The organism is Pseudarthrobacter sulfonivorans (genome assembly GCF_014712225.1).
Lineage (GTDB): Bacteria > Actinomycetota > Actinomycetes > Actinomycetales > Micrococcaceae > Arthrobacter > Arthrobacter sulfonivorans.
In genome coordinates this window covers 1-115,343 of sequence record NZ_JACXBW010000007.1, presented here as the reverse complement: position 1 = coordinate 115,343, position 115,343 = coordinate 1, and the positions used below count along the sequence as shown (strand labels likewise).

Here is a 115,343-nt window from a genome sequence, read left to right as displayed (position 1 = left end):
CGCAGCATGGTCCGGCCACGGTGGATCCGCGAACGCACTGTCCCAAGTTTTACTCCCAGCGCGGCGGCCACCTCATCGTAGGAGAGGCCTTCCAGATCGCACAGAACGACGGCGGCGCGGAAGTCCGGCGGCAGTTCCTCCAGTGCGGCCTGAACATCGAGATCAAGATTGTTCAGCTCGAAGCTCTGCTCCGGACCGGGCTCGCGCCCGGGAATCCGCGACTCCGCGTCTTCGCCCAGCGCGTCGAAGCGGATCCGGCTCTTCCGGCGTGCCTGATCCAGGAACAGGTTAGTGGTGATCCGGTGCAGCCAGCCATCGAGGGTTCCCGGCTTGAAGTTTTCCAGGGAACGGAAGACGCGCACGAACACTTCCTGGGTGAGGTCCTCGGCGTCGAACTTGTTTCCGGTCAGGCGGTACGCGAGCCGGTACACCTTGGCGGAGTGGTTGGCCACCACTTCTTCCCAGGTGGGCCGGACCCATGCGGCAGCCGAAAGCTCTATTGCAGGGACAGGTGTCACATCTGATGCTGACATCGTCCACTCCCATCGTGGATTGCTATCGCCCGGATACTGTTGACATCTCTGGTTCGGCGCCGACCACCTCGCGGATGAGCGGATCTCTATCATTTCAAATTTGGCTGGGAATTTCCTGATCGGCGCCGCCCTTCAGCCGACGGCGCAACGGATTCCTTCCGCGGCGGACACCATCGGACACAGTAGGCTGTACTAGACAATCCCCTGCCGCCCAGAAAGCGAATCCCCATGAGCGCCGACAAGTCCACGAGCTGGTCCTATGCTGAAGATCTGCCCGCCGAGGACGAGGTCATGGTGCGTGCCAGGGAACGCTCCTTCGAGTTGGGTGTGACCCCCATCGGGACGGGTGTAGGCGCGGTCCTGACGGTGTTGGCTGCAGGGTCCAAGGCCCAGACCGCCGTAGAAATCGGAACGGGGGCGGGCGTCTCGGGTGTCTGCATCCTGCGCGGCCTCGGTCCGCAGGCCGTGCTCACCACCATCGACGTCGACGTGGAACACCTGAAGGCTGCCCGCGAGGCGTTTTCGGAAGCCGGCAGCCCCGCGAACCGCACCCGGACCATCTCCGGTCGGGCGGGCGATGTCCTGCCACGCCTGACCGATACCGCCTATGACCTGGTGTTCATCGACGCCGACAAGCCCGGCCTGCCCGGCTACGTGGAGCAGGCCGTCCGGCTCCTCAAGGCTGGCGGACTGCTGATCATCAACGACGCCCTGGACAAGGACCGCGTGGCCAACCCTGCCGCGCGCGATACTAATACCGTGGTTTTGCGCCAGGTGGGCAAGTCAATCCGCGACGACGACCGGCTCGCCTCCGCGATGCTGCCCACTGGCGACGGCCTGCTGGTAGCGGTGAAGAAATAGAACAGGGCCCGCAGTCTGTAGCTGCGGACCCTAGCCCTACGGGATTCCCCGGTTCCGAAATTATTCGGTAGCGCCCACCAGGCATTCCTTAAGATTTGCTGCCTCCGCAGCGTTAAGTTCCACCACAAGCCGTCCGCCGCCTTCGAGCGGTACGCGCATGATCAGGCTGCGGCCTTCCTTGGTGACTTCCATCGGGCCGTCGCCCGTGCGTGGTTTCATAGCCGCCATGAGGAATTTCCCCTCCATTTAGTCCCAGGACATAGCAGCCCGGGCGGGCTGTGTCCGCATGATCAAACCAAGCCGCTATGACGGCCCGTACTGATGCCGCCATTGCTGAACATTCTGAATCCTGTTGTCCCTGCTTACTCCCTATTATCCTGTAATTACTCGCACGTAGCTAATCGATGGACATTTACGGCCGCGTCGGATTCCCTGATCCGCCGGCGCGGTGCCGCGCAGCATCACGGCGGATAATCGCCGCCTCCCGGAAGCTGAGCCCACGCCCACAGCCAGACGATCCACACGATCTGGAGCAGGACAAACATGGCCAGGACGGTGCCGCGGTAGGCCTTCGATCGCGATAACAGCGCGGCCCCCAGTGCCAGCGGAAACAGCGGAAGCAACATGCGGAAGGTGCTGGTCTGCGGATGCAGGAACAGCAGGAGGTACCCCATGTAGCACGCGCACCACAGGCGAAGCTCTGCGCCAAGCCGCACCACCGGCCTCGCGAAGAGCAGGAGCGCAAAAAGTCCCGCGAAGACGAACGGCGCCAGTATCCCCAGGACAGGGCCGAAAAGGTCCACGCCGGTATCAAACCACGGTTTGAAAGGCACCAGGTCGTGGCCGCGCCATACCGTTTCGGTCTTGGTATAGGCGGCGATGTCGCCGGTGGCAGCCCAGGCCGCTGCCGGCCAGAAGAGTGCAGCGGCGCCGCACAGGGCTGTGAGGCCGGCAAGGGACACCAACTCGCGCACACTATGGGATCCAGGCTGCCCAGTGCGGAACCGTTCCACTACCCTGGCGATCAGGAGAAGTCCCAGCATGGCCGCAAACGGAACACCCACCGGGCGGGAAAGGCACAGGAGCACCACTGCCGGCATGGCCCACAGATAATGCCGTCGAACCACCAGCAACAGCGTGGTGGCCAGAAGGAAGATCGTGAGGGGTTCCGCATAGGGAACCTGGAGGATTGCCGAGACGGGAAAGGTTGCGAAGAACGCTGTTCCCCACAGTGCAGTACCGTGGGATGCCTTGTGCCTGAACAGGCAGTAGACGGCAAGGGCGGCGCCCAGGCCGGACAGCATGGCCACCACTGTCAGGGCCGCGGCCGGGCTGGCTCCGGTCAAGCCTGCCAGCGCCCGGCCCAGCGCAGGGAAGAGCGGGTAGAAAGCCCATTCATTTTCCTGCACGTTGCCTGCGGCGTCCGTAGGCAGCGTTGAGGGGTATCCGTCTGTGATGACGCGGCTGTACCACCGCGCATCCCAGATGTTGATGAAATTCCAGTAGTCCGGCGCGGGGGGAAACCAGGGATTGGGCCCCTGGTGCCGGGCGGCCGCGATAAAGATGCAGGCGCTGACCAAGCGGGCCGCGACATAAAGGGCAACTACCTGCAGCCACCACGGCCAACCCCGGATGGCACCCGTGGCGCGGGCGCCAAGGGCGGTGATGGACGCCGTCGGGCCCGTCTTGTCACCCGTTTCAGTGCTCAAGCGCCGGCCTCCGGCGGAGCCGCCCGTTCGGCGTCGAGCAGCCGGGTTCGGAGCTCCGCCAGTTCGGTTTCCTTGGCAGCGAGCTGGTCGCGCAGTTCGTCAAGGACCTGGTCCACCTGGTCCATCCGGTAGCCCCGGAGGCCCAGGGAGAACCGGACGTGATCGACGTCGGCCGGCTCCGCATCCGCAGGCAGCAGCACCGGCGGCAGGTTGGCCGGGGGCTGGCCGAACCCGGCGTACAGCAGCACTCCGCCCGGAGGGTCGTAGTCCGCAGGGGCGGCGGCGGACTTGGCGCCCCGGCCCAGGTTGCGGCGGACGCCGCTCAGGATGCTGCGGGAACCGCCGGCGCCGGCCCAAATGGTGGCACCGATCAGCACAACGGCGAGGAAAACCAGGAAAAAACTCACAGCACCCATCGTGCCAGATTTGGAGGGCGGACTATTCGGGCCGCTGCTCCCCGTTAGTGGAGGGAGCCCGGACCGTGCCATGCAGCACCAGGTCCACCGCTTCGGCGGGATCGTCCACTACCTGGATCAGGTCCAGGTCCTTTTCGGAGACCATGCCTTCGGCCACCAGCGTGCCGCGGATCCATTCGATCATGGGCCCCCAGAAGTCCACGCCCAGGAGCACGATCGGGAAGGACGTCACTTTCCGGGTTTGGACCAGGACCATCGCCTCAAAAAGTTCATCCAGGGTCCCCAGTCCGCCGGGCAGGACAATGAAGCCTTGGGCGTATTTGACGAACATCGTCTTCCGCGCGAAGAAGTAGCGGAAGTTGATGCCGAGGTCCACCCACTGGTTCAGGCCCTGCTCGAAAGGCAGCTCGATGCCCAGGCCAACGGAGACGCCGTTGCCTTCCACCGTGCCCCGGTTCGCAGCCTCCATGGACCCCGGTCCGCCACCTGTAATGACCGCCACACCGGCCGCCGCCAGGTGCCGGCCCACGGCCATGCCCATTTCGTAGAACGGGCTCCCCGGTTTGGTGCGCGCGGAACCGAACACACTGACGGCCGGCCCCAGGTCGGCGAGTGCCCCAAACCCCTCCACGAATTCGCTTTGGATCCGCAGGACCCGCCACGGATCAGAATGGACGAACTGCCCGGCGCCCGTGGTATCGAGCAGATGCTGATCGGACATTTCCACGGCTGCCTGTTTGCGGCGTAGTTCGAGGGGACCCTTACGGCGCGGCTGAGTGGATTTTGCCGGATCTGCGTTGATGCTCATCCCCCTAGGCTAATGCCCCGGAGCCGCGCGCCAGTGGCAGGTATCTCTTGAATCACGATTCCGCGGGAACATGGCGTGATTCCCGTCATAAGCGGTCTTTGTTCGCTAGATTCTTCTTATGACTACTCATGTGCCCGGCGACGCGCTCGTCTCCCTGAACGGTGTGAATAAGCATTATGGTCAGCTGCACGTTCTGAAGGACATCAATCTTCAGGTCAAGAAGGGCGAAGTGGTTGTTGTCATCGGGCCCTCAGGCTCGGGCAAGTCCACGCTGTGCCGTGCCATCAACCGCCTGGAAACCATTGAAGGCGGCACCATCAGCATTGATGGCAAGGTCCTGCCGGAGGAAGGCAAGGAGCTCGCCCGGTTGCGCGCCGACGTCGGCATGGTGTTTCAGTCCTTTAATCTGTTTGCCCACAAGACAATCCTTGAGAACGTCACCCTTGGCCTGATCAAGGTCAGGGGCACGCCTAAAGCGCAGGCGGAAAAGGAAGCCATGGCTCTGCTGGAACGTGTCGGTGTGGGCGCGCAGGCCCGAAAACTGCCAGCACAGCTCTCCGGCGGCCAGCAACAGCGTGTGGCCATTGCCCGCGCGCTGGCCATGAAGCCCAAGGTGATGCTCTTCGACGATCCCACCTCCGCCCTTGACCCCGAGATGATCAATGAAGTCTTGGACGTTATGGTCCAGCTGGCCAAGGAAGGCATGACCATGGTTGTGGTCACGCACGAAATGGGCTTCGCCCGGAAGGCAGCGGACCGCGTGGTCTTCATGGCGGACGGCCAAATCGTGGAGGACGCAAAGCCCGAGGAGTTTTTCACCAATCCCCAAAGCAACCGGGCAAAGGACTTCCTGTCCAAGCTCCTCACCCACTGAGAGCTTCACACCCGCACCCGGCCGCCCAGCGGCGGCCACCAATGAAAGGTACCTGATGAAGACATTCTCACTACGGAAGAAGCCGATGCTGCTGGCAGCAACTGCGGCTTTGGCGCTCAGTCTCAGCGCCTGTGGCGGAACCGGCGGCGGCGGCACTTCAACTTCAAGCACGGACGAAGCCCCCTACAAGGTCGCCGAAAACGTGTCAGTGTCCGGCAGCCCAACGTTTGACGCGATCAAGGCCGGCGGCAAGGTACGCATCGGCGTCAAGCAGGACCAGCCCGGCCTGGGCTTCAAGGACGCGGCGACCGGCGAATACACCGGGTTCGACATTGAAATCGCTCAGTGGATCGCCGCCTCACTCGGCCTCAGCAAGGACAAGATCGAGTTCAAGCCGATTCCGTCGGCCAGCCGCGAGTCCGCCATCACCAACGGTGACATCGATTACTACGTCGGCACCTACTCCATCACGGACAAGCGCAAGCAGCAGATCGACTTCGCCGGGCCGTACTTCGTGACAGGGCAGGGTCTCCTGGTCAAGAAGGACAACTCAACGATAACGACAGAGAAGGATCTCTCGGGCAAGAATGTCTGCTCTGCAACGGGGTCCACTCCGATCCAGAACATCAAGGCGAACTTCCCCGACACCAAGACCACTGAGTTTGACACTTACTCACAGTGCGTCGAAGCTCTGAAGAGCGGCCAGGTTGACGCCGTCACCACTGACCAGGCCATCTTGATCGGCTACGCCGCCCAGGAGCCTGACAGCCTGAAGGTAGTAGGCGAACCGTTCACCACTGAAAAGTACGGAGTGGGACTGAAGAAGGACGACACGGCCCTGCGCCAGTTCATCAATAAGACGCTCACCGACGGCGGTTCGGTATGGCAGAAGATCTACGACAAGACCCTTGGCCAGTCGGGCACCAAAGTCCAGCAGCCCGCAGTAGATAACTACTAACCAACGTTGTGGGGCGGCCATAGTGCCGCCCCACGGCACCTGCTGAAAGCGACGATTCTGTGAATACGCTGCTGAATAATTCCGATCTCTTCGTCACAGGGTTTCGGAATACGCTCATACTGTTTTTCTTCTCGGCAATCTTTGCCCTGATTCTCGGCACCATCGTGGCCAGCCTTCGCGTGTCGCCCGTTCCAGCCATGCGGGCAGCGGCGACGTCGTACGTCAACATTGTGCGTAACACCCCGCTGACCCTGGTCCTCTTCTTCTTTGCCCTGGGCTACCCCAAGCTCGGACTTGTGCCTATCGACTTCACGACGGCGGCCATCATCGGCTTGAGCCTCTACACCGCCACCTACGTGGCGGAAGCCGTCCGCTCCGGGATCAATACTGTTCCGGTAGGGCAGGCCGAGGCGGCCCGCGCCATAGGACTTCCTTTCACCCAGACCCTGACCCTCGTGATCCTGCCGCAGGCGTTTCGGGCAGTGATTCCTCCGATGTTCAGTGTCTTCATCGCGCTGCTCAAGAACACCACAGTCGCCGCAGGTTTTTCCGTTTTTGAGGCCGGCGCAATCAGGGCGAATCTTTCCGAGCGCGGAGAGCCTGCGCTCACCGGGCTCCTGTGGGTTGCCTTGGTCTTTATCATCCTCGTATTCATGCTTTCGGTGCTTCAGCGAAAACTTGAACAGAAGTGGAAGGTCACCCGATGAGTTCCATTCTCTTCGACGCCCCCGGCCCGAAAGCCCGAACACGCTACCGGCTGCTCGGTGTCCTCACGGCGCTGGTGATCCTACTGATAATCGGCTTTGTAATCCTGCGCTTCGCTGAAAGCGGTCAATTCGACGCCAAAAAATGGCAGCTGTTTACCTTTCCACTGGTGCAGCAGACAATTGCGCAATCCGTGGGTGCTACCCTTTCCGCGTTCGCCACCGCGGCCGTCCTCAGCCTTGTCCTGGGAATCCTGCTGGCTTTCGGCCGGCTGTCGGACCGCAAATGGATCAGCCTGCCGTGCTACGGATTTACGGAACTGTTCCGTGCCGTGCCGCTGCTGATTCTGATGATGATTTTCTATTACGGGCTTCCCACGGTTGGAGTTCAGGGAATTACGCCGTTCACCGCAGTGGTGGCCGGTCTGGTGCTTTACAACGGGTCGGTCCTGGCGGAGGTCTTCCGTGCCGGCATCGAGTCGCTGCCGCGCGGCCAAAGCGAGGCTGGTTACGCGATCGGGCTCCCGAAGAGTGCTGTCATGACCAGCATCCTGCTCCCCCAGGCCGTCCGGGCCATGCTGCCGGTCATCATCTCCCAGCTTGTGGTCATCCTCAAGGACACCGCCTTGGGCTTCATCGTTACTTACAACGAGATCCTGTTCCAGGCGAAGTTCTTCGGCAGCCAGAGCCAATACGGTTCACCGATCATCCCGGCCGCAATTGTCGCCGCCGTGCTGTACGTCGGCATGTGCTTGATACTGGCGGCACTGGCCAAATGGCTCGAGAAGCGCCTCTCGCGCAAACCCGGTGCTGCCGTCATTCCGGCGGCGGCGGTCCCGGCCGAAGTCTAGGGGCTGGAGCACTGACATCAAGGGCGCGGATCTTCAGGATCCGCGCCCTTTGCTTGCCGCAATGCCTAGTTTGAGAGCCAGCTCCGCAGCGCCCGGAGGCATTCGCGGATGGCGTCGGCGTCGACGTGCTCCTCGTCCTTGTGCGCCAGCAGCGGATCGCCGGGACCGAAGTTCACCGCCGGGATGCCCAGTTCGCTGAAACGCGCGACGTCGGTCCAACCGTATTTCGGTTTGGGTTCGGCTCCGACCGCGGACACAAAGGACGCGGCGGCAGGGTGGTTCAGTCCCGGCCGGGCGCCGGCGGCAGCGTCTGTACGCACCACGTCGAACCCTGCGAGCAGTCCGCGGACTACGGCCTCAGCCTGGTCGGGGGATTTGTCCGGCGCGAAGCGGTAGTTGATTTCCACCACGCACCGGTCCGGAATGACGTTTCCCGCGGTGCCGCCGTTAATCTTCACGGCGTTGAGGCTTTCGCGGTAGTCGAGGCCGTCCACGTTGATGGTCTGCGGTTCGTATGCGGCCAGCCTGGCAAGGATCGGCGCTGCGGCGTGGATGGCGTTGCTGCCCATCCAGGCCCGCGCGGAATGTGCCGCCTCCCCCACCGTGGTGGCTTCGAAGCGGCTGGTGCCGTTGCAGCCACCTTCCACCGTGCCGTGGGTCGGTTCGAGGAGGATGGCGAAGTCGCCGTCCAGGAGGTCACCGTGGTTGCGGACCAGGCGGCCCAGGCCGCTCTTCACGGCTTCCACTTCCTCGTGGTCGTAGAACACAAAAGTGACGTCCCGCTTGGGCGACGCCCCGCCGTCGAACATTGTGGCCGCCAGCGCGAGCTGCACCGCAACTCCGCCTTTCATGTCGGTGGCTCCGCGCCCGTAGAGGACGCCCTCCCCCGGAATGCCGGAGTCCCACGTCGACGGGACCGTGCCGCGTGCGCCTTCGGTTGTGGGCAACGGCACGGTGTCCAGGTGCCCGGCAAGGATGATGCGTTCCGGCCGTCCCAGTTCGGTGCGGGCAATAATCGAGTCCCCGTCGCGGACCACGCGGAGCTGCGGAATGGCGCGTAGGGCCACGTCGACGGCGTCAGCCAGGTCCGTCTCGTTCCCGGACACACTGTTGATGTCCATCAGGGCGGCGGTCAGCACCGCGACGTCCTGGCGGAGGTCCAAGGGTACGGTGGTCGGTTCAGGAGCGGTCTCGGCAGTCACGTTGCCAGTCTAGTTCGAACCGCATGCCCGCCTCTCGCTAGACTGGGGGCATGACTGAGACCGCTACCTCCGCCGCGCCCAAAGACCAGAACGCAACCTCCGACGACCGCTCCGCGTACGGCTTCGGGTTGGCCACCATCACCCCCGCCACCGGCACCGGCGAGGGCACTGTGCTGGACGTGTGGTTCCCGGCACCGGCCCTGGGCATCGCGGCCGGCAGCCTGCGTGCCGTGGAGAACGCGGATACCACCTTGGTCCAGCTCGCCGAGGACGGCGCCGACGCGGACCGCGGCACCGAACAGAAGGTGGTCTTCGTCCAGATCAACCTCGATGAAGCACCGGCCGACACCGCCGACGCCTACCTTCGCCTGCACCTGCTCTCCCACCGGCTGGTGCGGCCCAACACCATCAACCTGGACGGCATCTTCGGCAAGCTCCCGAACGTTGTCTGGACCAACTTCGGCCCCGCTGCGGTGGAAGGCTTCGAACTGACCCGGGCCAAGCTTCGCCGCCGCGGCGCTGTCACCGTCTACGGAATCGACAAGTTCCCCCGCATGGTGGACTACGTCGTGCCCTCCGGTGTCCGGATCGCCGACGCCGACCGCGTCCGCCTCGGTGCCCACCTCGCTGAAGGCACCACCGTGATGCATGAAGGCTTCGTGAACTTCAACGCCGGCACGTTGGGCGCTTCCATGGTGGAAGGCCGCATCTCGGCCGGCGTCGTCACGGGCGACGGCAGCGACGTCGGCGGCGGCGCCTCCATCATGGGCACCCTCTCCGGGGGTGGCAAGGAACGGATCGTCATCGGTGACCGTGTCCTGCTGGGTGCCAACTCCGGCGTCGGCATCAGCATTGGCGATGACTCCGTGGTCGAAGCCGGCCTCTACGTGACCGCCGGTACGCGCGTGCGTGTTCCCGGGCCCAAGGATGAAGTGGGCGAGGACACCACCAGGATCGTCAAGGCAGCAGAGCTTTCCGGCGTCCCCAACCTGCTCTTCCGCCGCAACTCCACCACGGGCGCCGTCGAAGCCCTGCCGCGCAAGGGGCAGACGGTCGAACTGAACGACGCCCTCCACGCCAACTGACTCGGTGGTAGCAAGGGGACGTGGCTTCCGGCGTGCCACAGTGCTCCTGCTCGCCCTGGCACTCTTAGCCGGCGGTATCTATACCGTGGTGGCCTTCGTGCAGCGTTCCGAGGCACTGGTTACGGAACGCTGCACGGCCGATGTCGGTACACAGTCAGCGGAACTCGCAATCGACCAGACGGCTAATGCCTCGCTGATCACCGCAGTGGCCGTTCATAGGGGGCTGCCGGCACGGGCAGCCAGCATCGCCCTGGCAACTGCAATGCAGGAATCGAAATTGCGCAACATTGACCACGGCGACCTGGCCGGCCCTGACTCCCGAGGACTGTTCCAGCAGCGCCCGTCGCAGGGGTGGGGCACCCAGGAACAGATCATGGATCCGTACTTTGCCGCCAACGCCTTTTACGACGCCCTGGTCAAAATACCCGGCTATGAGTCCTTGGAGATCACCGACGCCGCCCAACGCGTCCAGCGCTCGGCCTTTCCCACCGCCTACGCCCAGCACGAGGTGATGGGCCGGTCCTTTGCCTCTGCTTTGTCCGGCCAGACTCCGGAAGCCATTCAGTGCACGCTGCGCGCACCGCAGGAGGCGGGCCAGCCGGAAACGGTGGAATCGGAGCTGGCCCGGGCCTATGGAGCGCTGGGGACCGCGGTCGAGGGCGAGTCGCTGGTTGTTGAAGCCAGCAGCAGCGAGGCATGGTCCGTGGCGCAGTGGGCCGTGGCCAACGCCAAGGACCTGGCCGTGACACAGGTGGATGTTGCCGGCCACAGCTGGCTCCGCAAGGACCAGACCGGCTGGGAGGTATCGGACGCCCCGGACGGCCAGGTCAGGATCACCGTGGCGCCGGCTAGTTCCCGGTGAGCTCCCTGCCGGCCAGTTGCTTCATCAGGCCCGCGGCGAGCTGAGATTTTCCGCCGTTCTTGCTGCCGTCTTCGGTTTCATCCGTTGGTGATGGTGCGTGGACCCAACTAGGTAGCAGTAGATGTCGTTTTGAGGGCTCATAACGACACCTGCTGCTACCTAGTTGGGGCGGGGTGTCAGCAGCAGTCCAGATCGTCGTCGCAGCAGCCATCGCCGCAGCATCCGGTGTTCATTCAGCTCACCTCCTCCCCTGGTGGGGCTCAGCCGTGGATGGGTTCCTCGACCAGCGCGGTGGCGATGCTGTCCGCATCGTCCAGCGCGGCCAGGTAGCGTTCGGCGTCAAGGGCGGCGGCGCAGCCGGTGCCGGCGGCCGTGATCGCCTGGCGGTAGCGGTGGTCCACTGCGTCGCCGCACGCGAAGACGCCGGTGAGGTTGGTGACCGTGGTGGGCGAGTCCACCTTGATGTAGCCCTCGTCATCCAGGTCAACCTGCCCGGCGACGAGCTCTGTGCGCGGCTCGTGTCCGATGGCGACGAAGATGCCGGTTGCTGCCTGCTCGCGGGTTTCCCCGGTGCGGGTGTCTGTCAGCGTGACGCCGGCTACCTTGCCGTCGCCGTGAATGGCGGTGACGGCGGAGTTCCAGGCGAAGCTGATCTTCGGGTTGTCCTTGGCCCTCTGGGCCATGATGCGGGAGGCCCGCAGTTCGCCCTTGCGCACGACGACGGTCACGGACTTCCCGAATCGGGTCAGGAAAGTTGCCTCCTCCATGGCTGAGTCCCCGCCGCCGACGACGATGATGTCCTGTTCGCGGAAGAAGAACCCGTCGCAGGTGGCGCACCAGGACACGCCGTGGCCGCTGAACTTCTTTTCCTCGGGCAGACCAAGTTCCTTGTAGGCGGAGCCCGTGGCGAGGATAACCGCGGGTGACTCGTGGGTCTCGCCGGCTCCGGTGACCACGCGCTTCAGATGGCCTGTCAGCGTGACTTCTGTGACGTCGTCGAACACTATGCGGGCGCCGAATTTTTCGGCCTGTTCCTGCAGCCCGTCCATCAACTCTGGTCCTTGAACGCCGCCAGGAAAGCCCGGGAAGTTCTCCACTTCAGTGGTGTTCATCAGGGCGCCTCCTGCCGTGACCGATCCGGCCAGGACGAGCGGGCTGAGTCCGGCGCGGGCGGCGTAGATGGCTGCGGTGTAGCCGGCGGGGCCGGAGCCGATGATGATCAGCTGTTCGGTGCTGGCTTCCTTGGTGCTCACGAAGGTGTCTCCTGAAGGTCGAAAATGTGCGCGAATACGTGGTGGACGGGTTACTTGGCGGCCGGGATGAGGGACTCGATGAGTCCTTCGATGCGGGTCTTGATCTCGTCGCGGATCGGGCGGACGGCGTCAACGCCCTGGCCGGCCGGGTCCTCCAGGACCCAGTCCTCGTAGCGCTTGCCCGGGAAGTAGGGGCATTCATCGCCGCAGCCCATGGTGATCACCACGTCGGATTCCTTCACGGCCTCCGTGGTGAGGACCTTGGGAATTTCGGCAGACATGTCAATGCCGAGCTCGGCCATGGCCTCAACGGCGGCCGGATTGACCTTATCCGCGGGCTGGGAGCCGGCGGAGCGGACCTCGATGTTGCCCTTGGCCAGGGTGGTGAGGAAGGCTGCTGCCATCTGCGAGCGGCCGGCGTTGTGGACGCAGACGAACAGAACGGAGGGCTTCTTGGCGGTCTCGGTGCTCACGTGGTTTCTCCCGGTAGGTACATCGACGCTTGTCGATGCATGAAGTATGGAACGATACATCGATGCTTGTCAATATTGGCGCACGAGGATTGTTAGGCCGCATGCAGTCGGGGTGCGAGGTCACTGACGCGGAGGGCGATATCCGAATAGGTGCTTTCGAAGGCAGCTTCAGTGTTCAGCCGGAGCGGGTCGGGAACGGACCAGTGAATGCCCTTGAGGATGGGTAGTTCCTCGTGGGCGTTGTCGCACACCGTCACGACGAAGTCTTCAGCGTGAGCCACCTCATCCAGCCGGCGCGGCGGCAGGTCCGACAGAGCCACGCCGTGGCGGTCCGCAACAAGAATGGCGCCCGGGGCGATGCGGTCCGCGGGGTGGGTTCCCGCAGACGTCGCGGGAATTTCGCTCACCTGCTGCCAGAGCGCAGTGGCCAGTTGCGACCTGGCGCTGTTGCGGGTGCAGACGAAGAGGACGCGGCGGGCTGCCTGTTCACGGCCGGGCGCCAGGCCTTCCAGCGCGCCCGCGGCGAGCCGGATGTAGCTGCGGCGCTTGTCCGCCTCCGAGCGGTGGCGGGTGGCCAGGCCCGCGCCTTCGAGCGTGCGCAGGTGATGGGACAGCAAGTTCGAGGGCATGCCGAGCTCGGCCTGCAGTTCCGTCGGGGAGATGTCACCCAGGGTGAGCAGGTCCACGATGCGCAGGCGCGCAGGATCAGCGAGGGCCGCGTGCTTGGCTACCCGCGCCTGAAAGTCTTCAACTGGGCCAGTCTTCATTGGTTCAATTTTGACTGAGTTAATTCCTTCGGTCAAGCTGTTGGTATGACTTCTCAACAACCACCGTTGTGGCGCCGTGCCGTCGCCGAGCTGCTCGGCACCTGTCTGCTCGTGATGATCGTCGTCGGTTCCGGGATCGCGGCCCAGCAGCTCTCCCCCACCGACGTCGGTCTGCAGCTGCTCCAGAACAGCACCGCCACAGTGCTCGGCTTGACGGTGCTGATCCTCGTGCTCGGTCCCGTCAGCGGCGCACACTTCAATCCGGTGGTGTCCCTCGGGGACTGGGTCCTGGGCCGTCGCAGCGGAACCGGGCTGAGCCTGCCGGAGCTCGGCACCTACGTCATCGCACAGACAGTAGGTGCAATCAGCGGCAGCGTCATCGCGAACGCCATGTTCGAGGTGGGCACCTCCATCTCGGTCAAGGAGCGGGCCACCACCGGGCATCTCCTCGGCGAGGTCGTCGCCACCGCAGGGCTCGTCCTGCTGATCTTCGCCCTGGCTGCCACCAAGCGGGGCGCTCTCGCAGCTCCCGCTGTGGGCGCCTACATCGGCGCCGCGTACTGGTTCACATCCTCGACGTCGTTCGCCAACCCCGCGGTGACAGCCGGCCGTATGTTCAGTGACACCTTCGCCGGCATCGCACCCGCCTCAGTGCCCGGCTTCGTCCTCGCGCAGCTCGTCGGCGCCGCAGTGGGCCTGGGCCTTCTCGCCGCCCTGTTCCCGGCTGCTTCCCGCAGCGCGGACGACGTCGTCGTTCCGCACTCCGCAGCAAAGGCCAACCCCTGACACCTCGCCCGTGATGGTTGCCCGGTAGACGCATCGGGGGCCTGCGTCGAAGCGCAGATCATATATTGATGGTGGTCAATATTCGGGCATAATGGGTACATGAACCTGCTCCCTGTCCTTGAGTCCGCGACGGAAGACTCTTGCTGCGCCCCGGCAGGATCGCCTGCCCTGGGCGCCGAGGAAGCGAAGCAGAAAGCCCTGGTCTTCAAAGCCCTGGCAGATCCGAACCGGCTCCGCCTGCTCTCCATCGTCAAGGCCGAGGCTGCCGGGGAATCCTGTGTGTGCGATCTGACCGGGCCGCTGGACCTGGGCCAGCCCACCGTCTCCCATCACCTGAAGATTCTGGTTGAGGCCGGGCTGCTGCACCGCGAAAAGCGTGGCACGTGGGCCTACTACTCGCTGGTTCCCGGCGCCTTGGAAGAGACGGCCGGACTTCTGGCTACCCTGTAAGGACGCCGTACCGCCGGGCCATTTTCGGCAACCGCCGTTTCCACCGAGCCGTTTCCGGCCACACCTGTTGCCCGGGGACGTCCTCAGGCGAGGATTTCCACAACCGGCTGGACGTAGCTGCGGAAGAGTTCCGGCTGTGACATGAGATTGTGGCTCATGATGATCTTGTCCGGCTCCAAGTACCAGGCGCGCTGTTCGTTCAGCGGCAATTCGATGATGGTCAGCGTGAAGTCCCGCGCCTCCCTGCCCACCTCCATCAGCCGGTCATCCACCATGTCGCCCAGGAGCTGGTCCGAACCGCTGGCTACCCGCTCCGCCTCCAACCGGGCGTATTCGCTGCGGCGTTCCCGCGCCCACGTGAGGGCTGCCCCGAAATGCGCCTGCAGGAGACGCTGGAGCGCCGGGGAGTTGCCGAACGCGGCAAAGTCCGGCGGCGAGAGTTCCGGCGCAGTCTGCGGATGGGCCTTGAGAAGCTGCTCCCACCAGGCCTCCCACTCGGTTTTGAGCGCGCTCACACCGCCCACGTCGGCGGTGAGATGTCGATGGTCGGCATGGCGGACTTTCGGCGCGGCGTGCGAGACGGCCGGATGGCCCGCGCCGTCCAGGCCTGCCGCATCACGGACAAACAGCGCGATCATCAGGGGTCCGGACGTGTCCGTCGTGATCTGCCAACCGGAACCACCTGTTTCATGCATCCCAATTCCTCCTCTGGCCCGCCTTTACCGGCATCCCGCAAGCTCCGATTCCCCGGCTCCCAGTCTATTCCCGATGCCAGCGGACGGTAATGTCAGCCGGCAAGGCTCCTCACGTGCCGGTCAAGGACGTCATGGCACATCTGTGCAGTCATCCATGCAGGCTGGAGGAGAGCATGCATGCAGAGCCCGTCGAGGGTCGCCAGCAGCCTCTCCGCCTCGACTGTCAACGAGTGGTGCCCGTCGCCGTCGTCGCTCACCAGGGCAGTGATCACCTGCCCGACGACGGCGGCCACCTCCCGGTGGCTGCGGTCGCCTTCTGCGGCGAGGTAGGGCCGGAGCCTGGCGGCATTCTTGAAAGCCATCCAGACGCAGGCGTCCACTGCCCGCTCCTCGTCCAGCGGCAGGAATTCACCCAGCAGGGTTAATACCGCCTCATGGCGCCCGCCCGACCCCGGTTCACTGGCTGCGACCGCCGGCAGGGCTGCCGTGAGCCTCACCAGGATCCTGTCCACGACGGTGGCGAACGAAAACCGGAGCAGTTCGTTGCTGCCGGCGAAGTAGTGCCGGACGGAACCCACGGCCAGCCCTGCTTCGCCGGCCACCTCGCGCAGGGACACCCGCTCCAGGCCGTCCACGGCGATAATCCTGAACACCGCTTCGACAATTTCCGCGCGCCGGGCTTCGGCATCAACAATTTTGGGCATCCTCATTATTTAGCACACCCGTGCTGGAATCCGTCCCTCGGCAGAAATTGGGATAGCGTGGGGGCATGAAAATTCTGGTCACAGGTGGCACCGGGTACATCGGCTCGCACACTGTTTTGTCATTGCAGGAAGCCGGTCATGATGTGGTGGTGATCGACAACCTGGTGAACTCCAGCGAGGAATCGCTGCGGCGTGTGGCTGAGCTCAGCGGCAAGACCGCGGACTTCCACAACGTCGACCTGGTGGACGAGGCAGCGGTGGACAGCGTCTTCGCTGGCAACGGGATCGAGGCCGTCATCCACTTCGCCGGCCTGAAGGCCGTGGGCGAGTCCGTCCGCGAACCGCTCAAGTACTACTACAACAACCTCGTTGGCACCCTGAACCTGATCCGGGTCATGGACCGCCATGACGTCCGCTCCATCGTCTTCAGCTCCTCCGCCACCGTCTATGGTGAGCACAACCCCATCCCGTACGTGGAAAAGATGGAGATCGGCGCCAACAACCCTTACGGCCGGACCAAGGAGCAGATCGAGGACATCCTCGCCGACCTGGGTGCCGCGGACAGCCGCTGGCACATCGCCCTGCTGCGCTACTTCAACCCGGTGGGCGCCCACCCTTCCGGCCGCATCGGCGAGGATCCCCAGGGCATCCCCAACAACCTGGTGCCGTTCATCGCCCAGGTGGCTGTGGGCCGCCGCGAGAAGCTGATGGTCTTCGGCGGCGACTACGACACCCCTGACGGCACGTGCCTTCGGGATTACATCCATGTGGTGGACCTCGCCGAAGGCCACGTGGCTGCCCTCAACCACGTCGCCGACCGCGAAGGCGTGTTCCGCTGGAACCTTGGCTCAGGCAAGGGCTCCTCGGTACTCGAGGTCCTCCGGTCCTTCGAGAAGGCCGTGGGCCAGCCCATTCCGTACGAGATCACCGGGCGCCGGGCGGGTGACCTTCCGGCGTTCTGGGCAGACGCCACCTCGGCCCTGGCCGACCTCAGCTGGTCCACCACCAAAACAGTGGATGAGATGTGCGAGGACCACTGGCGCTGGCAGAAGAACAACCCGCAGGGCTACGACTCCTAGCATCGATTGCTCCGTAACGGCCCGTTGGGAGCTCCATAACGGCGCAGGGCCCACGCCGGCAGGGTTCCCTGGCCGAGCTTGCGAGGCGAGGGTGCCGGTGGGGATCAATCGATGAGAGAACGACGGCGGCCGGTTACCTTCGCGAAGAAGGTAACCGGCCGCCGTCGTAATCAGTTCAAAGAGCGTGGCGTGGTCAGCGGACCGGGTAGTCGCGCTCCGGCTCGCCGATGTACAGCTGGCGCGGGCGGCCGATCTTGGTGTTCGGGTCGCTGATCATTTCACGCCACTGGGCGATCCAGCCCGGCAGGCGGCCGATGGCGAACAGCACGGTGAACATCTTCTCCGGGAAGCCCATGGCCTTGTAGATCAGGCCTGTGTAGAAGTCCACGTTCGGGTAGAGCTTGCGCTGGATGAAGTAGTCATCACTCAGCGCCTTCTCTTCCAGGCGGAGGGCGATCTCCAGCAGTTCGTCGTTGCCGCCGAGCTTGGTGAGGATCTCGTGTGCCGTGTCCTTAACGATCCTGGCCCGCGGATCGTAGTTCTTGTAGACGCGGTGTCCGAAGCCCATGAGCCGGACGCCGTCTTCCTTGTTCTTGACCTTCTCCATGTAGTCCTCGGGCTTGGTGCCGTCGGCCTGGATCTGGCGGAGCATCTTCAGCACGGCCTCGTTGGCGCCGCCGTGGGCGGGACCGAACAGGGCATTGATACCGGCTGAAACCGATGCGAAGAGGTTGGCGTTGGAGGAGCCCACCAGGCGCACCGTGGACGTCGAACAGTTCTGCTCGTGGTCGGCGTGCAGGATGAGGAGGAGGTCCAGCGCCTTGGCGATGACCGGGTCCACTTCGTACTGTTCGGCCGGAAGGCCGAAACTCAGGCGGAGGAAGTTCTCCACGAGGTTGTGGGAGTTGTCCGGGTAGAGCATGGGCTGGCCGATGCTCTTCTTCAGGGCGTAGGCGGCGATGACTGGCATCTTGGCCAGCAGCCGGTAGGTGGAGACCTCAACCTGCTCGGCATTGAACGGATCCAACGAGTCCTGGTAGAACGTGGACAGCGCCGAAACAGCCGAAGAGAGCACGGGCATCGGGTGGGCGTCGCGCGGGAATCCGCTGAAGAAGCCCTTGAGCTCTTCGTGCAGCAGCGTGTGGTGACGGATGCGCTGGTCGAAGGCTTCCAGTTCCGTGGGAGTCGGCAGGTTGCCGTAGATCAGGAGGTACGAAACCTCGAGGAAGCTGGAGTGCTGCGCCAGCTGCTCGATGGGGTACCCGCGGTAACGCAGGATGCCCGCATCGCCGTCGATGTAGGTGATGGCGGACGTGGTTGCTGCGGTGTTCATGAAGCCGGGGTCAAAGGTGACTGCGCCCGTCTGCTTGAGCAGCTTGGAAACGTCGTAGCCTTCGTTTCCTTCAACAACCTGGATGCGCGGGAGCTTGAGCTCGCCTCCTGCATGGTGCAGGGTTGCGCTGTTGGTCTCAGTCATGGAGTCCCCTTCATGAGGCGCCTTGGGCCTCTGTCGAAAGCTTGATCCAACATCCGGTGAGCCGTGCACTGTTCCTGTTCCTCCAGGATTCCAACACCCGGGCTGCCTTCTTGTAGAAAGCCACCATTGATAGTCGCTTAAAAAGTACCGCTCGATGGGCTGGTGTCACTAATCGGTGCCCTTCGAAGTCCCCCCAGAACGCCACGTTTGTGGTACGAGTCACATGATTGTTACGGCGCGGTGGTCAACCGGGCCACTGCCGCGTCGATCCGTTCGTCGGTGCCAGTCAGTGCGACACGCACGTAGCCGTTGCCGGTTTCGCCGTAAAAGACGCCCGGACCCACCACGATGCCCCGGTCTGCCAGCCGGGCCACGGTGTCCCAGGTGCCCTCCCCGGCAGTGCACCAGAGGTAAAGCCCGGCATCCGAATCCTTGATTTCCAGCCCAAACCGCTGCAGCGCCGGCACCAGGCGTTCACGCCGGCCGCGGTAGAGGTCTTTCTGGGCCAGGACATGGGTGTCGTCGCCCAGCGCAACCCGCATGGCTTCCTGGACGGGGTACGGCACGATCATTCCTGCATGCTTGCGGCTGTTGACAAGGTTGGCCATGATGGCCGGGTCGCCTGCCACGAACGCTGCCCGGTACCCCGCCACATTGGACTGCTTGCTGAGCGAATAGACCGCCAGGAGACCCTCATGGGAGCCGCCGGCAACGCGGGGATCCAGGACGCTGGGAACCTGCTCGCCGCCGCGCTGGGCGTCCCAGGAGCCCCAGCCGAGCTCCGCGTAGCATTCGTCCGAGGCCACCACGGCGCCGAGTTCGCGCGCCTGCGCCACCAGTGCTTTCAGTGACTCGACGTCCCGCACGCTCCCGGTGGGATTCCCCGGCGAGTTGACCCAGATGAGACGCACCCTGGCGCGGGTGGCGTCCTCGAGGTCGTCCAGGCGGTCCGTCGCCACCGAAGTGACTCCGGCCAGAGTGGCACCGATGTCATAGGTGGGGTAAGCCACCTTGGGGCGGACGACGACGTCCCCCGGCTTCAGCCCGAGCAGAAGAGGCAGCCACGCCACCAGCTCCTTGGATCCAACGGTGGGCATGACGTTTTTCGGGTCGAGTTCCGCAACACCGCGGCGGCGGTCGAACCACGCCGCGATCGCTTCGCGCAGCCCGGCCGTGCCGTGCACCGTGGGGTACCCAGGGGCGTCAGCAGCGGCTTTGAGGGCCTCCTGGATCAGTGCCGGCGTGGGGTCCACGGGGGTGCCGATGGAGAGGTTGACCGCCCCGCCAGGATGTTCGGATGCCTTGTCCAGGTACGGAGCCATGGCCTCCCACGGGTAATCGGGCAGGCTCAGGCCAAAAGTGTTCACCGCTGAGGTCACCGGGGCGTCCGGCTCAGGCGTCTTGGTTCTGCGGCGGCAGGGCAGCAATCATCGGGTGGTCCTTGCCCGTGTTGCCGATCTTGGCGGCACCGCCGGGTGAGCCCAGGTCGTCGAAGAATTCGACGTTGGCCTTGTAGTAGTCGGCCCATTCCTCCGGAGTGTCATCCTCGTAGTAGATGGCCTCGACCGGGCAAACAGGCTCGCAGGCACCACAGTCGACGCACTCATCGGGATGGATGTACAGCGAACGCTCACCCTCGTAGATGCAGTCGACCGGGCACTCCTCAATACATGCCTTGTCCTTGACATCTACACACGGCTGCGCGATTACGTACGTCACGTCCCTTGCCTCTCCACGTTGTTTCCGACCACCGCCGGTACTTGAATCCGGCGCAATGATCCGGACTGTTGACTTCCGAGCCTATTATCTCCCAGCCCTTTCCCGCGAACCTAGCCGGCCACCTAGTATGAACTGGTGAGTCCCACCCAGCCTACGCCCCAAGAATTTCTGGCCGCTGCCACGCCCGGCACCAGGGTTGTGGTCCGCTACCGAATCGATGGCGGCCTGACCGACGCGCTGGGCCACCTGGTCGCCGCGGACGACGGCGACTGCACCGTCCGGACGCGGCAGGCCGACGTCGTGATCCCCCTGGACCTCGTGGTCGCCGCAAAGGAAGTCCCGCCGGCGCCCGCGCGGCGCGCTGGCCGCGTCCGCGGCTGAACCACGGGACTTCCACCGCAAAGGGAACCGGTCTTAAACAGAAACTGCCGGTACGACGGCGGGAGTCCCGCCTGCCGTACCGGCAGCTTCAGTGACGTGCTAGTTCGATTAGGACTTGGCGCGGGCGCGGGTGGCCTTGGCGCGCTCGCTGGCGTCCAGGATGAGCTTGCGGATGCGGATGGACTCGGGCGTCACTTCGACACACTCGTCTTCGCGGGCGAACTCAAGAGACTCTTCGAGGGTCAAAACCTTCGGCGGCGTCATGTTCTCGAAGGTGTCCGAGGAAGCTGCACGCATGTTGGTGAGCTGCTTCTCACGAGTGATGTTTACGTCCATGTCATCAGCGCGGGAGTTCTCGCCAACGATCATGCCCTCGTAAACCTCAGAGGTGGGCTGAACGAAGAAGCTCATACGTTCCTGGAGCTTGATTATCGCGAACGGGGTGACAACACCTGAGCGGTCAGCCACGATCGAACCGTTGGTGCGGTACTCGATGGGGCCGGCCCACGGCTCGTAGCCCTCGGCCAGCGAGGAAGCGATACCGGCACCGCGGGTGTCGGTCAAAAAGCGCGTGCGGAAACCGATCAGGCCACGGGCCGGAACGATGAACTCCATGCGGCACCAGCCGGTACCGTGGTTGGCCATGTTGACCATGCGGCCCTTGCGGGCGGCCATCAGCTGCGTGACGGCGCCGAGGTACTCTTCCGGCACGTCGATGGTCATGTGTTCCATCGGCTCGTGGAGCTTGCCGTCGATGGTCTTGGTGACAACCTGCGGCTTGCCCACGGTCAGCTCGAAGCCTTCACGGCGCATCTGCTCAACCAAGATGGACAGAGCCAATTCGCCACGGCCCTGAACTTCCCAAGCGTCGGGACGCTCGGTGGGGAGAACGTTCAAAGAAACGTTACCGATCAGTTCCTTGTCAAGACGATCCTTGACCTGGCGTGCGGTGACCTTGTGGCCCTTGACCTTACCGGCGATCGGGGATGTGTTGATACCGATGGTCATGGAGATTGCCGGCGGGTCAACCGTGATCAGCGGCAACGGCTGCGGGTTGTCGACGTCGGTGAGGGTCTCACCAATGGTGATTTCCTCGATGCCGGCGACAGCAACGATTTCGCCCGGTCCCGCAGAATCGGCTGGAACGCGGTCCAGTGCCTTGGTGGCTAGCAGTTCGGTGATCTTGACGTTCTTGAGCTCGCCGTTGGCGCGGGCCCAGGCGACGGTCTGCCCCTTGCGCAGGGTGCCGTTGTAGATGCGCAGCAGTGCAAGACGGCCCAGGAACGGCGAGGCGTCCAGGTTGGTGACGTGTGCCTGGAGTACGCCGTTCGGGTTGTACGTCGGCGCCGGGATGTGCTCGATGATGGTCTTGAACAGCGGCTCAAGGTCCTCATTGTCCGGCGCGGAGCCGTCTGCCGGCTGCACCAGGGAGGCACGGCCTACCTTAGCGGCTGCGTAGACAACCGGAACTTCAAGGATCTTGTCCAGGTCCAGGTCCGGAACTTCGTCGGCGAGGTCCGAGGCGAGGCCCAGGAGGAGGTCCATGGACTCGTGGACAACTTCCTCGATGCGCGAGTCGGGGCGGTCCGTTTTGTTGACGAGGAGGATGACCGGCAGGTGCGCAGCCAGGGCCTTACGCAGCACAAAGCGGGTCTGGGGCAGCGGGCCCTCGGAGGCGTCAACGAGGAGGACAACACCGTCAACCATGGACAGGCCGCGCTCCACCTCGCCACCGAAGTCGGCGTGGCCGGGGGTGTCGATCACGTTGATGGTGATGGTTTCACCATTGGAGGACGGTCCGTTGTAGGCCACCGTGGTGTTCTTGGCCAGAATGGTGATGCCCTTTTCGCGCTCCAGGTCACCGGAGTCCATCACGCGGTCTTCGAGGTGGTTGTGTTCGGCAAAGGAGTTGGTCTGCTTGAGCATGGCGTCGACCAGGGTGGTCTTGCCGTGGTCAACGTGGGCCACGATCGCGACGTTGCGCAGGTCACTGCGCGATGCAGTGGCTACCGCAGTGTTGGTGGTGGTTTCAGACATGCGTTATTGCTCGATTCAGTGGGTCAGCTGTAGAGTATCGCCGCATTTCCAACCGGAGTCCACGACGGATTGGCCCATTAACACAGGGCGCCTTCCATTATTCTAAACGCTGCGGCCTAAGGCGCCTAAAAATCGACCAAGGTCCGTCGACCGGCGGGCTCGGCAGATACTTCCCCTGCGCTGCTGGACCGTGGGTAAAGTCACTGGATTTTCGTGACTTGATGCTCCATTATTACTGTGATACTTCAAGCCCGGAGAACCACTGATGCGAAAAGCCTCGGCTCTGTACCGCTTAGTCGCATCGGGAATCGCTGCCGGCGTCCTCCTCTGCAGCTGCGGGCAGCCAACTGCACCCCCTGCTTCGTCCGCCACACAGGCGCCCGCGGCCGCCGCGGGTGCGCCCGCTGTGGCCGGACCGGGAGCCGCGGGTGGTGCTGCCGGGGGCTACATTCCCCGCGGGGCTGATCCGGAAAGCCTCCCTCCCGGTTCGGTTGTCCGTAATCCTAAAAGCGGCCGCGACGAAGTGGTGGTCCCGGACATGAGGCACACCGCCCTCCTCATCGGCGACTCACAGTCCGAACCCGCCGACGGCTGGCCGCGCCTTGGCTTGGCCGCCGTTGGCTACAAGGTACATTTCTGCGGTCTGGGCGGAACTGGCTTTGTGGCGGCCAACGGAAAAACAGGCAACTACATCGATGCCCTGGAGCGGGGCGACTGGAAGCTCCCCTCCGGCGACCCTGCCCTGATCGTCATCCAAGGGGGCGGCAACGATGCGGCCCAGGGCGCTACGGACGCGCAGATCGTGGCCAACGCCGACCGTCTGATCGGCGCCCTCAAGGACCGCTACCCGGGCACCCGGGTCGCGATGATCGGAACGCTGGCCCGCGGAACAAATTATGGGGGCGGACGCAGGGCGCAGGTGGATGCACTGCTGGGGACCCTGGCAGCCAGGCACGGCATACCGTTTGTTGGCGTGGGTGATTGGCTGACCAAGTACAGCCTCGCGAAGAACCTGGCGGACGCCGTCCATATGAACGCCGCCGGCCGCAAGACATTGGGCGGGCTGCTCGGCGACAACCTGCGCAAGCTCAATCTTCAGTTGTAAACGGTAAAAGCAGGAGCCGGCGCCCTTCCGGGCACCGGCTCCTGCTTTCCCTGACGGTCCTGCCGTTAGGCCACTTCCGGCGGAAGCATGAGCTTCGCCCCGGGAATGGCGTTGAGCAGCGCCTTGGTGTAATCCTGCTGGGGCGATTCGAAGACGTCGTCCGTGGAGCCGGTCTCGACCAGCTTGCCCTTCTCCATCACGCACACATGGTCGGCGATCTGCCGGACCACTGCAAGGTCATGGGTAATGAAGAGGTAGGTCAGTCCCAGGTTGGCCTGCAGGTCGGCCAGCAAATTCAGGACCTGGGCCTGGACCAGCACGTCCAAGGCGGATACGGCCTCATCGCAAATGATGACTTCCGGGTCCAGGGCCAGGGCCCGGGCAATGGCAATACGCTGACGCTGCCCGCCCGAAAGTTCATTCGGGTACCGCTGCATGGTGGACTGCGGCAGAGCCACCTGGTCCAGGAGTTCGCGAACCTTCTTTTCGCGGCTTGCAGCGTCACCGATTTTGTGGACCCGCAGCGGCTCCTCGATGGTCCGGAAGATGTTGTACATCGGGTCCAGCGAACCGTACGGGTCCTGGAAGATCGGCTGCACCCGGCGGCGGAACTTGAAGAGTTCCTTGGGCTTGAGCAGCGACGTGTCCACGCCGTCGAAAAGAATCCTGCCTTCGGAAGGCTTTTCGAGTTGCAGGACCATTCTGGCAACAGTGGACTTGCCCGAGCCGGACTCCCCCACAATCGCGGTGGTGGTCCCCCGCTTGACGTCAAAGCTGACGCCGTCGACGGCCGCAAAGTCCGTTGATTTCCCCAAGCCGCTACGCAGCTTGTAGACCCTGCGCAGGTCCTGGATCTGCAGGACGTTGTCCGCGACAGCGGCCTCGGCGGCGGGCGCCAGCAGGTCCGACGCTTCCACGCCCTGCTCCTTGGCGACCTGAATGCGCCGGCTTGCCAGTGACGGGGCGGACTCAACCAGGCGCCTGGTGTAGGGGTGCTGCGGGTTCCGGAGCAACTCCAGTGAGGGGCCGGCTTCCACAACCTGCCCCCGGTACATCACCACCACCTTGTCCGCCCGCTCGGCGGCCAGACCCAGATCGTGGGTGATGAGCAGGACGGCCGTACCGAGCTCATTGGTCATGGTTTCCAGGTGATCCAGGATCTGCCGCTGGACCGTGACGTCCAGGGCCGACGTCGGCTCATCCGCTATGAGCAGCCGCGGCTGGCAGGACAGGCCGATGGCGATCAGCGCACGTTGCCGCATGCCGCCGGAGAACTCGTGCGGGTACTGGTTGGCGCGACGGTGGGCGTCCGGGAGGCCTGCCTGGGATAGGACCTTGGCGATGTCCTCCGTGCCGCTGGGCCGCCCGTTGGCCCTCAAGGTCTCCTTGACCTGGTAGCCGATCTTCCAGACCGGGTTCAGGTTGGACATGGGGTCCTGCGGGACCATGCCAATGGTATTGCCGCGCAGTTCGATCATCCGCTTTTCGGAGGCATGGGCGATGTCCTCCCCATCGAGGAGGATCTGTCCGCCGGACACCGCACCGTTGGCGGGCAGGAGCCCGATGGCGGCGAGCGCGGTGGTGGATTTGCCGGAGCCTGATTCGCCCACAATTGCCACGGTTTCACCGGGCATGATGGTCAGGTGCGCATTGCGGACCGCCTGGACATCACCGCTGCCGGTCTTGAACGTAATGGCCAGATCGCGGATTTCGAGCAGGGGCCTCACGCCTGTGCGGCCCGCCTCCTCGATGTTGATTTCTGGAGTAATCATCTCTTTGTCTCTCATCGCTGACGGCTCTTCGGATCAAGCGCGTCCCGGACAGCATCACCGAGCATGATGAAGCTCAGCACGGTGATGGACAGCGCCGCTGCCGGATAGAGCATGATCTGTGGATGGGTGCGGATGGATGCCTGGGCACCTGCTATGTCATTGCCCCAGGACATGATGCCCTGCGGCAGGCCAATGCCCAGGAAGGAAAGGGTGGCTTCCGCCACGATGAAGACGCCCAGTTCCAAGGTGGCCAGGACAATGATCGGTGCCAGCGCGTTCGGCAGGACGTGACGGACCAAGGCGCCGAACTTCGAAACGCCCAACGAGCGGGCCGCGGTCACGAAGTCTGCATTGCGAACCTCGATCACGGCTCCGCGGGTGATGCGCGCCATTTGAGGCCACGCCAGCAGGGAGATGACAAACACCACCGTCCAGACGCTCCGGTTTTCCCTGAACAGCGGAAGCTGGGTGATGACCAGGGCACCGAGGATCAGGGGCAGCGCGAAGAAGATGTCACCCAGGCGGGCGAGCACTGCGTCAACCCAGCCACCGTAGTAGCCGGCGATGGCTCCGACGGTTACACCGATAACAAGGACACACAGCACGGAAAGCACGCCCACGGAGAGGGAGGCCTGCGTGCCGTGGATAACGCGGGAGTAGATGTCGCAGCCCTGGAACGTGAAGCCGAACGGGTGGCCCGCGGTGGGACCGCCTTCCGAGTTGGCCAGTTCGCACCCGTCATTCGGTGCAACGGACGAAAAGAGGCCGGGGAAGAGCGCAACGACCACCAGTGCCACGATCAGGAGCGAGGAAATGATGAACAGCGGCCGACGGCGGAGCTTCCGCCATGCGTCCGACCAGAGGCTCAGGGGTGCCTGATCAGTCTTGACGGCGTCCGTTGCAAGCAGCGGCGTCTCGTCGATGGGCGCCACGAAGTGGCTGTTATTACTGGTCATAACGGATCCTCGGGTCTAGCCAGGCATACAGGAGATCAACGAGCAGGTTCGCCACCACAAAGACCAGCACCAGGACGCTGACGATGGAGACGATGGTTGGCCCTTCGCTGCGCAGGACCGCTTGATAGAGCTTGTTGCCTACACCGGGAACGTTGAAGATGCCCTCCGTCACGATGGCACCGCCCATCAGCCCGCCGAGGTTGGCACCGAGGTAAGTCACCACCGGTATCAGGGAATTGCGCAGGATATGTGCAAGCACAACCCGCGGCCGGGACAGGCCCTTTGCGGTGGCGGTCCGGACGTAGTCGGCGTTCATGTTTTCGCTGACCGAGGCGCGGGTCAGGCGGAGCACATAGGCAAATGACACCAGGCCCAGGACCACGGCGGGAAGCAGCAGGCTGCCCCAGTCCGCGTTGGCTCCGACCGTGGGCTTCGCCCAACCGAGTTGGACACCAAAAACCAGCTGGAAGACGAAACCCAGCACGAAAGTGGGGACAGCGATGACCACCAGGGAGGCCACCAGGACGGTGGAGTCAAACCAGCCGCCGCGGCGGAGGCCGGCGAAGACGCCGAAGGCGACGCCGAAGATGGCCTGGATGGCCAGTGCTTCAACCGCGAGCATGGCCGTCACCGGGAAGACCCGGGCCAGGCTTGCTGCGATGGGCTGACCGGTGAAGTCGTTACCCAGGTTGAAGGTGAAGAGGTTCTGCAGGAACAGCCCGTACTGTACCCAGAACGGCTGGTCGAGGTGGTACTGGCTGCGGAGGGTGTCGATGACAGCCTGCGGGGGCTGGCGGTCACCGAAGAGCGCGGCAATGGGGTCACCGGGAAGGGCGAAGACCATGTAATAGACCAAAAGCGTGGTGCCGATGAAGACGGGGATCACTTGGAGGAGTCGTCGCAGAATGAAGCGGACCACCGGATCACCAGCCTTCGGGGAACGAAGAGGGGGGTTTCATGTGTGCCTTCCTGCCGTACAGGACAATGGGGGCCCGGCTGATGCCGGACCCCCAATCTGCCTGACGGCAAGTTTAGATCCTGGAGACTACTTGGCGGTGATGTTGTAGTAGAGAATGCCGCCATTCCAGCCGGTCTCGGCCTTCGTAACGTTGTTGCTCCACACGATCGGCCGTGCCTGGTCCCAGAGGGGCAGGCCCGGAAGGTCCTGGAACAGGACTTCCTGTGCCTGGTTGAACTTTGCGTTCGCCTCTTCGGTGGTCTTGGCGGCGAGGCCCTCCTTGAGCAGCTTGTCGAACTCGGGGTTCGAGTACTTCTCGTAGTTGGAGGATGCGCCCGTGGCCCAGACAGGTCCGAGGAAGTTGTACAGCGACGGGTAGTCGCCCTGCCAGCCGGAGCGGGTCAGGCCGGGGAGCTGCTGGGACTTGCGCAGGTTCAGGACTTCGGCGAACTTGGCGAACGGCTGGATTTCAGCCTGGATGCCGAGGTTGTTCTTGAAGCCATTCGCTACGGCGTCGATCCATTCCTTGTTGCCGCCGTCGGTGTTGGAGGCAATCTGGAGCGGCTTCGAGGCGTCGTACGGCTGGATCTTGTCGGCCTGAGTCCACAGGTCCTTGGCCTTGGCTGCGTCAAACTTCAGTACTTCGCTGCCCTTGAGGTCGGCTTTGAAACCATCGATGACCGGGGGCGCGAACGCCTTGGCCGCGGTCCGGGTTCCATTGAAGACCACCTTGGCGATTTCCTCGCGGTTGATGGCGTAGGACAGGGCCTGCCGGCGCAGCTTGCCGGCTTCACCCTGGAAGTTCGGGTTGTAACCCGGGATGTTCAGCGTGGAGTCGGTGGCTACGGGCTTGGTGGAGTTCCGGTCCGGGAAGTCCGTGGTGTAGGTCTTCAGCGCGTTGGACGGAAGGACATCGGTGACGTCGAGGTTGTCGGACTGCAGGTCCGTGTAAGCGGGGCCCGGATCGGTGTAGAACTTGAAGGTCACCCCGCCGTTCTTGGACCCGCGGGGGCCTTCGTAGTCAGCGTTCTTCACGAGCGAGATGGACTGGTCGTGGACCCACGCACCAGCTTTTTCGAGCTTGTACGGGCCGTTGCCCACCGGGTTCTCACCGTACGTCTTCGGGTCGGCCAGCGCTGCCGAGGGCAGCGGGTAGAAGGCCGCGTAGCCCAGACGCAGCGACCAGTCAGCTTCAGGCTGGGCCAGCTTGACCGTGATGGTGGAGTCATCGGTGGCCGTCAGACCGGACATGGTCTCAGCCGTCGGGGCCGGCGTGGTGGTGGTCTTGCCGTCCGCCGCCTTCTCGGTGGTTACGGCCGAGACATCCTCATAGCCTGCGATGGACTCAAAGAAGAAGCCGTTGTTCTGCAGGTTCTTGGAGTTCGCTGCAAAGTTCCAGGAATCCACGAAGGTCTTGGCCGTGATGGCTTCACCGTTCGTGAACTTGTGGCCCTGCTTGACCTTGATGGTCCAGTTCTGGGCGTCACTCGACTCAATGGAATCCGCCAGGGCGTTGACAGGCTTGCCGTCGGCATCGTAGCTGCGGAGCCCTTCGAAGAGCAGTTCGACAACGCGGCCGCCGTAAACTTCGCTCGTGTTGGCCGGCAGCAGCGGGTTCTGGGGTTCGTTGCTGTAAGCGGTGATGACCTTGTTGGGATCACCGGCAGATTGGCTGGCACCGTCATTGCTGCCGCCTCCAGCACCGCAGCCGGTCAGGGCCAGGGCGGCGATCGCCACCATGCCGAGTGCTTTGGAAGTGCGCGTGAAACGCATTCCGCCTCCTATGAGTTGTGGGAGATGTTCGGGGAATCTTTTGCTCCCCGGCAGGCTCGCCGCAGAATTACACTGTGACGCAGCCCATGTACGAGTAGCCTAACCGCACAAAGTCCAAATACTGGTACACCGTTGCCAAACCGTAATCAGTTAACCGCCGATAACTAGCCTGTACCCGAAAGTTGCGCAAGTCACATGCTACTCGTTGGTAGCTCTGAGGGCGAAATCGGCTTTGACGGCCTTCCCGTGGCGTTCGGCAAGCCGATTCCCGGGCCTATTTCAGGCGCCACTCCCACACGTTCCACCACACGCCCAGCGGGCCGGAGCTGGGTGCAATACCGGTCACACGGTTGCTGTACGCGACTGTTCCGGTGGTTTGGTAGAGCGGCAGGCCGTAGGCGTTCTGCCACACCCGCTTGTCGACGTTGGCCAACAGCTCGTCCTGTTTTCCCAAGTCCGTGGTGCTGGCCAGTTCCTCCATGGTTTTGTCGGCTTCCGCGTCGGAGAACCCGGTGAAGTTGCTGCCGCCGCCGGTCTTGAAGATCTGGGGGACGCGGCTGACGCCCACCCCGGGACCGATCCAGCCCAGGATGGCAGCGTCGTAGGTACCGGAGCTGAGCGCTGCTACCCAGTCAGAACTGCCGAGGCCTCCGTCTTCAACGGTGAAGCCGGCGGCCCGGGCCGACTCCCGGATGAGGGAAAAGGCCCGTGCGCGGTTGGGATTGTCTTTGTTGTACAGGATCCGGATTGTCGGGGCAGCACCGCGGAGTTGCGAGGTTGCGCCTTGGATATCCACCTTTGAATACTCAGCGGATCCGTTGTTCTTGACGGTCTCCGCGTACTTGGGATGGGACGGGAGGAAAACGTGCGAGTCCAGCGGTTTCGCGTCGTCCACGAGGCCGCCCACTACGTCCTTGACGATCTCCTGCCGCGGAACGGTCTTCAGGAACGCCTCGCGAACATCCTTCTGGGCGAACGGGCCGGAGAACTTCAAGTCAAGATGGTCGTAGCCTGACTGGTTGTAGTGCTCCACAGTGTTTCCCTGCGCAGCCAGCCCATCGAAAAGGCCTTCGGTACCGGCGGAGGGCTGCGGGGCAATGACGTCTGCCTGCCCCGTGCGGAGGGCCGCGGCGGCGGCACCGGCAGCCCCGGTGAAGCGAACGGTGATCTCATCCAGATAGGGCTCGGCACCCCAGACGTAATCCTTGTTCCGGACAAGGGTGATGGAGGCGTCCGGAACCATGGACCGGACAATGTAGGGGCCGCTGGAGAGATACACCGCAGGGTCCGGCGGCAGGGTCTTGGTGTCGAAGCCGGTGTTCCAAAAATCGCTCACGCGCTTCAGCGGGGCATTTATGGCGGGGCGGTCTGCGTCACCGCGGGGCGAGTCCCTGAGCAACTCGATGAGGTCGCCTTCGTCGTTGAGGCCGCTTTTGGCGGCGACAACGTGGGCCGGAAGGCCGACGTCGAACGCCACTTCCCAGTCCGCATACGGGGAAAGGTACTCGAGGGTTATCGAACGGCCGTCACTCCCAAGCTCCGGCAGCGCGGTGGCCGCCAGGCCGGTGCGGTCGGAAGCTGCAGAAAAATAGGTGGTGCCGGTTCCTGCCTTGGCGTCAGCGTCGTTGAAATAGCCTGAACCCGCCGCCCACGCCAGGAGCAGGTCCCCGGCGTCTATTGCGTCGCCGTCGGACCATTTCACACCCTCGTTGACGGTGTATTTCACCTTCAACGGCCTGTCGGACACCTTTTCATAGCGGCCGAACTTCTCGTTGCGGACCACCTTTTCGGTGTTGTCCACATAGTAGAAACCGGAATGGGTGATGTGGCCGATCTTGGTGTTGATATCCGTGTTGCCTGCGGCACTGAACGGGTTGAAGGAGGTAAAGGCGTTCGCCTCGGCCGCACTGACGCTGCCGCCGCGTTTTGTCTCGCCCACCACCACTGGCGCGGCTCCCCCGGAGCCGGAGCATCCTGAAAGGACCAGTGCCGCAGCCACGGCCCCGGTAATGACCTGAATCAGACGCCTCAGCGGCATGCCGTCTCCTTTGCCAGTTCCGGAATCAGACGTTGAAGCGGAACATACTTTTCTACCCACACGCCGTTGAGTCTCTTGGTTTTCATTGAATTCTAACGGTTCGAAGAGTGGGCCCAGGAGCAAGGTCCGCTCCCGCATATCATGAGGATCAGCCGTCAACCGATCCATGAAGGAAGCCCGTGCCCCAGTCGTCAGAACCGCTACGCAAACTTGGATTCCTCACCATTGGCCTGTTCGATCCGGCCGATCCGGCTGTGGGGCACGAATCGACGTTGCAGGTCATCGAACTGGGTGAGCAGCTTGGATTCGACAGCGCCTGGCTGCGCCACCGCCATCTGCAGTTTGGAATCTCCTCCCCCATTGCGATCATGGCCGCGGCCAGCCAGCGCACCTCCCGCATCGAGCTGGGAACCGCCGTGACCCCGATGGGCTGGGAAAACCCCTTGCGCCTAGCCGAGGACCTGGCCACCGTGGATCTGCTCGCCGGCGGACGGATCAATGCTGGCCTGAGCGTGGGCGAACCGATGCACTATGACACCGTGAAGCACGAGTTGTACCCGGATACCGCCGAGCTGGAGGACTTCAGCTACGGACGCGTGGATCGGCTTGCGCGTTTGATTGCAGGGGAACCGGTCCGGGAATTTTCCGGCAAGCAGGGTGTCGTCGAGGAATTCTCCAACCGGGTCGAGCCGCACTCTGCCGGGCTGCGTGACCGGCTTTGGTATGGGGCGGCAAGCAGGAAATCGGCCGTCTGGGCCGGGGCAAACGGATTTAACCTGCTCTCCAGCAGTGTGATTTTTCCCGAAGCGAATGAGGAACCGGTGTTTGCCGAAATCCAAAAATCGCAGATCCGTGCCTACCGTGAAGCCGCCGCGGCATCAGCCCAATCGCAGGGACCGGCCCGGGTCTCGCAGGGCCTGGTGGTAATCCCGACCGATTCGGCTTCAGCGGCACAGCGGGAAAAGTACCAGCGGTACGTCGACGAACGCACGCCCCGGACCCGGGCGCCGCAGGGGCCCCGAGGGATGCTGTTCGCCCCCGATCTTATTGGCACCAGCGATGAGATTGCCGAACAGCTGCATGCCCACGCGGGTTTCCAGGAAGTCGACGAGGTGGCGTTCGCGCTCCCCTTCAGCTTCGACCATGAGGACTACGTCCAGATCCTCACCGACATCGCCACCAAAGTGGGTCCGGCACTGGGATGGACTCCCGGCAAGGGTTGAGTAGTACCCGCAGGAGTACGTGCGGACAAGGGACCACGGAAGCCGTTCCGACCGATTAGTCCCGGCCAGCGGGAAGGCGCATTATTCGCGGCTCTCAGCCGCTCCATCCACGGCGCGGGAACTAAGGAGCGCCGTTAGACGGTCAACTTGTGCCGTTAGGCGGGCCAGCTCAGCTCGCACAGGCGCGTCAGCAGCTTCAACCTCCGCCGCCGTCTCGGAGCTGACCTGCTCGACGAGCCACGAGGCAACCGAAGCAGTGACCACGCCCAGAACAGCGATGCCGCCGATCATCAGACCCGCTGCGACGAAGCGACCGAGCGTCGTGACCGGGTATCGGTCCCCGTATCCGACGGTGGTTATCGTCGTCAGCGCCCACCAGATGGCATCCCCGAGGTTTGTAATGTTGGAGCCGTCAGCGTCCTTTTCCGCGTCGAGGAGTGCGAGCGCGCCCGCATACGTTAAGAGCACGGCGGAGCCGAGGACATACGCGACAATGCGCCCGCGCAGGGCGTTGCCAGCGGCACCGTGCAGTACCCGTAGAAGCGTCACAAGCCGAAGCAGGCGTAGCGGACGCAGGACCGGCAGGGCGAGGATCACTAGTTCGTGGAGATTTCGGACGAACCACTTGCCCCTCTGCGGAGCAAGTGTCAGGTTGGCAAGGTAGTCCACAGCGAACAGCGCCCACGTTACCCAGACAACGGCCTCGATTGCCCCGGCGTTACGGTCGGAAATGTTGCCGATAACCTGGATGGAGTAAGCAACGACAAACAAAAGGGCTGCGACGACAAGCGGCCACTCGGAATAACGTCGCCAGAGGTGTTGGGTCATAGGTTGCATCGTAAAGCACCGGCGGACACGCCCAAGGGCCGCAGAATCGGAGGGAGCTTCGACCGTTCACTAATATGCATTCTCTGGCTTGCCGCATTACCCTTGCCTGCCATGTTAGGCATCCCCACAGCAACGGCGGGGAAGGCCTGGTGATAGGAGGTGGGGCGTAGCAGAAGTCCTCCCGCTGCCACCAGCAGCACCACCAGACGCTGAGCCTTCGCACTAATAATCAGGTCTTACAACACGAAAGCCGCGCCCCGGCGGTGCCAGGACGCGGTTTTCGCAGATGGAACTAGACGTTGAAGCGGAACTCCACCACGTCGCCGTCGGCCATCACGTACTCTTTGCCTTCGATGCGGACCTTGCCGCGTGACTTGGCTTCAGCCATGGAGCCGGCCTCGATGAGGTCGTTGAAGGAGACCACTTCTGCCTTGATGAAACCGCGCTGGAAATCGGAGTGGATCACGCCGGCGGCCTGCGGGGCCGTGTCGCCCTGGTGGATGGTCCAGGCCCGGGTTTCCTTGGGACCGGCCGTCAGGTAGGTCTGCAGGCCGAGGGTGTGGAAGCCGACGCGGGCCAGCTGGTCGAGGCCGGACTCGTCCTGGCCGTTCATCTCCAGCATTTCGCGGGCTTCTTCCTCATCCAGTTCCACGAGGTCGGACTCGAGCTTGGCGTCGAGGAAGATGGCGTCCGCCGGCGCTACCAAAGCCCGCAGCTCCTCCTGCTTCTCCGGATTGCCCAGGATGCCTTCATCCGCATTGAAGACGTAGATGAAGGGTTTGGCAGTCAGGAGGCTAAGCTCCTTGAGGTGCTCCATTTCCAGCTTGTCGCGGGTGATCGAGGAGAAGATGGTGTCCCCGCGTTCCAGGACCGTCTGGGCCGCCTTGATGGCCGCAAGCTCGGCCGCGTCCCGCTTCTTGATCTTGACTTCTTTTTCGATCCGGGGAATGGCGTTTTCGATGGTCTGAAGGTCGGCCAGGATCAGCTCGGTGTTGATGGTCTCCATGTCCGAGCGGGGATCCACCTTGCCGTCGACGTGGATGACATCGGGGTCATCGAACACGCGGACCACCTGGGCGATGGCCTCGGCTTCGCGGATGTTGGCGAGGAACTTGTTGCCCAGGCCCTCGCCCTCGGACGCGCCCTTGACGATGCCGGCGATGTCCACAAAGGACACCGGCGCGGGCAGCAGGCGCTGCGAGCCGAAGATCTCCGCGAGCTGCTGGAGCCGGGGATCCGGCAGGTTAACGACGCCCACATTCGGTTCGATGGTGGCGAACGGATAGTTCGCCGCCAGCACCTGGTTGCGGGTCAGTGCGTTGAAAAGGGTTGATTTGCCGACGTTGGGCAGTCCGACGATGCCAATAGTAAGAGCCACGAGCATTGATTCTACCGGTTGCGGCACGCGCTGGCCCCAGCGGCTCCGACGGCGACGCGGACAGGTCCCGGCGGCTGCCGGAACGCCGGGTGGAATATGTCGCTTCCGTAAAATGTCGGAGGGCCATGCCACAGTGAGGCTATGGATGCTTTAGCCCTGATTCTTGCCCTGTTGATGCTGCTGCTCGGCGCCCTCGCCGGCGCCGCCGCCACTTACCTTTTCCTGCGCCGGCGCACGCACGCGTTGGAGGAGGATTTCGACGCCGTCTCGGCGCGCCTTTCCGAGGTCAACGCCCAGTTCGCAGCGGCCGACGCCGAGCGGCGCCTTCTCAGCATGCAGAACCGGGAGCTCGGAGAGTCGCGCAGTCAGGACGGCAACGTCCTCCGCGCGCTGGCTCCGGTGGCGGAAAAGCTCACTGCCGTGCAGCAGCAGGTGGCACTGCTTGAGCGTGACCGTCTGGAGCAGTACGGCCAGCTCGCGCAGCAGCTTCAGGAGGCCCGGCTGTCCGATGCCCAGCTGATCCGGTCCACACACGCCCTCGAATCCGCCCTCCGATCCAACAGCGCCCGCGGCCAGTGGGGCGAGGTGCAGCTGCGCCGGGTGGTGGAAGCGTCGGGAATGTTGAAGCACGTGGACTTCCTGGAACAGGTCCACAGCGCCGGCGGTGACTCGACAATCAGGCCGGACCTGGTGGTGCAGCTTCCCGGCCAGAAGCAGCTCGTGGTGGATGCGAAGGTGCCGCTGTCCTCGTATCTTGAAGCCCAGGAACTGGGCTCCGGATCAGGTCCGGAGCAAGCCACCGGCAACGGTCTCGGCGCAAAGGGCCACGCATCCCAGCAGGCGCTGCTCGCGGCCCACGCAAAAGCCCTGCGCGCACACGTGGACGCGCTCAGCAGCAAAAAATACTGGGACATCCCCGGCAACTCCCCCGAGCTGGTGATCTGCTTCCTGCCGGCGGAATCAATTCTGGCGGCGGCACTCATGGCGGACGCGACGCTCCTGGACCATGCGTTGTCCCGGAATGTGGTCCTCGCTTCACCGAGCACGCTGTTGGCCGTGCTGAAATCGGTGGCCTTCACGTGGCGCCAGGATGTGCTGACCGACAATGCGCGCGAACTGTTCGACCTCGCCCGCCAGCTGTACGAGCGCATGGGAACCCTGGGCGAGAACGTGGGGAAGCTCGGGTCGTCCCTGAAATCTTCGGTAGACCGTTACAACTCGCTGATCGGCACCCTCGAGGCACGGATCCTGCCGACCGCCCGGAAACTCAATGCGATGGACGAGTCAGGACTGCTGACCCCGGCAGCGCTGGAGGTCACGCCCCGTTCGTTGGCCGCCCCCGAGCTTCAGCAGGATGACAAGGCAGCCTGATGGCGGATGCCGGTGGCTGAGCTTGTCGAGGTCGGACTCACGGTTTCGGCATGCTCAGCCATCGGAAATGTCAGTTGCGGGACCGGCGCCCGCCGAGGGCGCGGCTGACGTCGCCGGCTTCCTTCAGGGTGGCCCGGAGTTCCTTGGGCAGGGAGAAGAGCAGGTCCTCTTCCGCCGTGACGACTTCCTCCACCGAGCCGTAGCCGTAGTCGGCCAGCAGACGCAGGACGTCCGTGACCAGGACTTCGGGAACGGACGCACCGGAAGTGACGCCCACTGTCGCGACCCCTTCAAACCAGGCCTCGTCCACCTCATTGGCGAAGTCCACACGGTAGGAAGCCTTGGCACCGTACTCCAGGGCAACCTCAACCAGCCGGACCGAGTTCGAGGAATTGGCTGATCCCACCACGATGACCAGGTCGGCCTGCGGCGAGATCTTCTTGATGGCCACCTGGCGGTTGGTGGTGGCGTAGCAGATGTCATCGCTGGGCGGATCCTGCAGGGTGGGAAACCGATCCTTGAGCAGCCGGACGGTCTCCATCGTTTCGTCGACGCTCAGTGTGGTCTGGGAAAGCCAGATGACCTTTTCGGGATCCCGGACAGTGACCTTGTCCACTTCGTGCGGGCCGTTGATGATCTGGATGTGTTCCGGGGCTTCGCCAGCGGTTCCTTCAACTTCCTCGTGACCGTCGTGGCCGATCAGGAGGATATCGAAGTCGTCCTTGGCGAATCTGACGGCTTCCTTGTGGACTTTCGTCACCAAAGGGCAGGTGGCGTCGATGGTGCGCAGGCCGCGGTCCTCGGCGGACTGGACGACGGCGGGCGACACACCGTGGGCGGAGAAGATCACCAGGGCGCCTTCGGGCACCTCGTCTGTTTCGTCCACAAAGATGGCGCCCTGCGCCTCGAGCGAGCTCACCACGTGGACGTTGTGCACAATCTGCTTGCGGACATACACGGGCGGACCATAGTGCTCCAAGGCCTTTTCCACCGCAATGACGGCCCGATCCACACCGGCGCAATAGCCGCGGGGAGCTGCGAGCAGGACCTTCTTGGGGCCCGTCACCGGCGCTGCGGCAGATACTTCCTCAGGCGAGCGCCGCCTTCGCGGGACAGTTGGCATCGAAAGGGAAACTGAGGAGGTCATGCCTCCATGCTACCGGCTGGGGCGTCTCCGCCCGGGCGACGCGACCCTGGTCACAAGGCCGGCAACGAGGAGCACACCGCCCGCAATGAGGGTTCCCGTGACCCATGCTCCAAAGCTCGTGGAAGCCGCCGCCACAAACTCGTTCTTGAACATGTCCGCAACCTCGTTTCCGCTGGCTGTCCGCAGCACCGTGTCGCGTGCCATATTGGAGCCCAGGGTCCACAGGCCGGCCAGCACCAGCGCCCCGAAGCCCACGCAGAACAGCACCGACCACTTCCGGCGGGCGGCCACTAAGGCCAAAGCAAACGCGATTCCGGCCCCGATGGCCAGCGGATAACCCAGCGGAGCGTAGGCGGTCAGGCCCGCGATCATCTGGCGCTGGTCCGAATGCCCGACGTTGATCAACGTTTGCTCCGGCGCGTCCAGCGGCAGCCCGGTCGCCCGCGAGATCTCCCCCGTCGCCAGCGCCACCAGGGGTGCGACGTCCAAGGTGAGGGACGACGACGAATCCGCCTCGGGAGGCAGTGAGGCGGGGTCTGCAAAGCTGAGCCGGTGGCTCTTGCGCAGAGTTTCCTCCCAGGCCGCAGGGTAGCCGGGCAGCCCTGTCAGGGATCCTGCCGCCGCTTCCAGCACGGGTCTGACCAGACCGGCCAGCGCGGCCGGTACGGCGCCGGAGTCGATGGTGCCCACAGTGGCGGCCGCGAGCCGTTTCTGGAACCCGGCGTCCTGGCCGAGCGGTGCAGCCAGCGCCACGAAGCCGTCCTCCTGCACGATGTTGCGGTCAGCCCAGATCGCCGGAATTGCCACGGCGGACAGCAGGAGGCCCAGAACAGCAGCAACGGCTGAGACAAAGGTGCGCAAAAACAGGTCCTCACTGGTTGGCGGCGGCAAAGCCATCATAGGACTGGTTCCTGGACGGTGGATGTCAGTCCCGGGTGGTAGAGCTTATGGATAAGGTTGAATGACAGCCGCCAACAACCTTATCCATAAGCTGCACCTGCACCTGCCGAACAAAGGACCGCCATGCCTCCAGCTACACCTTTCCGGGGCAGCGCGCATGTCTGAACAGGCTGCCCTCCCGGGCACCGCGGCTACGACTCTTCCTGCCACGGCTGCTGAAACCACACCCGACAATCCTTGGCCTTTGCAGCTGCTGTCCCAAAAACTCAAGGTCCATATCGACCGCGCGCCGGCTGCTTGGGTGGAGGGCCAGGTCATCGAAATGAACCGCCGCGGCGGCAACGCCTACCTCACCCTGCGGGACGTGGACGCGGAAGTTTCCCTGCCTGCGTCCGTCTGGACGAAGGTCCTCGACCGCCAGAACATGCCGCTGGAACGCGGCTCCCGCGTGGTGGCCCTGCTCAAACCGGAGTTCTGGCTGAAGACCGGCCGCCTCAACATGCAGGTTCGGGACATCCGGCCGGTTGGCCTGGGTGACCTCCTGGCCCGCATCGAACGCCTGCGCCAGGCCCTCGCCGCCGAAGGGCTCTTTGCCGATTCCCGGAAGAAGCCGCTCCCAATGCTCCCGCACAGGATCGGACTGATCACCGGGCGCGACTCTGACGCCAAAAAGGACGTCCTGCAGAACGCGGCGCTGCGCTGGCCCGCTGTCGAATTCGAAATCCGTGAAGTCGCCGTCCAGGGCAACACCGCGGTGTCCCAGATCGTCCGCGCCCTTCGGGAGCTGGACGGCCGGGAGGACGTGGACGTCATCGTCATCGCGCGGGGCGGCGGCGCCCTGGAGGACTTGCTGCCGTTCAACAGCGAGGAACTGATCCGCGCCGTGGCCGCAGCGGCCACTCCTGTTGTCAGCGCCATCGGCCATGAGGCCGACCGGCCCCTTCTCGATGACGTCGCTGACCTCCGCGCGTCAACGCCCACCGACGCTGCCAAACGGATCGTGCCTGACGTTGCCGAAGAACTGACGAGCGTGCGGCAGGCGCGGGAATACCTGCGCCGGTGCATCGGCAGGCTGGTGGAACGCGAGACGGACCGGCTGGCCTCACTTCATTCCCGGCCTGTCCTTGCCAGCCCCGAGGGGATGGTGACCGAGCGCGCGGAGGAACTCGAACGGCTCCTGAGGCGATCATCGGCGGCCGTCAGCTCAACAGTGGTGCGGGCAGCTGACCAGCTGGTGCATCTGCAGGCCCAGGTGCGTTCACTGTCGCCACAGAAAACCCTCGACCGTGGCTACGCCGTCGTGGAACTCGCCGACGGCCGGCCGGCCCGGGCCACGGACGCCGCTGGCCATGCAGTAGTCCGGCACCCTTCGGAGGCGCCGGCCGGAACCGCTCTGTCCGTGCGGGTCGCCGAGGGCCAATTCGGCGCCACATCCACCGGCGAACTTTAACAAGGAGAAGCACATGCCCGAGACGAAACGTGATCCCGAAATCGACGCCCTGAGCTACGAGGAAGCCCGCGAGCAGCTGGTCCTGGTGGTAGGCAAGCTGGAGGCCGGCGGCGCCAGCCTTGAGGAATCCCTGGCTCTGTGGGAACGGGGGGAAGCGCTGGCCAAGCGTTGCGAGGAGTGGCTGGAGGGCGCCCGCAAGCGCCTGGCCGCCGCCCGGGACCAACCCCTCTGAGCACTCCCGCCTAATCCCAATCAGGACCCGTTCGGGTCAGGACCTCTGGACGAGCTCGCGCTCCACGCCGACGTCGAAATCCGCTTTCGGCCACTCAAGGTGCAAGTCATCAAGCGCGCCGAGCAGCAGTTGCTGGACAGCGATCCGTGCGAACCACTTTTTGTTGGCCGGGATCACGTGCCACGGGGCGGCCTCGGTGTTCGTGTTGTCGATGGCCGCCTGATAGGCGGCCATGTAGTCGTCCCAGAAGGCACGCTCCGTCAGGTCGCCGCGGCTGTACTTCCAGTGCTTGGCGGGGTCCTCCAAACGTGCCAGGAGCCGTGCCTTCTGCTCGTCCTTGCTGATGTTGAGCATGACTTTGACAACCTTGGTTCCGGAGTCCGTCAGCCTGGCCTCGAACTCATTGATGGCCTCGTAGCGTCGTGTCAGTTCCTCGGGAGACGCCCAGCCGTGGACCCGGTGGATGAGGACGTCTTCGTACTGGGAACGGTCGAAAACGCCTACCATCCCGGCCGCGGGGACTTCCTTCTCGATCCGCCAGAGGAAGTCGTAGGACTTTTCCTCCTCAGTGGGCGCCTTAAAGGCCTTGAACTGGACTCCCTGTGGATCCATGGCGGCCATGACGTGCTTGACGATGCCGCCCTTGCCGGCGGTGTCCATCGCCTGGAGGATCAGCAGGATCCGCTTCGTTCCGCCGAACCTGGATTCGGCGAACAGCTGTTCCTGCAGCTGGGCCAGTTTGTCATCCAGGTCCGCCAGGAGTGCCTGGCCGTCAGCCTTGTTGCCGGCAAAGCCAGGCGTGGAATCGGGGTCGACGTCGGCCAGGACGAAGTCATTCCCGGCCTTCAGTGTCGAGGACGGGTGCTTTTTGAACTCAACCAGGCCGGCCATGGGATTCCTTTGTCCGCAGTGTCCGCGCCAACAGGCGCGTCACCACAGGCTAGTTCCCTTTGTACCGGCTCAGGAAGTCCCCCATGCGGTTAATGGCCTCCTCAAGGTCCTTCACCAGCGGCAGGGTGACCATCCGGAAATGGTCCGGGCGGACCCAGTTGAAGGCGCGGCCGTGGGACACCAGGATCTTTTGCTCGCGCAGCAGGTCCAGGACGAACTTCTCGTCGTCGCGGATGCGGTAAACCTCGGGATCGAGCTTGGGGAAGAGGTACATGGCACCCCGGGCCTGCTGCGTGCTGACCCCGGGAATGGCGTTGAGCATGTCATAGGCCTTGTTGCGCTGCTCGAGCAGGCGGCCTCCCGGCAGGATCAGGTCGTTGATGCTCTGGTAGCCGCCGAGCGCCGTCTGGATGGCGTGCTGGGCCGGAACGTTCGCGCACAGGCGCATGTTCGCCAGCAGGCTGATGCCCTCGAGGTAGTCCGCGGCATCCTTTTTCGGCCCGGAAATGGCCATCCAGCCCGCACGGTAGCCGCAGACGCGGTAGGCCTTGGAAAGCCCGCTGAAGGTGAGGCAGAGGACGTCGTCGCCCGTCAGCGCGGCCAGGTTGATGTGGACAGCGTCTTCGTACAGGATCTTTTCGTAGATCTCGTCGGCAAAGATCACCAGGCCGTGCTTCTCGGCGAGAGCCACGATTTTCTTCAGCGTCTCTTCCGGGTAGACGGCACCGGTGGGGTTGTTGGGGTTGATCACCACGATGCCCTTGGTGCGGGGCGTGATCTTGGCTTCCATGTCCTCGAGGTCCGGCTGCCAGCCGGATTCCTCATCGCAGAGGTAGTGCACGGGCTTGCCGCCGGCGAGGGCGACGGAGGCGGTCCACAGCGGGTAGTCGGGCGTCGGGATGAGAACCTCGTCGCCGGCGTCGAGCAGTGCCATCAGCGACATGGTGATGAGTTCGCTGACGCCGTTGCCCAGGTAGATGTCGTCCACGTGGATGTTCTGGATGCCGCGGGTCTGGTAGTACTGCGATACGGCAGTGCGGGCCGAGAAAATCCCGCGCGAGTCGCTGTAGCCCTGGGCATGCGGCAGGTGGCGGATCATGTCCACCAGGATGGCGTCCGGCGCTTCGAATCCAAACGGGGCCGGGTTTCCGATGTTCAGTTTGAGGATCCGGTGACCCTCCGCCTCCATCTGCTGGGCGGCCTGAAGAATCGGTCCACGGATGTCGTAAAGGACGTTGTGAAGCTTGGTGGACTGCTTGAATTCTGCCATCCATCAAATATGCCATAGGACGGATGTACTTCCGTTGAGACCTCGGACACATGAGTGCAGGCGGCGTACGACGGCGGCTGCCGGACTTTATGGGTCCGGCAGCCGCCGTCGTGGTTTACCGCAAAACGTGAGGTGTTACTTGACGATGCCCTTGTCCTTCAGCCAGGTGGCCGCTGCATCTTTGGGGTTTTGCTTCTGGCTGCCGCTGACGGCGCGGTTGAGGTTGATCAGGTCATCCGTGGTGAGGATCCGCGAAACGCCGTTGAGCGCCTCTTTGGCTTTGTCCGTCATTTTTGCTTTGTTGTAGAGGGGCAGGACCTGCTGGGCCTTGAAGTTGTTCTTGGGATCCGCCAGGACTACCAGGTCGTTGTCCGCGATGGACGGCGTGGTGGTGTAGATGTCCGCAACCTGGACGTCGTCGGTCAGCAGCGCCTGCAGGGTCAGGTTGCCGCCGCCGTCGCTGAACGGCTTCAGCGCCTTCATTTCACAGCCGTAGTTCTGCTTCAGGCCGGGGAAGCCGTAGGGACGGGTCTCGAAGGTGGCGGGCGCCCCGATGGTCAGGTCCTTGCAGACCTTGGCCAGGTCCTCGATGGACTTCAGCTGGTACTTCTCGGCAGTGGCCTTGGTGACAACCATGGCGTCCTTGTCTTCGGCCTTGGACGCGTCCAGGACCGCCAGTCCGTCAGGGAGTTTGCCGGGAAGGGCTTTGTAGACATCGTCGGCCGAGACTTCCGGGGCCGCGGCGTCAAAGTAGGAGAGCAGGTTGCCGGTGTAGTCCGGCACGAGGTCCACGGAACCGTCCTGGACGGCCTTGACGTAGATTTCCCGGGAGCCGATGTTCGGTTTGGTGGTGGCAGTCACGCCGGCAGCGTTGAGCGCGCCTGCATAGATCTCCGCGATGATCTGGCTCTCGGGGAAGTCAGCGGAACCGACAGTCAAGGACCCGCCCGCGCCGCCGCTGGCGGCACTGGTGCTGGGCGTGGCCAACGGGTCGCTGCCGCCGCAGGCCGTCAGGGCTACGGCGAGGCCGACGCCGGCGGCCAGGCCGGCCAGTCCCCGGCGGGTGACGGTTGTCCGGACGTTATCTTTCATAGGTGCCTCCTTGAACAGCAGCTGGCGCAGGCGCGGCAGCTGGGAGATCAGCGGTGGCCGTCCGGCCACCGCGGGGATCGGGCTTAAGGCCCGGCGAAAGAACCGTTCTTTGCACCGCGGCCAGGATGAGGTCAAAAACGATGGCCAGCGCGGCGATGAGCAGCGACCCGGCAAGCATCCGCGGGAAGTCCTGCAGGACCAGCCCGTCAAAGAGGTAGCGGCCCAGCCCGCCCAGCGGCAGGTATGCCACAACCGACACGGTGGCGATGACCTGCAGGACGGCGGTGCGGATGCCGCCGAACATCACCTGCAAGCCATTGGGAAGCTCAACCCGGAAGAGGATCTGCAGCTCGGTCATCCCCATGGCCCGTGCCGCATCCACTACGGCCCTGTCAACGCTGGCGATGCCTGCGTAGGTCCCGGCGAGGAGCGGTGGAACGGTGAGGATGACAAGTGCCCAGACCGGTGGCATCAGACTGCTTCCGGCGAGGAGGGCGAAGAGCACCAGCAGGCCCAGGGTGGGCAGGGCGCGCAGGGCGCCCGCCACCGCAACGGCCACCACGCGACCCCGGCCGGTGTGCCCGATGTAGAGCCCCACGGGAACGGCGATGGCGGCGGCAATCACGAGGACCAGCCCGCTGTACTGGAGGTGCTCCACCAACCGGACCGGGATGCCGGAACTGCCCGTCCAATGAATGGGGTCGGCGAGCCAGGCGAAGGTATCTGTGAAAATGTTGCTCATGGGCCGGCCCCCGCATGGACGTTGGCATCGGCCACGTAGCGTGCGCTGAGGGGAACGGACGGGCCTGGCGCTTTGGCGGCGCGCGTCCACGGCGTCAGCAGCCTTTCCAGCAGGACCAGCACCGCATCCATCAGCAGCGCGAGCACCAGGATGGCCACAATTCCCACCACAACTTCGGTGACGAAGTTCCGTTGCAGTCCGTCCGTAAACAGCATGCCGAGGTTGCCCACGCCCAGGAGCGCGGCGACGCTCACCAGGGAAATATTGCTGACGGAGACCACGCGCAGCCCGGCAAACATCACCGGCAGCGAAAGCGGCAGGTCGATCTGGACGAAGCGGAGCCACGGTTTGTACCCCATGGCGGTGGCCGCCTGCCGGAGATCCTCCTCCACGGAGTCAAAGGCATCAAGGGCGGCCCGGACCAGCAGCGCCACGGCGTAGATGGTCAGCGCGACAATGACGTTGATGGGGTCCAGGATCCGCGTTCCAAGGATGGAGGGCAGGATGATGAACAGCGCCAGCGACGGGATGGTGTACAGCAGCGAACTGGCCGTCACGATGACGGACCGCAACACCGGATGGATCCGTGCCAGCTGGGCCAGCGGAATGGAAATCACCAGTCCCAGGACCATCGGCACCAGCGCCAGCACAAGATGCTGCCCGGCCCGTTCCAGGACCATTCCGCTGTTCGCCAGGAACCACTCCATCAGAGCGCAGCCTGCCTGACCTGGCGGGCCGCCTCGATGACGGCCAGTACTTCGGGGGCCCTGATGGCACCCAGGACCCGCCCCTCGCCATCCACGGCCACACCCTGGCCGGACGGCGAGGAAAGCGCGGAGTCCAGTGCCCGCCGCAGGGAATCGCCGGGGTGGAACAGGGAACCTCCGGGGATCAGGTCAGCGTCCGTTCCCGGGCGCGCCCAGCCCAGGGGCCGCATGTCCTTATCCACCACAAGCTGCCAGTCCGTCACCGCGGCGGGATCGCCGTCGAACTGCCCGGCACGCGACACGAGCGTGGGCACCGGATGGACAGCCACGGCGTCGGACGTGGTGAACCCGAGGTGGCGGAAGCCGCGGTCCCGCCCCACGAAGGAGGCCACAAAGTCGTTCGCCGGGGCCCGCAGGATCTCCTCGGGCGTGGAGTATTGGGCGAGCTTCCCGCCCACGGCGAACACGGCCACCTTGTCACCGAGTATGGTGGCCTCGTCAATATCGTGGGTCACAAAAACGATGGTTTTGGCGAGGTCCTGCTGCAGCCTCAGGAGTTCCTGCTGCAGTTCGTCGCGCACTACCGGGTCCACGGCGCTGAACGGCTCATCCATCAGCAGGATGGGCGGATCGGCCGCGAGCGCCCGGGCCACCCCGACGCGCTGCTGCTGGCCGCCGGACAGCTGGGACGGGTACCGTTTGCCGAGCGATGAAGCCAGCCCGACGACGTCGAGCAGTTCCGTGGCACGCTTGCGGGCTTCAGCCTTGGAGACGCCGTTAAGCCGGGGCACGGTGGCGATGTTGTCCAGCACGGAACGGTGCGGCATGAGGCCGGACGACTGCATGACATAGCCCATGGACCTGCGCAGTTCGGCGGCCGCTACCGTGGTGACATCACGCCCGTCGACGGTGATGACGCCCGACGTCGGCTCCACCATGCGGTTGATCATCCGGAGCGAGGTGGTTTTGCCGCAGCCCGACGGTCCCACGAAAACAGTGATGGATCCCTTGTCAATTGACATGGTGAGCTGGTCCACGGCCGGACTCCCGCCCTGATACTGCTTGGTGACGCTCTGGAACTCAATCATGGCTGGGTCCATTCCCGGACATACCTGTTCTGTTGGACGGCATCTGACGGTGAGGTGGGTCGTAAGCTCGCTGATAATTACCGTAGCGCAATCAGTTCCCAGCGTAACCAGATCCGCGGGCAATTCCGGGCAAGCGAATCCCTACTGTAACCATTCATTCGTAAGCCTGCCCCGGCTGGATGGGTCCACGGCGGATGGGCACGGAACCCGTCCGGACCTAGAGTGGGACTGTGACGAACTTGGAAGTGGCACCCCAGCAGGAACTCTGTCCGCCCGCCCGCGCAGCCGGCACTTCCGGTCCCTGCCTCCAGCTATGGCCCGAGCGTGAGGTCCCGTTGGGTGGAGTGCGGGCCATGAACGTGCAGCGCACCCTCCCGCAGCGCGGCCTGCCCACCATCGGCGCCTGGTGCTTCCTGGACAGTTTCGGTCCGGACCGCACCGCCATGTCAGTGCTCCCCCACCCGCACACCGGACTGCAGACCGTCACGTGGCCGCTCGCCGGGAACATCCGGCACCGGGACAGCGTGGGCAGCGATGTGGTGGTCCGGCCCGGGGAACTGAACATCATGACGGCGGGGCGTGGCGTATCCCACTCCGAGTTTGCGGTCCTGCCGGATCCCGACGCCGGCGGGCTGCTGCCGCTGCAGCGCGGACTTCAGCTCTGGGTTGCCCTTCCTGACGGCGACCGCCACCGGGAGCCGGCGTTCGAGCAGCACCGTGATCTGCCCTCGGCGACCGGGCCGGGTTTCACCGCGACGGTCATGGTGGGCGAATTCGCCGGGGCGGTATCACCCGCCACCATGTACTCCCCCATTGTCGGGGCCGATATCTCCTGCGAAGGCAGGGCAGTCCTGCCGCTCAACGCGGATTTCGAGCATGCCGTCCTGGTGCTCGACGGCGGCCTGACGCTCGATGGGCAGGAGGTCCCGCCGGGTCCGCTGGGCTACCTGGGCGCGGGCCGCCCGGCGCTGGACGTCGAGGCCCTGCCCGGCACACGGTTCCTGCTCATCGGCGGCGAGCCCTTCCAGGAGGAACTGCTGATGTGGTGGAACTTCGTGGGCCGCACCCACGACGAAGTGGAGCAGGCGCGCGAAGACTGGGAGGCCCAGGCGACGCTGTCCGACGGTGCCGCGCGCGCGGCACGCTACGGGCTGGTCGAGGGGCACGGCCCCGGTGCCGGCGCGGAAGCCGGCCGCATCCCGGCTCCCCCGATGCCGGCCGTCAGGCTCGCCCCGCGGCGGCGGTCACTCGGTTCCTGACGGCTCCTTGACCAGCTGCAGGACCCCGAACACCGGATCCTGGTCCAGCACGCGGACCTCCGTAATGCCTGCAGCGGCGAGATACTTCCGGAAGGCGTCCTGGAGTGGAACCACGTTCATGCCCAAGCCGCTCCCCAGGATGACCGGGCCCTCGATTCCCAGCTTCCCGAGCGCCTGCGCGGCCAGCGCCGCAAGATCCTTGCCGGCCTGGTCCAGCAACTCCCGGCTGGCCCCATGGCCGGCGGCGGCCGCATCCACCACCAGGCGCGACTGCTGGGCCCAGAACCGGCGGCCGGTCTCCGGGGAGTGGAAGAGTGCAATCAGCCTGTTGGGGTGGTCCGCTCCGCAGGCTGCAAGGAGTGCCGCGGTGAGCTGGTCGGCAGGGAGCCCCTGGTTCATGCGGCGCAGGCTGTGCCGGACGGCTTCACGGCCCAGCCAGTAGCCGCTGCCTTCATCACCAAGCAGGTAGCCCCAGCCGCCGGCCCGGGCCTCCTCCCCCGCCGCGTTCCGGCCCCAGGCCGCGGAACCCGTCCCGGCGATCACGGCCACACCGGTGCTTGCCCCGCCGGCAGCCAGCAGCAGCCTCGAATCGTGGACCACCGTGACTTTGGCTCCCGGGGCATGCGGCGCGATGAGCGCGGCGAGGGCGGCAGCGTCGTCGTCGGTATCGATTCCGCCTGCCCCCGCATACACCTGCGATACCGGGCCGCCCCCGATCCGGGCAAAGAGGTCCGCGAGGTTCAGCGCAGCCTGTTCACGGCTGACGTTCTGGACGTTGGCGCTGCCGGCGGACTGGTCCGCCACCGCCACGCCGTCCTCGAAACGGACACCGCGGGTCTTTGTCCCGCCGATGTCCAGGCCGATGATGACGCCTGCCAGGGCAAGCGGAGCATCTCCGGACCCACCGCCGGTTTCGGGATGGTTTCCGGACGGGGCGGCCTGGGGGTGCTCGGTATCAGTCACCTCATCAGCCTACTGAAAGGTCGCCGTCGTGTCTCAAGCGCCGGTCCTCAGCTGCCCTGCGAGCGCGCGGCCACCAGGCCCGCCAGCAGCTCCGGCCCCTCCTGCAGGACCAGTTCGCGGAAATACCGGACGGAATCCGGTTCCGCGTCCGGTCCGGGCTTCCGCCGGCGCCAGCCGAGCCCGATCTCGCGGTAGGCGAGCCCGGACTCCAGCGTGAGCTCAACCCAGCCGAGGTTGCCCGTCTCCGGGCTGACGTGACGCCCCGGCCCGTTGCCGCCGGGCGGCAGGATGCTGACGCCGAGGCCCGCGGAGACAAGGCCGCGGGCGGTGTGGGTGTCCTGGCTTTCGAAGGCAATCCGTGGGCGGAAGCCCGCCTCCCGGAACAGCGCGTCGGTCAGCGACCGCATGCCGTACCCCGGCTCCAACGCCACGAAGGGGTCCCGGCGGATGTCCTGCAGCCCGGCGCTGCTGCGGCCTGCCAGCGGATGGCCGTGGTGCACCACCAGGCGCAGCGGCTCCCTGTAAAGGGCAGCCGAGGCGATGGTGCTGCTTGCAGCCGGCACGGGCGCCGTCAACGCAAGATCCGCCTGTCCTGAAGCGAGTTCCGTGAGACAGGCGTCCCGTGCCCCCTGGCGGAGGATGAATCCCGCTTGCGGGTGCCGGCTACGGAAGGCGCTGATGAGCAGGGGCAGCGTGGCCTCACCAAAAGTGTGCTGAAAGGACAGTGATACCTTTCCCCGGACCACGTCCGATTCGTGCCGGACCAGATCCAGCCCGGCCTGGAATTCAGTCAGTGCTGAGTCGATATAAGGAAGCAGGGTCCTGGCAGCGGGGGTGAGGCGCACGCCCCGTCCGTCCCGGATGAGCAGTTCAGTTCCGACGACGGCGCTGGCCCGGGACAGCGCCCTGCTCACCGTTGACTGGGGTACTCCAAGCAACTCTGCTGTCTCCGTGACGTGCTGCGTGCGGCCCAGCTCCGCAAGGATGGGGAGCAGCGGCAGGAGCTTTGCCAGTTGCTGATGATCCGTGATCATGGCATCCGTCCTTAACCCCGTTGGCGTGCAAATGTTCCATATCTGCTATTGGTTCCACCTAAAGCATGCATTGGAAGCATGAATTGCAAAAGCCTACCCTTGACCTATGCCAGAGATCGCCGCCGCATCAGGAACCGCAGCGCCCCAGGGGAACGCCTGGACGGGTCACCCCAAAGGCTCTGCCGCCTACGGCAAGATTCTCCTGGGGCTGGCCTTCGCCGGTGTGGCGACGTTTGCCCAGCTTTATTCCACGCAGGCCGTGCTGCCGATCATGGCCACCGACCTGCAGGTCACCGCAGCCGAGGCAGCGCTGACTATCTCGCTGGCCACGGTGGGCCTGGCCGTCACCGTTATCCCGTGGTCCTTCCTGGCGGACAGGATAGGCCGGGTTAAGGCCATGACCTGGGGGATTTCGGCAGCCACCTTTTTTGGACTCCTGGTGCCGCTCGCCCCCGGCTTCGGCATGCTCCTCGCCCTTCGGCTGCTTGAGGGCATGGCACTGGGGGGAATTCCCGCGATCGCCATCGCCTACCTGAACGAGGAAGTGAACCGGGCCCATGCGGCGATGGCAGCCGGGAGCTATGTTGCCGGCACCACCCTGGGCGGGCTCGCGGGCCGGCTCGTGGCCGGCCCGGTGGGCGAGATGTGGGGCTGGCGGACAGCGGCGTTGGCGGTATCCCTGCTGGCAACCGTCGCCGCCGTGCTCTTCCTGATCCTCATTCCCCGGGCGAAGGGGTTCGCCGCCACCAAGGCAGCCGGGCTCCGCGGCGCCTTCGCAACCCTCGGCGGCCATCTCCGGAACCCCCGGCTGGTGGCGCTCTACGTCCAGGCGTTCCTGATGATGGGAGGCTTTGTGGCGGTCTACAACTACCTGGGCTTCCGCCTGTCGGCTGAGCCTTTCGCGCTGCCTGCCACCCTGATCAGCTTCATCTTCCTCGCCTACCTGTCAGGGACCCTGACCTCCCGGTGGGCCGGCGCACTGACGGCCCGCTTCGGCCGCAGGACCGTCCTGCTGGCGGGCCTTGTCCTGATGGCCGCGGGCCTCGCGCTGACCCTCACGCAGGTGCTCGCCCTCATCCTCGCCGGTTTGGTGATCTTTACCGGCGGCTTCTTCGCGGCCCACAGCATCGGCTCCGGGTGGACCGGAAGCATTGCCACCACCGGCCGGGCCCAGGCAGCGTCGCTCTACAACCTGGCCTACTATCTGGGCTCGAGCCTCATCGGCTGGTCGGGCGGCCTGCTCTTCCAGTCCCTCGGCTGGACGGCGCTTGCCCTCGCCATCACGGTGATGACCTTCATCACGGCGGTGACAGTCGTCGTCGTGCATCCCCCACGGAGCGCCGCGGCACGGGGCCTGAACTGAGGGAGCGGCACGGGGGGTCGCGCTGCAGAACTATCTGCCACCAAACGGCACGTACCTCTGGCGATTATTCGGAAAGACGCGCCGACCGGGAGGGATCGGCCGGAAACACGCGTCTAGGATGAACTCAAGAACAGTTGAGGAGATCCCATGAGCAGCAATCCAAAAAATATCAGGCCGGGCAGTCACTTCGAACCGCTGGACGCTATTGATGAGCGGCTTCTCGCCGCCCTGGTGGACGACGCGAGGATCTCCAACAAACAACTGGCCGAACTGGTGGGCATCGCCCCGTCCACGGCGCTCATGCGGACCCGTGCACTGTCCGAACGGGGCATCGTCCAAGGCTTTGAGGCCAAGCTCAGCCTTTCTGCGATCGGCCGGTCCGTCCAGGCGCTGGTGGCAGTCCGGCTCAGGGCCCACGACCGGGACCAGATCGACCGCTTTACGGCCCGGGTGCCACACCTGCCCGCAGTCCTTTCAACTTTCCACACCTCAGGTTCCGTGGATTATCTGCTGCACATCGCCGTCGGAAGCACCGAGGATCTGCGTGACTGGGTACTCGACAACCTGGCCACCGACCCTGTGGTGGGCCACACCGAAACCACCCTGGTGTTCGAGCACATCCAGGGCAACCACGGTCCGCTGCCGGCCTAGCCGTACCCGCGGCTACGGTCGGCGGTGCACGGCCGTCCGGAAAGTCACGGCGGCGAGTGCCAGCGCCGCAGCACTGCACACCCCCACAAACGCCGCCACTGCGGCCTGCAGCCCGAACGCGGCGGTTGCCCATCCCAGCCCGATGACCGGGACGGCGCTGCCCAGGTACGTGATGACATAGACGGTGCTGACCACCTGGGCATGGTGCGAAACCTCCACTTTGGCGGCCACATCATTAAAAACGGTCCGGAAGGCAACGCCCTGACCGAGTCCGGCGCAGATGCTGGCCGCCACCAGCAGCAAGAGGCTGTGCCAGGCCGCGGCTGATGCCAGCAGCAGCACCGAGATCCCCAGGACCGCCAGACCGACGGGAACCACAAAGCGGCCGCGGACTGCCAGCAACTGGCTCAGCGCCGAGGCTCCAAGCGTGATCCCGGCCAATGCACCGATCAGCGGGCGGGAGTCGGTGCCCACGATCTGGGCGAAGTAGCCGGGGGCCAGCGAGAGGCAAAACCCAAATACGGAAAAGCTGAGGAATCCGACGGCGGCCGCAAGCCAGAAGGCGCCCCTCGCCCCGGTGGACACCGACGGCCGGCGTGGGGCCAGGACGAGGATGGGCCGCGGTCCGGCCGGGGGTTTGATGGCCGGCCGGGCGTTCAGCAGGAACAGGGGTACAAGCATTCCGGCCAGCGCCACGGAATGGACGTAGTACGGGGCCGTGGTGGGTCCGGGCAGCATGGACAGCAGCCCGCCGATGACGGGGCCCGCAGCCACGCCGCCGGCCGTTGCCAGCAGCGTGAAGCGGGAAGCCCACTCCGGGCGGGACGGGAGCAGTTCCCGCAGTGCGGCGGCGCTGGCGCCGGTGGCCAGGGCAACAGCCACACCCTGCAGCGCCCGGCCGGCCGAAAGTGCCAGCAGGTTCCCGGCCTGCGAGAACACCCACCCGCCGGCCAGCCCTGCCAGGACGGCAAGAATGAGCGCAGCCCGCCGGCCAATGTGGTCGGACCAGTGGCCGGCCAGCATCAGTGTGGCCACGAGCGCAAGGACGTAGCTGGCGAAAGCCGCGGTGACGCCGAGCGGTGACAGGCCCAGGTTTGCCTGGAGCAGCGGGTACAGGGGCGTGGCCAGGTTTGCGCCGACCAGGAGCAGGGAGATGACGGCGCCGGCCATCACCAGCCGGGCGGTGGTGGAGGCATTCCAGCCCCGGCTCGGGGCGGTGGCGGGGCGCATGCGGAGTTCACTGAAGACAGTCATTGGCGTTGCCTTGGCGTCTGCCGGGGTTTGGGGTCCTTGTGGGACGCGCCCCGGTGATGTACGTGGATAACCAAATGGTGGCGCATTCCTGCCGGATGCAGCCGCGGTTCGTGGTTGAATTGAGCAAAACACGCAATTTGTGGTGCCGGAGATAACCGAAAGTGACAGTTTGCATACTCTTGATTCCACCGACCTGAAGATCCTGCTGGAGCTCATCCGCGATCCGCGCGTCCAGATCGGGGAACTCAGCGAACTGCTGGGGGTTGCACGCAACACGGCTCAGTCGCGCGTCCGGCGCCTGCTCCGCGCCGGGGTGCTGCACGACGGCGGGCGCGAGATTGACCTCGCGGCGGTGGGGTACGACGTCGTCGCGTTCGTCACGATCGAAGTGACACACCGGGAACTGGACGGCGTGGTGGGCGCCCTCCGGCTGCTGCCCCAGGTTTTGGAGGTCCACGAGATTTCCGGCCGGGGCGATGTGTGGTGCCGCGTCGTGGCCACCGATACGCACAATCTGCAGTCCGCCCTCCGCCAGATCCTCCGCATCAAGGGTGTCATCCGGACCGAAACAGTCCTGGCGCTCCATACCCACATCCCCTACCGCACCGAACCCCTGATCAGCCGCCTCGCACAGGCCGCACCAGGCAAAGACTAGGATTTTCAGCATGGATTGGCTCTCACATATCTCCCAGCTCAACTGGCTCGCCGTGCTGCTGGCGTTCATCTCCAGCATGGTCATCGGCTTTGTCTGGTACATGCCCGCCGTCCTGGGCAGGCGCTGGATGGCCGCGATTGGCAAGACGGAGGAGGACCTCAAGGACATCAGCGGCGGTGCCGGCATCTGGGTTCCCATGATGGCGGCCGCAGCCCTGACCGCCGTTCTGCTGGCTGTGCTGATCAGCAAACTGGGCCTGGACAATGCTGTGGCGGGCGGCTGGTTCGCCTTGGTGCTGGCATTGGTGTTCCGGGCGGGAGGCCATTTCATCCACAACGGGTTCGCCGGCCGTCCGGCGGCAGTCACCCTCATCGACTCCGGGCACGACCTGCTCGCCATGACGGTGGCCGGCGCCATCATTGGGGCGATGCCCTGAGATGACCATCATCGATAACGCCGTCTACGTCGACGGCCTCCGCAGTGCAGAGCCCCAAAGCCTGGAGCAGACTTTCGAAACGCTCACCGATCATGGAGGCATGGCCTGGATCGGGCTGTACCGGCCCACCGCTGCGGAAATGGCTGCCGTGGCCAGCGAGTTCGGGCTGCACGCTTTGGCGGTGGAGGACGCCATTTCGGCGCACCAGCGGCCCAAGTTGGAACGCTATGAGGACAATCTGTTCACAGTCCTCCGGCCCGCACGCTACCTGGACTCAACCGAGACCGTGGAGTTCGGCGAGCTTCACGTCTTCACCGGCCGGAACTTCGTGGTGACCATCCGGCATGCAGAAATGGCCGGCGTGGGCCGGGTGCGGCGGCGCCTGGAGGACCGTCCCGACCTGCTCCGGCACGGCCCGGAAGCGGTCCTGTACGCCTTGCTGGACATGGTGGTGGATGACTACGCACCGGTGGTGGCCGGCCTGGAGAACGATATCGACGAGATTGAGGACCAGCTGTTCAGCGGGGACAACAGCGTCTCCCGCAGGATCTATGAGCTCGCCCGCGAAGTCATCCAGTTCCAGCGGGCCATCCATCCCCTGCCGGAGATGATGGAGCAGCTCCGGCGGGGCTTCGAAAAGTATGGCGTGAACACCGAACTGCAGCACAGCCTTCGCGACGTGGAGGACCACGTGGAGAGGGTGATCTCCCGTGCGGATTCGTTCCGTGACCTGCTGCAGAACGCCCTCACCCTGGACGGAACCCTGACCGCCAACCGGCAGAACGAGGCCAGCGCCGAACAGAACGAGCAGGTCAAGAAGATCTCCTCATGGGCGGCGATCTTCTTCGCACCGTCGTTCGTGGCGGGGGTTTACGGGATGAACTTCGACCACATGCCCGAACTTCACTGGGCCTGGGGCTACCCCATGGCGATCGTGCTCATGGCAGCCACCGCAACCCTGATGTACACCATCTTCAAGCGGAAGGGCTGGCTTTAGGTTTAGCCGGCGGCTCCAGGTTTTAGCTGGCCTGCAGGTTAACTGCCCCGTGGCCTGAGTCTGCCGTGCTGAATACCAGCCTGCGGTTGGCGATCTTGTCCGTGAAGAAACGGTCGTGGCTGACCACCACCACTGCCCCCGGAAAGTGCAGCAGGGCGCGCTCCATGACCTGGGTGCTGGACAGGTCAAGGTGGTTGGTGGGCTCGTCAAGGAGCAGCACGGAGGCGCCGGAGAGCAGGCACTGGGCCATCGCCACCCGGGCCCGCTGGCCGCCGGAGAGGTTCCCGATTCGCTGCTTCAGGTCGGCTTCGGAAAACTGGAACATCGCCAGGAACCTGTTGACGGATTTCTTCGTCGCGGTCAGGGCCAGGCTGTCCGGCATCGCGTTCACCGCGTGGGTGACCGTGTCGTCGTCGTCCAGTTCTTCAAGTACCTGGTTGTACGAAACCATGCCCGCGCCCTTGGCCCAGGCCACGCTGCCGGCATCAGCCGGCTCTTCACCGGTGAGCGCGCGCAGCAGCGTGGTCTTGCCGCTGCCGTTGGCTCCGATGACCGCGATCCGGTGGCCGCGGCCGATCTCGAAACTCAGGCCGCTGAAGAGAGTCCTGCCGCCGTAGGCCTTGCCCAGCGATTCCACCCGGCACAGGACGTCCTTGACGTAGAGTCCGCCATAGATCTCCGTGATGATCTGGTCCACTGGCCGGGGCGCCCTGGACTTCTTGATCCTGGCCAGCTGGTTCGCCAGGCCCTTGCCCGCGGCCTTGGCAGCCTCACGGCGGTCGGAGATCCCCTCGGCTTCGAACGCGAGCAGCTCCGACTCGTGGACAAACTGGCTTTCCAGGCTTTTGAGCCGGAACTGTTTGGCCACCACGTACTCGGCGAAGTTTCCCGGGTACTCGTGGAGGTGGTAGTTCTCCACCTCGATGATCCGGGTGACAACGGAGTCCAGGAACTTCCGGTCGTGCGAGACGATGATCGCGGCGCCCTTGAACGTCCTGAACCAGCCTTCGAGCCATTCGACGCCGGCAACGTCCAGATAGTTGGTGGGTTCATCCAGCAGCAGGACGTCCGGGGCCTCGAGCAGGATTTTCGCCAGTGCTGCGCGGTTCCGCCAGCCGCCGGAGAGCTCGTCGATGGCGCAGGTGCGGTGGTGTTCGCTGAAGCCGAGGGTTGTGAGGACTTTGTCGATGCTGCGCTGGTAGTCCCAGCCGTCCAGCCGGTCCATGGCCTCGAACAGCTCCGACTGGCGGTGGATCAGCTCGTCCAGCCGCGCGTTATCGGAGGAATCAGCGGCAATGGCGGCGTTGATGCCGGCGAGTTCGGCCTCGATCTCCTTCACGTGGGCGAACAGGCCGTCCAGGACCTCGGAAATCGTGGACTCGCCGTTCAGTTCGGAGAACTGGGAGAAGTAGGCCACCTTGGTCCCCAACTCGACGGCAACGGTTCCGCTGTCCGGGGCAACCTGGCCCTGGACCAGTTTGAGGATGGTGGACTTGCCGGATCCGTTCTTGCCGATCAGGCCCACACGGTCTCCGGCCTCAAGCTTGAAGAAGGCCTCGCGGAGTACCTGGGTCTTTTCAAAACTGACGTTGACGTCGTTCAGCCGGATCAAGCTCATTGATGGTGTCCAATCCAGGTGCTGGCTGATGGCCCGGGAAAGCCCGGCCGCGGCCACTATTGATCGTGGCCGCTCAGTAGATATGTGCGGAGCCGAAGGGGCCCAGGTCCTGACCTCTTCGATGCGAACTCCGAATAACGCCGGTTCACATTCTGTCACGGAAACCAGGCGGGGAACTGCGGTTGCCGCTCCCTCCGGCCCAGGACGCTATCCGGCCCCTCGCTCGCGGTGGCAGGCTGCCAGTCCTGAGGTCCCGCCCGTCTGTTTCCCCCCGCCGTCACCGCGCAAACCTGAACTTGGCCGCACGCTAAGTGCCATAGTCGAGGACTGAGGGTTGTATCAGCGGCTGGCCCACGGCGCCAGCGGCGATCGCGCAATATAAAACCTAGAAATCTGTGGAGCTAAGGAGATTCGAACTCCTGACCTCTTCTCAGGGGACAGTCCATATCATTGGCTGCCAAGGCCTTGTGTTGTGTTGCTGATCCACCGGAATCTAGCCATTTTCTAGGCAGGGGAAGGTCCGTGAAATGTCACCGTTTTTCATCATTTCCGTGGGGTAAACGTGTGGCGAAGATTGCGTCCATCGGCAAACCGCCACGCCCAAACGAACTCACTTAGCCACTAGTCCACGCAACGGACCACTCGAAGCTGCCGCCGATTCCCCGGTAGTTCAATGTCTTCGGGGCGCGGCCCCGGGCCCGAGCGCGCGGGTTCTGAAATCACGCCAGTGCAAGGGAGCGTTCTGAATGCGAGACCGCGCAAGGCCGGTCAAGTGGTTCTTCGACCGGCCACGAGCCCCGAATAGTACAGCGCCAGGCGTTGCTGCTCATCTGACTGGGGCCTGCCGGGGTCGATCCCCCGATTCCTCGTTCGGCGGCCAGAACTTGGGGTAGACCCAGCTGGGAGAGGCACCACGGCCCCACGGGACTACGGGTGGATGTGCCAGAGACCGCAGGTATTCAAACGATAAGATTCCAGGAGCCGCGCCTGAACAGTCCTTAAATGAAACATCCGTTCCTTGGAATCCGGTTCCCCCGAAGTTCACCTCGCCGCCGCTGAACTTTGCCCGATGAAAAACTATTTGCCCTCCGGAAAGTTCAGCATTGATGTCGACTCGGGCGCCAGTGAAGCGGGCGCAGTAAAAGGAGATCTTGCCATCCGTTACCATCATGTCAAAGCGCACAACGCCAGCAGAGAATTCTCCCCACTCAAAAGAGACCTGAGTCCCACAAAAAATCGACCCGAAGTACACCCTACTCCCGCAAAATTTAGCCTCCCTGAAATTAAGAGAACCGGCAGTAAGTAACATTCCCTCAACCAAGACATGTCCGCCGGAAAAAGATGCATGTTCAAAGTTGACGCTATTTGCGGAAATTTCCGAACCACTGAAGGTGACGTTAGCACCCGAGAAAGTCGCTGCCTTGAATGTCGTCCCACCCGAGAACTTCGTGTCGTTGAAGATGATGTCGCCTGAAGTGAAATCGGCCTGAACAAAGGAGACCCGACCCATAAACTTTGCACCACGGAAATCAGCTCCGTCAAAGGTGGCGCCGCTAAAGTCGAGGTCTAGCCTGCACCAAGACTCTTGCGAGGCAGGCTCCTGTAAGTGGGCATTTACCACGTCAATAATGGCAAAGCGAACTTCTCGTTCCCCGGATCTAGCCTTCTTAGACTTGGGGTTATAAGCCATCCTTATATAGGCGCACAGCACATCGACGCATACTTGCTGTTGGGCTGGAACTCCGGCCTTCCTCCAGTCTTCCGCTAAGGCAGACATTGCGTACACACCTGCTAAACGCACTGCTGGTTTATCATGACCTAATTGTGCAGACGCGTTGGCATACCTTGACCGCAGCTCGGTAGTGTCTGCCGCATAATGCTTTCGTAATTCGAGAGACTGTTTTTCGCGGTCCAAAACATGCTGTTCCTCCGCTGTCTGCTGACGTCTATAAGCGAGGAGCGCTGCCCCGCCTAGTCCGAAGAGTCCTACGGTGGCAATCGCACTTCGGGTGACGTCATACCATCGAGCAGAGTCGAGATTGAGGCGCCACTCCCAAAGCCATGTCCCCGAGGCCATTTGCGCGAAGAGGATCTCGACGATGACACCAAGAGCGATCCCAATTCCGCTCCAGAGAACTAGAGCCGAAAAGATCGAACGGTTGGTGCCGCTACCATTTTCTCGGGATCCACTTTCGTCTGGGACTTGCTCTATGTCCGCATTTGGCATGGGGCAGAGCCTACTGTCCTTCGCCGTGAAGCAAAAGGCTGCTACTGGGGCACCAAGCGATCGCTGAACGCGGCCAAGAAGCACTTAACTCCCTAGGATTGCGCGCGGACACGCCTCGATCAGACCTTTGAACCCACGCCACGGGCGTTCAATTCCAGCGCAAAAGACGATGACGGAGCCGCACTAACGGCACTCGCGATCGAAAACCCGCTCTGGTGTCATGCCGTGCCGCCGAAACACACCCATGAACGACCGAAGCATCTTCGCTGTTTGTCATTCTGATCCCCATCATCGCTGGGCGGGTCCTCCGCGCAACCAGGGCGCGACGCGCCGGTCACAAGCCAAAGTTTCCTTCGGCGTTCATCCGTCGCTTGTTTCCTCTCGAAATCTTGCGCCGCTCCCGGTTCCCCAAGTTGCTGCACTCCGGATGCTCAAACCCCAGCGGTGATTCCGCTATCAGAACACTCACACATCTGACTGACACGCCCTGTGCCGGCCAGCCGCTGAAGGAGAAAGGAAGAAACATGCAATCGCTCACCATCAAAACCCCCGCCGACGTCCTCAGTTTCATCGGCCACACCCTGGGCTTCTGGCCCGAAGAAAGCCTGGTCTGCATCACCCTCGCCGACAACCACGTAGGGGCAACTCTCCGCGTCGACCTGCCGAAGCCAAGCACCGAAACCAGCTACGCAAAGATGGTGGCCGGATACCTCAGCCACGACTCCAGCGCCGAAGGTGTGGTCTTCGCCGTCTACACCTCGGAACCAATAAATGGCGAACACAAGCCACGCGCGGCAACCATCGCAACGCTCACGGGCGCCCTCGCCGAGCGAGGACTCATCATCAGGAAAGGACTCCTCGTCGGAGACCAGACGGTATCACAGTACGACGGCGATCCCCAGAAGGGCGTCCGGCTCCCCCTGAGTGCCACCCAATCCGGCCAGATCAACGCCGAAGCTCGTCTACCGCGGCAGTACCATCGAACCCACCAACCGCATCACGCTGCCAGCATCGACCAAAGAATCCCAGACCCGAGATGTCGTTGAGAACCGTGTCACCGCAACCCAAAGCCTGAACCACTGGGACGCAATGGAACAGGCCTGAACGCTCAGGACAAAAATGCTCGAAGCGAAGACATACCCAGATGACGAGCAGACCATCGGCCTGATCGCGAACCTCCAGTTCCCGCCATCCGCGACCAACTCATGGCCGACATCGCCAGAATCGTCGAACCCATGCACCGGATCCTCCCAGCCCAAACACACGGCAAACCGGCGTGGTCCCGGGTCGGGTGGGCTGAGCTATTACTCGTTCATGCCTACACGCACAGCGGCGCTAGGCACTCGGCTCCATCCCTGACTGGCATCGCGTTCATCAACTGGTGGGAAGGCAGAGGCAGCAAGGCCCACCAGTTCCTGGAACTCGCCCTAGAAGCCGACCCCAACTATCGCCAGGCCAGGCTCCGCGACCGAATGATCGGAACCGGTCCGGTCGCTGGCAGGAGCATGGACAAGGGCACTGCCTACCGGGGCCGGGGACTCGAAGCGTCACAAGCCCCGCAGTCAGAGGGATACGGACGACGACGGCGGCCGGATCGGAGCCAGTTCTCCACCGCCGCGTTTCATCCGTCCGGATCGGAATTCCACTCCTGCGTGTGCTCCGCGGACGGGAAAGTGAGCAGCGTCGGCAGCTCGGGGCGCCGGGTGACGAACTCGCGAGAAATGGCAAAAGGTGTCGACCGGTCCCCTTCGTTGTGAATGACAAGCAGGGGGACACTGAGTTCGTCCGCCCGTGCCAAGAAGTCCAAGGCATGAAAGTTCAAGGGCGAATCCAAGCCAGTGATCCAGCGCGTTCCGGAAGAACCAAGCATCTGCAGTCCAAGCCGTGCAACCCAACCAGGAAGCATGCTGGAGCGCGCATTGGCCACCAGCGTGCTACTCCAATCGATAACCGGTGCATTGAGCACGAGCCGAGAGATGCGGTCCCGGAAGTCCGAAGATGCCGCCAGCTGAAGGGCGATTGAGGCACCGAGAGACCATCCGAAGAGCACTATATGGCGTGCCCCTTGCCCAACGGCATACGAAACCGCCGCTTCAACGTCGTGCCATTCGGTCTGCCCAAGTGATACCTGTCATCCAACGATGCAGGAGAATCACGGTCGTTGCGGAGTGACACAACCAAGGATGTGTATCCCAGTCGGTCCGTAACGGGCACACCGCGGAGGGCGCCGGCTCTCGAACCACCCAAACCATGGATGTGGATTGCCCACGTGGAAGCATTCCGCGACACTTCTGTCGATGTGAACTTCCAGGCGGGCGCCACGCCGTTCTCAACTGGGATCTGGACGTCAGAGTATGGCAGCCCCACGGCCTCCGGCGTCGAATAGACGTATCCGCTCCAAATGCCGGCCTTGGCAGTCCTGAGATCCCCGGAGTCAACCCGTTCAACGCGCCGGGTTACCGTCCCTGCAGCATCGTCAGAGGACACGATCTCTCCAATGCAGGCATGCCCTCTGCCGCTGGCAAACCTCCCACCGGACAGACGGTGCAGTCCTCATGGTCCGGCCATCACCGGTCCAACAGTCGGCCTGGCTGGCTCTTCCACTCCTGCATACGTAGCCGGTTGGCTGACCCGCGGGTCTGCACCAGCGGCTGCGATCCTCCCTCCAAACCCACGCGGATTGGTGATTTCGAGGATGCCCTTGGTGGCTGCGGTGACGCGGCCGAGGACCGACCTGGCTACATCCACCCGGGACGTTGGGTGTGGGCTGTACATGTCCTGCTCGAATGCGGAACGCTGAGTTCGGATTACAGAGTCTGCCCATCCCAACAGGTACAACGCTGATTGCTCCCCGCGGTCGATCCCATGGGCCCTCAGCACTGTATAGGCGACCGATTCGGCCTCGACCTCGGCAAGCCCGCGATGGTCCGCACTGCTGCCATATAACCGCCCGACCTCGTCGTTTGGCCCGTGGAGGAGCACATGCCCAAGCTCGTGGGCAAGGACCGCCGAACGCTCTTCTGGGCCCAGCCAGGCACCAACTTGGATCCGGCGCTGCGTGAAATCCGTAAAGCCACTCGTCAGCCCGTACTGGGCATCCGTGACGTCGACCCTGAAGCCGTGCCGGCTCGCCACTTCTGAGAGGGACCGCCAGAGCTCAGCGGCGTCCGCCTCCGGTCCGTCGATGGTGCGGGGTACCAACAGTGGTGTTCCCCTGTGTCTGCGAGACGTCAAAGACCGCCTGACCACGCCAACCTACGATGATTGTCTTTTTTCCATCGTCGACAGCACCGCGTGGCAGCTTCTCGCCGGGAGAAACCTGCTGCCGCGTGCCGTCAGGAAGAGTCACCTGTTGGACTCGTGACGTGCGGGGGGCGATCACCCACAGTGCGTGCTCGCCACGGAGAACGGTGCGGCCGTGGCGTTCCCATTCCTTGTACCCGGCAACCAGGGTGGGCTCCTCGGTGCCGCGCTGGGCCATCTGCATCATGAGCAGGGCGACGTTGCCACCTGAGTAGCGCCAAAGCGTTGCCGAAGCGTCCAGCAGCACCTGCCAGTGCGATGGCGATTCAACGGCCTGCTCCAGGATCGTATGGAGATCATCCGTCAGTGCGGCGATGCGCTCTTCCGGTGTCATGCGGACACTGCCGGGGTCAGTCAGGGCAGGCGCGGCTTCTGCTGCCACATAGTTCGATACGTCTTCAGCTTCAGGGGCCACGACAGCGCCCTCCATACTTCTCGGGTTCCACCAGGAGTTCGTTGGGAATACCTATTCATGTCCGCGCGAGCGAGAACGGCATGACTCAGAACTCGATCCCGAGTTGGTGTGAAGTGGCCTGCCACTCCACGAAGTCGGGCGCGTCCACCCTCAAGATTCTGAGCGCGGGTTCCTTGTGCGCTTGCAGGCCGACGCAGCCGGTAGCCCGGGTATGCATCCGGCCAGACGCTCGGCGGCGTGTGGCAGCCTTTCGTGAAAGGCCAGCGGCCCGAACCCATGATCGTCTCTGGCGCAAGAATCAGAGTTCCCTGTGGCGATTCTCCTTCAGACCGATCCCGCAACGTGTCGCTGACATCCGGACTGGGCCATGAAGACGACCATAGACATTGCGCGTTACTCGACCCTCTTTCGATCGGCGACACCGGGCCCATTGGTTCCGATCCGCCATGGGTCGATTGGGACGTGAGCGGGAGTCCTGAAAGTTGAGCTAAAGAGGTGACACGAGGCGGAACCAGATATCTCCACTGAATTAATCGATGCACACCCCGCCTGAGTTCGACGCTAGGAAGCACCTAGACCCGCTCAGCTCTCTGGAGACGTCATCTTATCGGGCTGCCCAGGGCCGGAGCCCCGGCATCCCCCGGGACGCCGGAAGAAGCACTCCTGAACCTCGACCCGGTCTAGGCGGCCGTCATGGAGGCCTAAGCTATCGTCTGCGCCGCCGCCCAAGCGGAATCACCACGGACCCGTCTTCGCTTCGGCGTCATCAGTTCTCTGTCGTGTCCGAAGGCAGGCGGGGCCCCAAGAACCATCCTGGCACTGCAAGGGACTTTTGGCACTGCAAGCCACGTCGGTCACCGTCCAAGTTCACCGGCGTTGATCGGGCTTTGTCGAAAGTATCTGCTCACTGCAATGTCAGCTGCTGATGTATGCGCTGCTCCATAAGCTTTGATCCGCCTTGAGCTTCTGGGCCCTGATGACTTCGGACTGAGTCCAAAGCGTCGCGAACCTCCCTCTGGATGCGGAACTCTGACATGCCCGCGTACTTTGCACGAATTTCTTCCGCCAACCTCAGCAGTTCCTTGGGAACGCCTTCGAACCGGGCGATCTGTGTCGCCAAGGGCAGCGTGGTTGTCTCCACTTCAGTTCTCAACGGTCCAAGCCGAAGGATCTGTGACAAGAAATCGGGGCTAAGGATTGGCGAAGCGGGGGCATCATCCCCCAAGTGCTCCCTTAAGTGCTGTTTCAGCCTCATCGCCGTCTTGTCCAATGTCAGCCACCACGCACGGTAGCCCATAGGAGAATCAGAACTCTGTTTCCGAACTTCAATGACTCCCACGGTGTTCTCGACGTCGTGTGCCACCAGTCGGCTGACAGTCCCAGGGTCGATGGAACCATCTGCCCGCCGCCGGTCATGGGCTTCGTTCCACAATTCCTGAACGGCGCCCCTCAAAGTGGTATCAGCATTGTCGGCGAGCTCCTTGAGGCTTCGTCGCTCGATCCCAAAGTGGTACTTCAAAAACGCGCGGACGTCGTCTTCCGGGCGGGAATCGCCTCGAATCTCCTCCAGCCAAGAGTTAAAAAGTGCAGGATCCTTTCCGGACAGGACGAAGGTGGCGAAGACGAAGGGAAGTGCTCCGTTTGTCTCGCTGGACCGCCGCGAAGCGAATCCCGCGCACTTATGGAGATGACTGTTGATCTCCTCGACTACGCCATCTGTTACATAGAGGTTCAGCCCAGCGGCCTTTGCCGCCGCAAAGAGGTTCGTGTAGTGGCGTTCCGTCGGATCGGTGACCAATAGCTCGCCCAATAAGGGGAGAATTGCAGTGGTGTCAAGCCAGATGTCCCCGTCGGCAAAGACCTTAAACATTGTCTTCTGGACATCAGGCGTAAGCTTCAGGAACGCGAAGAGGGTGTACGCGTCAATCATCCTTCGAAGGTGCGTCCGCGACTCTTCGCTTGGTCCATCCAAAACCCGGAGTATGGCGGTAGCAGCTTCGTTAGGGTGCAGGACCCCTTCGTAACCGTGCTCTGTCAGATCGGCGCTCACTTGTGAGTTATCCAATTGGAAAGACTCGCCCTCGTTCACAGCAGCGGCGAAAGCCTCCCCCCGCTTCATGAGTACGAGTTCGAGCCCGTCTTTGAGCTTCCCGGCCTCAGCTGCAGTCCTTTCCGTCGACTGATCGAGTGCCGCCTTCAGGCCGAATATGCCTGCAGCCAGGTCTTTCAACAGGGAACTTTCACCCAGAAGGTAGTCGGCGGTCTGCTCTCGAATACGGGTTGCCTCGGAAAAGGCAAGACTGTAAGCATCTTCCTTCCGATTGAACTTGACCGGTCCCCCCTTGACGGAAAGACGTCTCAAGGCGCTTTCGGTCAGATCCTTGACTTGCCGAGGAGCCCCATGCGGAACGAGTTTGCCCATTTCGGCGTGAATAGTATCCGTAGAACGGACATTCTCCGCGTCGGAATCATGCAGTATCGACAAAACGAGCGACTCGAAGCAACTTTTGGTCAGGCTGCGGTCGTTAGCACCATCCCTCGTGTCCAACGTCAAATGGAGGAGTGCCATGCGGCCCTCCTCCCCGGTCAGGGGTTGAGCCACACTGCTCACGACCCCGCGAGCGCGCAGTAATGGATCTACCAGACGAGTGGCAAGCTCCTCGGCCGCAGCCGCCCTCTGTGTATTCGTGAGCTCCCGCTCCAGAAAATACGACTGGTCCAAAATATCTAGTAACACCTGGTGGTCGTCCCAGAGCTCCGTTTTCAGGGAGTCTCCGGACGCACCAATTACCCGCGGCGATACAAAGATGATTCGCTTAATTAGAGGAAACGTATCCTTCAGGCGCTTCTGAGTCTTCTTGATCTTGGCCGACCAGTCGGCCACTACCGAATATTGAAATCCTACGTCAGGAAAACCGTCAACAGAGAATAATTCCCCATCGCGGCCCCCGTCCCCGGAGGGGGAGGCAGTTGTCCGCAGCATCGGATAGTCCGAAACTAGAAATTCTGCTGCGAGGGTTTCGAAAAGACGCCAATCGCTTGATTCAATTTGTTCAAGGGCTAGTTTGAAGCGTGCTGCTGCCATACTTCGAATTCTAATAGGCCGAATCTGGAATGAACCCGTTGCTAGGAACCTGTGTCGAATGCTGGACGCGACCTTGGCCGATATCGGCCTGAACTTGCAGGTGTGCGAAGCGAGTACGTGCGGTAGGGAGACCAATGGATCCGTGCCCACTGATACGGCGATCCCGTCTCTGACCCAACACAACGGACGGCCGGTCGGTCCTGCAGGAAAGTCGCGGTCAAGCTTCGATCTACGGCCGTCGGGGCCCACAATTCATCGCTCACCAATTTCAGAATTCGTCACCAACTGGTGCGAAGCGGCCTGCCACTCAACGAAGTCCGCGTCATCGAGCCGCAGGATTCTCACCACCGGTTCCTTGTGCACTTGCAGGCCGACGCAGCCGGCAGTCCTAGTATGCATCCGCAGACGCTCGACGGCGTGTGGCAGTCTTTCGTGAAAGGCGAGCGGCCCGAATCCCGGATCGTCGCTGGCGTAGGAAGCCAGTTCCGCCCGCTGCAGGGCATAGAGCTCAGCCACGATCTCGGAGTGCCGCCACCAGCAATCCGGGACCACCGACGTCGTCAGTTGGTACGTGGCAACGAGCCATCGGACCCAGGTAGCCAGGGCGATCCAAACACTCCCGGCGTGGGCGTCCGTCATTTCCCGCCAGCGATGTGTCACTCCAGTTACCCGGGCCGGTGGCCGGAAAGCGGTGCGGAATAGTTCAGCGGTCAGATCGTCGTCGTCCGCTCCGGTCGACGGGATTTCAAAACGTTCGACGTCGTCACGGCTGTCCATCGCTCACCTCTTCCGTTGCTTGCTGCCGCGAACGGTGGCCATCGGCCAGGGTTCGTTCGAGCTCGAGCTTTGAGCGTCCGAGTTCAGCCGCATCTTTTCGCTTGTGCCATTCGCGCAGATCCAGGAGGATGGGGCGGGTTCGCCGCCCGAGCATGAGGGCTGTGCCGACCGGTAGGCGCCTGATTTCATGCAGCGGCAGGACTGGGCTCTCCCTGATCTGCTCGCCGTCCTGGCGGCCTTGCGCGGACCAGGAACGGGTGTTCAGGGTCAGGCTCCGCTCCCCCAGCAGTCCGGCGAGGGAACGTAGATCGCGCTCGTGCGAGCCGCCGCCGAAGATCACCTTGATGATGGCCGAATCCCAGATGGTTGCAGCCTCATCGATGGACCAACCCGTCCGGGCCTGCGCCAAGGACTGAAGGACCACAAGGGTCGAAATACCGATGCCACCACCGTCAGAAAGGGCGATGGGCAGGCCTGGCCACGGGGCCAGGTTGGCAATCTCGTCCAGGATCAGGGACAACGGTGGATCCAGCCGCCCTCCGGGAGCGATGAAGGCCATCTCACGAGCAGCATTGTCGATGTCGTCGATTAACGCCGAGAGATAGGGCCCGGCTGCGGCTGCTCCGGCGCGGGTGCCGATCAGATACAGCGTGCCGCGGTCGCGGATGAATGCTTTTGGGTCGAACTCCACCGACTCATCCTCGGGGTTCAGCGCGGCAAGCACCCTCGGGGACGACAGCGGCGCGACAGCGGCCGAGACCCCAATCCACGAGTTAGACGTGTTCCTGGGGTCATCCTCCAAGATGCCCATCAGATCGGCCTGCCAACCCAGCGCAGCCCCGGGCCGGCTAAGCACTTCCAGCGCCTCCCGCGCCAAGACGGGGCTGGAGGACCAGCGGCGAAACGCGCGGACGCCCTCCCCCGACAATGCTGCAGCATGAAGAAGGCATTGCAGGATGATCAGCGAGCGCTTTTGCCAGGCGGCATTCTCGCCCTTCATCTCCGTGTCCGCGGTGATGACGAGGGCCCGGCGGGTGGCGATGTCAGGGTCCTGGCAGCCCCGTACCGGAGACCAACGAAGCGTTGACGGGAGGCCGGACATGCCCTGCGGGTCGAATACGGTGACGGGTCTATCGCCACTGGCTCGTGCCGTCATGGTGACTACAAGGTTGTCGGCTCGGGTGGAGGTAGTGACTACTGCCCCGGGCGCATCGAGGATGGCATTGATGACTACGTAGAGGCCCTTACCCGAGCGCGGGGCGCCTTGAATGACCATCGATTCCTCCGTGGAGACGTGGATCGTCACTCCGCGCGAACGGCCCAGGGTCCACGCCACGTCCTGGATCCGGGGTTTCGCCAAGCCTGGCCGGGTGAATTTGCCGCGTTTCCGGACGGCTCGGGCTCCGAAATCCTGGAGAATTTCGGCGCGCTGGGCGATCCCCTCGCGTTTCAGGATGTCCTGGCGCAGCCACGCTCCTGATTGCTTCCACCGCTTCCAAAGCAGGTAACAGCCGACGGCGAGCGCCGCCACCAGAAGCAGCACCGGACCAACCACCCACCAGACGCTGCCCGTCCCGACGTCGCATCCTTGCGGCTGACGGACGATCCACTCGATTCGGCCTGCAATGAGTCCGACGGCGGCGCCCGGGCTGAAGGGCGACAGCGACATGGCACCGCAGCGCCAGAGCGTCAGGGTTTGGGCGACTGCTTGGACCAAGACGCAAAGACAGACATAGCCGGCCGCGGCCATCAGCCCGACCGTAACCAAAGGGTTGTCAGTGTTGCGCCGGTTCATGCCCGGCCTCAGATCATCCGGTCGTCGGTGCCGAAGACTGCCAGTTCATCGGTGGTGACTCTGTTGGCCACGATGAAAGAGCGGTTTCCGACCTTCCATAGTCCGACGCCTTTGGGAAGGTTCTCGACGTGCTCGCACTCAGCCTCAGTCAGTCCAAGGGCCTCTTTGGTCAGGCGCATGGCGTCGTGCTTTTGCCGGTAGATGATTCTGGTGTCTGCTTCGGTGAGCAGACCGAGGGCTTTCTGCCGGTGGCCGCTGGTGCTGTCGCCGATTTCGTTGAGGTCGGCGACTTTGTGCATTATCAGCAGGTTGGCGATGCCGTAGGTACGGGCCAGGCGCCATTGCTCGCTCATTTTGGCGAGCATGTAGGGGTCGGCCAGCATTCGCCAGCCTTCGTCGTAGACCACTAGCCGTTTGCCGCCGTCGGGATTGGTGACGGCTGCTTCCAGCCACGTGGCACCGCACGCCGCCGCCAGCGATAGCGCCTGCTCAGAGGCGCCGATCAACGCGGAGGTGTCCATCACCATCATCGGCGCTTCGGCATCGAACGAAACGGTTGACGGAGCGTCAAACATCCCTTCCAAGTCTCCGGAAACTGTCCGCCGCAGCGAGTGGCTGACCGCCTGTCCCCCGTCCTTGCCGACCAGCCCGACCGTTTCCCTGGACGGGTTCAGCAGGTGGTCCAGCACCATAGGCAGCGTGGGATTCGAATTCTCGGCAACGGTCTCCATTAGAGCCATATCCAGTGCCGTGTGCTCCACCGGAGACAGCGGCATTCCTTGCCGCATGAGGGAGACCAGTGCCACCAGCAGGTAGCGGCGGCGTTGCCGGACCACCGCCTGCCATTGTGCCTCGCTCAATGCGCTGGAGCGCGGTCCCGCATCGAGTGGGTTTACACGTGCGGACCGGCCCGGGCCAACGGAAATGACCTTGCCGCCCACAGCGTTGGCGACGGCGACCCACTCGCCCTTGGGGTCAGACGCGACGGCAGCCTTTCGGCCCAGCGTGATCGACCTAGCCACCAGGGATTTTCCGCACATAGACTTGCCGGTCCCGACCGTGCCGATGACGACGATTGATGGACCGCTGATGATGCCCTTGTCGTAGAGAATCCACGGATCATAGGCAAAGGCCCCGGCTCCGAACACGTCGGTGCCAATGTAGGTTCCTTCGTGGCCCAAGCCTGATTCGGTTATAAACGGGTATGCAGCGGCAAAGGTCATGGTGGACGCCCGGTGCGGTGCCGGACGCAGTCGGTGCGGCCCGCGCAGGGAGTTGGGTTCTCGGCTCCCCCAGTCGCCGAGTTCGTTCCGGTCAAACGCAGAAGCTGCCCTCTCTCCCAAGGCGTGGAGCGCGCCCTCCCATGGTTGGCTGGCTCCGGCGGCCGAGCGCCGGCGTCGTTCCTTCCGCTCCTGACGGCTCCCGCCAGCCGGCACGAACTGAACCGATTCGGTTGCCCGTGTCATCGCAGCCCCCTCCCGACGGGCAGCCCACCAGCGACGAACGCGGCCCACTGCTGCCCGGCTAACAGCCGCAGTTCGACGAACGCGCCTGCCGCAGCCGACTCCAGTTCCTGCCTGTGCCGGGCCAAGTCTTCGAGCGTGGGCGCAGTGATGGTCACATAGGCAGCCGGACGGACGTCCCCGTGGCCTGCAACGATCTCTTCCTCCCGCTGGGCAACTTCTTCCTCCTCGGCCCGTTGCTCACGAGTGAGTGGCCTATCGAAACGCGTGTTGATCCGTCGCCTGGTTTCGTGGGCTTCCTGGGCGGAGCGGATGTCCCGCAATGCCTCAGTTGTGGGTACCGCCCGGATCACCTCGGTCACCGTATGGCGAAAATCGCCGACATATATCAGCGGATGTAAGAAGCCAGGGAAGACTTTCTGCCTGGGCCACTCGGCGATCCAGAAGGTTTGATGAAAGCCCGTGTCCGTGCGCAGATAGCTCCAGTGCTCCACGACAGCCATTGGACCCGCCGGGAGGCTCTGAACCTTGGAGTCGCCGTCGTTCTGTTGGGGCGATGCCAAGGCCCCCGGATCGAAGACACCACGGACGACGTCGAGGATGCCCGCCTCGGGCAGCCACTCCTCCACCCTGACATAGTGAGTGCCCAGCGCCGTAGTCATGGCCTCGACTTCCAGCCGCAGGACACGTTCGACGCCGACCAGTCCCCCGCCGCTCTCCCGGATCCGGCGTCGAGCTTTGGCGGTGTCCACAACAAGGGTAAGCAAGAGATCATGGCTCATCGCCGAGCCAGCGGCGGAGATCAGGTCCTCGTAGGCTCGCTGTCCCCAGGTGAGTTCCCCATCTCGGTCCGCGTTCGGGACGATCCGGTCATAGAAGTCGCGCAGCGCGGAGGAAGGATAGGGCACCGTGTGGTCCTGCACGGCGATTCTGGCAACGCTGCTGCGCTGGGCCAATCCTGCCTGCACCCGGGACCATGACTGCACAGCCCAGGCCTTGTCGTCAGCGTCCAACAGAGCGAATGATCTGGTGCTGCACCGCAACACGGCGATGGCTTCCCTGCCGCGGGCGTCCACCATGAACGACTCGCCGCGGGACGTCCGGCGCACCTCCAGGTTCCCCAATCCTCCCGGCAGCGCCAGCCGCCCGGCCAAGGCAGCCCGTTCAGGCCTCACCAGAAAGCGGGTCTGTTTCGTGGCCATCCTGACGACGAACAGCGCAGCGTGGCTGGCCCACACCGGGTAGGGAATCCGTGAGTACTGCAGCAAGCCGAGGAGTATCAGCGCCAACCACATCGGTCCCGAGGCGAAAAGGCCGGCAGGCCCGCTGACCGTCGATGCCGTGCTGGCCACCAGGACACCGCCAGCGAGGAAGAGCAATTGGTACCACTTCAGACCCATAAACAGGCCGCGGCGCTCATACCTAGGAAATTTGACGGCCTCGAGAGCCCGGGAGTTCTCAGACACGGGAATCACCATCCTTGGGTGGCTGGACGATTGGTTGCCGCGGCTTCAGCGGCCGCACTGGCGGCGCCGCTACAGGAACGGCTTTGGGATCAGTTGCGGACTGGGGCGACCGCGGCCATGCGGGCTCGAGGCTTGGCCAAGAGCAGTGCGACCACGACCTCGGACCACCGGCATCGAGCACATCAGAATGAAGGCCAGGGCCCAGACCACGATGACGGCCAAGGCAGTGACGACGACAGCCCCAGCCGCGCCGCCAGTGGATCCGGGCGCCAGTGCCACGACGTTCCACTCCCGGCCGGAGCCGGCGGGAGCTTTCTCGAAGCCGAAGAGCCGCATGAACAGCACGTAGGGGTCCGTACCCAGGGAGCCGAGCAGCGCCGTCGACGCCTCATCGCTGACCTTGGCGAGCTGGCGGACCAGGTAGACGGCCCCGGCGACCATGGGGATAGCGGCGGCGCCGCCCGCGAACGCCCGCACCAGACGGCGGGGCTGCTGGCTGATGAGAGCGGAGAGCAGTTGGAGGATCATCACGACGACGAGCGGCGTGAGCATGACGACGACCCACCAATTCGTCAGCCCTTCGATGGCGGTCCACTGCGAATCATCCACGTTGGAGACGCTGAAAGCGCCCGTGATGAATGACCAGATCCAGGCGGCGACGTTCTGCAGAATGTTCGCGAAGAACGACGTGATGGAACTTTGAACACCATCGTTGGCCTGGGACACGAGACCGCACCCGGGCGGCCACCATCCATTCAGATCACACTGAACCGGCATGACAAGCCGGGCCTAAAATCCGAGGTTGAACGCCGTCTGGGACCAGAGAATGTAGCCGTTGATGCCACCCAGGATCGCGGCCACGGGGCCAGTCCAGAGCAGGATCATGCCGCCGCCGGACGCCAGCCGCGACGATTGACTCAGCTTTCCCGCCAAGAGCATGGCAGCAGCGACGATGGCAACGATCGCGATCACGATGAACGCGCCAACCAAGATGCCGCCGCCGATCTGCTTCAGCGACTCAAGAAAGGGAAAGCTGGCGTTGGGGGTGATTCCCGGGTCTACAGCTGCCATCAACATTGGGCGCTCCATTTGTTGTCTTCGATGGGTGTGAGGGGTTTGGGTTCACGACTTCATTGAGACGGCGGGGTGGGGCGACATGACTGACGCTGTTACGGATTCGGGCCGCAGCGCATTGGCACACTGCTCGGACTATCGCACTATCGGACTACGCAAACTTTCGACGGATGCTAAAATCGGTGGAAAATACGCAGACGTTCGCAGCGATTTCGCCGTCGCTGTGTTGGATCTCTAGACCGCGAACGTATGGGTTCTGGGAGCGGGGAACCTAAAAATATGTGCAGAACTCTTAGGCGTCATCGAAATTGTTATGCGCCAGAAGGGCCTGTTCTCTTTGCAGCGGAGGATCTGGCTTGCATGGCTGGAGAACAGACAGTCGCCAGGAAGAATTCTTCTTCCCGAAGAGACCCACCCCTACTGGTTATTTGAACCACCTGCAGAGCACGACCCTTCGTGCGACGTTGGGGCACCTTGAGTGGATCTCTATAAGGCGGCAAGGCATGCGTCAACCGGTATTGGAAGTCATGCCATAAAACGTACCGCGTTGCATGATCTGCTGCCCGGCTACTCGATGCGCTGACCGGCAAGGGCTCAAAGGCCACGCTGGGCAATTCAAGGGTGAAACATGCTCCTTCATTCTCCATTTCCGAGGAGCAGTTCCTGTCAGCATAAGAGCACCAGGAGAGACTCGGAGCCGTCATCGGCGTCGTTGCCCAACAGGCAACAGGAACTTCGCAGTGGCTTCCCCGATATGAAAAGCCGTAGATCTTCGCGGTATCCCCGGTACGACCTAGTCAAGCCCTAAGCAGGGGGCTTCATTTGATTGGCCAGTGCGCGTCGCGGCTGTTCCTAGGTACAACCGTGGGAGTGGGCGATGGGCTCAGGGACTGACCTTGGCCTTTCGTATTTGGTCCGGTTCCCTCAAGATGCCCGTGCGCATGTCCGACTGATCCCTTGCCGTGGCCAGCGGGGTTGTGACGATGGTAGTTGGAGCCGTTTGGATACAACGTGTGAGTGTCAGGACCTTTGAGCGGCGGCGTCGACCCACCCTTGGGCTCGATCAGCGTGTTGCCATGCGGGTCGACGATAAAGCGACCGACCTCGTGGCCAGTACGGGTATCGACTGTTTGCCGTGCTGCCCTGCCCTGCCTGAGACGTCCGGGCCCGAGCAGTCCTGGGTCAATCATGTTGGCCATGGCCGCCATCGCCTCCGGAAGGGACTTCGCGCGGGAGACGGCAATCTGTGTGTCAATAGCGTCCATCACGAACAAGGTACCGCGCCCGATGGGCGTGAGATGCAGTCCGATGAGTGTGGCGACCTCCATCCCACGTTCGAGAGCCTCGGTGGCACCGAAGGCTTGGCCCAGTTGCTCGTCGCTCATGCCTGCAATCTCAGTGCTCCAGAATCGTGCGTTGTCGAAGGCCGATTTAGAGACCTGACGTGGGGAAGTCTCGTGGGCGAGGAGCATCCAGTACTCGTTGTCGAGCGCTGAGAAGATGTTCCCGTTGATCTCTTCGACCGGTCGGCCCTGGACGTGTATTATCTCGCCGCTGCCTTGGAGGAGGATCTGTTCGTCGATGGTGCCTGCCGTCCATGCAGACTCCGTTCCAACCAACACCGCGGCATGGTCAACGCGTTCGAAGCCGGTGCTGGCGACTTGGGCCCAGGGGTTTCCCTCCGCATCCATCACGATCTGTCCCGTGGCGTCCTGCGGTGCGAGGCCTGTCGGGTCGATGGCGCTGACTGGGTTGCCGCCGCAGTAGGCATAGGCGTTTACGCCTCCTGACAGTCCGGAAGGGTCGGCGGAGGTCCATTGTGCGAGGCCTGGGGCATAGTACCGGGCTCCCATGTGGTACAGGCCTGTGTGTTCATCGCGTTCTTGGCCGCAGAAGCGGTAGCGTTTGCGCGCATATCCCCCAAAGCTCGTTTCGCCATAGGGAGTATATTCTTCACGATTAAGGAAGGCCCCGGTCCCGTCCACAGTGACGGAAACGCTGGCGAGGTGGTCGGCGAGGTCGTATCTGACCGGCGGGCCCGGGTCCTCCGGGTGTGCCGAACCGCTGCGCAGGCTGGCCACGCGGCGGACGCCATCGGAGACGTGCAGGAGATCATTCTCGCCAGTCAATGGGCCATGCTGCCAGCGATGATGCTCGAAGACACCTCCAATGTAGGTTGTGATTTCGACCGCACCGTCCTGGGTACGGACGATTTTGGTGACCCGCTGGCCGGCTCCGTCATACCGGTACTGGGTCTGCACCGAGGGCCCGGCTGTTCCGGAGCCCTCAGCGAATGCGATTAGTCGGTTTGCGTGGTCCCAGCTGAAGTGCCGTGATGTCGTCTCGGCCACGAGGTTGCCGCTCTCGTCATATTGGTACGACAAGGTGGCGCTGCCCACGTCCAGCACGGCGAGACGGTTCGTCTCCGGGACTATATTGAATTTGCGCTTGAACACCGTTCTACCGCCTGCGTGGCGCAGTTGTTGCAGGGCGCCGACGTCGTCGTAGGTGTAGCTCTCCGTGTAGGCCGCGGTGAGACTGCTGCCGTCTGCACCAGGGATGGCCGGAGCTCCGGCGCCACAGCGACGCACATCCGCCCAAGGCTCGGCGGAAGCGGACTGGGCGCATTCACGGCCCTCGGCGAGCACGAGCCGGTCTAACGAGTCGTAGCTGTACCGGCGGACCAGAGCGTCGCCGGCGACGGCCAAGGCCCGGAGTTGGGGGTCAGCGATCCGGCCCGCGCCCGGGGCGCCGCGGATCCCGCAGCCGGGGGTACGTTCGGTGATCTCGAGCATGTTGCCGAGCAGGTCGTAGCTGTACTGCAGGTCCTGCAGTGGGGCTCCGTTGACTTTGTAGGTAGGGGCACCTGGCCCGGAAGGCGGGGGTGTTGTGTACGGTTCGCTGCGCAACCGCAGCGGGCGCCCGTTCGTGGTGTCGTAGCAGTACCGGGTCAGGACCCCGTTGCCGAACACTGTCATTGTGTGTCGCCCGGAGGCATCGTAGGCGATGTCCTCAACCACGGGCGTCCCGTCGACGCGGACCTGCCGGAGGGCGCCGGCGTTGTCATAGCTTAGTTGCAGTTCGCGGCGGCTCATCCCGGCTCGGCCCGGACACTTGAGGGACCGCGGTTGGTCGAGCGCGTCGTACATCCAAGACAGCAAGTAGGCAGAAGGATCTAGCAGAGCACCGGCGTGCTCATCGAGGGACGTGTTGGCGGGCGGCTCCCAATCGACGCGGAGTGCGGCGGGGCGGGTGGAATCATCGGCGCCGACGGGTCGGTCGAACCCGGCGAGGAGGACGCCTTGGTTGAAAACCTGGCGCTCCTCCTCGAGCACGTTGCCTTGGAAATCGTAAGCCAGACACCTGCGAAGCCCGGCCTCATCGTGGTGCTGGTACAAGGCCAGGAGTCGGTTGGCAGCCTTGCTCGCCGCACGCTGTTCGGATGGTTGCGCAGGTGTCCCGCCGTCGCCGTACTCGAGCCGCTCACGCAGCGTCACGGTCTCCTCTCGAGTGTCCCTAGCCCATCGGCGGGCCGGCCGACCGATCACGTCCTGGGCAGTTAGGGCAAGGGCACCACGGCTATCTCTGTGCTCCACCTCGTTGCCTAGGGCGTCAGGGACCGATCGGTGGACGCCGGCGTCGAGGCTGTCGCTGCGGAGCGGGTGTCCGGTGAGGTCATAGACGTAGCGGTAGGCTTGGCGCCCCAAGGCGTCGGTCACTGAGAGCAGGTTGCCGGCAACGTCGTACGCGAAACCGGTAGTCACGTCGCGCGGGGGCGCCACGGCGTCGGTCCCTCCGTTCGAACGGGCGGGTGCACGGTGCCGCTGGACGCGGGTCACCTCCCGGCCCAGGGCATCGACCACGGTGCTGGTCGGCGTATTCCAGACGTGGGACCATCCGCGGGCCTGCTCTGGGTGTGTGCGCCCGGCGTTGTCATTGCTGTCGTAGAACGATGCCTCCCACGGTGTCGGGAGGAAAGCAACGGGATTATTGAGTTGGACCGGGACGCCAGGGACCAGCCGGTTCTCAGAGCCGTCCGGGAGGATTGTGCGGATGACCCGCCCAAGGGGGTCGTACTGTGTTTTGGTCGTGTGCCCGGGCGGTTGCCCGGCCCTGGGTACGTACTCCCATCCGGTGTCGAAGCAGGGCTCGAAGACCTCGACCACTCGGCCCTTGGCGTCGTAGGTTCGAGCACCGCTGACCACGACGCGTGGTGTGCCTTCGTTGGTCAGCTGACCGGTAACTGCGCGACCGGGGTCGGGGTCTCCTTGCACGGGGAGCAGGCCGCCGCCGAGGACAGGGTCACCGAAGACGACGGATTCGGCAGAGGCCCGGGTCTGCACGATCCGCCCGAATCCATCGGAGTAGGTCACCGACGTCACCATCCGGTTGCGATCGGCATCTGGGACGTCAAGCGATTCGGCGTGGTGCAGCCGCCGCTCGGTGCGCACGGAGATCGGGTGCGGTGAATCCCCAAGGGTTGAGCCGGTTCCGTTCAGGTCGTAGGTGAAGCGGACACTGGGTTCCTCCAATGTGTCTCCGGGGCCGGCGTCCGGGTCACCTCGCTGGACGATGCATTCAAGAAAGCCCAGGGGTGAGTAGCTGACAGTGCTCTGGTTGCCGTTGACGTCGGTCAAGGTGGCCGGTTTGAACACGCGGTAGTCGTTCTGGGCGCGGGTGACCAACCCCACCGGGTTGTGTACGGACGCGGGGAGCAGGTCGAATTCGTCGTAGTCAACCGTGGTGTCCCGTTTTCCGGCGGCGGTGCCCAACGGGTCGCGGGTGACGATCGGCAGGCCCCGGCCCCGGCGCGGAGCGTCGTGGCCTCCGAAATCATCCTGCACGTCGTATCGGATGCGTTCGGCGTTCACGTAGTACCCGGGAAGGTGGGCCGGGTCGCCTTCCTCAAGAACATAGCCGGCGAGGGGAGGCATCTGACTGCGGAATTCGGGCGGGTACTCCGGCGTCCAGGGCGTTGACCGGCCGGCTTGCAGGTATGGTGGCAAGCCGGGCTCGTCATGACCTTCGGGACCGGCGTAGGCGAGACGAAAGAGCTCTTCGGTGGCCACGAGGACTTGCCGTCGGGTGAGCGCGCCGAACGGCCCCACCTGGCCTGCGGGGAGACCGGTGAAGGCGGGGCCATCGAAAAAATTCACGGTGTGCCCGGTTGGCTCTAGTTTCAGGACCCCATCGGGCGCAGTGGCCACATCCAGTGCCTGCATCCCGCCAGAGTCCCGTATGTCCCAGCTGGTGGTCGTTGCGATGCGGTCCCGGAGGTGCAACGCATCGTCTGTCGGTGAGGCAAAGACGATGCGTTCCCGAGCTGCGAGGTAGCCCTGCTCGGGCTGGTCGGACAATCGGTGCCAGCCTTGTGGGCACGCCACCGTGGTGCGCACACGGGCCTGGCCGAACGGATCGTAGTCGTCAGCAACAGTGATGACGGTCAGCGGGTCGTTCCCGCGTTCCCATTGGGTGGTCCGCTGCGCTACCGGGTGCGGAAAGAACACCCGGACGCGGTCCGTCCCGTCCGGGGGGTGGCTTTCCTCCCGCACGGAGTAGGAGGTCTCGGTGACCGTGTAGGGGCGGTCGCTTCGACCGGCGCCGTCCAGGGCGTACAGTTCGGTACGCAGGATCGAACCGCGCAAGGCACGGAATGCGTCGCCCCGGGCAGTAGGTGGCAGCCGGTCCAGCAATGCGCTGAGCTGCTGTGAACGGCTGAACAGAGGTGGGTCCCCAGTCCAGGCCCGGCTCAGGATGTCCGCCTCGCGTCGCTCCTCAGACTCCTCCCCGACCGGGCCGAGATGGAACCACGTCCGCAACAGTGTCGCGGGCGAGGGGCCGGTGGTGGCATCCTCGAAGGCCTCCATGTCGAGTCGGTCGACTACCCCGAAGCCGCGAAACTCCCGCTCGGCACCGTCCCAATAGCCTTGGGAGTACCGGAACCGGGACGACAGTGTGCCTCCCGAGACACGGTCGGCTACGGCGACTGTCTCTACGACATGCACCGGGAACGGCAGCGGCGTGTCCCAGCGGGTGCTGGCGTCGTCCTCGTCGCGTTGGTATGCCGTGGTGGAAGTGGCGTAGGTGATCTGCGTGGTTGCGCCAATGTGGTTGTCTATGCCGGCAAGCAGATACGGTTTTGGCCCGATGACGTCGAGGAACTGGTAGCCATCATTCGTGTCCGCGTCGACGTCACCGGTATCATCGGACCACAAAATGCCGTGGGTGCCGGTGCCGAGCATGTCGAGCAGCCGAACCGCGTCCGGATCCTTTAGCCGCGGGATTCCCCCGATCGTGGTCGGCGGTCCCCATCCGTTGCCGCCGCGGTTGATCCAAAACGTCACTTGGCGGGGGCCGACGTAGACAACGTCGTCGAGCCCGTCGCCATCGAGATCGCCGAGCAGCACCCGCCGAGGGTCAAAATCGGCTCCAGGAACGTCGCTGGGGAAAACTGGAGGGTCCTCCATGGTGATCCGCGGTGCCCACCGGCCGTGACCGAGATAAGGCCAGTAGTCGATGCGGCCTTGCTGAAGTAGGACGATGTCCTGAAGCCCGTCGCCGCTGAGGTCTGCAAGCTTGACGCGGGGATCGGAGAAACGTACATTTGGGAACTCTTCGGCGGGGCCACGGCTCCTGAGCTGCGGGCGCTGCCAGCCGGTGTGGGGGTCATTGAGGAACAGCTCGAAGTCCTGCCCGGTGCGCAAGGCGTCAACGACGCCGTCGCCATCAAGATCAACCAGCCGCAACTCTGTGTCGTCAAACGCGATGGAGGGGGCCTGCGGGTACTCTACGAAGCGTTCCCACCGCCCTCCGAAGCCCTGTGGGAAGTAGCCGCCGCGGCCGAGTACGAGCAGGTCGGCGCGCCCGTCGCCGTTGAGGTCGGCGAGCTGGACGCCGGCTTCGGCCAACGAAACGTTGACCGGTATTTCAGTTAGCGGGTGCGGACCGTCGAGGATTCCGTTGCCGCGATTTCGCCAAAATTGAGACGATCCGGCACCCAACTGCACTACGTCGGGTAGGCCGTTGGCGAACAGGCTCACGAGTTCGAATTCATTGTCGGCCAGGGACCTGATGGGTAGTGCCCCGTTGGGGGACCGGAGGGGAAAGGCTGCGGTGTTTCCGCCCCGGGGCGCCGTGTAGTCGAAGGTGAGCGGTGGCAGCCGCTGCGTCCGGTCCTCGTCGTGGCCCACGGAGGTGACGCTGCTCAGCAGCGACAGACCGTTCGCTGGCGCTGCGGTGCCAGGCAGCTCGCCCAATCGAATCCGGTCATCGACGTAATTGAGCTCGTAGCTTCTGACTAAACGGTCGGCGTCGGTCTGGACGTGGACTTCGATGCGTTGGCAGCGGAGCCGAGTGCGGACCTCGAAGCCGGCCCGGTGGTCGGAAAAAGGGTCGGGGCGGTCTGCGTAGACAAAAGTGACGTTGACGAGGAATCCGGGCTGACCGTCCCGTATCAGGTCGACATAGCGGACCTGATGCAGGTAGAGCTGATCCCAGGCGCGTAGGCCGATGGTGTTCCGGTCGTGTAGATACCGGTATTCGACGCGGTTGCCGAACGGGTCGAGTGTTTCGGACAGCCGCCAGTCGAAAACGTGGTTAGGATGTGCCGGGTCGGCTAGGGTAGCGACTTCAGCGCCGTTGCTACCCCCGTACTCGCTCGTGATGCCGTCTTTGCCCTGCACTTGCCAGATGTCAGAGTCGGACCCCCGCAACCGCTGTACGCGTGCGAAGGCTCCTTCGGTGCGAGGACGGTACGTGATGCCGGGGGCCGCTGGCCCGATGTCCACCAAGTCATCTAGGCCAGAGAGGATGAAGGTATCGGGTTCGGTTGTTTCGTGGTCGTCAAGGTAGCGAGGTACACCGGTTGAGGTTTTGCGGGTGATCCCTGGCACGTGGACTGACCAGCCTAGACCGAAGGGACCGTTGCCGCTGCCGGAACTATACGCCAACGTCAATGCCGGCTGTAGTCCGTTCCGGCCGGGGGGGATGGCGATTGGGATGCTGAGCTGGCCGGTTCCGGTGGACGGGTCCGGTGCGAACGTCTCTCCGATGCCTTGTATGGCTCCGCCGCCGCTGGGCAGCGCGAGGACCTGCGGGGAAATTCCGGATTTGTCGCTCATGTTGCCTCCTGAATCTATTCCTCAGTCTGTCTACCGGATTTCGTGCAGGATGAGCAGCATGAGGTCATCGAGCAAGTCGAGCTGCGCCGGAAGCGGCAGCTGTATTGTCCATGCACCTGCTGCGATCGGACGTTCGCTCTGTGGCACCATGTTGATGGGCTCGTCGAGGTTCTCCGTGAAGCCGCCTCCACCAGTGGTGCGTACCTGAATCAGAGAACGGTCCGGAGATCCGATTTCGATTTCCACTCCCGGCACGCCAACTCCATTGGCATCTAATGCCTGCGCTATGACTGCTTTGACCCTTTGTGTTGCGCCGCCGACCATCGCCTCGGAGATTTGGATACTGCCGGTAGATTTCTTTAGGCCCAAGAACACATCCGGGACATGCCGTCGTAGGGAAATGGCCAGGAACCGGTCGAGACCACCACCGGATTCAGGCTCCAGTTCGGCTTCGTAGGACGCGATCAGTGCCTGAACTTTAGGCCCGAGCCCGAAAGGGTCGCTGGCAAATGCTTGCGTATCCAAATGCAACACCACATCGGTGAGGTTGCGGGCTACCTCGGGTTCCAGGACGAGTCGCCACATGGCCGCGGGACCGTAACCCTCGGTGAGCCCGAGTTTGATGGACGAGCCCGTCTCCGACGAGGTGAATTCGCCGTCAAGTTCTTTAGTGTTGGAATCGAAATTGCAGACAACAATCCCGCCCACCGCGGCAGCAGCGGCATCACCGCTTTCCTGGGCGCTGAGCGCCGCATCCAACTCAGCTTCCGTCGGGATCAGCCGGACCGTTTCCGGGAGCATTGTCGCGGTGGCGTCCCGGAGCATGAATTGCCCCATGTGAGTGATATGACCGGTGATGCCGGTTGCTGGCACGAGTCCGTTCAACTCAACGCTCACGTCATTGAGGCGGCCCCAGCTGGACCCAGGACGCCGCTTGTCGAGTTCATACCGGGACAGCACGGCGTTCAGCTGGCCCGTTTGCTGAAATCGGGAAAACTCCAAGGGGAAGGCTTCCCTCAACGAGATCTGGTCGACGAACCGGTCAGTTTTTAGGCTGTCAAGGGCGACTTTCTCGACTATGGACTGGATGTCTTGCAAAAGTTCGTCTGGTGCAGCGATGAAGCCACCAGGGCCGGCTTCGTAGTCGAAACGGACGATACGCATTTCCGGGGCGCCCAGAAAGTACGCGGCCGCCCGTTCGAAGAGATACGCGACGAGTATTGCATGGTCCAAATAGCTGCGAGCCAAGTCCTCGTAGATTCGGGCCAAGGTATAGAACAGGTCTTCATTTAGCACTTGTCCTGCAAGGACTTCCCTTCGATCAGCAATGAAGTTCAAGCGGGCAGCAGCGATTTGTGCCTCCAATCCGGCGATGACCAAGTCTCGCTCCGCAATCTTTCGATCCAACGCCACGCTTCGCTGCTGCAGGGCAATTTCCTCACTCCGAGCAAGTTTGCCGATCACCCCTGTGGCTACACCCACGGCCGCGCCAACCGCGGCACCAACAGGACCCGCAGCAGCGCCAGCGATAGCACCGGACATCGCAGCTCCGCCCATGCTGATCGTGGAACTTGTACTGAACAAGTCCTGCTGCTGGGAAAGGATATCTGCCGCAACATCGACTCGGCCGACTTGATCTCTGGCCGAGGCTTCACGTTGCACGGCTATCTGGATAGTCTTTTCCGCAGCGTCCTCCTCCTCCTTAAGACGCGCGCTCTCAACTGCCAGATCATCTGCCCTGGAGCGGAAGGTGACGGCTTTCTCAACTGCCCCCCTGGCCAGATCAATATCCTGCAACGCCAGATTCTGCAAACCAGTGTGGCGCTGCACCGGCACCAACGAGTCCCGATAACCGAGGATATTGAGGTTGGCGTTGAGCTTGATTAGCTGCAGCTTCGATCGGCTGGTGATTTCCGCGGCAAGGGGATTTGCACCGGAGACTCCGGCATCCCGGACGACGGCCATTGCAGCATCGTAACTGCCGCGCGCACGGGCGCGCGTTGCGCTGCCGAGCTTTCGTTCGCTGCGGTAGGTTTGGTCGCCTAGCCGGAGATTTGCATGTGCTGCCCGGATGGCGACAAACTTTCGACGCACCTCGTCAATTTCCCGGTCTGCCAAGATGCTCTCGTAGAGCTCTAGTGCGGAGGCCGGGTCGTTGAGTCCCAGATGGCACTCGGCTCGAAGAGTGTTCAGCCAGAATATTCGCTCTGTGCCTTCCACTAATAGCTGGCTGTACTCCGCAAGCCGCCGCCGCTCCTTTGTGCTGAGGTCAGGACCGCTGTATCCAGGCAGGACCCCGTGCTTGAGCACCAGTTCGGGGTCACTGCCGGGAGGCGGGTTCCCGACGGGGCCCTCGAAGCTGAAAGCGATAGCTTCCCGCTTCAGCGCCAGGTCGATCGTTTCGCGGTCCATTGCTTCATCGACGGTGCCAATCAACTTCTTCAGTTGTTTGAGTGCAAGGACGAAGTCACGTTGTTCGATGAGTTCATAGACGCCTTTACCTTCCAATGGGCAGAGCAACTCCTCACCGCTCTCGTCGAGCTGAACGATAGATAGGGCGGGGTTCGCAAGAAATTTTCGCAGCCGCCCGCGAGCCCTACGGACTCGTCTGGCCTTGTCCACACCCAGCTCTTTAGAGACATCGGGATTAGTCGCTTCAGCAAGTTTCTGGCTGATACGTGCTCCCGACTTCACAAGCACCTTGACGGCAGGATAACCGCGGAAGACCTGAACGTCATTTTCGGGGAAGGTCACCACGCCAGTCCCCCATTCCAAAGGCTAAGGGTATCGAGTGAACAGAAGTATCGAACTATAGGAACCTCTTCAGTGTCCTCCTTCTCGGCGAAGAGCGGAAGGCCCACGGTGACTCATGGAAGATGAGCGTGTGCAGTGGTATCAAAGAATCCTTGTGATGCACGCGTAGAGCGTGTCACCGGCTGGCCGGTTCGCTGGCGGTAGTAGGCAGTTGGTATGGAGCTCACGATGAGTTAACCGGAGTCTTGGCATAAAGGTTCCGGTTCCGGATACCGCCGTGCTTCCAAGACCGGAAAGGCGGGATCCCAGGATCAGATGTGCACAGCGACGGGGCTGGCACCGTAATCATGCCCATAAGGCGCTGGGTCTGGTCCTGACGATCAAGGTTGTCCGACCTCCCCCGGCCGAAGTCACTGGTGTATGACGACTCGTCGACGCGCTGCGGTTCTATTGGGCCTGACCTAGTCCCGCGCCTGCGCCGGTTCGAGAAGCTTCAGATCGAGGACACGCGGCGGCGTTGCTTCTGCGGATCGCCTTGGCGACGACTGACCGGCGACTCAGTGCGTGCGGGGCCAAACCTGATCCGCGAGGCCGGTCCCAGACCAAGCGGGAACGTTGCTGAAGGACTCCATCCCCACGCGGACCTGGGTCGAATGGGAGGTGCCAGACCCGGATTCGTGGAGATCGACCTGCTCGGTCATGAGTGCGGCGATTCCCACTGCGTGTTCCGTTTCACCATGGGTATCACTGACGTCGCGGCGGGCTGGACGGAGGCCTTGTCGGTGCAGAACAAAGCTCAGATATGGGATGTACGCCGCGTTCAAGGAAGCCACCGAACGGTTACGAGTTCATAACTGGGGGATGATCCGTTGGTGCGAGCAGGAGAAACTGACGCTTACCCGGCTCCGGATCATCCAAGGCCGTCGATGCGACCAATGTCCACTAAGGTCGGTGATTTTAAAAGGTCGCCCGGGGTAACAAAGTTCGCCTCGATCGCTGGCGTCAGCAGGCCTTGGATTGCGCCGCGTGCTGCGGCCACACCCAATGTGGTGCCGATGCCAAACTCTGAGTCATCGAGTAGGGCCGTACTGAATGACACCAGCGAGGCCAGCATCTCTTCGTCGGTGGGCTCATCCGACTCTTCGACCTCGAATGATGGGGGCGGTGCTGGGGGCATGTCTTCGGTGACCAGGTTGTGGTCTTCCGCCCACGCGACAATTAGTGGCGCCAGTTCCTCCTCTGCAGCTTTGCCAGCTTCGTCGGGTTGGGCGGCTGTGACGTCAAAGCTTACAGGGATGCGAAAAGCCGCTTCGTAGGTCTCAGCGCTCTGTTGTAAAGCCCATTCTGCGAGGCATGGTTCAACCTCGCCGAAGGCGATGTCACCCGAGTGGATCAGTAACCGGAACCGCTCGGCGGGGTCGGAGGGCGCCTCTGCGAAGGCACGGTATACGAATTCGGAGCAGATCATGCTGCGGATGCCGTCACGGTCGACGAAGGCATTCAGTGCTGCAGCGGCGTGATCGAGTATGGAACGCACCATCCGTCGTCCGGTCCCTCCGAGCGGGATGGTTCGGGTCGCGGCCAGCAATGCCAGCATGACGATCTGTTGATAGGCATAGGGCGCGCGTCGTTTTACGTGGCTCGCTGCCGTCGCGACCACGGATGCCAGGTCGTCTTCCGTGTGGCGCCTGACTCGGACATACCGGCTTCCGGACACTTCAGCCTCAATCGTCGCAAGGCGAAGTCCCCGTGCCGCTGCCTCCATTAGAGTTGCTTCATCTAGCGCGATCGCGGCATGGTTCACGTCTGTTCCGTCGAACGTTCGAATGGCCCAGGAGATAAAGTCTGTGCCGTGGAAGAGCAACACGTCGCCGCGACGAATCTCGATCTCATCGTTCATTCGAACGCCCCTCGCTATCTGTTGTCCGGTGCTCAATAATGATTGCATCGTAGGGACCCGGCGTACAGGCTTAAGGGTTGTTCGCGTCAGATGGGCAGGGAAACAATGATCGTTTCGAACGGCATCGATGCGCACACAGGGAAGCCGTTGATCGAGATCTCCGAAGACGAGTTGACCGACCTAATCGTCGACGCCGAAGGACACGGTGGGGGTCTGAGACAGAGGCTCGGAACGAAGCCGAGTAAAGCACTGCCGTGGCAAGTTGTACCAACCGATGTCAGCCACGCAGGATGGAGCATAGTTTTTGCACATGATGAGTCTGACGAGGTCCGTCAGGCCCTTGAGCCATTGGTCCAGCACCGGCGAGACCAAGTCGAGGAGGATTGCCACCACAGGCATGAGTACTTTCCTGGCGAAGAAATGGTTGACTGGCTCGCCCGACAGGGCGTGAACCCAGGCGCCATTGATCCGAGTAGGGTCGGCTACTACATCCTGCTCGTCGGTTCGCCGGCGCGGATACCGTTTGAGTTTCAGTACATGTTGGACATCGAATATGCCGTGGGCCGGGTTGCGTTCGATACTCCGAAGGAGTATCGACAGTACGCGAACAGCGTTGTCGACTCCGAGACATTCGCACCAGCCAGAGAGAAAGTTGTGGCGTACTGGGGAACGCGCCACCCTTGGGACCGCGCAACAAAGCTAAGCGCCGATCATTTGTTGGGCCCTCTGGTGCCGGACGGTGCGGACCAACGTGGTCTAGCCGAACGTCACGGCTTTCGTTCCGCTGCTTTGATCGGGGAACAGGCAACCAAAGCAGGTCTGCTGGAACTACTCGCTGGCAACAGCGCCGCCGCCAGACGTCCCAGTCTGCTCGTAACTGCCAGCCACGGCCTGGGCGGTTTGGCAGCGGACGACCCTGAGCAGCGACTCCGGCATGGTGCACTGGTAACACAGGACTGGAATCGCGGCCCGGTCGGGATCGACGTGACCGTGGCCGGGACGGATATCTCGGGGGCACAGGTCCACGGGATGGTCGCTTTTCTTTTCGCCTGCTACAGTGCCGGGACACCCATGATCGACGACTTCCCCGTGCGAGGACAACCAGCGCGACAAATCGCCGATGAACCATTTGTGGCGCACCTTCCTCAGCGGTTGCTGGCACACCCAAACGGGGGTGCTCTAGCGGTCATCGGCCATGTCGAACGGGCTTGGGGCTACTCGATTGTGAGCGCGGGCGGCAGCCAGCAGCGATTCGAGGACGCTTTCGCCCAGATCATGTGCGGTGTACCGGTGGGCCATTCAATGCGGATGTTTAACGATGCTTACGCCGTCTTGTCGGCTACCCTCACGCGGCAGTTGAATCGCGTCACCCACGACATGTCTGCCGGCGCCGGTGGTCGGCGAAGACTGCTTGAGCTGTGGATGGAACGGACCGACGTGCAGAACTATGTGGTGCTCGGTGACCCTGCGGTACGGGTGCGCGCCTGAGCCAGTAACCGGAACAGATCATCGCCCAGTCGATGGTCATGCGATTCAAGCTCCTTTGTTGGCACCGCCTCCCCATCTGCGCCGCGTATTCCTGCATCACGGATGTTTTTGATCCGGGTAAACACGAACGAGGCTGTCCCTTTTTGGACGAACAGTTCCGGCTCGTCGACGAATGCCTGGATGCCTGCAGCGATCAGCAGACGCGAATCTGTGCTGACAGGTTCCACACCGTAGCGGAGTCGCCCGGCATCAGCATCGGCCTGCTCTTGTCGGGCAGCGGTGAAAGGCTCGAACCGACTCAGCGGCGCATCACCAAGTATCCCCAATGGCGTCGTCACGATCGTCGTCACCACTGCCGTGACAGCCTGCGCCAGGATCGGCTCTGCCTCGGTTAGGAACGGGGATGCAGGGTGATCGAACTGTTGCAGTGTCTCGGCGACGATCTGCAGACGGATGCCGACGGGCGGATACTGTGGGTCAGAGTGCGGCGGTAACGCCGTAATCAAATCAGCCAGTGCTTGCCCGTAGGCGGGGCCCAGCCAAACCGCTGCGAGCACGTCGGCCAGAACTTCAGGGAACCACACTGTCCAGTCCGCCAAACTGTCCTTCATCGCTTGCTTTTCGTCGAGCAGAGGAAGGACGGCTTCGGTCAGGCGGAGGTCGTCGTCTGCAATATGCGCGGCTTCGTGAGCAATGATCGCAGTCTCGAGCAGATGTGCCTGCTGATGCCATGGAATGCCTATCACCGGGACCGGGAGCTGTTTGACCAGTTCGCCGGGTACGTCGCTTAACCACCTCGCTGGCAGGAGGTTCCGGTAGGCATGGCGCCGTCCCAATGCGAAGGGTGAGCCGCTGGAGTCAAAGTAGACCAGCGGTGGTTGACGGACGTCGTCAGCCGACACCTTGCGCGCGGCCACTGCCGCATTGTGCAACGGGCTGACGCAGGCCCACGCCAATTCGTCGGCCGCAATCAGTGGAGCCTGGAACCGGTCAACCAAACGCAGCGCGAGTTTGGAGCGGAAGAAGTCCCAGACGTGGTGGATGCCGAGCAGAATTTCGGTCATTGAAGCCCAAGACTCAACGGCGTCACACTGACCATCGAGCTTAGTGAGTGCCGAATCCAGCATGTGGCCCAGCCGCAAGAGCTGAGAGTGGTGCTTCTCGAGCACTCCGCCGTTTGAAGACAGCCCTTGCCAGAACTCGAGCTCTCCGTGGAGCAGCCCGATCTTGGCGCGGAGCTCGGCCTGTCTTCTTTCGGCCTGGGTACTCATCGGAGCCGGACCGCGGCGGGTTCGTCGGCGAATAACGCTGGAACCGTGCGGTGATCGTCTAGGATCGGATACCAGTGACTTTGTCGGATTTGCCGGTACAGATCGCCTATGTCGCCGATCCCGGGTGCGGTACCAAACAATCCCGGCGCGATCAGGTGCGTTGACAAGCCCTGAGCTTCGTAGGGGATCGGTCCGATCGCGAGTACCGCGGAGGCATATCCAAGGTCAAACAACTGAGATGCGAACAGATTGCGCAGCAGGACTTGACGCATTATTTCCAGTCGGCTTTCTGTGGCGACGGCCTCGAGCACTACGATCGGTCCAAGTCCGGTGGTGAGCCGCATCAGGATGTCGTGCAGAGCCGTGACGGAGAGCACCTCCAGCCCATACTCGCTGGAATTGCGGAGTGTTCGACCGCTGTCGAACGATAGAAAGACTGAGTCGCCCCGTGACTCCAGGGATGCCTGCACGTGGACGAGTGAGCACGGGTATTTCAGTTGCGAGAGCTCTTGGCTGGTGGGGTCCTCGACGACGACGGTCTCGAATCCGGCCAGCTCGTAGTCGCTAACCACGTCAGTAGTTCGCGTCATACGCTTCTTGACCTGCACTTGATGGCTTAATTCGAGTACCACGGCGGTCTGGCGTTCCCGCGTCGCTTCCCAAATGGACGACTCGATGTCGTCTGACGCTTCGTTGCGGTGTGTCTGTTGATAGGCGCGGATCGCCTGCTCGGACTGTGGACCCATAACGCCGTCAGCCAGTACGTGGTATCCGGCGTGGGAAAGCGCGCGCTGGACACGCATCACGCGGCGTACGCCGCCATCAGGTGAAGCGCGAAAAACTATCCTCTCCCGGTTGGGTGGCCAGGCTAGCTCCCAGGGCAGTTCGGCGAGCTGCGGGGACATGATCCGTAGTCTTATGTCCCCTGGCTCTGCCGCTGCCCGGTCCAATGATCGCCGCAGTGCATTGAGCAGGTGCGTGTCATCAGAAAGCAACCAAGAGCTACCCGCTTGCTTCCGCTCTGTCACTAGCTCGCTGGGTTCCTGCCAGATCACGGTTCCGGTTTCCACCGTGAGCATCCGGTCTTCGTCGGAAACCCGGACGTCGACTATCGGCGGCCTCGTCCGCCATGGATTGGATGGTATCTCAGGGACACTTGGCGCTGGAGCCGAATGTGGCAAGCGATCTAGGTCAAGCAGTGCGGCCCTATCGCCGAGTGTCTGGTAGATCCGGTAAACGAGTTTGTTGAGCTCGTCGTGATTGCCCGGAATACGGCCGTTCTTTGCTGCCTCAAGTCGTAGCATCATGACCTCGGCATTACGCCGGGATGGTCCGCCGGTGCGCTCCAGCATGTCGAACATTTCGTCGATGTGCCGCACCCACGTCATGTCGTGGCTTGCAGTGGCCCAGGCGATCAGCGCGTCGAGTGCCACGGCAGGGTGGCTGCTGCGACGCTGGACAAAATTGAATGCCAAGGCCTCCATTTCTCCCACAGTCAGGCGGAGCCGAGCCGCCGTTTCGAGGGTGCGGAGGATGATCAGCGAGCCGGAGTCAAACTTAGCCGAGGACGTGACGGCGCTTTTGAGCCAGCGTGCCGCCGTGTCTGAGTGTCCTAGCACCCGGGCCAGCTCGACACGCCGGAGAGAACGCAAGGTCTCGTCCTCCGCTGCGTACGGCTGATGTGGCTCGCTCAGCAGTCGCACGAGCGGGCCTGTCACGTGCTGGGGAGTGGCGTGGACCGGCGCGCAACGGTCAATACCCTCGAGGGCAGCGAGGGCAGCGTCCGGCGGGTGGAAGCTTGAGACGGCCTGCGCCAGCAATCGTAGGTAAGGTTCCCGGTCATCAACATGACTTGCGAGCCCTTCCACAGCGACACGGGCCAGCACAGCGGGCCCTCGGGGCTGTCGGTCGAGTTCGACCACGAGCTCGTCCAATATGCTGGTGGCTTCAGGTTGGCGGCCTGTGCGGTCCAGCCACCGGGCCTTAACTAAGCGTGTGGTGACCCACAGGTCGTGTTCCCTCGGTACAGATGCCCGGTCTGCCATCTCCAGGTGTCTGCCCGTCTCCAGAACTCGGCCAGCATCGAGCAGGATCCGCGCCGTGGTCGCGCGAGCGTCCGCTTCTCGAAATAAATCACCGGCATCCCGCCACCGTGAAGCCGCTTCGTCGAGCAACCGGACGGCGTCATCGGTGTCTCCCCATGCCGCTGAAACCCGTCCTTGAAGTTCGGCGACCGCTGCGGCTGTAGCCGCTTCACTCTGGACGGTGCTTCCGTATTGCTTGTTGCCGAGGACCGTTAGCCGGCGTGATGCCTCCAGCGCCGACTCCGGCTGTTGGGCCAGCAAAGCTGCCCGGCCTTGCTGGACCACGACACGGATCGATGCTGGCTGCGCGGCAAGCAGCCGACCAGCCTCGGTCGGTGCCCCCCGCGTCAAAGCCAGCCATACCCTGAAGTCAGTCAGCTCGTCCTCCCCGAGGATCGCAGCAGCGTGAGATGCCTGAATTTCGGCAGCCGTGGCGTCTCCTTCTGCGAGAAACAGGCTGGCGAGCAGCATACGGAGTTGAGCCTCCACGTCTGGAGTCGGGGTCGGGCGGTGAGCGAGTGCGGCCAGACGAGTCGTGCCGATCGAGCCCGCGTACGACAAGACGACACCTTCCAGGGCCTCTAGGACGACCGAGTCTTCGGCCTGTCCCAGGACTACGAGCGCCGAGTCGAGCGCATTCCGGTTCCCGTCTCGGGCGTGTAGCGCTAGCTGCACAGCGGCTCGTCGCTGGGGATCGACCAACGACCGGCTCGCGAGCTGCTCCATCGACTTCACCGTCGAGAGACGGCCTTCGATGAGGCTCCAAGCCAGGTCAGCGAAGTACCCGGGCGCTCTCAGGAGGGCCAGCGCGACCTCCAGATGTGCCTCAGCAAGCGTCTCTGCGGACATTACGCGTTGGCCTTCAAACCATCTGCCTGCCTGCTGGCCGAGGTCCATAGCGAGGCCGGCATCCGTTGTCCGCATCGAGGTAAGGTCGGTGTCGGCAGTCAGCGCTGCGGCGAGGTCGCCGCGTGCGGCCGGCCCTGCCACACGCTCAACCTCTGCTAGCAGCTCGTGCCAGCCTTGCTCTCCACCCGGGCCTCGGGCTTGGAAGACATGGTAGGCCGCCTCTTCGGCCCATTGCACGAGGCGATGCGGTTGCTCGGCCATCAGGGACCGGAAGTACAAGAAGGCGCGTTCATGCAGGCCCCGCAACACTTCCTGACGCTCCAGCACGAGCCTCATCGGTTCCCTGACGTTTGGATGGAAGCTTAGAAACTCGCCTACGTCCTGAACAGACGATATCCAAGACTGGTTGGATGCGTATGATGCCAATCGCAGCCACAGCTCGTTCGAATCGGCAGGGCCAGATGACGCCTCTTCGATTCGGAATCTGGCCCTAAGTCGGTCATGGGGGTCCAGTTCCGGATTGTCATCGATGTGCTTACCGAGCAGCGCTTGCTCGATATACGGCATTAGGACCTTCTCAAGGAAACGCTTATCCAAGCGTCGTGCGACCACGCCGTACCGCAGCGCATAGAGCACAGCCTTGTCGTCGATACGTTCGAGGACACGCTCGATCAGATATTGCTGTTTGGGGTCATCGAATGACTCGACATCGGCCGCAGTCAACTCAGGCCCCAGACACGCGAGGTCGCCGTATAGTGCGAGCGTGAACGGCATCAAGTCACGCTTGGCCAGAATGGCGTCGATGATTTCGGGCCGGTCGATGCCGCGTACCTTGGCCAGATACGTCCGAGCCTCATCTTCAGTGAAAGGCTCAAGTTGCACCGTGTGGAGTGTTCCCGGGAGGGCATGGCCGTCAATTCGCTCACTGATATCGTACCGGCCGGCGAGAAGTAAGCGAGCGTCGCCCGGGCCACGATAGATCTCTAAGAGCGTGTCCACCAAAGAGCTAGCGTCCAAGTCTGAGCGCAGCACCGGAACCTCGAGTGTGTCGAACATGAACACCACAGGGGATCCCGCACGCCCGAGCCGTTTCATAGCATCTTCATAGCGAGCGGAGACTTCCTGTGCCGGCCAGAGGGTCTCACCCAGCGTGGTCAGCTCGCGGAGAGCAGCCGAGGTCTCCCTTCCGACATCGGTGTATAGCGCAGGGAGCATGCGCCGCCAGTCCGTGAGCATGCTTTCGAAGTATCTGTCCGGTGATTGTTCGTTGAGCTGCTGAGCGAGGGCAATCCTGATTAACCAAGGGTGCTTCGTAGCGATGACGGGGTTGATTTCGTCGAAGTCGATCCTAGCGACAAAGATCCGGGCAGGGATACACCGCCGGGCGAGGAAAGACCGAATCATCATCGTCTTGCCCATGCCGCCCATCGCGACAAGCTGCAGCGCCCTAAATTTCTTACCCGCCAGAAGCTCTTCGAGCAAGTTGTGGTACACCGTCCGGTCTAGAAAGCCCGCTGACCGGAAGTAGTCGGTCGACCAAGCAGCCCGGGTATCGATCTGGGCGCGCCATCCCGCGATCAGGGCGGCCATGTTCGCATCGACGACCTGGCGCCGGTCTGGCCGTTCAAACAGATCAAGCAGGTTTCGGGCTGCAACCAGGTCGAAGTGTGCTTCGGCCGCCTTGAGCAGTTCCTCCAACAAGGGGACCGCTGCATCCATATCGGCAAACAGAAGGTGGTAGAGCCGCTCACGGCCGTCGTCAGGGAAGGCCTTCGCGAGCCCAGCGCTATAGCTCTGCAGCTCGCCCGGGTCCCATTGCGCGAGATACGTCGCCCGAGTCTCGTCGTCCATCACGTACCGGCCCGGCTCCCTTGGCAGCTCCTGAACGAGGTCGCGTTCGCGGAGTTCGTCTAAACTCACGGTGGGCGCGTGCCCCCTCACGAACGTCTCCCACAACTCCACGGTCAGCCACCGCAGCGGCGCAGCGTAGCGCAGCGCCGCTCGGATGTTGGCCGGGACAAGGGTCGCGGTCAGTGCGGCGGGATCTTCGCCGGCCTGCAGCCGGGCGACGATCTCTTCCGGCGAGTACGCGCCCATCTCAATCGACCTGGCCAACGGCGGCTGAGAACAGAGACTTCAGCCGGGTGAGCGACCAAGGTTCTTTTGGTTTTACTGCCTCCACGTAAGTGAGGTAATCGGCGATCTTATTTTTCTTGTTCTCGTCAGAAGAAAACGTATTCATGCCGAACCAGATGTCGCCGTAAACGGCTGCTAACCGCAAGTACTCGTCTGCCGTTGGCAGATGGACCGGAACCAGCAGGGCCGGCAGCCCACGGAGAGGGTCCAGTGCCGCGGCGCGGGCAACGAGGATGACCGAGACGTCAGGGACTTCGCCCTGCGCGATTGGCCTAAGCAGCTGGGGAACAATGAACATGGTCAGCTCGTCAGGGTCGACTTTCTCGAGATGGTCAAGGATTAAAATCAGCGGTTTGGTGCCAGCGGAAGCTATTAAAGCTTCCAAGAAAACTTGGAACAGGACGCCAACGTGGTCCAGCGTACGCTCGCTGACCGGACCGATGGCACCGAACTCGTCGACGGGGTAGTCGTTCACATGCTCAGGTGGCGGCTTGCCCGCTGCTACCGCATTGACGCATGCGTTGAAAGTGGCGAACAACTCAGGCGGCAGCTGGGCCGTCGGCGTCCCGCCGCTTGCGGGATCGCGGATAGCCCGCAAAACGTCTAACCAACCGAGGTTGCTTGAGCCCTTCAGGTCGACGTAGCGGAGAACGGCTCCCGCTGAACGGAGCAGGTCGCCAGCGCTGCGCGCCACCCACGTCTTTCCGACCTTTGGGTCACCGTGGATGATGGCCGCCCGGCGCAGCGGGGTCTTGGCGCCAGGATCCAGTGCGAACAGCAACTGCCGGCGCTCGGAAGAGCGGTCGATGGCCCCAATCGGGTCGGGTGAGGTCAGCTGCGGTGGCGCGCTCAGCAGCGGGCCCGGGGCTGCGTGCAGCACGAGTTGCGGCAACCATCGGTCGGCACCGTTATGAGTTTCCGCGATGGCCTGTCGTCCGGCTACGCACGCCGTATCGAGCGCGGCGCCTGAGACAAGCTTGTCGTAGAAGGCGCGGCTGAAGTCTGCGGCCGCGGTGTCGTGGATGGCACCTTGCATGCAGAGGGTGGCCGCCGAGCCGTTGGCCCGGAATGCTTCCCCCAGCCCCATAGTTCCCTCAAAAGCAGCCGACTCGCCTGTGTGGCACGCGTTCAGAATGACGAGCGGAAACTCATAGGCCAACTCGTTTTCGACTGTGTCTGGATCCAGCATGAACGAGTTAGGGGGCTGTCCGATACGCACGCCTGACGAACGGCCGATCACCATTCCGTGTGCGATGACATGGAGCACATGTGGTTGTAGGGCCTCGCAGGCCGCGCGCAGCTGCGCCTTGTTTGGCGCTTCGAGCACTTCGACATGGAACCGATGAGGTTGTCTGGCTCCGAGAACTTCCAAGGCACGTAGCTCCTCATTCCACCGCAGCCTATTGTCTTCAGTGTGCTCCCTTTCTCCTACCACCGCGAGGACCCGCAGCGGTGGATTGACAAGCGGCACCGGCGCGAGGCTCATCGGCGCCCGCACGAACAGCAGTTCCGATGCGGTGAACATGATCTTGCTATTCAGCTGCAGTGCTTCCCAGGGCAGTCGCTGCAGCTCGGACGGACGGATGTCGAGGATGGTCCGCGATGGGTGCCGCTCGGCCCAGGCGGTGCCGATGGCCCCATCGAAAGCGAGGGACCATAGGTGCTTTCCGAGCCGTCTTATGATGTCCACGTTTGGGTTCATCCCGCTAAGAGCATTTATCAGCTGTGGGCATAGGTCGGATGCGTCGCTGCCGTCGCCGGGCAGCGGCCGAAGTGGCCGGCCGATTACTGCCTGCGATACCTCGGTGAACCCCATGGCGGTCTGTTCGTGCAGCGAAACACGGTAATGCGTTTCGTCATCCACGTCGATCAGAATTCCTACCGTCAGCATCTGGACCCCTCGCTACGGCTTAGCGCCTAAAGTCCACTTTGACTGCATAAGAGGAAATGTCAAGAGAAGATGAGACTTACGCATGGGGCTCGGCAACAGGGGTGCGGGCCCTGGCACGAGGTGAACGGGGGTGGGACGGTGAAGCTGCTTGGAAGGCCCTTCCCGAGAACTGCCTTCTAGACATCGATTAGGGCGGGATTACAACTCGGTTTCCGAGGGCTTCGAGCCGGCCGATGGCGTGGGCCTTCATCAGTCTCGAGCCCTCAGTAAAATAGGTGGTGCCCTCGTTGCGGAAGAGCTCGCTGGTTCTTTGTCAATGCCGGGCTTGAAATCCTTTCGGTAGGAGTTTCCCCCAGCTAGACGACCCTTCTATGGGGCAAGTCATGCCATGAGTGTCTGGAGTTGACGGAAGATCTGCCTAGCGATGCAGCGCTTAAGGCAACGGCGGATGTCACTTGGGCTCCTGCCTTCTGCGGTGCGTCGCCCGATGTAGGCACGGGTGGCGGGGTCTGTGAGGCTCTAGTCTGGGCGACGACGTCCAGTGCGCGGTTGAGTTGCCAGCCTCCGTGTCGGTTGAGCCGGTACCGGTGCGTGTTGCCTGAGCTCCCGGGGCCATGAGCCGGACATCCTCGGCGAGGGCCAGACGGTTGGCCTCCACATCCGTGCCGAGGGTGCTGACGGCGGACGCGAGCCGCCGCGTGCCTCGGCCCGCGCCACAGTGGCGGCTGCGCCGTCGCCCTGCCTGGCCCGCCAGCCCTGGACCGCCCTGACTTGGGCAGCGGTCAGCGTGCCTCGGGTCCCAGATTGAGTGTCCGCAGCGCGTTGGGTGCGCCAGTGCGCTGGGTGTCCATCGAGCGTTTGGCGGCCATGAGGATCCTCAGTGCTTCCTCAGGCCCTTGGCCTGCGGGCTGACGAGTTCCGTGGTCGGCCGCTCCCAGCACAGTCCGGGCGGTGGTACTATTTTCGGTTAGCGATAAGATGTGACGGTCTCCGCATATGGTGAGTGAGGCTGAGGCTCCAGCAGGTAGCGGCCGGTGGCCACGCCAACAGCGGAGGATGGCACCAAGCCTTTGTGGAGGCAGTGCGGGGTCGCGTTCCAACGATTACCAGCATCACCGACAAAGCGATAGCCCGGATTGGGGAAGTCATCTGCGTAGATCCCAAAAAGCTTGGGATCTACTGCTGCGAATGCTGATGAACTTCATAAGAGCACCCTTTGTATTGGCCGACCATGCCCGCACTGACGCAGAGGCGGCAGTGATCGTGGGTCTGACCGGGCAGCACATGTGCCGCCCGGTCTAAGTCCGCTGAAGTGCGGAGGGTACCGGGCAACCGGTACCCTCCTTTTAGGAGGAGCGGGTGGTCCTGGCTAAGGAAGCCGCCGCCAATATGGTGTGTCCTGCGAGGCCAACGGCGCATAATCTCAGGCCAGTAGATCGAAGTACGCCGTGTCCGAATTCCAAGCTATAGGATGTAGCAGCGTCCCGACCGAAGGATTGAGCGCACTCCACATCATGCCGTCCCCAGCATAGATGCCAACGTGTCCCCAATTGTTCGGCCCTTGGGCGTTCTGGACGACCAGGTCTCCTGGCTGTGGATTGTCAGTTCTTACACCGACGCGCCACTGCTCCACTCGAGGAAGGTTGATGCCGACCTGCCAATAGATCCATTGGACATAGCCGGAGCAATCCCAGGCCTTGAACGCCGTCCCACCCCAGACGTAGTTTCCGCCGAGGCCTTCTTGGGTATACCTCAGGATGTCCCTGCGCATCTGGCTTAGCTCGGCGCGCTCGATTTTCGCTGCCGGAGCCTCCTGCGTCACAGTGCACGCGACCGGCGCGAGTCCGCTCCCTAGCGCGTCAACGATTGCCGTCGCTTCACCCTCCCAGCGCGCATACAGTTCCGGGAAGGCGGACACTTGGACCGCTTGGGCGGCTTGGCCCTTGGTAATCGACTGCCAGTCACGGATAGCCAGCAGCCCTCGTGGGCTCCCGTGGTTGGGGCCACTTGGGCCGCCGTAGAAGGCCCGCACGTTATAGGCGGAGTCCATCAGTTGCTCAACGGTCCCCCATCCGGCTGCCGGTCGCTGCTGAGCACTGCCCAGAGAATCGTGGTCGCTGCCGACACCGTCGTGCGCGTAGCTCAACGACGCGGGCACATTCGCGTTGGCTAGGACCCTCAGACTGGATTCTTGGAGAGCCATCATGATCGCGATGACCTGGCCATCCCGAGGTACTCCCAACTGCTTTCCGATCGAAATATAGTCCTCCGCCACGGCCGCTTGTCGGGCGGTCAGATTCACGGAAGGCGGGCTGCCAGCGCGGACACTCATAGCTGGGGCACTGCCGACTGGCGGGCCACTCAGGCTCGCGGACGAGCAGATAGTTGCGGGTTTCTCTGAACTTGCCCCGAGCACCGCCACCGCTGAGCAGAACGCAAACGCACCCGCCAGGAACAGCGCTGAGACCGCTGCCACCACTGCCCGCCAAATAGCGCGACGCTTAGCAAGCCCCGCGAGCACTACGGCAGCGGGCATCAGTACACGATCCTGCTTGGCGAAGCGTAGAAGGCGACCATGGCGCAGCGATCCGGCGGTGCCGTGGAGGCGGGCGGGCAGTTCACCATCACGCTGACAGGGGCCGTGTACGAGTTCCGGGTTGCCGTCGACTGCTCAAGAACCTGAAGAGAGACAGTGCACACATGCAGCCCCACCCAGGGAGAGGGCTGCTCGCGTACTTTGGCCAGCTCGCCGTCGCACATCAGGGACTGGACGGTGGCCGTCCTGTTTGCCTGTTGGCTGGTCAACGTCGCATAGGATCCGGCGTTGACGCCTGTCGCTTCGAACTCCTGCACAAGCACCGCCAGTGGATTGGAGCCGTCCGGCAGCACGTGCCACCAGCTGCGGACCCGGGAGTAAACCTCCGAGTACGACGCCGATCGGGTGTCCCACGAATAGATCGCCATCGCTGCTGCGGAAGCGAGCTGCCGGAAGTCGGTGGTGCGCGGGGCACCATCCGCAACGGGCCCCGAAATGGCCGGAGCCGCCGTCGGGGTTTCCCTTTGCGGGCCCGGGGGCGTCGGAACCGGGCTATCCCCGGCCGGGCCGTTCGACGGCGGCGCAACCGGCTCTACCGCGGGCCCCACCAGTGGCCGTGTAAGAGTCCACAACGCCACGGCGACGCCGAACATGACGATTGCCAGAAGCCACCATCGCCGGCGTCGACCCAGGCTCGCCGGTCCATTTCGAAGCGAGAACAACTTTCCACCTTCCACGTCCCGTTCATGTTTTGAACGGCCGGTAAGGACATGACTCAGCGAGCGGAACGCATTCCTGCCCGGAGAATCCTCCACGAGGTTTGATACAGCCGCCGGGCGAAGCCGATCTGGACGGCCACATAGCGCTCCGTGACGCCAAGCTCGGCGGCAAGTGCCGCCACGGCCCTGGTTCGCTCCGGTCCCCGGACGTCTGGACGAACAATCATTGCCGCCGCGCGGCGGAGAACCGGCGTAGGCAAGCACTCTGCTGCATGCTCGCAGACGTCCCGGATGTTCCGGACGCTGGCATGGTCAACCTCCAGCGCGCTTTGAACAGTCCTCGCCGTCTGGCGGACCACCGTCGCCGCGTGCCACCGCCGACGGTCCTGCGGCGACGGCGGGCCGTACCGCCGCGGCCCGGTGAGACTGTCCACGGCAAGTTCCCACACTCCGCTGGGCACGCTCTCCCGGGTAGTTCGATAATGGTGCGTGCCCACTGCTGGTCGACAAACTTCTCGGCACTTCGATCAGCCCCACGGTCCAAACCAAGCAGCGTCACAGCGTCGAGCGACGGACAACGATCAGCCTCTGGGTCCAGGAGCAGGGGTAACGTCTGGTGGGTCATCTCCCGGCGGATGTGCGCCGCGCACACGTTCGCGCACACACCTTGGACCCACGCGCCGAACGGTATTCCAAGTAGCTGCCGGTAATGACCTCGCATCACTCCATCCCAGACGGCCACGCGGATGTCCTGCATAACATCGTCCACGTCGCACGCCCGGCCAATGCGCGACAGATGCGAGACGACGTAGCGCCGCACCCCGTCCACGGCCAGCATGATCTGATCGACCGGGACGGAACGCATAGCGGGCTCTGGGGCAGCGCGCAGGGAAACATCGATGGTTCCTTGGTTGATTTGTTCTTGTTGGGCTTGGTTGGCCCGGGCTTCGGCTCGCATGGTCTTCACCGCTTCAATTCGCGATTCCAATATGTCAGCGGTCAGCACTGCTGGCCGCTAAAAGTGGCCGCCCACAGGGCGCCAAACACGACTACACGAAGGCTATGCAAACTATTGTCAAGGATAGTTAAAGTATCGTCAAGGTTCCGGGTCTTACTTTTCGACTGGCTGTCGGCAAGAATGGTTGCATGCCCAGGATTACGCAGCCTCACGACGCCGCATGGTCGGCCGACGTCGAAGCCGCTGTCGCGACCTTCGGCAACAGGTCCCGCAACGAGATCCTCCGCTATCTTTCAGCGCACGGTCCGGCAACCCGCGGGGACATCGTGGACGCAGTGAGTGCCGGCGAGCCCAGCGTGGCGAAACACCTTCTTGCGCTGGAGGAGTCTGGCGCCATCGTGGTGGACGTGGAACCAGGCAGGAGGCATGGCCGCTCTCCGCGGTATTCAGCCAACCCCGCACGGATCAAGGAGCTGCTGGCGGCTCACCTTCAGTATCTTCTGGAGGACTAGCGGCAGCCCTTTCCCCTCCAGGATGGCGGCCAATGTCCTTGTTGAGGTATTCAGAAATGACGCGCAGCGTCTCCGGCGAAACGTCACCCAAAGTGCGCGCGGCAAAAGATTTCACCCTGGCCGCACGGAGTGACTTCACGAACTCGAGCTGCGAATCGATCCGCTCGGGCAACTCGGCGTCGGCACCGGTGAGGTAGGAGGGGTCAACGTTGAAGATGTTGCACAGCCCTGCCAGTAGAACCGGATCACTGACCAGACGCCCAGTCCCCTCTTTCATATAGAACCACCGCGCGCGGGACAACTTGATGCCCTTAGCCTCGAGCTCGGCCTGTACTTCCCGGAAAGTCACGGGCTTGCCGCGTTCAGCAACCACGACGTCGAGCAACAAGTTCAGGCGACGAGCTAGCTGGGCCTGGGGAGACAACATGTCACCATTCCCCGTCTCGTCAGTCCGCATCGCCTACCCCTTGATCAACAGTTCCGGGGCCGTCGGCTCTATCAGGCGCTTCGGCCTCCCCCAGCCCCAGTATTCCCTGAGTCACCCTGCGCGGCAATCAGCCGCTCAATTCGACGGTCAAGGCAAGACATCAAAATAGACCCGGCGGACGGCGGCAGCGGTAGGTTCCGGATCGCTGGAACGGCCATATCCTGGCACACCTCCAGGAACTCCGGCGGCAGCACCGCGTTGGCGTCCAAGTGGTACGAGACCTCGGTCAGCACGTCGCCAAGCGCCCGCAGAAATTCGACGCGCTCGTTCGTCGAGCCGTAGTGCCAGTACCGTTCGGCTCGGAGAGACAGAGCCGCCTCGGTAAAAAGCCCTGACCTGTGGGTGATCTTGCATGGCAATCTCCTCACGTCCATTGAGGGATCATTTCCACGGCCAGCCTCTTCCAACATGACGCCCAACGGGAGTATCCTGCATGTGTAGACCCGTCTACAATCCCTCCTTAGCATTCCTCAGGTTGTGGTCTCCATGTCGAGCATCTTGATGAACAAAACGCGAAGCCGAATTGTCCGCTTCCTGCTGAGGAATGGCCCCTCGAGCTGTGGCCAGATCGGCATCCATCTCGACGCGTCGCCGTCGAAGGTCCGCCGGCACCTCCAGTTGCTTCGGGACGCCGGCCTGGTACAACACTCTTCGGCTAAGTTCAGCGCTTCCCCAGAACACGTGCAGCGCCATGTCGGAGCACTGGCGGCCGGATTCCACGTGTCCGTCATGCCGCCCCAAGGCCCTGCTTCCATGAACCAGGAACAGATCTTGCCCTTGGGCCCGCAACTAGGACGGAGAAGCTCATGACCACCACCCCCGAAAGCAGCAGCACTGCGGAACCTACCGACGAGCAATGGCTGACCCCGAAGGACATCTGCACCCAGCTACAGATTCCAGAGCAGACGTTCTACCAATGGCGGGTCAAGCACCTCGGCCCCCGCGCCTACCGAATCGGTAGGCATTTGCGAATCAGCCGGGCTGACTACGATTCCTGGTTGTCCTCGCGCCTGGAGGCCTGATGTCACCAAGACCTCCGTTGCCGCTCGGCACATGGGGCAAGATCCGCCGTCAGAAAATCCCAAGCGGCCGGTGGCGAGCCACAGCCAGATGCCGGGACACAGACGGCGTAACACGTGCAGCGGAAGCTTGGGGTGACACCGGTGCCGGCGCGGAGCGAGCCCTGGTGACCATGCTGAAGGACCGTCAAACTCCGGTCCAATCCGAGATTTCCCGCAGCATGCGACTTTCTGAGCTCAGCACACTTTGGTTCGCCGAAATCGAAAGCAGCGGCCGGGCTGGCCGCCGGACCATCGATGGCTACAAGGACACGTACAACCGAGTCATTTCACCTGCCCTTTCCGGCCTGCGGCTCAACGAACTTACGACTGGCAGGCTCGACCGGTTCTTGAAAAACGTTGCCGTCGACCATCCGGCCACAGCCCGGCACTCAAAAGTAGTCCTCACCGGAATCATTGGATTAGCCGTACGGCACGATGCCCTGCACAGCAATCCAGTCCGCGATGTCGGACCCATCAAGCTCGCAAAGAAGGACGTCAAGGCTCTATCGGTCAAAGACGTTCAGAAGCTCCGAACTGTCATTGGCAGGTGGCAGGAGGACCCCACACACCAAGGACGGCCGCGCGTAACAGACCTACTAGACGTTCTCGACATTTTCCTTGCCACCGGCGCCCGAATAGGCGAGGTGCTCGCCATCCGTTGGCAAGATATTGATCTTCAAGCAGAGCCACCGACCATCACAATCTCCGGCACAGTAGTCATGGAACGGGGGCGCGGCGCATACCGGCAGGACCATCCCAAGACAAAAGCCGGATTCAGGACGGTGAAGGTGCCACCCTTCGCCGCGGAAACTCTCCATCGCAAGTTTGCAGCCGAGCAGCCCAATCCCGAAGCCATGTTGTTTCCATCCTCTACAGGAACCGTGCGGAGCCCGCACAACTTCCGTAGGCAGTGGCGTGATGCGCGTGCCGGATCCGCCTACGAATGGGTAACCCCACATGTCTTCCGCAAATCGGTTGCCACGCTGATTGACCAGGAATACAGCTCAAAGCACGCCGCGGCGCAGCTCGGTCACTCGGGAACAGCCATCACAGAAAAGCACTACATAGCGAAAGCTACGGAATCTCCTGATCTCACCGATGCACTCGAACGATTCGGGAGCCCGGAACCGTCAGCTTGATTTCATCTCCACATCCACAAATCGGGACCATACGGGCTCCAGCCCTTCATATATGGCTTGATCGCGTCGGCAGTTGGCTCGGGATCGTCCGGCATGCGAATCTCGCCGAGCAATGGGCTGATCGTCTTGGCATGGGTTTGTGCCCAGCGCAGCCAGTCAATGGCAGCGTCCGCATCCACCGGATTCATTGAATCGATGTGGATCCTCAACGCGGCGATGTAGTCGCCCAACAGCTGCACCCGTTGGAATCGCTCGGCTTGGTCAAGAAGCACGCTGGCACGATGCACCTCATTGAGGCGTCCGATCGCCTGTTCTCGAGCCGCTTCCCATTGCCGGCGCTTTTCATCGTCACGGCGCTGCCTTTCGAGCCGCAACTCGACCGCACGTGCGGCTCGCAGTTCGATCTCTTGGATAATTCGTGGCAACAGCGAATCGGCGCGTGTCGTGTCAGTTTCGGTCCACTCAGATTTCCAGAACGGTGGCTCCAAACCCTTGAGACGGATGGAGAGGAAGGCCGTTTTTACAACTTCTTCGGTCGAAACCGAATAGCCATGTGCTTGTCGGCGAAGTTCGGACACCGTAAGTAGATGCGGCACTCGCTCCGTTGCCTGACTGAAAAGCAGATGGACCTCGTCTTCACCAATGCCAACTTTGAGATGACCGTTATTCCGTTCTTCGCGGCTAACGCGACCATAGTAGTCCGGCTTAGCCACAGGTACTGCCGCTACTCCGTGCCCCCGTCGTTCAGCTTCCACAACGAGTCCCTGGACGATGCGTAACGTCCATTTCCACCGGGGCGCGTCCATGCCAAAGACGGTCTGTTCGCAGCTGTTTCAGCTTGGCAACGACGTCATGGGGCATCCGAATGACTGCAAGCACGTCTACTGGGGCAAGGGTCACCAACTGCCACTCTGGACGGCGTCTCAACTCAACGGTGCAAGGCTTGTTCCAGTTAGTGTTGACGACGAGCTCCATGTCGTCCGGAAACAACTTCTTCCGCCGAGCGACCGTGACGAGCTGCCTGCACCTTCCGGTTTCCGCGTTCGTGAATTCAAGAGCACCTTCCACTACCAGGCGGTCCATCATCTTTTGCGTAGCACTCTTGGCGGGAACGGCACGCGCCCTGACCGACACCTGCATGGGCTGCTTTGAGGGGATCGATAACTCTGGCACTTCTGCACGCGGCTGCAAAGCGTTCGAGTCCGGCGTCGCTGGCTCGGCTGCGGTCATGGGGGCGGCCCCGCCATTGGCAAGTAACTGCGCGCCTGTATCGGTAATTTCCGCTAGCCATGGATTCTTGCGGCGCTTCACTCGGACAAGATTCCGACGTTCCAGCGCGTAGGCGCTGACTTTGTATCTAGGATCCGTCAAGGCCCCTGCCGGGCAGCCATCGGCGATCCAATGCAGGACCTGAAGCTGACGTTCGGTTGGCGGCGTCTTTGCCATCTCCCAGCAGCCCTTTCAGTATTAAGCATGTTCCAGAGATATCGGTGAACCCACCGTAGGCATTCCCCTCGGAGAGCTTTCGTTTCCTCACGAGCAATATACCTGCGCTGTCCTATGGGCACGCGTCCCATGCCCCTTTGCCACAGCTAGCTCGACTACATGCGGGCACGCGCGATCATTGCGGCAAGCCAGCCATGCAATGCTCGCTGCGCCATACTGAAGGTTAGGAACTACGCTGAGGCGCTAGGGCCAATCTTCCCTCCAATGCCGTTTCTAGCCGCAAACCGTCGGGTAATCGTCGGCTGGTCCTATAAACGGGCAAGAGAAAAGCCCTCCGACTCAACGTTTCCGCAGGTCAGAGGACTTTTAGAGTGGAGCTAAGGAGATTCGAACTCCTGACCTCTTCGATGCGAACGAAGCGCTCTACCAACTGAGCTATAGCCCCGGAACAGTCCGCCTCCCTGGAAGGAACGGCGGCGCCGGTGAACTTAGGCTACAAATTTTCTCTGCGCATTACCAATTCCGGTCAGGCGCGGCGGCGCTGCAGGACGTCGTCAAGGTTACTCAAGGCGCTCTGGGCCTTAGTGAGGGGCTTGGCTGACGGCACGGGCGGGACTGCGGGGGTTCCCTGCTTCAGGGACGGCTTCCCCGTGGCTTTGGGCGCTTCCGGCAGATCAAGCGGCTCGGGCGCCGGACGCTCAGCCTTGGCGGCCTCAACGTACACAGGCTTGGGCACGTCCACAGGTTCCCAGGTGGTTGCGACGGGCGCAGACTTCATCGCCTCGCTGGCGCTGGCGTCTCCCGCGGCAACAGCGACGGCCAACGCGGCTTCCCGGAGCTCCATCGCGGTGAGCGGTTTCGGGGCAGGCGTGTGAGCCTCGGCGTCAAAGAGCCGGCTTTCCGGCTGCGCGGCCGGGAGCGGCGTGTCCCGGACCTCCGAGGCTGGTTCCTGGCGGCGGACCGGGGCGCTCATGGCGGAGCGGAAGGCAGCCTGCACCTTGGCTTTGCGGTCCCGCACAGCAAGGGAGCGCAAAAGCACCACGGCGATTACGGTGGTGGCCACGCCCGCTACCGGCAGCAGGGCAGTTCCCAGCCCAAACAGCAGCAGAACAGCGGACACAAAGGCGGTCAGCAATCCCGCCACGCCGGCGAGGGCAATGGCGGTCCGGCCGTATCGGATCCGGAACGCGCCCGTCGTTGCTCTACCGGCAGGCGCGGCTACGGTTTCGGGACTCTTCCTGATATCCATGGCTTTCTCCTGCGGGGCGGCGATATTCATGACCATCCCGGCTCTCGGGTCCGATGATTCAATAGCTGGAACATCCGCGAAATAGTCGCCAGCGGCCTGGGCCTGGTGCCGACGGTTCCGCAGGACGTAAGGCGCAACCCATACGATCCAGAGCACAACGGCAACCACAAGGATCACTGAGCTGCTAAGAGGGAAGTCCACAATCAAAACCGTATGAGTATTCCGTCAGCCGCTCCCGCATTAGCCTCGGTGTGTCGCGGGCAACGTGGCAAATCAATGGATTTATGACTTCGGAAGAGCCTTTGCAGGTCAGGACCGGGATGCCAGCCATCGGTTGAGCAGTCCTTCGGGTACTTCTTCCGCCGTCAACGCAAATGTGCGGTGGTCAGCCCATTCCCCGTTGATGTGCAGGAAACGGGGCCGGTAACCCTCATCTCGGAAGCCCAGCTTTTCAACCACCCGCAGGCTCGGGCCGTTCTCGGGCCGGATGTTGATCTCCATCCGGTGCAGCCCGAGGACCTGGAAACAATGGTCGGTGGCCAGGGCAACAGAGGTGGGTGCGATGCCGTGCCCGGCCCGCGCCTGGTCAACCCAATACCCCAAGGTCGCCATCATGGCCGAGCCCCACACAATGGAGGACACTGTCAGCTGGCCAACGATGGCGGGCGCCGCGGACCTTGGCGTGCGTTCTGTGATCAGGAAGGGCAAGGCGGTGCCTTGGGCTGCCTGTATCTTCAGGGACCGCACCATCTGCCGGTAGTCCGGGAGGAGGCCGCCGGGCGCCGGATTGGAGGCTTCCCAAGGCTCCAGCCACTCCCGGTTGCGTGACCGGACCTCGGTCCATTCCCTTTTGTCCCGATACCTGATGGGGCGCAGGACGAGGTCACCGCACTCCAGGGTGGTGGGCCACGTTGGTCCGGGACGCACGGCAGCTATTTAGCGAGGCCTGCAGCGAAGCCTGGCAGCCACTCCCGCAGACCGGGGCCGAGGTCATCGCTGTCAATGGCAAGCTGGACGCAGGCCTTGAGATAGCTGAGCTTGTCGCCGGTATCGTAACGGCGGCCGCGGAAGACCACGCCGTAAACGCCGTAGCCCTCACCGTCGCCGGCGGCCAGTTCCTGCAGCGCGTCCGTCAGCTGGATTTCCCCGCCGCGGCCCGGGCCCGTGCGCTCCAGGACCTCGAAAACTTCGGGGTGGAGGACGTAGCGGCCAATGACGGCCAGGTTTGAGGGGGCCTCGTCCACGTCGGGCTTTTCGACGAGCTTGTTGATCCTGACGTAGGCTTCACCATCGATGGCCTGGACGTCGGCGCACCCGTAGGCACTGATCTGGGAGGGCTCCACCTCGATGAGGGCCACCACGGATCCGCCGGTCTTGGCCTGCACTTCGATCATGGTGCTGAGGAGTTCATCCCGGGCATCGATCAGGTCGTCACCAAGGAGAACAGCGAACGGTTCGTTGCCGACGTGCTGCTTTGCACGAAGCACTGCATGGCCAAGGCCGTTGGGGTCGCCCTGGCGGACGTAGTGGATGTCACCGAGGTTGCTGGCTGCCTGAATGGACTCGAGCTTGGCCAGATCGCCCTTGGCTTCCAGCGTGTCCTCCAGCGAAGGAACCCTGTCAAAGTGGTCCTCCAGGGCGCGCTTGTTGCGTCCCGTGATCATCAGGATGTCGTTGAGACCAACGTGGACAGCCTCTTCAACCACATACTGGATGGCAGGCTTGTCCACCACCGGAAGCATTTCCTTGGGCATCGCCTTGGTGGCCGGCAGGAACCTGGTGCCGAGCCCGGCTGCAGGGATAACGGCTTTGCGTACAGTCTGCTGAGAGGTAGTCACTGGACTAATCTAACGGAGGGGGCTGATCATTCAGTAATTCCTGGTCGCCCCTGCCTGCATACCCGCAGGCGGCACATCTGCATTCAGCACCTGGAAGAGGGAACGGTATGTCCGAGCGCGATAGGGCGGCCAAGGAAGGCATCCGGGCACGCCACCGCGCGCAACGCGCGGCCACGGAACCCGGCGCACGCGAGGCGGCCGGCGCGGCCCTCGCCGTCCACGGCGCAACGTGGGCCGAACAACTGACCGGCGCAACGCCGTCGACCTTTTGCGCCTATCTGGGCGTGGTGCCTGAGCCGCCCACGCTGCCGCTGATCAGCGAACTGCACCGCCTCGGCCACACGGTCCTGCTCCCCGTCTGTGAACCGGATCGCCACCTGAGCTGGACCCGCTGGACCCCCGAGGCGGAGTTTGTCCGCAGCCGCTTTGCTCCCGTGCTGGAACCCGCTGGACCCCGCCACGACCTCGCCGTCATGGCCTCCGTGTCCGGCCTCCTGATCCCCGCCACAGCGTTGGATCTCAGCGGGAACCGGATCGGCCAGGGGGGCGGCTATTACGATGTTTTTCTGGGCTCACTGGCCCGTCAGGGGCTGGACATCCCGGTGGCGGCCATCGTGTTCGATGCGGAAGTGCTGCCGGCCGGAACCATTCCCGCCGAGGCGTTCGACCGGAAGGTCCCCGTCGCCCTGACCCCGTCGGGGCTGGTTCCCTTGCTACCCCGGCCCTGACCGGTGCCGCCGCCAGTCTCAGGTGCCGCTGGTTTGGGGTGATAGAATTGGCACTCAGGCCCTGAGACTGCTAATGAACGGCCCGCTCGTTCAAGGCAATACAGGACCTCTCGTTTGCCCAAGAGGAGGATCACCAGTGCCCACTTATGCCTACGCCTGCAAGGATTGCGGCCACGCCTTCGACGTTTTCCAGTCGTTTACCGACAGCACCCTGACTTCGTGCCCGGAGTGCCAGGGAGCCTTGCGCAAGAAGTTCAACAGCGTTGGTGTGGTTTTCAAGGGCTCCGGTTTTTACCGGACCGACTCCCGCGATGCCAAGGGAAGCACGGTTTCTGCCGCACCCGCCGCAGCGCCCGCTCCGGCAGCTGCCCCGGCACCGGCCGCCGCAGCTGCAGCCAGCTGACGTTACCCGCGGTCTTCAGTTACGGACCTTTCCGTAGCAAAGGGCTGATCCGCCCGCGTTGAGTCCGGTGTTGCGGCACCGTTTAAGGCCGCGCCCGACGCCGGCTGCACAGTTGTCCACATAGGCACCTCTGCTGCTGTGCCCCGCAGTCTCCGGAACATAGCGTTGGCGCCATGCCCGCAACCCTCTTCCGCCCCAGCCGCCGGACCGCCGCGCCCGCACGCGCGGTCCGCCACCAACTGGGGACCAGCGACGCTCGCCGCCGCGGCCGCCGCAGACTCATGCCGTGGCTGAGCCGGAACCGGCGCCTCGCCATCGCCCTCCTGCTGTGCATCGCCGCCGGAATCACCGTCCATCAGCTCACTCCCCCGCCCGCTGACACCGCAACGACACTGGCCGCCGCGCGGGACCTGCCCGCCGGCACAGCATTAGCGGCAGCCGACCTGGCCCCTGTGAAGATTCCCCCGCAGCTGGTGAACGCCGGGTCAGTCACCGACCCGCGCGAAGCCACCGGCAAGCAGCTTGCAGCACCGCTGCGGAAGGGCCAGCTGCTGACGGATTCCCAGCTGCTGGGTCCAGGCCTCCTCGCCGGAGCACCGCCGGGTTCTGCGGCCGTGCCCTTGAGGATGGCGGATCCATCCTCCATCCAGCTGGTGTCCCCCGGGCAGCTCGTTAACGTGGTGCTGACCGGCGCCAACGGCTACGACCAGAACTCCCCATCCCAGGTGCTCGCGTCCTCGGTACCGGTCCTCTGGACGTCGGGGCAGGGCGGGAAAACGGGTCAGTGGCTCGGCACCGGCGAAACTGACGGGCTAATCGTGGTGGCAGCAGCCCCTGAACAGGCCGCCCGCCTGGCCGGCGCGTCCACGCAGGGCAAACTGTTCTTTGTCCTGGTGGGACCTCCGAGCCCGGCAGGGTGACGTGGCGCGGCAGGGGCGATACAGCCTGTCAGCACGGGACCGTGGCCGCTATCCGCCCCAGTGCGGCGGCTTGTTCTCCTTGAGCCACGCGTCGTGATCGTCCTCGGTGCCGTCGCCCCAGTTCCGGGGATCATCCTCAGCCGCCTTGTTGGGCAGGATTCCTGCGGTACCGGTCTGCGGGGCTTCCGGTGCGGGCGCCTGGCCGTTGCCCGTGGTGTCTGGCTGGGCGTCGCCTTCGGTACCGGCCGGGCCGGGGTTCTGTGCGTTCACAACAACCTCCTCGCTCTCCAGGCGTCCGGCCTGGTATTCGTTACTGTCGTTTCCAGCCGTCCCCCGGCGACGCGAGTCCAAATCCTCGTCAAAGAATCCTCCCGAGGCGGTGCCGCGTCCGGGCGGGACAACATTCTCAAGGCCCAGGTAGCCTGCGATCCGGTCGGCGCAGGTGGACGGGTCCGTAAATACTTCAATGGTCCACAGCGGCATGTACCGCCAGCCCATCCGTTCCAGCAGCTGCGGGCGGAGCCGGCTCCGCTCGCGGACGCTCATGGTGCGGTACTGCTCCGTGCCGTCGGATTCGATCGCCACCGGCCACGGGATATCGGCGTCGTCCTGCCCCATAGTACTCAGCGGGTCCGCCGCCGCCACCACGTCGATGACACCGTCGTACTGGTGCCAGACACGGGCACCGCGGGCGCGCAGCCGGTCGCCGAGGTCTGCCACGAGGGGGTCGGCGCCGAGTGCCTGTTCGCTGGCGGCGGCCCGGGACGCAGGGGTGCCGAGGTCCGTCTTTCCGGCGATTTCACGGTTCAGGAGCTCGTAGAGCTCCACGGCGCCGTACGAAAGCCGGGTGTGGTCGAGGTCTTCGGGCTGGAAGCATGTCAGGACGTGGATGGACCGCCGGGCACGCGTCATGGCCAGCGCGAATTTTTCCCGGCCACCCTCAGCGGAAAGCGGACCGAAGTTGTGCAGCGCCCGCCCGTGGGGAGTGCGGCCGAAGCCGGGCGAGAAGATGATGTGGTCGCGGACCAGGCCCTGCGCACGCTCCAGGTCAACCACCCGGAAGGACTCGTCCCCGCCGCCGAAGAACCCGGCGAGCGTGGGGTGGTTGGGCAGTTGCAGCCGGATGGACTCACCGATCCGGGCCGCGTGCCGGAGACTGGCAGTCACCACGGCCAGGGACGTGCGGGAACGCAGCCGTGCGTGTTCGAAAACCAGCTGCACCACGCGGTTGACCTCGGCCACCACGGACTCCACACCTTCGTGGTCGGCGCTGGGCAGCCCGGTCCCGTCCGGCAGGTACTCTACCGTCAGCGCCCGGTCCAGGCCGGTGGCCGCCTGTCCCTCGGGGAGCCGGCGGAGGCCGTCGTCGTAGAAATTCTTGCTCAGCTGCAGGACGAGGTCCTCGTCCACTGCACGGTAGACAAAATTCAGGCGCCAGACGGGCAGCACGGCAGACAGCGCAGTGTAGGCACTTTCCACCCGCTGGTGGGCGGTTTCGCCAACGGCCAGGCGCTCCACGCCCACAGTGAAGGTTCGGGGACTGGCGATCTTGGCGTCACCGAAGGCAATCACCTGCTTGGCGCGGGCAATGGAAGGCAGGACGGCCTGCAGCGATGTGGCTTCAGCGTCCAGTATGACCACGGCATCAAAGCGCTGCTCCGCGGGCAGGAGCCCGGTCATCAGGTAGGGGCTGACCGACCATACGGGAACCAGCATCGGGACAAGGTCCGGCGCCTGGGCCGTCAGGGCAGCCAGCGTCACCCTGCCGTCCTTCAGCAGGCTGCGGAGCAACTGGGCCTGGCGCGGGTGCTCCGCCAGGGCGGCCCGCCACCGTTCGGAGAGATCCCAGCGCAGCCGCGCCGCACCGCTGGCAATGTGGGCGTTGTCTGCAAGCCGGTATTCGGCCTCAAGCTGGCGGAGGGCGTCACCGTCCGACATGGCCAGGTAATCGTCGCCGCTGATCATGGCTTCCAGGGCGGACTGCCACCAGGCGAGCTCAAGCTCGGCGGCCACGGACTCTTCCGGAACCTCACGGTCGGCAAGGTCGGCAAGGAGTTCACCCAGGCCGTGTTCGCGCATGTTTTCCACGAGCAAGGTGCGTTCCGGCAGCGTTTTCAGCGTGTTGGTGTCCGCGACCAGCCGCTCAAGCCGTTCCATGAGTTCCTCGTAGCGGGCAGCGGCCAGCGAGCCGCCGGCCGCCGTGTGCCGGAGGGCCTCCCCCAGTTCAGTGAGCTCCCGGTCCAGCGAACGGTACATCACGTTCATTTCGGCGAGCCCGGAAGGGACGGCCGGGTGGCGCTGAGAGGTGGCGTACCCGGACCAGAGGGCCCGCTGCTCCTGTACCAGCACCAATGAACTGTGGAGGTCAGCGATGTGGACACCTGGCCGGACGTACTCCTTGGCGACGCGGCGCAGCCGGGACCGCTGCATGGACGCCATGTCGATGTTCCGCTCCCGGCGCCAGGCAGAGGCGGCAGTGGCGGAGATCAGGTCGTGGACCGGCCGGTCGAAGATGTCCGGCGTGAACTTGTCAAGGCTTTCGCGGACGGCCACCAGCAGTTCGAGCTGCTCTCCCCATTCAGCGAAGGAGGTGCCCAGCCGGATCTCGGCGTGCTCGGCCACACTGTGCATCCGGTCGCGGAGGACCGGAAGGTTCTGCGCCACGGAGCGGGCCAGTTCCTGGGCTTCCTCGGTCTCTTTGCGGGTGAGGAGCCGGGCACCGTGCCATGGACTGGTGGTGGACGCCCGGCTGAAGCTGCCAAGCTCGGCTGCCCGCCGGAGCCTGCCGGCGAGCTCGTTGCGGTCACGGATGCTGTCCAGCACACTCCGCTTGAGGCGCACAGTGGTGGCCGGGGCCGGGTGGATGGACGTCAGCTCGGCGAGTGACTGCATTGCCTGGTACGGCGAGCAGCCCCAGCGCTGGCGCACGTTGTGCAGGGAGGCCACGTGGTCCATCAGGGCGTGGCGGTGTTCGATGAGGGTCTTGTGCAGGTTTCCCAGCTGCGGTTCGAGTGATTTCTCGTTGCGCACGATGGCCCGCACCAGCTGGGCCTTGAGCTGCTGTGGTGTGGCGGTGCCGGAGAGCTGGAAAAGGATGGACTCCAGGCCCAGGGCTTCCAGCTGGCCGGACACTTCGTTCAGGCTGGCTCGGCGGTCTCCTACCACCAGGACCGACCGTCCCGCGTCCACCAGTGCGCCGATGGTGTTGATGGCGGTCTGGGTCTGGCCCGTGCCCGGCGGGGTGCTGACCACCAGCGAGTCCCCCGCGCGCGCGGCGTCGATAACGTACTGCTGGTCCGGGTCCGCATCCAGCAGGAGCAGTTCGTCGCCGGGGTGGCGATCGTCCACGCTCGGAAAGCGCGAGGGATCCGGCTGGTCAACGTCAACCACTTCACCGCCGCCTGCCTTGGCCAGTGCGGTGATGAGCGGGTTGGCGTCGTTGATCCAGGGGTCGTCGAGGTTGCCGGAGAGGTCGGCAAAAGTGGACACGAGCAGGTTGTGCTGGGCTTCCGCGCCGTGGATGGGCCTGATCAGTGTGGCAAGCCGGTCCAGGACCGGCTGCGGGTCAAACCGTGCGGTGCTGTAGGCGAGGCGGGTGACGGCGTTGACGTCAAAAACAATGCCGTGGATGTTCTTCAGGTGCCGGACCAGCGCCGGGTTGATGTGGGCCTGTTCGGTGAGCTGCAGCTCGTAGTCGTCCTCGCCGGGACGGACCGTGAGCGAAATCGCTGTGAGCATGACCGGCGCGGAAATGCGCTGGGGTTTGCCGCCGACGGCGGATGTCCACACCACGGTGCCCGCGGAGAAATACCCGGCGTCAATGCCGCGGTCGTTTGCGAGTTCGAAGATCTTTGAGCGGATATTCCGGGAGGCCCGTGCCGCCACCACGTACTGCTGGTGGTCCCGAATCAGGGTGGACAGCCGGGTACGGCGGCCCGCCATCAGCTGCGCCAGCCCTGATGGGTGGGCGTGGGTCAGGTCAATGGAGCCCTCGGGGGTCTTGGTGAAACGCAGCATGGTGTCTGCCCCGGTGACTGGTTTGAGCCCGGACAGCCATTTTCCAAGCTCTTCAGAACCCTCCGGGTGGCCTTGACCAACTGACACTACTGCCTTCTTTTCTGCGTTTGCACGTGACGCCCTGGACCATACCGGCATGCTTTCGAGCGTAGCCGCAAAAGCGGCCGGGATGAGAGACCGCAACACTGGGTCAGGCCAAATTAGGGGATTTGGACGGAGGAGAGCAATGGCCGGCCTCCGCTGACGGAGACCGGCCACTCACACTGCTATTCCCACTCGATGGTTCCCGGCGGCTTGCTGGTCACATCCAGCACCACCCGGTTGACGCCCTCCACCTCGTTGGTGATCCGGTTGGAGATCCGGGCCAGGAGATCGTAGGGCAGGCGCGACCAGTCGGCCGTCATGGCGTCCTCGGAGGACACGGGGCGAAGGACGATCGGGTGGCCGTAGGTGCGGCCGTCGCCCATCACGCCAACGCTGCGGACATCGGCCAGCAGGACAACCGGCATCTGCCATACTTCGTTGTCCAGCCCGGCGGCGGTCAGCTCGGCCCGGGCAATGGCGTCCGCCTTGCGCAGCAGGTCCAGGCGTTCCTTGGTGACCTCACCAACGATGCGGATGCCGAGGCCGGGACCGGGGAAGGGCTGGCGGCCGACGATTTCCTGCGGCAGGCCCAGCTGCGCGCCAACGGCACGGACTTCGTCCTTGAACAGTGCGCGCAGCGGTTCCACCAATTCGAACTGCAGGTCCTCGGGAAGTCCGCCCACGTTGTGGTGGCTCTTGATGTTGGCTGCACCCTCGCCTCCGCCGGATTCGACGACGTCCGGGTACAGCGTGCCCTGGACCAGGAACTTGATCTTCTCGCCGTGGGCCGCTGCCTCGGCGATGATGGCCAGTTCGGCCTCTTCGAACGCGCGGATGAACTCGCGGCCGATGATCTTGCGCTTGGTTTCCGGATCGCTGACGCCTGCCAGGGCGGCCTGGAACCGCTCCTGCTCGTTGGCGACGTAGAGCTTGACGCCGGTGGCGGCCACGAAATCGCGTTCCACCTGCTCGGCCTCGCCTTCGCGGAGCAGCCCGTGGTCCACGAACACACAGGTCAGCTGGTCGCCGACCGCACGCTGGACCAGCGCTGCGGCTACTGCGGAGTCAACGCCGCCGGAGAGGCCGCAGATGACCCGGGCGTCCCCGACCTGCTGGCGGATCCGGTCCACCTGCTCCTCGAGGATGTTCCCCGCGGTCCAGTTGGGCTCGAGCTTCGCGCCCTTGAACAGGAAGTTCTCCAGCACCTGCTGGCCATACGCTGAGTGCTTCACCTCCGGGTGCCACTGCACGCCGTACAGGCACTTTTCCTCGTTGGCGAAGGCAGCCACTTCGGCGCCCGCCGTCGTCGCCAGCACTTCAAAGCCTTCAGGGGCGGCGTGCACGGAGTCGCCGTGGCTCATCCAGGTGTTCTGGTGCTGCGGCATCCCCTCAAGCACCGACCGGCCCTCGCCGAGGAGGGTGGTCTGGGTGGAGCCGTACTCGCGCAGGCCCGTCTTGTCGACTTTTCCGCCCAGCGCGTTTGCCATGGCCTGGAAGCCGTAGCAGATGCCGAACACCGGAATTCCGGCCTCGAACAGGTCGGCGCCGACCGATGGTGCACCGTCCGCGTACACGCTGGACGGGCCACCCGACAGAATGATGGCAGCGGGATTCTTGGCCAGGAGCTGCTCGGTGCTGTAGGTATGCGGAACCACTTCCGAATACACATTCGCTTCCCGGACGCGGCGGGCAATCAGCTGCGCGTACTGGGCACCGTAGTCAACAACCAGCACCGGCTTCTGGGAAGTCTGGGATGCAGTGGGAGTAGTCACCGTACTAGCCTACTTTGCGCGGTTGCCCCGCCGCACATTCAGGACCGCAGGTGTGACGGAGCAAACGTCCGACGGCGGGACGCCCCGCCGTCGCGGCGCGTCAGTACCGCTGCGCCGCCTGCGGGTGCGCCGCAAGTTCCGCTTCGACCTCGGCGTGGAACTTCTTCTCCACGAAGAAGGAGAGGAACGGCACTACCCCACCCAGGGCCAGCACGATGAGCTTGAGGAACGGCCAGCGCATCAGCGTCCACAGCCGGAAGTTGGAGATCAGGTACACCACGTACATCCAGCCGTGCACGATCAGCACGGCAACGGAGAGGTTGACTCCGCCCAGCACGCCCTGGGGTTCGGCGTCGGCAAAGCCCAGGCCGAACGGCTGGCCGGTCACGGCGTTCGTGCCACCGGCGAACAGGTACTGGCCAAACGCGTACCGTGCGATCAGTTCGGCGCACAGCAGCAGCAGCATCCCGCCGGTCAGGTAGGCCAGTACCTTGTAGAACTTCAGCGCTGACCGGATCTGGGCCTCGGTACCGCCGAAGCGGCGCTTCTTGTTTTTTCCCTGGGCGGTACCCTGCTGGACGGCCGGTTTCGGTTCGATCATGGCTTTACCTTTTGTTGGAGCTGTTCAGAAGTTGGAGGGCTGGGCGGAGTGGGCGGCGCTTCCTCGTGGATGTCGTCGTCGAGATCCTCTTCGTGGTCCCGCCGGTAGTCGTCCTTCACCAGCCGCCACCAGATGAACAGGGCGAAGCCGGCGAAAACCACCCACTCCAAGGAGTAGAACAGGTTGAGCCAGTTGACCTGCTGGGCCGGGGGCTGCGGACCGATGTTGAGTGGCTTCAGATCCCCGCTTTTGGCCGCCGCGCTGACGTCGGTGCCGTCCGTCACTTCGGCGGTGGCCGCGATAAATCCCGGGTAACTGCTGACGTCCCAGTCATTGATGAGTTCGGCGACCGAGACGGCGGAGGCGTGTCCTGCTTCCGGCGCGGTTTCCGGGAGCGGCGATTCGGAGGGAATCAGCCGTCCGGTCAGTTGGACGGCGCCCGACGGCGGTGGCCCGGCGTCGTCGGGATCGGCCACCCATCCGCGGGCTACCGGAATCCACGTTTGCGGGGACGCGGCTACGCCGCTGAGGGCAGGTGCCCCCTTCACGGCAAAGGCGGAAACCACCCAGTAGCCAGTGTTTCCGTCCTTCAGGCGTCCGGGAACCAGGACCTGTTTTGCGGGGTCATATGTGCCGTCTGCGGAAACCATCTGGTCGGACACGGACCCGGGAAAGAAGCTTCCGGGTTCAAGGGTTTCCGTGAGCGCCCTGGTCTCTTCGGTGGCCGGGCTGACCGGAACTTCGGGTTGCACGGACCGCCCGAACTGCCACTGGCTGAGCAGGACAAACACCCCGGAGACGACGATCGCGAACACCAGGCCTGCGATCCATCGGGGCTTAAGGGCTGTTTTCCACACCCCTTAACCGTACTTCGTTCCGCTGTAGAACAACTAAACGAGCAAGGGTCTGCCCTGGAGTGGGGCAGCAGGGTCCCTACGTG

94 protein-coding genes, 1 tRNA gene and 1 pseudogene (1 of these 96 running past the window's edge) are annotated in these 115,343 nt (G+C 63.5%); 31 read left to right on the top strand and 65 right to left on the bottom strand.

Annotated features, from left to right (window positions below):
- Positions 1 to 533 carry the 5' portion of an RNA polymerase sigma factor SigE gene (gene sigE, locus IAQ70_RS10780; protein WP_190989321.1) on the bottom strand. 85 nt of this gene lie to the left of the window's left edge, so only the first 533 of its 618 coding nucleotides appear in the window; the start codon lies at positions 531 to 533; the stop codon falls past the left edge of the window.
- A gap of 228 nt (positions 534 to 761) precedes the next feature.
- Between sigE and IAQ70_RS10775 the strand changes: the two genes are divergently transcribed.
- Complete coding sequence (locus IAQ70_RS10775; protein WP_190989320.1) at positions 762 to 1,394, top strand: O-methyltransferase; 633 nt, start codon at positions 762 to 764, stop codon at positions 1,392 to 1,394.
- A 60-nt stretch (positions 1,395 to 1,454) separates the two neighbouring features.
- Here the strand turns inward: IAQ70_RS10775 and IAQ70_RS10770 are convergent, their stop codons facing one another.
- The 4 genes from IAQ70_RS10770 to IAQ70_RS10755 form a co-directional block, all read right to left on the bottom strand.
- Complete coding sequence (locus IAQ70_RS10770) at positions 1,455 to 1,622, bottom strand: DUF3117 domain-containing protein (RefSeq protein ID WP_104062138.1); 168 nt, start codon at positions 1,620 to 1,622, stop codon at positions 1,455 to 1,457.
- A gap of 233 nt (positions 1,623 to 1,855) precedes the next feature.
- Complete coding sequence (locus IAQ70_RS10765) at positions 1,856 to 3,061, bottom strand: hypothetical protein (RefSeq protein ID WP_190989420.1); 1,206 nt, start codon at positions 3,059 to 3,061, stop codon at positions 1,856 to 1,858.
- 38 nt (positions 3,062 to 3,099) lie between these two features.
- On the bottom strand, positions 3,100 to 3,519 hold the full coding sequence (locus IAQ70_RS10760; RefSeq protein WP_190989319.1) for a DivIVA domain-containing protein: 420 nt from the start codon (positions 3,517 to 3,519) through the stop codon (positions 3,100 to 3,102).
- Between the two features lie 22 nt (positions 3,520 to 3,541).
- Positions 3,542 to 4,327 (bottom strand): LOG family protein, encoded by a 786-nt coding sequence (locus tag IAQ70_RS10755; protein ID WP_190989318.1) that lies wholly within the window; start codon positions 4,325 to 4,327, stop codon positions 3,542 to 3,544.
- 118 nt (positions 4,328 to 4,445) lie between these two features.
- Between IAQ70_RS10755 and IAQ70_RS10750 the strand changes: the two genes are divergently transcribed.
- Genes IAQ70_RS10750 through IAQ70_RS10735 form a run of 4 tightly spaced genes read left to right on the top strand, consistent with a single transcriptional unit; the run spans position 4,446 to position 7,714 of the window.
- Positions 4,446 to 5,201, top strand: a complete 756-nt coding sequence (locus IAQ70_RS10750; RefSeq protein WP_190989317.1) for an amino acid ABC transporter ATP-binding protein — start codon at positions 4,446 to 4,448, stop codon at positions 5,199 to 5,201.
- Between the two features lie 55 nt (positions 5,202 to 5,256).
- On the top strand, positions 5,257 to 6,159 hold the full coding sequence (locus tag IAQ70_RS10745; protein ID WP_190989316.1) for a glutamate ABC transporter substrate-binding protein: 903 nt from the start codon (positions 5,257 to 5,259) through the stop codon (positions 6,157 to 6,159).
- Between the two features lie 59 nt (positions 6,160 to 6,218).
- On the top strand, positions 6,219 to 6,866 hold the full coding sequence (locus IAQ70_RS10740; RefSeq protein WP_190989315.1) for an amino acid ABC transporter permease: 648 nt from the start codon (positions 6,219 to 6,221) through the stop codon (positions 6,864 to 6,866).
- The gene (locus IAQ70_RS10735; protein ID WP_190989314.1) at positions 6,863 to 7,714 is read left to right on the top strand and encodes an amino acid ABC transporter permease; all 852 of its coding nucleotides are present in this window, start codon (positions 6,863 to 6,865) and stop codon (positions 7,712 to 7,714) included. Before IAQ70_RS10740 ends, IAQ70_RS10735 begins: the two co-directional genes overlap by 4 nt.
- Positions 7,715 to 7,779: 65 nt before the next feature.
- Here the strand turns inward: IAQ70_RS10735 and dapE are convergent, their stop codons facing one another.
- On the bottom strand, positions 7,780 to 8,916 hold the full coding sequence (gene dapE / locus IAQ70_RS10730) for a succinyl-diaminopimelate desuccinylase (RefSeq protein ID WP_190989313.1): 1,137 nt from the start codon (positions 8,914 to 8,916) through the stop codon (positions 7,780 to 7,782).
- Between the two features lie 50 nt (positions 8,917 to 8,966).
- Between dapE and dapD the strand changes: the two genes are divergently transcribed.
- Together dapD and IAQ70_RS10720 are read left to right on the top strand one after the other, a co-directional pair.
- Positions 8,967 to 10,001, top strand: coding sequence for a 2,3,4,5-tetrahydropyridine-2,6-dicarboxylate N-succinyltransferase (gene dapD / locus IAQ70_RS10725; RefSeq protein ID WP_190989312.1), 1,035 nt, complete (start codon positions 8,967 to 8,969; stop codon positions 9,999 to 10,001).
- A gap of 4 nt (positions 10,002 to 10,005) precedes the next feature.
- Positions 10,006 to 10,863, top strand: a complete 858-nt coding sequence (locus tag IAQ70_RS10720) for a hypothetical protein (RefSeq protein WP_190989311.1) — start codon at positions 10,006 to 10,008, stop codon at positions 10,861 to 10,863.
- Positions 10,864 to 11,123: 260 nt separating this feature from the next.
- On the opposite strand, the gene trxB is transcribed toward IAQ70_RS10720, so the two are convergent.
- The 3 genes from trxB to IAQ70_RS10705 form a co-directional block, all read right to left on the bottom strand.
- Positions 11,124 to 12,116 carry a thioredoxin-disulfide reductase gene (gene trxB, locus IAQ70_RS10715; RefSeq protein WP_190989310.1) on the bottom strand — a complete coding sequence of 331 codons (993 nt, stop codon included), beginning with the start codon at positions 12,114 to 12,116 and terminating at the stop codon, positions 11,124 to 11,126.
- Between the two features lie 50 nt (positions 12,117 to 12,166).
- Positions 12,167 to 12,589 carry an arsenate reductase ArsC gene (locus IAQ70_RS10710; RefSeq protein ID WP_190989309.1) on the bottom strand — a complete coding sequence of 141 codons (423 nt, stop codon included), beginning with the start codon at positions 12,587 to 12,589 and terminating at the stop codon, positions 12,167 to 12,169.
- Between the two features lie 92 nt (positions 12,590 to 12,681).
- Positions 12,682 to 13,356, bottom strand: coding sequence for an arsenate reductase/protein-tyrosine-phosphatase family protein (locus IAQ70_RS10705; protein WP_190989308.1), 675 nt, complete (start codon positions 13,354 to 13,356; stop codon positions 12,682 to 12,684).
- A 45-nt stretch (positions 13,357 to 13,401) separates the two neighbouring features.
- Between IAQ70_RS10705 and IAQ70_RS10700 the strand changes: the two genes are divergently transcribed.
- A complete protein-coding gene (locus IAQ70_RS10700) occupies positions 13,402 to 14,142 on the top strand; it encodes an aquaporin (protein WP_190989307.1) in 741 nt (246 codons plus the stop codon).
- 99 nt (positions 14,143 to 14,241) lie between these two features.
- On the top strand, positions 14,242 to 14,592 hold the full coding sequence (locus IAQ70_RS10695) for an ArsR/SmtB family transcription factor (protein ID WP_190989306.1): 351 nt from the start codon (positions 14,242 to 14,244) through the stop codon (positions 14,590 to 14,592).
- A gap of 83 nt (positions 14,593 to 14,675) precedes the next feature.
- Here IAQ70_RS10695 and IAQ70_RS10690 read toward each other — a convergent pair whose 3' ends face one another.
- Together IAQ70_RS10690 and IAQ70_RS10685 are read right to left on the bottom strand one after the other, a co-directional pair.
- Positions 14,676 to 15,287 (bottom strand): hypothetical protein, encoded by a 612-nt coding sequence (locus tag IAQ70_RS10690; RefSeq protein WP_190989305.1) that lies wholly within the window; start codon positions 15,285 to 15,287, stop codon positions 14,676 to 14,678.
- 92 nt (positions 15,288 to 15,379) lie between these two features.
- Positions 15,380 to 15,991, bottom strand: a complete 612-nt coding sequence (locus IAQ70_RS10685; RefSeq protein WP_190989304.1) for a TetR/AcrR family transcriptional regulator — start codon at positions 15,989 to 15,991, stop codon at positions 15,380 to 15,382.
- Positions 15,992 to 16,056: 65 nt separating this feature from the next.
- Here IAQ70_RS10685 and galE point away from each other — a divergent pair, with 65 nt between their 5' ends.
- The gene (galE, locus tag IAQ70_RS10680; protein ID WP_190989303.1) at positions 16,057 to 17,070 is read left to right on the top strand and encodes a UDP-glucose 4-epimerase GalE; all 1,014 of its coding nucleotides are present in this window, start codon (positions 16,057 to 16,059) and stop codon (positions 17,068 to 17,070) included.
- A gap of 193 nt (positions 17,071 to 17,263) precedes the next feature.
- Here galE and IAQ70_RS10675 read toward each other — a convergent pair whose 3' ends face one another.
- The 3 genes from IAQ70_RS10675 to fdxA all read right to left on the bottom strand — a co-directional run bounded on the left by IAQ70_RS10675 (position 17,264) and on the right by fdxA (position 20,266).
- Complete coding sequence (locus IAQ70_RS10675; RefSeq protein WP_190989302.1) at positions 17,264 to 18,547, bottom strand: citrate synthase; 1,284 nt, start codon at positions 18,545 to 18,547, stop codon at positions 17,264 to 17,266.
- A 230-nt stretch (positions 18,548 to 18,777) separates the two neighbouring features.
- Complete coding sequence (gene dapC / locus IAQ70_RS10670; protein WP_190989301.1) at positions 18,778 to 19,926, bottom strand: succinyldiaminopimelate transaminase; 1,149 nt, start codon at positions 19,924 to 19,926, stop codon at positions 18,778 to 18,780.
- Between the two features lie 13 nt (positions 19,927 to 19,939).
- Positions 19,940 to 20,266: a ferredoxin gene (gene fdxA, locus IAQ70_RS10665; protein ID WP_190989300.1), complete on the bottom strand. Its 327-nt coding sequence runs from the start codon at positions 20,264 to 20,266 to the stop codon at positions 19,940 to 19,942.
- 135 nt (positions 20,267 to 20,401) lie between these two features.
- Between fdxA and IAQ70_RS10660 the strand changes: the two genes are divergently transcribed.
- Positions 20,402 to 20,647 carry a putative acetyltransferase gene (locus IAQ70_RS10660; RefSeq protein ID WP_317983629.1) on the top strand — a complete coding sequence of 82 codons (246 nt, stop codon included), beginning with the start codon at positions 20,402 to 20,404 and terminating at the stop codon, positions 20,645 to 20,647.
- Positions 20,648 to 20,755: 108 nt separating this feature from the next.
- Here the strand turns inward: IAQ70_RS10660 and typA are convergent, their stop codons facing one another.
- Complete coding sequence (typA, locus tag IAQ70_RS10655; RefSeq protein WP_190989299.1) at positions 20,756 to 22,684, bottom strand: translational GTPase TypA; 1,929 nt, start codon at positions 22,682 to 22,684, stop codon at positions 20,756 to 20,758.
- A gap of 538 nt (positions 22,685 to 23,222) precedes the next feature.
- Between typA and IAQ70_RS10650 the strand changes: the two genes are divergently transcribed.
- Positions 23,223 to 23,789: an SGNH/GDSL hydrolase family protein gene (locus tag IAQ70_RS10650; protein WP_317983628.1), complete on the top strand. Its 567-nt coding sequence runs from the start codon at positions 23,223 to 23,225 to the stop codon at positions 23,787 to 23,789.
- Positions 23,790 to 23,854: 65 nt separating this feature from the next.
- On the opposite strand, the gene IAQ70_RS10645 is transcribed toward IAQ70_RS10650, so the two are convergent.
- The 5 genes from IAQ70_RS10645 to IAQ70_RS10625 all read right to left on the bottom strand — a co-directional run bounded on the left by IAQ70_RS10645 (position 23,855) and on the right by IAQ70_RS10625 (position 31,286).
- On the bottom strand, positions 23,855 to 25,561 hold the full coding sequence (locus IAQ70_RS10645) for an ABC transporter ATP-binding protein (RefSeq protein WP_190989297.1): 1,707 nt from the start codon (positions 25,559 to 25,561) through the stop codon (positions 23,855 to 23,857).
- A gap of 11 nt (positions 25,562 to 25,572) precedes the next feature.
- On the bottom strand, positions 25,573 to 26,517 hold the full coding sequence (locus IAQ70_RS10640) for an ABC transporter permease (protein WP_190989296.1): 945 nt from the start codon (positions 26,515 to 26,517) through the stop codon (positions 25,573 to 25,575).
- On the bottom strand, positions 26,507 to 27,436 hold the full coding sequence (locus tag IAQ70_RS10635) for an ABC transporter permease (protein WP_190989295.1): 930 nt from the start codon (positions 27,434 to 27,436) through the stop codon (positions 26,507 to 26,509). Before IAQ70_RS10635 ends, IAQ70_RS10640 begins: the two co-directional genes overlap by 11 nt.
- A gap of 126 nt (positions 27,437 to 27,562) precedes the next feature.
- Positions 27,563 to 29,248 carry a peptide ABC transporter substrate-binding protein gene (locus tag IAQ70_RS10630; protein WP_190989294.1) on the bottom strand — a complete coding sequence of 562 codons (1,686 nt, stop codon included), beginning with the start codon at positions 29,246 to 29,248 and terminating at the stop codon, positions 27,563 to 27,565.
- Between the two features lie 274 nt (positions 29,249 to 29,522).
- The gene (locus IAQ70_RS10625) at positions 29,523 to 31,286 is read right to left on the bottom strand and encodes an ABC transporter family substrate-binding protein (protein WP_190989293.1); all 1,764 of its coding nucleotides are present in this window, start codon (positions 31,284 to 31,286) and stop codon (positions 29,523 to 29,525) included.
- 179 nt (positions 31,287 to 31,465) lie between these two features.
- On the opposite strand from IAQ70_RS10625, the gene IAQ70_RS10620 reads away from it, so the two are divergent.
- Complete coding sequence (locus IAQ70_RS10620) at positions 31,466 to 32,509, top strand: LLM class flavin-dependent oxidoreductase (RefSeq protein WP_190989292.1); 1,044 nt, start codon at positions 31,466 to 31,468, stop codon at positions 32,507 to 32,509.
- An 81-nt stretch (positions 32,510 to 32,590) separates the two neighbouring features.
- Here the strand turns inward: IAQ70_RS10620 and IAQ70_RS10615 are convergent, their stop codons facing one another.
- Complete coding sequence (locus tag IAQ70_RS10615; RefSeq protein ID WP_190989291.1) at positions 32,591 to 33,337, bottom strand: potassium channel family protein; 747 nt, start codon at positions 33,335 to 33,337, stop codon at positions 32,591 to 32,593.
- A 292-nt stretch (positions 33,338 to 33,629) separates the two neighbouring features.
- On the bottom strand, positions 33,630 to 34,715 hold the full coding sequence (gene ychF, locus IAQ70_RS10610; RefSeq protein WP_190989290.1) for a redox-regulated ATPase YchF: 1,086 nt from the start codon (positions 34,713 to 34,715) through the stop codon (positions 33,630 to 33,632).
- A gap of 141 nt (positions 34,716 to 34,856) precedes the next feature.
- Between ychF and IAQ70_RS10605 the strand changes: the two genes are divergently transcribed.
- Positions 34,857 to 36,086, top strand: coding sequence for a DNA recombination protein RmuC (locus IAQ70_RS10605; RefSeq protein WP_190989289.1), 1,230 nt, complete (start codon positions 34,857 to 34,859; stop codon positions 36,084 to 36,086).
- Positions 36,087 to 36,156: 70 nt separating this feature from the next.
- On the opposite strand, the gene IAQ70_RS10600 is transcribed toward IAQ70_RS10605, so the two are convergent.
- Both IAQ70_RS10600 and IAQ70_RS10595 read right to left on the bottom strand, forming a co-directional pair.
- A complete protein-coding gene (locus IAQ70_RS10600) occupies positions 36,157 to 37,233 on the bottom strand; it encodes a 4-hydroxy-3-methylbut-2-enyl diphosphate reductase (RefSeq protein ID WP_190989288.1) in 1,077 nt (358 codons plus the stop codon).
- Between the two features lie 9 nt (positions 37,234 to 37,242).
- The gene (locus tag IAQ70_RS10595) at positions 37,243 to 38,094 is read right to left on the bottom strand and encodes a hypothetical protein (RefSeq protein ID WP_190989287.1); all 852 of its coding nucleotides are present in this window, start codon (positions 38,092 to 38,094) and stop codon (positions 37,243 to 37,245) included.
- Between the two features lie 196 nt (positions 38,095 to 38,290).
- On the opposite strand from IAQ70_RS10595, the gene xseA reads away from it, so the two are divergent.
- Complete coding sequence (xseA, locus tag IAQ70_RS10590; RefSeq protein ID WP_190989286.1) at positions 38,291 to 39,583, top strand: exodeoxyribonuclease VII large subunit; 1,293 nt, start codon at positions 38,291 to 38,293, stop codon at positions 39,581 to 39,583.
- 13 nt (positions 39,584 to 39,596) lie between these two features.
- Complete coding sequence (locus IAQ70_RS10585) at positions 39,597 to 39,815, top strand: exodeoxyribonuclease VII small subunit (RefSeq protein WP_190989285.1); 219 nt, start codon at positions 39,597 to 39,599, stop codon at positions 39,813 to 39,815.
- A 36-nt stretch (positions 39,816 to 39,851) separates the two neighbouring features.
- Here the strand turns inward: IAQ70_RS10585 and IAQ70_RS10580 are convergent, their stop codons facing one another.
- The 6 genes from IAQ70_RS10580 to IAQ70_RS10555 all read right to left on the bottom strand — a co-directional run bounded on the left by IAQ70_RS10580 (position 39,852) and on the right by IAQ70_RS10555 (position 45,617).
- A complete protein-coding gene (locus tag IAQ70_RS10580) occupies positions 39,852 to 40,706 on the bottom strand; it encodes a polyphosphate kinase 2 family protein (protein WP_190989284.1) in 855 nt (284 codons plus the stop codon).
- Positions 40,707 to 40,755: 49 nt separating this feature from the next.
- Entirely contained in the window at positions 40,756 to 41,976 is a 1,221-nt protein-coding gene (locus IAQ70_RS10575; protein ID WP_190989283.1) for a pyridoxal phosphate-dependent aminotransferase, read from the bottom strand.
- Between the two features lie 135 nt (positions 41,977 to 42,111).
- Positions 42,112 to 43,068, bottom strand: a complete 957-nt coding sequence (locus IAQ70_RS10570; RefSeq protein WP_190989282.1) for an ABC transporter substrate-binding protein — start codon at positions 43,066 to 43,068, stop codon at positions 42,112 to 42,114.
- Positions 43,058 to 43,810, bottom strand: a complete 753-nt coding sequence (locus IAQ70_RS10565) for an ABC transporter permease (protein WP_190989281.1) — start codon at positions 43,808 to 43,810, stop codon at positions 43,058 to 43,060. Before IAQ70_RS10565 ends, IAQ70_RS10570 begins: the two co-directional genes overlap by 11 nt.
- The gene (locus IAQ70_RS10560) at positions 43,807 to 44,517 is read right to left on the bottom strand and encodes an ABC transporter permease (RefSeq protein WP_190989280.1); all 711 of its coding nucleotides are present in this window, start codon (positions 44,515 to 44,517) and stop codon (positions 43,807 to 43,809) included. Before IAQ70_RS10560 ends, IAQ70_RS10565 begins: the two co-directional genes overlap by 4 nt.
- Positions 44,517 to 45,617: an ABC transporter ATP-binding protein gene (locus IAQ70_RS10555; protein ID WP_317983627.1), complete on the bottom strand. Its 1,101-nt coding sequence runs from the start codon at positions 45,615 to 45,617 to the stop codon at positions 44,517 to 44,519. Before IAQ70_RS10555 ends, IAQ70_RS10560 begins: the two co-directional genes overlap by 1 nt.
- A 218-nt stretch (positions 45,618 to 45,835) precedes the next feature.
- Here IAQ70_RS10555 and IAQ70_RS10550 point away from each other — a divergent pair, with 218 nt between their 5' ends.
- A complete protein-coding gene (locus tag IAQ70_RS10550; RefSeq protein ID WP_190989278.1) occupies positions 45,836 to 46,864 on the top strand; it encodes a pirin family protein in 1,029 nt (342 codons plus the stop codon).
- Here the strand turns inward: IAQ70_RS10550 and IAQ70_RS10545 are convergent.
- Together IAQ70_RS10545 and IAQ70_RS10540 are read right to left on the bottom strand one after the other, a co-directional pair.
- A complete protein-coding gene (locus IAQ70_RS10545) occupies positions 46,850 to 47,827 on the bottom strand; it encodes an N-acetylglucosamine kinase (RefSeq protein ID WP_407682573.1) in 978 nt (325 codons plus the stop codon). The two genes, IAQ70_RS10550 and IAQ70_RS10545, sit on opposite strands and share 15 nt — an antisense overlap.
- A gap of 47 nt (positions 47,828 to 47,874) precedes the next feature.
- Positions 47,875 to 48,861 carry a LysR substrate-binding domain-containing protein gene (locus IAQ70_RS10540; RefSeq protein ID WP_190989277.1) on the bottom strand — a complete coding sequence of 329 codons (987 nt, stop codon included), beginning with the start codon at positions 48,859 to 48,861 and terminating at the stop codon, positions 47,875 to 47,877.
- A gap of 106 nt (positions 48,862 to 48,967) precedes the next feature.
- On the opposite strand from IAQ70_RS10540, the gene IAQ70_RS10535 reads away from it, so the two are divergent.
- Entirely contained in the window at positions 48,968 to 50,224 is a 1,257-nt protein-coding gene (locus IAQ70_RS10535; protein WP_190989276.1) for an MFS transporter, read from the top strand.
- A 147-nt stretch (positions 50,225 to 50,371) separates the two neighbouring features.
- On the top strand, positions 50,372 to 50,875 hold the full coding sequence (locus IAQ70_RS10530; protein WP_190989275.1) for an Lrp/AsnC family transcriptional regulator: 504 nt from the start codon (positions 50,372 to 50,374) through the stop codon (positions 50,873 to 50,875).
- A 12-nt stretch (positions 50,876 to 50,887) separates the two neighbouring features.
- On the opposite strand, the gene IAQ70_RS10525 is transcribed toward IAQ70_RS10530, so the two are convergent.
- Positions 50,888 to 52,129 carry an MFS transporter gene (locus IAQ70_RS10525; protein ID WP_190989274.1) on the bottom strand — a complete coding sequence of 414 codons (1,242 nt, stop codon included), beginning with the start codon at positions 52,127 to 52,129 and terminating at the stop codon, positions 50,888 to 50,890.
- Positions 52,130 to 52,298: 169 nt separating this feature from the next.
- On the opposite strand from IAQ70_RS10525, the gene IAQ70_RS10520 reads away from it, so the two are divergent.
- Genes IAQ70_RS10520 through corA form a run of 3 tightly spaced genes read left to right on the top strand, consistent with a single transcriptional unit; the run spans position 52,299 to position 54,217 of the window.
- Positions 52,299 to 52,784 carry an Lrp/AsnC family transcriptional regulator gene (locus IAQ70_RS10520; RefSeq protein ID WP_190989273.1) on the top strand — a complete coding sequence of 162 codons (486 nt, stop codon included), beginning with the start codon at positions 52,299 to 52,301 and terminating at the stop codon, positions 52,782 to 52,784.
- A gap of 10 nt (positions 52,785 to 52,794) precedes the next feature.
- On the top strand, positions 52,795 to 53,220 hold the full coding sequence (locus IAQ70_RS10515) for a DUF1761 domain-containing protein (RefSeq protein ID WP_190989272.1): 426 nt from the start codon (positions 52,795 to 52,797) through the stop codon (positions 53,218 to 53,220).
- A 1-nt stretch (position 53,221) separates the two neighbouring features.
- Positions 53,222 to 54,217, top strand: coding sequence for a magnesium/cobalt transporter CorA (gene corA, locus IAQ70_RS10510; protein WP_190989271.1), 996 nt, complete (start codon positions 53,222 to 53,224; stop codon positions 54,215 to 54,217).
- A 22-nt stretch (positions 54,218 to 54,239) separates the two neighbouring features.
- Here the strand turns inward: corA and IAQ70_RS10505 are convergent, their stop codons facing one another.
- Together IAQ70_RS10505 and IAQ70_RS10500 are read right to left on the bottom strand one after the other, a co-directional pair.
- Entirely contained in the window at positions 54,240 to 55,835 is a 1,596-nt protein-coding gene (locus IAQ70_RS10505) for an ABC-F family ATP-binding cassette domain-containing protein (protein WP_190989270.1), read from the bottom strand.
- 826 nt (positions 55,836 to 56,661) lie between these two features.
- Complete coding sequence (locus IAQ70_RS10500) at positions 56,662 to 58,062, bottom strand: pentapeptide repeat-containing protein (protein ID WP_190989269.1); 1,401 nt, start codon at positions 58,060 to 58,062, stop codon at positions 56,662 to 56,664.
- A 524-nt stretch (positions 58,063 to 58,586) separates the two neighbouring features.
- Here IAQ70_RS10500 and IAQ70_RS10495 point away from each other — a divergent pair.
- Positions 58,587 to 59,108, top strand: coding sequence for a DUF4192 family protein (locus IAQ70_RS10495; protein ID WP_190989268.1), 522 nt, complete (start codon positions 58,587 to 58,589; stop codon positions 59,106 to 59,108).
- 575 nt (positions 59,109 to 59,683) lie between these two features.
- On the opposite strand, the pseudogene IAQ70_RS22740 reads toward IAQ70_RS10495, so the two are convergent.
- From IAQ70_RS22740 to IAQ70_RS10430, 13 genes and pseudogenes are all read right to left on the bottom strand, one after another.
- Positions 59,684 to 60,172: pseudogene (locus tag IAQ70_RS22740) on the bottom strand (alpha/beta hydrolase family protein); the annotation flags it as partial.
- A gap of 443 nt (positions 60,173 to 60,615) precedes the next feature.
- Positions 60,616 to 61,197, bottom strand: coding sequence for an ImmA/IrrE family metallo-endopeptidase (locus IAQ70_RS23315; protein ID WP_407682578.1), 582 nt, complete (start codon positions 61,195 to 61,197; stop codon positions 60,616 to 60,618).
- A 22-nt stretch (positions 61,198 to 61,219) separates the two neighbouring features.
- Positions 61,220 to 61,780, bottom strand: coding sequence for an ArdC family protein (locus IAQ70_RS10480; protein WP_190989265.1), 561 nt, complete (start codon positions 61,778 to 61,780; stop codon positions 61,220 to 61,222).
- A 904-nt stretch (positions 61,781 to 62,684) separates the two neighbouring features.
- Positions 62,685 to 64,865, bottom strand: a complete 2,181-nt coding sequence (locus tag IAQ70_RS10475) for a hypothetical protein (RefSeq protein ID WP_190989264.1) — start codon at positions 64,863 to 64,865, stop codon at positions 62,685 to 62,687.
- Positions 64,866 to 65,117: 252 nt separating this feature from the next.
- Positions 65,118 to 65,642, bottom strand: coding sequence for a hypothetical protein (locus IAQ70_RS10470; RefSeq protein ID WP_190989263.1), 525 nt, complete (start codon positions 65,640 to 65,642; stop codon positions 65,118 to 65,120).
- A complete protein-coding gene (locus tag IAQ70_RS10465) occupies positions 65,629 to 67,437 on the bottom strand; it encodes a type IV secretory system conjugative DNA transfer family protein (protein ID WP_190989262.1) in 1,809 nt (602 codons plus the stop codon). Before IAQ70_RS10465 ends, IAQ70_RS10470 begins: the two co-directional genes overlap by 14 nt.
- 8 nt (positions 67,438 to 67,445) lie before the next feature.
- Complete coding sequence (locus IAQ70_RS10460; protein ID WP_190989261.1) at positions 67,446 to 68,903, bottom strand: ATP-binding protein; 1,458 nt, start codon at positions 68,901 to 68,903, stop codon at positions 67,446 to 67,448.
- Positions 68,900 to 70,366 carry an SCO6880 family protein gene (locus tag IAQ70_RS10455; protein ID WP_190989260.1) on the bottom strand — a complete coding sequence of 489 codons (1,467 nt, stop codon included), beginning with the start codon at positions 70,364 to 70,366 and terminating at the stop codon, positions 68,900 to 68,902. Before IAQ70_RS10455 ends, IAQ70_RS10460 begins: the two co-directional genes overlap by 4 nt.
- A gap of 69 nt (positions 70,367 to 70,435) precedes the next feature.
- Positions 70,436 to 71,092, bottom strand: a complete 657-nt coding sequence (locus IAQ70_RS10450) for a hypothetical protein (RefSeq protein WP_190989259.1) — start codon at positions 71,090 to 71,092, stop codon at positions 70,436 to 70,438.
- A gap of 63 nt (positions 71,093 to 71,155) precedes the next feature.
- Positions 71,156 to 71,443 carry a hypothetical protein gene (locus IAQ70_RS10445; protein ID WP_190989258.1) on the bottom strand — a complete coding sequence of 96 codons (288 nt, stop codon included), beginning with the start codon at positions 71,441 to 71,443 and terminating at the stop codon, positions 71,156 to 71,158.
- A gap of 815 nt (positions 71,444 to 72,258) precedes the next feature.
- A complete protein-coding gene (locus IAQ70_RS10440; RefSeq protein ID WP_190989257.1) occupies positions 72,259 to 79,560 on the bottom strand; it encodes a SpvB/TcaC N-terminal domain-containing protein in 7,302 nt (2,433 codons plus the stop codon).
- A 30-nt stretch (positions 79,561 to 79,590) separates the two neighbouring features.
- Positions 79,591 to 82,317: a Tc toxin subunit A-related protein gene (locus tag IAQ70_RS23195; RefSeq protein WP_190989256.1), complete on the bottom strand. Its 2,727-nt coding sequence runs from the start codon at positions 82,315 to 82,317 to the stop codon at positions 79,591 to 79,593.
- A gap of 907 nt (positions 82,318 to 83,224) precedes the next feature.
- Positions 83,225 to 84,214, bottom strand: a complete 990-nt coding sequence (locus IAQ70_RS10430; protein WP_190989255.1) for a C40 family peptidase — start codon at positions 84,212 to 84,214, stop codon at positions 83,225 to 83,227.
- Between the two features lie 105 nt (positions 84,215 to 84,319).
- Here IAQ70_RS10430 and IAQ70_RS10425 point away from each other — a divergent pair, with 105 nt between their 5' ends.
- Positions 84,320 to 85,702, top strand: a complete 1,383-nt coding sequence (locus tag IAQ70_RS10425) for a C25 family cysteine peptidase (protein ID WP_190989254.1) — start codon at positions 84,320 to 84,322, stop codon at positions 85,700 to 85,702.
- Here IAQ70_RS10425 and IAQ70_RS10420 read toward each other — a convergent pair.
- The 6 genes from IAQ70_RS10420 to IAQ70_RS10395 all read right to left on the bottom strand — a co-directional run bounded on the left by IAQ70_RS10420 (position 85,660) and on the right by IAQ70_RS10395 (position 97,622).
- Positions 85,660 to 86,973: a hypothetical protein gene (locus IAQ70_RS10420; protein ID WP_190989253.1), complete on the bottom strand. Its 1,314-nt coding sequence runs from the start codon at positions 86,971 to 86,973 to the stop codon at positions 85,660 to 85,662. The genes IAQ70_RS10425 and IAQ70_RS10420 overlap by 43 nt on opposite strands.
- Complete coding sequence (locus IAQ70_RS22730; protein ID WP_223859848.1) at positions 86,970 to 92,003, bottom strand: peptidoglycan-binding protein; 5,034 nt, start codon at positions 92,001 to 92,003, stop codon at positions 86,970 to 86,972. Before IAQ70_RS22730 ends, IAQ70_RS10420 begins: the two co-directional genes overlap by 4 nt.
- Position 92,004: 1 nt before the next feature.
- Entirely contained in the window at positions 92,005 to 93,933 is a 1,929-nt protein-coding gene (locus IAQ70_RS10410; RefSeq protein ID WP_190989252.1) for a CHAT domain-containing protein, read from the bottom strand.
- Positions 93,934 to 95,356: 1,423 nt separating this feature from the next.
- Entirely contained in the window at positions 95,357 to 96,235 is an 879-nt protein-coding gene (locus tag IAQ70_RS10405) for a C40 family peptidase (RefSeq protein WP_190989251.1), read from the bottom strand.
- 233 nt (positions 96,236 to 96,468) lie between these two features.
- Positions 96,469 to 97,122: a hypothetical protein gene (locus IAQ70_RS10400; RefSeq protein WP_190989250.1), complete on the bottom strand. Its 654-nt coding sequence runs from the start codon at positions 97,120 to 97,122 to the stop codon at positions 96,469 to 96,471.
- Between the two features lie 122 nt (positions 97,123 to 97,244).
- Positions 97,245 to 97,622, bottom strand: a complete 378-nt coding sequence (locus IAQ70_RS10395; RefSeq protein WP_190989249.1) for a hypothetical protein — start codon at positions 97,620 to 97,622, stop codon at positions 97,245 to 97,247.
- 712 nt (positions 97,623 to 98,334) lie between these two features.
- On the opposite strand from IAQ70_RS10395, the gene IAQ70_RS10390 reads away from it, so the two are divergent.
- Positions 98,335 to 98,658: an ArsR/SmtB family transcription factor gene (locus IAQ70_RS10390; RefSeq protein ID WP_190989248.1), complete on the top strand. Its 324-nt coding sequence runs from the start codon at positions 98,335 to 98,337 to the stop codon at positions 98,656 to 98,658.
- Here the strand turns inward: IAQ70_RS10390 and IAQ70_RS10385 are convergent.
- Complete coding sequence (locus tag IAQ70_RS10385; RefSeq protein ID WP_223859846.1) at positions 98,612 to 99,115, bottom strand: hypothetical protein; 504 nt, start codon at positions 99,113 to 99,115, stop codon at positions 98,612 to 98,614. The two genes, IAQ70_RS10390 and IAQ70_RS10385, sit on opposite strands and share 47 nt — an antisense overlap.
- 516 nt (positions 99,116 to 99,631) lie before the next feature.
- On the opposite strand from IAQ70_RS10385, the gene IAQ70_RS23310 reads away from it, so the two are divergent.
- The 3 genes from IAQ70_RS23310 (at position 99,632) to IAQ70_RS10370 (ending at position 101,345) form a co-directional block, all read left to right on the top strand.
- Complete coding sequence (locus tag IAQ70_RS23310) at positions 99,632 to 99,955, top strand: winged helix-turn-helix domain-containing protein (RefSeq protein WP_223859844.1); 324 nt, start codon at positions 99,632 to 99,634, stop codon at positions 99,953 to 99,955.
- Positions 99,952 to 100,167: a helix-turn-helix transcriptional regulator gene (locus IAQ70_RS10375; RefSeq protein WP_190989246.1), complete on the top strand. Its 216-nt coding sequence runs from the start codon at positions 99,952 to 99,954 to the stop codon at positions 100,165 to 100,167. The genes IAQ70_RS23310 and IAQ70_RS10375 overlap by 4 nt, the downstream gene beginning before the upstream one ends.
- 170 nt (positions 100,168 to 100,337) lie before the next feature.
- A complete protein-coding gene (locus tag IAQ70_RS10370) occupies positions 100,338 to 101,345 on the top strand; it encodes a tyrosine-type recombinase/integrase (RefSeq protein ID WP_223859884.1) in 1,008 nt (335 codons plus the stop codon).
- A 2-nt stretch (positions 101,346 to 101,347) separates the two neighbouring features.
- Here the strand turns inward: IAQ70_RS10370 and IAQ70_RS10365 are convergent, their stop codons facing one another.
- The 6 genes from IAQ70_RS10365 to galU form a co-directional block, all read right to left on the bottom strand.
- Complete coding sequence (locus tag IAQ70_RS10365) at positions 101,348 to 102,058, bottom strand: hypothetical protein (protein ID WP_190989244.1); 711 nt, start codon at positions 102,056 to 102,058, stop codon at positions 101,348 to 101,350.
- A gap of 31 nt (positions 102,059 to 102,089) precedes the next feature.
- Positions 102,090 to 102,791: a hypothetical protein gene (locus tag IAQ70_RS10360; RefSeq protein WP_190989243.1), complete on the bottom strand. Its 702-nt coding sequence runs from the start codon at positions 102,789 to 102,791 to the stop codon at positions 102,090 to 102,092.
- 372 nt (positions 102,792 to 103,163) lie between these two features.
- Positions 103,164 to 103,236: transfer RNA gene (locus IAQ70_RS10355), tRNA-Ala, on the bottom strand.
- Positions 103,237 to 103,317: 81 nt separating this feature from the next.
- Positions 103,318 to 104,217: a hypothetical protein gene (locus tag IAQ70_RS10350; protein WP_190989242.1), complete on the bottom strand. Its 900-nt coding sequence runs from the start codon at positions 104,215 to 104,217 to the stop codon at positions 103,318 to 103,320.
- 132 nt (positions 104,218 to 104,349) lie between these two features.
- Complete coding sequence (locus tag IAQ70_RS10345) at positions 104,350 to 104,967, bottom strand: GNAT family N-acetyltransferase (protein ID WP_190989241.1); 618 nt, start codon at positions 104,965 to 104,967, stop codon at positions 104,350 to 104,352.
- Positions 104,968 to 104,972: 5 nt separating this feature from the next.
- Positions 104,973 to 105,878 (bottom strand): UTP--glucose-1-phosphate uridylyltransferase GalU, encoded by a 906-nt coding sequence (galU, locus tag IAQ70_RS10340; protein ID WP_190989240.1) that lies wholly within the window; start codon positions 105,876 to 105,878, stop codon positions 104,973 to 104,975.
- A 107-nt stretch (positions 105,879 to 105,985) separates the two neighbouring features.
- Here galU and IAQ70_RS10335 point away from each other — a divergent pair, with 107 nt between their 5' ends.
- From IAQ70_RS10335 to cpaB, 3 genes are all read left to right on the top strand, one after another.
- Positions 105,986 to 106,606: a 5-formyltetrahydrofolate cyclo-ligase gene (locus IAQ70_RS10335; RefSeq protein ID WP_190989239.1), complete on the top strand. Its 621-nt coding sequence runs from the start codon at positions 105,986 to 105,988 to the stop codon at positions 106,604 to 106,606.
- A gap of 136 nt (positions 106,607 to 106,742) precedes the next feature.
- A complete protein-coding gene (locus tag IAQ70_RS10330; protein ID WP_164198708.1) occupies positions 106,743 to 107,009 on the top strand; it encodes an FmdB family zinc ribbon protein in 267 nt (88 codons plus the stop codon).
- A 173-nt stretch (positions 107,010 to 107,182) separates the two neighbouring features.
- Positions 107,183 to 107,929: a Flp pilus assembly protein CpaB gene (cpaB, locus tag IAQ70_RS10325; RefSeq protein WP_190989238.1), complete on the top strand. Its 747-nt coding sequence runs from the start codon at positions 107,183 to 107,185 to the stop codon at positions 107,927 to 107,929.
- A 48-nt stretch (positions 107,930 to 107,977) separates the two neighbouring features.
- Here the strand turns inward: cpaB and IAQ70_RS10320 are convergent, their stop codons facing one another.
- The 4 genes from IAQ70_RS10320 to IAQ70_RS10305 form a co-directional block, all read right to left on the bottom strand.
- Positions 107,978 to 112,084 carry an AAA family ATPase gene (locus tag IAQ70_RS10320; protein ID WP_190989237.1) on the bottom strand — a complete coding sequence of 1,369 codons (4,107 nt, stop codon included), beginning with the start codon at positions 112,082 to 112,084 and terminating at the stop codon, positions 107,978 to 107,980.
- A 128-nt stretch (positions 112,085 to 112,212) separates the two neighbouring features.
- Positions 112,213 to 113,802 carry a glutamine-hydrolyzing GMP synthase gene (guaA, locus tag IAQ70_RS10315; protein ID WP_190989236.1) on the bottom strand — a complete coding sequence of 530 codons (1,590 nt, stop codon included), beginning with the start codon at positions 113,800 to 113,802 and terminating at the stop codon, positions 112,213 to 112,215.
- Between the two features lie 100 nt (positions 113,803 to 113,902).
- Positions 113,903 to 114,403, bottom strand: coding sequence for a DUF3817 domain-containing protein (locus IAQ70_RS10310; RefSeq protein WP_190989235.1), 501 nt, complete (start codon positions 114,401 to 114,403; stop codon positions 113,903 to 113,905).
- A complete protein-coding gene (locus tag IAQ70_RS10305) occupies positions 114,400 to 115,260 on the bottom strand; it encodes an SURF1 family protein (protein ID WP_190989234.1) in 861 nt (286 codons plus the stop codon). Before IAQ70_RS10305 ends, IAQ70_RS10310 begins: the two co-directional genes overlap by 4 nt.
- Between the last annotated feature and the right edge of the window lie 83 nt (positions 115,261 to 115,343).

Coding starts and splice junctions, on each gene's coding strand:
- IAQ70_RS10540 (WP_190989277.1), bottom strand. CDS start 48,861: ATGATCACGGATCATCAGCAACTGGCAAAGCTCCTGCCGCTGCTCCCC.
- IAQ70_RS10410 (WP_190989252.1), bottom strand. CDS start 93,933: ATGCTGACGGTAGGAATTCTGATCGACGTGGATGACGAAACGCATTAC.
- IAQ70_RS10770 (WP_104062138.1), bottom strand. CDS start 1,622: ATGGCGGCTATGAAACCACGCACGGGCGACGGCCCGATGGAAGTCACC.
- IAQ70_RS10390 (WP_190989248.1), top strand. CDS start 98,335: ATGCCCAGGATTACGCAGCCTCACGACGCCGCATGGTCGGCCGACGTC.
- IAQ70_RS10695 (WP_190989306.1), top strand. CDS start 14,242: ATGAACCTGCTCCCTGTCCTTGAGTCCGCGACGGAAGACTCTTGCTGC.
- IAQ70_RS10375 (WP_190989246.1), top strand. CDS start 99,952: ATGACCACCACCCCCGAAAGCAGCAGCACTGCGGAACCTACCGACGAG.
- IAQ70_RS10440 (WP_190989257.1), bottom strand. CDS start 79,560: ATGAGCGACAAATCCGGAATTTCCCCGCAGGTCCTCGCGCTGCCCAGC.
- IAQ70_RS10555 (WP_317983627.1), bottom strand. CDS start 45,617: ATGGACCCAGCCATGATTGAGTTCCAGAGCGTCACCAAGCAGTATCAG.
- IAQ70_RS10700 (WP_190989307.1), top strand. CDS start 13,402: ATGACTTCTCAACAACCACCGTTGTGGCGCCGTGCCGTCGCCGAGCTG.
- IAQ70_RS10445 (WP_190989258.1), bottom strand. CDS start 71,443: ATGTTGATGGCAGCTGTAGACCCGGGAATCACCCCCAACGCCAGCTTT.
- IAQ70_RS10685 (WP_190989304.1), bottom strand. CDS start 15,991: ATGCCCAAAATTGTTGATGCCGAAGCCCGGCGCGCGGAAATTGTCGAA.
- IAQ70_RS10500 (WP_190989269.1), bottom strand. CDS start 58,062: ATGCCAAATGCGGACATAGAGCAAGTCCCAGACGAAAGTGGATCCCGA.
- IAQ70_RS10505 (WP_190989270.1), bottom strand. CDS start 55,835: ATGAGCTTGATCCGGCTGAACGACGTCAACGTCAGTTTTGAAAAGACC.
- IAQ70_RS10630 (WP_190989294.1), bottom strand. CDS start 29,248: ATGCGTTTCACGCGCACTTCCAAAGCACTCGGCATGGTGGCGATCGCC.
- IAQ70_RS10495 (WP_190989268.1), top strand. CDS start 58,587: ATGCAATCGCTCACCATCAAAACCCCCGCCGACGTCCTCAGTTTCATC.
- IAQ70_RS10755 (WP_190989318.1), bottom strand. CDS start 4,327: ATGAGCATCAACGCAGATCCGGCAAAATCCACTCAGCCGCGCCGTAAG.
- dapD (WP_190989312.1), top strand. CDS start 8,967: ATGACTGAGACCGCTACCTCCGCCGCGCCCAAAGACCAGAACGCAACC.
- IAQ70_RS10735 (WP_190989314.1), top strand. CDS start 6,863: ATGAGTTCCATTCTCTTCGACGCCCCCGGCCCGAAAGCCCGAACACGC.
- IAQ70_RS10625 (WP_190989293.1), bottom strand. CDS start 31,286: ATGCCGCTGAGGCGTCTGATTCAGGTCATTACCGGGGCCGTGGCTGCG.
- IAQ70_RS22730 (WP_223859848.1), bottom strand. CDS start 92,003: ATGGGCGCGTACTCGCCGGAAGAGATCGTCGCCCGGCTGCAGGCCGGC.
- IAQ70_RS10570 (WP_190989282.1), bottom strand. CDS start 43,068: ATGAAAGATAACGTCCGGACAACCGTCACCCGCCGGGGACTGGCCGGC.
- IAQ70_RS10775 (WP_190989320.1), top strand. CDS start 762: ATGAGCGCCGACAAGTCCACGAGCTGGTCCTATGCTGAAGATCTGCCC.
- IAQ70_RS10420 (WP_190989253.1), bottom strand. CDS start 86,973: ATGAGTACCCAGGCCGAAAGAAGACAGGCCGAGCTCCGCGCCAAGATC.
- IAQ70_RS10470 (WP_190989263.1), bottom strand. CDS start 65,642: ATGGACAGCCGTGACGACGTCGAACGTTTTGAAATCCCGTCGACCGGA.
- IAQ70_RS10615 (WP_190989291.1), bottom strand. CDS start 33,337: ATGACCCAACACCTCTGGCGACGTTATTCCGAGTGGCCGCTTGTCGTC.
- IAQ70_RS10525 (WP_190989274.1), bottom strand. CDS start 52,129: ATGACTGTCTTCAGTGAACTCCGCATGCGCCCCGCCACCGCCCCGAGC.
- corA (WP_190989271.1), top strand. CDS start 53,222: ATGACCATCATCGATAACGCCGTCTACGTCGACGGCCTCCGCAGTGCA.
- IAQ70_RS10360 (WP_190989243.1), bottom strand. CDS start 102,791: ATGGCAAAGACGCCGCCAACCGAACGTCAGCTTCAGGTCCTGCATTGG.
- IAQ70_RS10580 (WP_190989284.1), bottom strand. CDS start 40,706: ATGGCCGGCCTGGTTGAGTTCAAAAAGCACCCGTCCTCGACACTGAAG.
- IAQ70_RS10640 (WP_190989296.1), bottom strand. CDS start 26,517: ATGACCAGTAATAACAGCCACTTCGTGGCGCCCATCGACGAGACGCCG.
- IAQ70_RS10645 (WP_190989297.1), bottom strand. CDS start 25,561: ATGATTACTCCAGAAATCAACATCGAGGAGGCGGGCCGCACAGGCGTG.
- IAQ70_RS10400 (WP_190989250.1), bottom strand. CDS start 97,122: ATGTTCGGCGTCGCCGTGGCGTTGTGGACTCTTACACGGCCACTGGTG.
- IAQ70_RS10530 (WP_190989275.1), top strand. CDS start 50,372: ATGAGCAGCAATCCAAAAAATATCAGGCCGGGCAGTCACTTCGAACCG.
- IAQ70_RS10705 (WP_190989308.1), bottom strand. CDS start 13,356: ATGAAGACTGGCCCAGTTGAAGACTTTCAGGCGCGGGTAGCCAAGCAC.
- IAQ70_RS10650 (WP_317983628.1), top strand. CDS start 23,223: ATGAGGCACACCGCCCTCCTCATCGGCGACTCACAGTCCGAACCCGCC.
- typA (WP_190989299.1), bottom strand. CDS start 22,684: ATGTCTGAAACCACCACCAACACTGCGGTAGCCACTGCATCGCGCAGT.
- cpaB (WP_190989238.1), top strand. CDS start 107,183: ATGCCCGCAACCCTCTTCCGCCCCAGCCGCCGGACCGCCGCGCCCGCA.
- galE (WP_190989303.1), top strand. CDS start 16,057: ATGAAAATTCTGGTCACAGGTGGCACCGGGTACATCGGCTCGCACACT.
- IAQ70_RS10460 (WP_190989261.1), bottom strand. CDS start 68,903: ATGACACGGGCAACCGAATCGGTTCAGTTCGTGCCGGCTGGCGGGAGC.
- IAQ70_RS10560 (WP_190989280.1), bottom strand. CDS start 44,517: ATGGAGTGGTTCCTGGCGAACAGCGGAATGGTCCTGGAACGGGCCGGG.
- IAQ70_RS10675 (WP_190989302.1), bottom strand. CDS start 18,547: ATGACTGAGACCAACAGCGCAACCCTGCACCATGCAGGAGGCGAGCTC.
- IAQ70_RS10535 (WP_190989276.1), top strand. CDS start 48,968: ATGCCAGAGATCGCCGCCGCATCAGGAACCGCAGCGCCCCAGGGGAAC.
- IAQ70_RS10320 (WP_190989237.1), bottom strand. CDS start 112,084: ATGCCGGTATGGTCCAGGGCGTCACGTGCAAACGCAGAAAAGAAGGCA.
- IAQ70_RS23310 (WP_223859844.1), top strand. CDS start 99,632: ATGTCGAGCATCTTGATGAACAAAACGCGAAGCCGAATTGTCCGCTTC.
- IAQ70_RS10565 (WP_190989281.1), bottom strand. CDS start 43,810: ATGAGCAACATTTTCACAGATACCTTCGCCTGGCTCGCCGACCCCATT.
- IAQ70_RS10425 (WP_190989254.1), top strand. CDS start 84,320: ATGATCGTTTCGAACGGCATCGATGCGCACACAGGGAAGCCGTTGATC.
- IAQ70_RS10585 (WP_190989285.1), top strand. CDS start 39,597: ATGCCCGAGACGAAACGTGATCCCGAAATCGACGCCCTGAGCTACGAG.
- IAQ70_RS10605 (WP_190989289.1), top strand. CDS start 34,857: ATGGATGCTTTAGCCCTGATTCTTGCCCTGTTGATGCTGCTGCTCGGC.
- IAQ70_RS10745 (WP_190989316.1), top strand. CDS start 5,257: ATGAAGACATTCTCACTACGGAAGAAGCCGATGCTGCTGGCAGCAACT.
- IAQ70_RS10385 (WP_223859846.1), bottom strand. CDS start 99,115: ATGCGGACTGACGAGACGGGGAATGGTGACATGTTGTCTCCCCAGGCC.
- IAQ70_RS10310 (WP_190989235.1), bottom strand. CDS start 114,403: ATGATCGAACCGAAACCGGCCGTCCAGCAGGGTACCGCCCAGGGAAAA.
- IAQ70_RS10690 (WP_190989305.1), bottom strand. CDS start 15,287: ATGCATGAAACAGGTGGTTCCGGTTGGCAGATCACGACGGACACGTCC.
- IAQ70_RS10750 (WP_190989317.1), top strand. CDS start 4,446: ATGACTACTCATGTGCCCGGCGACGCGCTCGTCTCCCTGAACGGTGTG.
- IAQ70_RS10370 (WP_223859884.1), top strand. CDS start 100,338: ATGCTGAAGGACCGTCAAACTCCGGTCCAATCCGAGATTTCCCGCAGC.
- IAQ70_RS10600 (WP_190989288.1), bottom strand. CDS start 37,233: ATGACCTCCTCAGTTTCCCTTTCGATGCCAACTGTCCCGCGAAGGCGG.
- IAQ70_RS10760 (WP_190989319.1), bottom strand. CDS start 3,519: ATGGGTGCTGTGAGTTTTTTCCTGGTTTTCCTCGCCGTTGTGCTGATC.
- IAQ70_RS10475 (WP_190989264.1), bottom strand. CDS start 64,865: ATGGCAGCAGCACGCTTCAAACTAGCCCTTGAACAAATTGAATCAAGC.
- IAQ70_RS10430 (WP_190989255.1), bottom strand. CDS start 84,214: ATGAACGATGAGATCGAGATTCGTCGCGGCGACGTGTTGCTCTTCCAC.
- IAQ70_RS10575 (WP_190989283.1), bottom strand. CDS start 41,976: ATGGCAGAATTCAAGCAGTCCACCAAGCTTCACAACGTCCTTTACGAC.
- IAQ70_RS10515 (WP_190989272.1), top strand. CDS start 52,795: ATGGATTGGCTCTCACATATCTCCCAGCTCAACTGGCTCGCCGTGCTG.
- IAQ70_RS10335 (WP_190989239.1), top strand. CDS start 105,986: ATGTCCGAGCGCGATAGGGCGGCCAAGGAAGGCATCCGGGCACGCCAC.
- xseA (WP_190989286.1), top strand. CDS start 38,291: ATGTCTGAACAGGCTGCCCTCCCGGGCACCGCGGCTACGACTCTTCCT.
- IAQ70_RS10465 (WP_190989262.1), bottom strand. CDS start 67,437: ATGAACCGGCGCAACACTGACAACCCTTTGGTTACGGTCGGGCTGATG.